This is a genomic window from Pseudomonas sp. HLT2-19-2 (assembly GCF_054898005.1).
This window is the reverse complement of the sequence record NZ_CM142712.1, coordinates 4,006,108-4,121,450: the sequence shown is the minus strand read 5'-3', so window position 1 is coordinate 4,121,450 and position 115,343 is coordinate 4,006,108. Positions and strand designations below refer to the sequence as shown.

Here is a 115,343-nt window from a genome sequence, read left to right as displayed (position 1 = left end):
TGAACAGATTGGAGGGGAAATAACTAATAACTTATTGCCGGGTTGCCATATAAATGGTTTGTTGTGAAAGTCGGCTTTTGAAGAGTCTGTTGGTGAAAAAAAATCATGGTTGATAGAATCAGTTTTATGCGTAAAGTGATCCGCGATATTTTTAACAAATTTAGATGAACACCCCATCTGTTTCGCCAGGTCGCTGTGGCTTATAATCGCGTTGACTGCCTCCGGGCGTACCATCGTAAATGTTGCTTCAGCAAGACGTATTGCGTCAGTTACGTCCCATCCTAACTTGGTTCGCATCTTGGGGCTGTCGACCCATGTGAACAACTCGCGCATCATCTTTACAACGTCTCGGGCAATTACCTGTCGAAAACTGAGGCAGAAGTCACCAAGTGTAAGTCGTTCAATATATTTAGGTAGTTGCTCATGGTCGGTGAATATGTTTGCGTACATTGAATAGTCTTCAACGTCAAAAATAGAAACAATGTCTCTAGCTAATTCGAATATCTGATTGATTTCTGGAGTGAAGGTTTTTTCGTGGCTTTTTTTTCTTAGGTGTCGGACTGACATGTTCAACAGGTATCCATGTGGATATGCTGGCATTCTCACTTCGCCATGAGGGCTATCGGCCTCGCGCCCGGCCAAATAACGCTCATTACTGAATTTTTTTCTATGATGAAACATCCAGAAAATCCAAAAAATTATCGCTGCACCTCCGACCGTGCTAATCGATTTATCTAGATTTGTATATGCTAGTTTAAGTTGCCCTTCCTCGAAGAAAAATTCTCCACCACGAATTCCAATTTCATAGCCTTGCGATCTTAGCCTAATGGCTGCTTGCGTAACTGCTATGTCACGATCGTTTCCTATACCACTTGGCGTATGGCCCGGAATTGCCATCAAGCAGTACACCGCACGAAGTGCAATTCGCCAGTGACTGACCTCGGACAACGAACGGAATTTCTTTTCGTTAACTCCGAATAATATCCAAACTACCAAAGTGTGATATACGAATGTCGACCCGAGATATAGGTGTTGTCTTAAAAGCGCTCGCTCGAGCTCGCGCAGATTTATTCCATCTTCGCCCGATGTTGCAACAATAGACTCTCTGATAAGTTGGAATAAGGCGTCGCAAACCTGATGCTCTAATAAATCGCTCTGATTTAGTAGTCTGCAGTGATAGTCATAGTCCGAAAAGTTTGATTTTTCGAGGTGCACTGAGTTTGCTAATTCTCTGAAAGCGTCCGTGTCTTCATTGCTAATCATAAACTCACCGAATTTCTGTTATGGGATTAATCTGCAGCGATTGTTCGGAAGTCGCTTTTCCGTGGAGGCATTCTGCCAGTTTCAACGAGAAAATCACCCACAAACAAAAAAATCTGAAAAAGAGCAGAAAGGGGGGGACGGTTTTATTTTTCGTAACCGGCATTCAAGCCTACGTTGTACTAGAAAGCTTGCCAGTGATCACAAACGTATCAAACAATTTCTGCCCATCACGTACTGCTTCTCGAATATCCAGGAACGTCAATTCTTTACGAATGACTTTTCTGTAACGTTGATCGGTTTTTTTGGTAGTGGTCATCGGAGATTCCGAAGGGTGCGCATTCATGCTGATTAGTTAATGTGATTGATAGTACTCGGGCAAACCGCAAGAGCGGTAAACAGGACGGCTTATGCTGCCGGTCCCCTGTGTGGGCTGAGAGGCGTCCGAGGAGGGCGCCCCTTTGTGACGTCAGGACGGTTCAGCATCCATGCGTCGAGCGATGACGTCCAATACATCGCAGCCATCGCGCAAGGGTATGCAGCAAAGCATTGCGAAGTCGCTGAGAATCACCGAGTCCGTGGTGATGTCGCCGCGCATCGCGAGGTTTTCTAGGATCTGCGTGACCGCACCAATTCGGTAGCGTGCGGTGCTAAGCAGGGAGTGCAGTGGCTGGGTGGTATTTACATACAGCGAGGGAAGGTCGTCTGCGTTGCTGGTTAAAGCCATATATTCTTTCATGAGTGATTGCCTTGAAGTGAAGTGAGATCACCTACCACTCGTTGTCGCCAAACAAAGGGTGGTAGCTGCACGCGGGTTGGCGAACCGGACAAGGCACAAACCGGCAGACCCGAAGATCTCCCACGCACAGCCACCAAAAAAAGGTAGCCAAGTGCGTTTAGAAACTCTCCGAGCTGGCTCGGAGGTTTCTGTGCCTTATCATCGAGTCGCCAAACCCGATACGTCATATGGACGCGGATCGGACTATAGGCCTCGTGACAAAGGCACAGCAATGCGCAAGTGTACGGACAATTCCCAGAGTCGTGTAGGACGTTGCTCTTTTTGACAGTTTGTCTGGGGAATGCCCTTTTTTGCCTCAAGCAATCAGTACCTGAACCAACGCTGTCGCCCAGCAAAGTTTCATAATTCCTGTTGCTCTTGCGGCATAGGATGACTCCCTAAGGTCACCGCGCTTCCAACCCACAGGGAACTGAAAAATGATCTCGAACCTCTTCAAAGTCGTGTTGATCGCCGGTGCATTGCTGTTGAGCGCCTGCTCGGGTGTCAGCACCAGCAGCTGTTTTTCAGAAGACTGCCAATCGTTTGATGGCCTTAGCCCCAACAACCCCAACAAGTTGAACTTCGGCGGGAGCGCAATCGGTAGCAGCTTCAGTGAGTACAGCGAGGGTTTGCTGCACGACTAAGGGCGGGCGCAACGGCTTAGGTGTTTCTGCCGTTGCGTTGCCCTTGAAAGGCGACTGCTGCGCAGCCGGACGCAGGCTGCGCCAGCTGCTACATGGATCGAGTAGGTGGCGGCTATTTGGGCTCGGGTGTCGCTATCCACTGGCCCAAAACTTTTTGGTAGTTGCCCGTGACTTTGGCCAGGTGTAGCCACTGATCGACATACAACTTCCAAGTGATGTCGTCGCGGGGCAGCAAGTAAGCCTTCTCGCCATACTGCATGAATTGCGTCGGGTTGACCGCGCACAGGCCGGGTTTGAGTTTCTGCTGGTACAGCGCTTCCGAGGCATCGGTAATCATCACGTCAGCCTTCTTGTCCAGCAGCTCCTGAAAGATGGTCACGTTGTCGTGTAGCCGCAACTGCGCCTTCGGTAGAAAGGCGTGAACAAAGGCCTCGTTGGTGCCGCCGGCCGGTTCGACCAAACGAACCGAAGGCTGGTTGATTTGTTCGACGGTCTGGTACAGCGCCTGTTCTTCGCAGCGCACCAGTGGGATTTTGCCGTCGACGTCCAGCGTGGTGCTGAAGAAGGCCTTTTTCTGGCGCTCCAGCGTGACTGAGATGCCGCCGACGCCGATGTCGCATTTACCCGCCAGTAGGTCGGGCATCAGGGTTTTCCAGGTGGTCTGCACCCACTCGACCTTGACGCCCAAACTGTCGGCCAGCGAGCGGGCCATGGCGATGTCGATGCCCGAGTATTCGCCGTCCTCGGCCTTGTAGGTATAGGGTTTGTAGTCGCCTGTTGTACACACGCGCAGTTGACCCTGTTGGATGACGCTGTCCAAATGCGATTGCTCTGCCTGAGCGGCAAACGATAGAGCGAGCAGGCCACCGAGCATCATCGTGCTTTTTATGTTTTTCATTGTTATCCGGCTTCCATGATGGAGTGGGGGCTGAGGGTACTTATTTTTTACTGCACCGCTCAACATCATCCTGAGTTTTTAAATCAGCCTCGATTCCCAGCCAGGGTGTTTCTTGATAGGGGGACGTAGCGTTAAGAAGAAGGGCGGCCGGATAGGCTGCCCTTTTTTATCAGATCTTATTCGGCCTGGACGCATCCGCAACAGTGCCGCTGCCGCAATTGATATACGAAGAAGACTTCAACCAACGCTGATCCGGGTAATACGAAAACAGCAATTGCCCATCCTTCATCGAATCAATCAGCCGATGAGCAATCGCCGGCCGCACGGCAGGGCAGCCCAAGCTTCTGCCAATCCGTCCATTCGCACGGGCGAGCACCGGGCTGACATAAGGTGCACCATGAATAACGATTGCCCGGTCAAACGCGTTGTCATTGAAACCCGGTTCCAGGCCTTCCATGCGCAACGAATAGCCGTTCTGTCCGACATAGCTCTGTTGAGTGCGGTACAAGCCGATACTGGTGGCAAAGCTTTCATTCTGGTTGGAGAAGTTGACCGCCATGTTCTCGCCACTGTTGCGTCCGTGGGCGACCAGTTCATGAAACAGCAACTTGCGCTTCTTTAAATCGAACACCCACAACCGTTGTTCGGTCGAAGGCAGGGAATAGTCGATGACGGCGAGTCTTTGGACAGGTGCTTTGCCTTGAGCAATGCTGCACTGGGATGCGCGTACGGCCAGTCCAATCACCTTGGCGTTAGCATTGGGGGCCGCTTTGATGAGGGCGGCCGCGAGCGAATCGGCGTAGGCTGACGGTACTGACGTTATCGTCAGTAGCAGTGCCGTGAGTAGGAGGCCGAAGCGTTCTGGCGCCATATAGATGTCTCATCATGATAGTTTCGAGTCTAGCAGTGTGTGGAAAGCTAGCCGTTGAATGCGGGAGATTAAGGATTATCCATGGGGCAGTTAACAAGGTTATTCGTCATAAGCCGCGTCTTTTTTATGGGCTTTCTGATCAGCGGCGCTGCGATCGCCGAAAATTCGCCGATTGAGTCGACAATTGCGCCGAACACCGTAATGGAAGCCGCAGCGGACGATAACGTCGCTCAGGCGATTCAGGCCACGCTTGCTCCACTGAAAACAGCGTTTCCACCGTTGCTCACTTCACCGCGCCATCGGCGGGTGGATGTCAGCCGCCTGGTCATGGATTTTTATACGCATCGCGCCTATCGCGCGGCCTGGTCGAATGACACCGACGTCGGCCAGTTAATTAAAAGCCTGAATGACACTCAGGCCGACGGTTTGAACCCGGCGGATTTCCATATTGATGAACTGGTCAGGTCTCAGTCATCGATGCAGACCTCGTCGGCCACGCCCGAGCAACGGGCAGCCTTTGATATGGCGATGACTCATACCTTCATCACTGCATTGATGCAATTGCGGCGGGGCAAGGTCGATCCTTCACGGCTCGACATCCACTGGAATTTCGACCCGTCCGGCGTCGATCCCCGCGACGACGTCAATAACTTCTTCGCCGCACTCGACAACCATGATGTCGCCCGTGCCTTTGCTCAAGCGCCGCCGCAGGAAGCGGTTTACGTCGGCTTGCGTCAAGCCTTGGCGCAACTGCGCAAGGTTCGGGACATGGGCGGCTGGCCGAAGGTTGCTGAAGGCCATTCCCTCAAGCCTGGCATGGACGAACCCGCTGTCGCGCAGTTGCGGGCGAGGTTGGCCGCAGGCGGTTTTCTGGACCCGCGAATTACGCGCGGGACGAACTACGACGCCGCCGTCACCGCCGCGGTTAAAAAGTATCAAATCGAGCAATATCTTGGGGCGGATGGTATGGCAGGCGCAGCGACGCTGGCGGCGCTGAATGTGTCCGTTGATGCGCGCATCGATCAGGTGCGGGTGAACATGGAGCGGGCGCGTTGGCTGCTTTACAAACTTCAGGGCACGTTCGTCATCGTGGATATCGCCGGGTACAAGGTTGCGATGTATCGCGACGGTCACCCGATCTGGCGTTCTCGGGTGCAGGTCGGTAAACCGGTGCGCAATACACCGGTATTTCAGGCCGAGATTTCTTACATCACGTTCAATCCGACCTGGACCGTGCCGCCGACGATCCTCAAGCAGGATGTGTTGCCAAAAATTCAGAACGATCCAGGTTACCTGGCCGCCAACCAGATTCGCGTGCTTGATAGAGAAGGCAATGTGCTCGATCCGTCGACTGTCGACTGGAGCAATCCGCGCGGCCTCACCCTGCGTCAGGACGCCGGACCTGACAGCTCGCTCGGTCAGGTGGTGATCCGGTTTCCCAACGACTATGCGATTTACCTCCACGACACACCGCATCGCGAGTTGTTTGCCAAAACTATCCGCGCCACTAGTTCGGGCTGCATTCGGGTAGAGAACCCGCTGCAACTCGTGGAGCTGTTGTTCAATGACCCGGTCCGCTGGAATAGCGAAGGCATTCAAAAGCAACTGGCTAACGGCAAGACCGAGAACATCCGGCTTCCGGTGAAAGTGCCGGTGTTGCTGGCGTACTGGACGGTGGATTTGGGCAGTGATGGTCGAGTGGCTTTCAAACCTGATGTGTATGGATACGATGCGCCGGTGTTGCGCGCATTGAATCGGCCTTCGCAAATGCCTGTGCTGGATTTACACACATCGGCGGGTTCGGTGGTGGCGGCGGGGCCGAGTCAGCAGTAGGGATCAGGCTTGATTAAGTAAGTCTGTCCCCTATACGGCATGGCCGGCGAAGGGCAGCCGGAAGCGACCGCGTTCTACATCCACGCGAGACTGCATCAACAACTGCCGAGGGTGAAAGTGGCGTTCCATATGCACATGCCGCACGCCACGGCTTTGTGCCTGCTGCAAGGCCCGCCGCTGTTGTGGCTGGGGCAGACGGCCTTGAAGTTCTGCGGCCGTACGGCGGTGGGCGAGGATTACAACGGTCTGGCGCTGGACGAGTCTGAAGGCGACCGGATTGCCCGCGTCATGGGCGATGCCGACATCCTGTTTTTGAAGAACCACGGGGTGATCGTCGCCGGGCCCACCATCGCCGAGGCGTGGGACGATCTGTATTACCTTGAACTTGCCGCCCAGCTGCAGTTGATGGCGATGGCGACCCAGCGCGAACTCAAGCCGGTGCCCCATGAGATTGCGTAGCGGGCGTACGAGCAAATGCGCCTGGGGGATGCAGAAAGTGCTCAGGCACATTTGCAGAGTGCGATGCGGCGGCTATCCAAAGGACATTTGCCCGTTACCCTCCCCGTAGACTAAGCTCACAAAAAATAAGGGTTTTGGGTCTTCTACCCATGCCTTACCCTTGCAGGATGAGCTTTTGCCAATCCCTCTTCACGAGCCGCACAACGCCACGGGTGTCACCCTGAAACGGTTACCGCTGCGCAAAGCAGCGGTGCTGTTTATTGCGGTCGTGTGCCTGAGCCTGTGCGGTTTGCTTTACCTGCAACTGGAGCAATCGCGGCGGCACGATCTGGCATTGGCGCAAGTGGCGTCTTCAAACCTGACGCGGGCCATGGCGCAGCAGGCCGAAGACACCTTCATGCAAGCCGATCTGGTGCTGACCAGCCTAGCGGACTGGATTCAGGCTGACGGTTTCGGCGCGCCCCAAAAGGCACGCTTGCAGAAAACGTTCGCCCTGCGGGTGCAGGCGCTGAATCAATTGCACGGGATATTTCTGTTCGACCAGAAGGGGCAGTGGGTCGTTACCTCTTTCGACGATCTGCCACGCGGCCCGGGTGTGGCGGATCGCGATTATTTCAAGTTCCACCAGCAGAACGTCTCCTCCCTGGCGCACATCGGGCCGGCAATTCGCAGTCGGAAAAATGGCGAGTGGATCATTCCGATATCCAAGCGTGTGAACGACAAGAATGGCAATTTCCAGGGCGTTTTGTTGGCCGGAATCAAGATGGCGTACTTCGATCAGTTTTTCAAAAGCTTCAGCATTGATGATAACGGTTCGATGTTTTTGGGGTTGACCGACGGAACGCTGCTGGCGCGACGGCCGTTTGTGGAATCGCTGATTGGCACATCACTGGCCAAAAGCGAGATCTTTGAGAAATTGCTGCCCAACGCGTCCTCCGGTAATGCGATGTTCAGCTCACTGGTCGATGGTGTTGTGCGGTTGTATGGCTACCGTCAGCTCGACACTTATCCGCTGGTAGTGTCCGCCGCCTCGTCCAGGGAATCGATTCTCAAGGACTGGTACGACACCGCGTTTCATTCCACGGTCATCGTTGCCCTGGTGGTGCTGGGCGTGGGGCTGTTCGGTTGGGTGTTCCTTCATCAGGTGCGCCTCGGCGAACGGGTTGAGGCGGATTTGCGCAAGGCGAAGGAAGCGCTGAAGCTGATCGCGACCCATGACAGCCTGACCGGCCTGGCCAATCGCCGGTTGTTCGAAGGGGCGCTGGACATCGAGTTCGGCCGTGGCGCCCGGCAGTCGAGTTCGCTGAGCCTGATCATGCTCGATATCGATTACTTCAAACCCTACAACGACGCTTACGGCCACGTGGCGGGGGACCATTGCCTGGCTGAGGTGGCGCGGGCGGTGAAGGGGTGCTGCCATCGAAAGGCCGATTTGGCCGTGCGTTACGGTGGTGAGGAGTTTGCGGTTTTGCTGCCCGACACCGACATTCACGGCGCGATGGTGATTGCCGAGCAGATTCGCCGTAGCGTCATGGACAAGAACATCATCCACAGCGGTTCACCCACGGGATTCGTGACGGTCAGTCTTGGCTGTTATTCGTTTGTGCCGACTGGGCGGGACAGCATGGAAGTGTTTATCGAACGAGCGGACGCGGCGCTGTATCAAGCCAAACATTCGGGGCGAAACCGTTCGGCGGTGCTGTCGATGGAAGGCGGTGTCGAGGCACTGCTGCGTTCGGATCGTTGAGGTGTAGGTTGTTTCACCCGTGCAACACTTCGGCCAGCCGGCTGTCCGCCTGTCAGATCCTCTTGAATTGATCGTCTAGAGTTGCGGTAGCCCTGCCGATTCCGGCAAGTCTCCCCACCGAACGGACGATCGCCACAATGTTGATAATTCAAGCATTGACAGCCGTTGCTCTAACCGTCGCAGTCACCGCTATTTTTCCGCTCGCGAGCCGCGCTCAATCGACAGTCACAGCCACGGAAGCTCACGCAATCGGCGTGGATGCCTACCTTTATTTTTACCCGCTGTTGACGATGGACATCACCCGCAAGCAATTCACCCCTATCGAACCGGGCAAGGAATTCGGTAAAGGTCCGACGAACAAGTTTGTCAACGTGCCGCAGTATCCACTTTCAGATATCAAAGGGGTGGTGCGCTCGAACGTCGACTCCGTGTATTCCATTGCCTGGCTGGATTTGACCAAAGAACCTCTGGTGATCGCGGCGCCCGATACGGCCGGGCGTTTTTACGTTCTGCCGATGCTCGACATGTGGACCGAGGTGTTCGCCTCACCGGGCTGGCGCACCACGGGTACACAAGCGGGGCAGTTTTTGGTGACACCGCCGGACTGGATCGGGACGGTGCCTGCCGGACTTAACCATCTGCCGGCGCCTACACCCTTTGTCTGGGTCATTGGCCGCACCGACACCGACGGTGCGGCGGACTACGCGGCCGTGCACAAAATTCAGGCTGGTTATACCGTGACCCCGTTGTCCCTGCTGGGTAAAAGCCCCGAGCTTGCCAGCGTGAAAGGCGACCCGACCGTGGACCTGAAGACGCCGCCAAAGATCCAGGTCGACACCATGTCGGTGGCCGACTACTTCGCCTACGCCGTCCAGTTGCTCAAAGTGCACCCTGCGCACATCTCCGATCAACCGATCCTGGCGCAGATGAAGCGTATCGGTCTCGAACCCGGAAAATCGTTCAACATGGATGCGCTGGAGCCTGAAATCAAAGCAGCGCTTCAGACCGTGCCCGAAGACGCGCAGACGCTGATGACGTGGAAGGTTCCAACACTCACGCGCGTGGTCAACGGCCGAAGGATAGGTTCAACCTGACCACGCGTTTGTATGGGCTCAAGACCGAGGTGTTGAACGGCAAGTGGAACCTGCCGGCGGTCACAAGCCGGGGTAAAAACCGGTTACATCCTTTACGTTTGAGACCGGGGACATGGTTTACAGGTATCAATCAGGGTCAGGAGGCTGACCATGCCCTGGAATCGAGAGTCCCCGATGGATCAGCGAGTGAAATAAATCAGTGACTGGCTTAGCGGCAGTTACAGCAAGAGCCAACTGAGTGGGCTCTATGGCGTTATCCGGGCGCCAGAGCCCAGCATGGCTGCTATGTTCAGTGAACGTTCGATGAGTGCTCTGGTAAAAAAGTATTGCGAGCGTCGCATCCCGATCAGGCAATCGATTGACAGGATCAAGTGCATGGATATGACTGCCGTTACCACTGTCGCCGCTCCCCGTCATACGCCGATAACCCGCAACCTGGTGATTGTCGTCGGCCTGCTGTTTGTTCTGGGTGTGTTGATCGCCCTGTTGGCCTTGTTCAACATTGCCGGGCGGCTGGACGCCCAGGACTTGGCCAAGACCACTTTCTACACCCAGCGTGCGCTGGAAAACCGCATCACCGCCTCGAAAAACTACGTCGTCAGTTATGCCAACTGGACGACCGCCTACGACCATTTGAACGGCAAGGTCGATGTGCAATGGGCCTATGCCGAGCAGAACCTGGGCAAAACCTTGTTCAGTATCGATCACTACGATGGCGTCTTCGTGGTCGATCATCAGCAAACCAAATACGCCGTGGTGCGTGGGCTTCAGGTGCAGGAGGCGGCGACCACCTATCTTTCGGCATCGATGGCGACGCTGATACAGGCAGTCCAGAGTCAGGAAAGCCTCATTGATCCCATCAGCCAGTTCACGCTGTTCGAGGGCAAACCGGCATTGCTGACGGCTGCCGCGATCGTCCCCAATGACGAAAGGCCGGCGGCCGATCCTCAAGGCACCTCGGTGCTGGTATTCGTCGACCCATTAAGCCCTGACAAGCTCAGCGCCCTGAGCACCGATTACGGTTTGCATGATTTAAACCTGGCGCCTGATGACGCCATCGCGCCCGGCAGGCCAGCCGTGGTACTGGCGGGCACCGGCTACAGCCTGGTTTCCCGACTTGAACAACCGGGTCATCAATTGCTCTGGTCGCTGCTGCCGCCATTGGGCGGCGCGCTGTTGGTGCTGGCGTTGTTAACGGCTTATTTCTTCCAACATGTCTTACGCGCGTCCGGGCACGTGGATGCCAGCTACACCAGCCTCGATTTATCGAACCAGGCGCTGGAGGCCAGTGAAGATCGTTTTCGTGCAGTGGCTGAGGCCGCTTCCGACTGGATCTGGGAAATCGACGACAAACATTGCATCTCCTATCTGTCAGGACGTTTCGCCACCGTCACCGGTTATTCCGATCAGCAATGGATAGGGCAGGACATCGGGCAACTGCTCAATTGCGATACGATTCCCTTGTCGCTGTGGCTGCATAAGCTCAATGAAGAACAGCCCGTCAGCCATTTGCGCTGCTCCTATCGCGACCCGTTGGGGCAACAGCGTATTTGCCGGATTTCGGCACGACTGATCCGTCGCAAGGGCGCGGTACTGGGCTTTCGCGGAACGGCCAGCGACATCACCGATGAAGTCGCCGCCCATGCCCAGATCCAGCACCTGTCGTTGCACGATGCCCTGACGGGGCTGCCGAATCGCAACAAGCTGGCGCGTTTCCTCGATGAGGCCCTGGCGCAGAAAGAGCATTCGGCGGCGCTGGCGCTGTTGATGATCGATCTGGACAACTTCAAGCCGATCAACGATTCCCTCGGCCACCCGGCCGGCGACGCAGTGCTGCTGGAAGTTGCCACCCGATTGCGCAAGTGCACGCGGGACATTGATCTGGTCGCTCGGCTCGGTGGTGATGAGTTTGTGCTGGTGCTCAACGGCATGGACAGCCACGCTGAAATCGACCGGTTCTGCGAGCGCTTGCTCGAGAGCCTGCACCAGCCGATTCATTACGAGCATCACACGCTGCACATCGGGGCGAGCATCGGTGTCGCCTTGAGTCGGCGTCAGGGTCACATCCCCAATGAGTTGATCCGGTGTGCTGACATTGCGCTGTATCAGGCTAAATCCGATGGCAAGAGAACCTGGAGCTACTTTGCGTCGCACATGAACCATCAGATCCAGCACCGCCGGCGCCTGGAAAACGACCTGCGCCGGGCAATCAAGAACAACGAGTTCGTGATGCATTACCAGCCGCGCTACAACATGGGCGGCAAGCAGGTCGTCTCGGTGGAAGCGTTGCTGCGCTGGCAGCATCCGGAACAGGGGCTGCTGAGCCCCGATGCGTTTATCCCATTGGCCGAGCAGACCGACCTGATCGTGCCTTTGGGGCGTTGGGTGCTGCGCGAAGCCTGTGAAACGGCCCTGACTTGGCCCGGTGCGTTGATGGTGTCGGTCAATTTGTCGCCTGTTCAATTTGCCCGCAGCGATGTGGTGGAGGACGTCAGGGAGGCGTTGATCCAGACCCGTTTACCGGCCAGTCGCCTGGAACTGGAGATCACTGAAAACGTGATGCTCATTGATGTGGAGGGCGCGTTGGCGACCATGAATGCGCTCAAGGAGCTGGGTGTGCGGTTGAACATGGACGACTTCGGCACCGGTTATTCGTCCTTGGGTTACCTGCGCACGTACCCGTTCGACGGGTTCAAGATCGACAAGCGTTTCATCTCGTCCATGAGCAGCGGCGGCAATGACCGCGCCGTGGTGCAGGCAATCATCAACCTGGGCAAGGCCATGGGCCTGACCGTGACGGCAGAGGGGGTCGAAACCCTGGAGCAAATGGACTTCCTGATCTCGGATCAGTGCCATGAGGTGCAGGGATTCTACTTGAGTCGACCCATGGAAAAGCAGGCGTTGCTGCCATTGCTCAAGGCGTCGCAGGACGAGTTTCCAGTGTAGGGGCGTGCCTTTAGTCGCCTGTCTCGCTCGCGGCGGCAACTGCCGGGGCGCACCCCGGTCACAACTGGATATCGATCCGCCATTGCGAGCGTTGGGACATGAAGAACCTGAGAATCGCGACGTTCAACGTCAACGGCATGCGCGCCCGACTGCCGAATTTGCTGGCCTGGCTTGAGCGAGAGCAACCCGACATTGCTTGTTTGCAGGAGCTCAAGTCGGTCGACAGTGCATTCCCCGCCGCCGAGCTTGAGGCCGCTGGCTACGGCGCGATCTGGCAAGGTCAGTCTTCATGGAACGGGGTGGCGATCCTGGCGCGGGATGCACAGCCGCTGGAGAGTCGTCGAGGTCTGCCGGGCGATGACAGCGACACCCATAGCCGGTATCTGGAGGCCGCCGTGCACGGGATTCTGGTGGGCTGCCTGTACTTGCCCAATGGCAACCCGCCGCCGGGGCCGAGGTTTGATTACAAGCTGGCGTGGTTCGAACGGCTGATCCACTACGCGCAGACGCTGCAGGCCAGTGAGCATCCCGTGGTGCTGGCCGGTGACTACAACGTGGTGCCCACCGACCTGGACATCTACAACCCGAGATCCTGGCTGAAGGATGCGTTACTGCAACCTGAAAGCCGCGAGTGTTATCAGCGCCTGTTGGCCCAGGGCTGGACCGATTCCTTGCGCCAACTGTATCCGGAGGATCGGCTCTATACGTTCTGGGATTATTTTCGCCAGCACTGGCAGAAAAACTCAGGCCTGCGCATCGATCATCTGCTGCTTAACCCGGCGCTGAGCCCTTATCTGCATGAGGCGGGAGTGGATGCCTGGGTTCGCAACGAGCCGCATGCCAGCGATCACGCGCCGACGTGGATTCGCTTGAGTTCGCGCAAGCGGCGTTGATCTTGACGTGTACGGCGATTGGCTAAATCAATTGTCAGTCGAACCGCTTTATCCCTTATACATGGCGCCCATCGGCCCAGAGATCCGCGGCCCCCTGCATAAGGACAGATCAATGAGCGAGCCACACCTGACGAACAGAGCGTTGTACTTGCAGCGTCTTGGCTTCGACGCGCCCCCGGCGCCGACCCTGGAAACCCTGCGCCAACTTCAACTGCGCCACACCGGCGCCTTCCCGTTCGAAAATCTCACCACGTTGTCGGGTCAGCCGGTGGTCATCGACCTGCCGTCCATCGAGCAAAAGGTCCTGCACGACGGTCGCGGCGGTTACTGCTACGAACTCAACAACCTGTTTCTGGTCTTGCTTCAGGAACTGGGCTTCGATGCTCGCGGCATCTCCGGCCGAGTGGTCATGGGCCAACCCGAAGACGCGTGGACCGCCCGAACGCACCGCTTGAGCCTGGTAACCCTGGACGGCGTGCGCTACATCACCGACGTCGGCTTCGGCGGCATGGTTCCCACCGCACCGCTGATGCTTGATAGTCCGACTGAACAGTTCACACCTCACGAACCCTATCGCATCGAACAGCATGAGGATGGCTACACCCTCCGTGCCAACGTCGCCGGCGAGTGGCGGGCGATGTACATTTTCGATTTGCAGCGCCAGGAAGACATCGATTACGCCGTCGGCAACTGGTATGTCTCGACCCATCCAGAATCGTCTTTTGCCAGACAGTTGATGGTGGCGCGCGCCGGGGAAGGGTGGCGCCGCACACTGAACAACGGCAGTTTTGCGATTCATCGTATCGGCAGTGAGACTGAACGGCGGCAAGTGGCGGATGTGGATGAGTTGATCGGGTTGCTGGAGCGTGAGTTCGGAATTCTGGTGCCGGTGCATGCAGGGTTAAAGCGGGTGTTTGAGGGGCTGATTGAATCAAGTGCAGCTTTAATACCAAACAGCGGCACTCGGGCGTGAATCGCTCGACAGTGCTCATGAGGCAGGATCAAGACTCCATCACTCGATGGATTTCGCTGAGTACCTCTGAGAGTTTTTTTTCCAGACTGCGCAGTTCGCAGGCCGTAATCCCTTCTTTGAAATGTCCTGCGTTCGCGACAGCGGTGCACTGATCCGGCTCCGCCGTTTTGCCTTTATCGGTGAGTAAGGCCTGGCGCAAGGTGTTGTTGATCACAGTCTGATAGCCAAATCCCTCGCTCTCGGCCATAGAGCGAGCAGCCTCTATGACGACATCATCCAGCATGATGGTAATTCGGGTTTTGCCTTTGCCAGAAGCAACTGCTCCGCGTTTGGCATTGCTGAAGTCGTACTCGTCTTTCATTGATCAAACCTCCGTATAGCGCCGGCGCTCGTTTTTGGTGGCGATGCGCGCAGAAATAATTCGAACGAAATTCGGATCGCGATAGGTGTACGCGACGACCAACAAACGACCTTTGGCATCCAGCCCCATGATGATCCACCGCTGCTCATCGTGATGGTTGTCTTGCAACGAGAGGGCTCTCTCGTCATAAAACACGGCCTCCGTTTCCGCGAGGCTGATCCCTTGATGCTTTAATTTGTTAGCTGCGTTCTTTGCCTTGTGATACTGAATTTCGAATGGCTTCATTATGCATACTTTATATGTATAAGCGAGAGGCGTCCGTGCCGGCGGTCGCTTGGAATTCCAAAGACTAGCGGGCGAGGGAGGAGGCAAAGAAAGGATGTATTTCAAAAGTTTTGGGGGGGGAGGCTGCGTAGGTAAAGGACCGCGTGGACAGGTGTCCGTAATCTGACTGGTTAGTTGTATACAACTCTATAGACATTTGTCCTGACTCTTGCATACAGTGTGCGCACAACAAAAACCAGGGAACCCTCCAAACCATGAAAACGCCCCCTGTTTCACACCAACGGCCTGAGGATGAAAATCTCGGTGTCGGCGCGAATATGGCTTACGGCCTGCAACACGTTCTGACCATGTACGGCGGCATTGTCGCGGTGCCTTTGATCATCGGCCAGGCGGCCGGGCTCTCGCCGGCGGACATTGGTTTGCTGATTGCTGCTTCATTGTTTGCGGGTGGCTTGGCGACATTACTGCAAACGCTGGGATTACCGTTTTTTGGCTGCCAATTGCCGCTGGTACAGGGCGTGTCGTTCTCTGGTGTCGCGACGATGGTGGCGATTGTCAGCAGTGGCGGGGAGGGCGGGTTTCAATCGATTCTCGGGGCGGTGATAGCCGCGTCATTGATCGGGCTGCTGATCACTCCGGTGTTCTCGCGAATCACCAAGTTTTTCCCACCGTTGGTGACGGGCATCGTGATCACCACCATCGGCCTGACGCTGATGCCGGTAGCCGCACGCTGGGCCATGGGCGGCAACAGCCACGCTCCGGACTTCGGCAGCATGGCGAACATCGGTCTGGCGGCCGTGACGCTGATGTTGGTGCTGCTGTTGAGCAAGATCGGCAGTGCGACCATCTCTCGATTGTCGATTCTGTTGGCCATGGTCATCGGTACGGTGATCGCAGTGTTCCTCGGCATGGCAGACTTCTCGTCCGTCACCCAGGGCCCGATGTTCGGCTTCCCGACACCCTTCCATTTCGGCATGCCGACTTTTCACTTCGCCGCGATCCTGTCGATGTGCATCGTCGTCATGGTGACCCTGGTGGAAACCTCGGCGGACATCCTCGCGGTGGGTGAAATCATCGACACCAAGGTCGACTCCAAACGCTTAGGCAACGGCCTGCGCGCCGACATGCTGTCGAGCATGATCGCGCCGATCTTCGGCTCCTTTACCCAAAGCGCCTTCGCCCAGAACGTCGGGCTAGTGGCGGTGACCGGCATCAAGAGCCGCTTCGTGGTGGCTACCGGTGGTGTGTTTTTGGTGATCCTCGGTTTACTGCCGTTTATGGGCCGGGTCATCGCCGCGGTACCGACTTCTGTTCTCGGCGGCGCCGGTATCGTGCTGTTCGGCACCGTGGCGGCCAGCGGTATTCGTACGCTGTCCAAGGTCGACTACCGCAACAACGTCAACCTGATCATCGTGGCCACCTCCATCGGTTTCGGCATGATCCCCATCGCAGCGCCGAATTTCTACGACCAATTCCCAAGCTGGTTCGCAACGATCTTCCATTCAGGCATCAGCTCCTCGGCAATCATGGCCATCGTGCTCAACCTGACCTTCAACCACCTCACCGCCGGTAATTCGGATCAGCAATCGGTGTTCGCGGCCGGTACTGAGCGTGTCCTGCGCTATCAGGATCTGGCGGCGCTGCGCGAAGGGGATTACTTCAGCGAAGGTATACTGCGTGACTGCGACGGGAATGAGATTCCGGTGGTGGAGGCGGACCATGGTTCGACGGAGCCGCGAGCGGTGCATTCCAAAAGCAGTGAACATGTCTGACGGCTGCACTCGCTAAAAGGGCTGTAGATCTGCCGCCCACAAAAAAGCCCTTGAACCTTTCGATTCAAGGGCTTTTCGATATTACTGTCTGGCACGGCCTGGACTCGAGGTCTGCCCTTTGCGCATCGGGCGCGATCGCCGGCCCATCGTGTGTGTCGTCATGAAAGCGCGGCAGGCGGTCTATCGCTGGTCAGATCAGCTCCTGGTGGTTTCTGGAAGCTTGGCGATCACCTTGATCTCGAACTGGAAGCCATAGAGCCACGTTACGCCGACGGCGGTTAACGTCGGGTGCGGCGAGTGACCCCAAAACTCCGGGACAACCTTCCAGATCGCTTCGAACTTCGATTCGGGATCGACGATGAAGATGGTTATGTCAATCACGTCGTTAAATGTGCAACCGGCAGCTACCAGGATCGCGTTCAGATTGTTGAACGCGAGCCGGACCTGCGCCTCCAGGTTGGGTTCGGCCGAGCCGTCTTCGTTGCTACCGACTTGCCCCGAAACGAACAAAAAGCCATTGGAGCGGATCGCCGGCGAATAGCGATTGCGCTCATAAAGCGCCTGGCGTCCGGGCGGAAAAACAACATCACGCTTTGTCATATCTTGCCTCCATCAACGGGTCAAACCGACCCTGAACTAACGATGAAAGGACTTTAAGGACTTGTGCTTGCCCGATAAACGAGCAACTGTAGCTATCACTGTTCGTAAAACCCAAACAATCCGATAACTATCCGGGGCAGTAATGGACCGTTTCGATGCGATGCAGGCATTTGCTCGGGTGGTGGAAGTTGGCAGCTTCACCAAGGCGGCCGAAACACTGCATATGAGCAAGACCAGCGTGACGCAACTGGTGCAGCAACTGGAGGCACGGTTGCGCGTCAAATTGCTCAACCGCACGACCCGCAAGGTCAACGTAACGGCCGACGGCGCCGTCTATTACGAACGCGTGGTGCGGCTGCTGGCCGACCTGGACGATGCCGAGACTAGCCTGTCCAGTGCCTCAGCGCTGCCCAGGGGCCGGTTGCGAGTGGATGTGCCCAGCCCGCTGGCTAGTATGATTCTAGTGTCGGCATTGCCTGCGTTTCATGCTCGATACCCCGATATCCAGATCGACATGGGCGTAAGCGATCGCATCGTGGATCTGATCGGTGAGAAGGTGGATTGTGTCGTGCGCGGCGGCGAGCTAACCGATCAGTCTCTAATGGCACGGCGGGTAGGCGACCTCCAACTTGGCGTTTATGCGGCGCCGAGCTACCTGGAGCGCCTCGGTACGCCCTTGCATCCGCGAGAACTGGAAGATTCGCATCATCGTATCGTCGGCTTCCTGTGGGCGCGCACCGGCAAGGCCCTGCCGTACGCCATGCGCCGCAACGGCGAGAGTGTCCAGATCCAGGGTCGCTACGTGTTATCGGTTGACGATGGCAATGCCTACATCGCGGCTGGCCTGGCCGGCCTGGGAGTTCTTTGGCTGCCAGACTACATGTCCAAGGCCCACCTGGCGCGCGGCGAGCTGGTGCCCTTGTTCGAGGACTGGCGTCTCGATCCGATGCCGATATACGTGGCATTTCCGCCGAACCGGCATATCAGCATCAAGGTGCGCGTGTTCATCGATTGGGTCGCTGACCTGATGGCACAACATGCGCCTATGACTGACCGACGTGATTCGTGACTACAGCGTTGGAAGTGGGGTGAGGTAATTCGATATCGGGGCCGCTTTGACCAATGATCGCTCCTGGCCGTTTGCTGTCTGTCGGGATCGGCTGCTTTGGGGCGATTACGGGACAAGAAAAAAGAGATCTGCATTCTCATACACGGGTAATGCTGAACAAACAGCTCTACATGCTCTTCCAGTGTTTGCGGCCACATCAGGTCCTGTTCAGAGCGAAGTACTTGAGTTGACCGGATGAGTTTGCGCGAGGCTTCGCGTTGCAAGCGTAGCGATTGCGTCGGTGTGGTCGCCTGATCGATAAGATCGGCTTGGCCGAGCGGCAAGCGGAATCGGAGAGTGGAGCGGTGGTGCAGTGGTGCGCGACATAAGGGGACTCCCTTTTATCGAACTGACCTATATCCCAAACTCTACCCTTAAACGGTTGGCACCCATCGGAATCCGAAGGAACGCCAAAACGAAAAAACCCGCCAGAAGGCGGGTTTTTCAGGGGTTTCAGAGATTTTGGAAGCCTTCTCTGGAACCTTGTATGGCTCCACGACCTGGACTCGAACCAGGGACCCAGTGATTAACAGTCACTTGCTCTACCAACTGAGCTATCGCGGAATGGCGTGTATGTTACTGATTCAAAAAGAGAAGTCAAGCACCTGTTAGCCACTTGACGGATTCATGGGGACGGACGGTGGTTTATCGACGGTGGGCGGTTACCAGAATTGCCTCAGAGGTCTACCATGGCCGCCCGGAAGTGGTTACACGCGCTGCCGGCCATTCGCCGAAAAGGTACGCGCCATGAATCAACTAACCACCACGCCTCGCCACAATGGGGTGTTCGCATGAGCATCGCTCAGATCAGCCTGCCCAAAGGCGTCGGTCCTCACGCCGAAAAACTGTTCGACGCAATCACTCAGGCCAGCACCGCTGACGAATTGAACCGTGCCGGTGGCAAGGCCGAAGGTTTCGTCCTGGGCCTGGAAAGTGCCAAGGCCATCAAAAGCCAGGTCGCCGAATCCCTCTACGTCGCCTATGACGACGCTGCCAGCCAACGCGCAACCGAACTGGCTTAACCGCCGAAGGTGACGGTGGCGAGCATCAATTTGGTATACAGCATCGTTGCGGCCAGTTGCACCAGCCACAAGGCCAGGCCGCCGAGAAACACGCCGGCAGCGACTTGCATCATTAGGTTATTACTACGTTTGGCCGGGGTGCGAGGCGCGAAGTGATTCAGCTCATCGCGGTCGGCGCGTAGGTCATCGTTTTTCATGTCGGCTCTCGTAAGAATTTCGGGGTATACATAAAACCTGTGGGTGCAGTCTAGAGCTCTCGGTCGATGCATTGAGAATTATCTGAGACAAATAAAAAACGGGAAGCCCAAGGGCTTCCCGTTTTTTTACCACTCAACGACTCAGATCACCTTAACGATGGCCTTGGTCACGACCTCGATGTTGCTCTGGTTCAGCGCGGCAACGCAGATGCGGCCGGTGTCCAAGGCGTAGATACCGAATTCGTTACGCAGGCGGGTCACTTGCTCAACCGTCAGGCCGGAGTAGGAGAACATGCCACGCTGGCGGCCGACGAAGCTGAAGTCACGCTGGGGCGCTTTCTGGGCAAGCAGGTCGACCATCTGCATGCGCATGCCGCGAATCCGCAGGCGCATTTCAGCCAGTTCTTCTTCCCATTGGGTGCGCAGTTCCGGGCTGTTCAGCACGGCGGCGACGATGCTTGCACCGTGGGTCGGCGGGTTGGAGTAGTTGGTGCGGATCACGCGTTTGACTTGCGACAGCACGCGCGCGCTTTCTTCTTTCGATTCACTGACGATCGACAGGGCGCCAACACGCTCGCCGTACAGCGAAAAGGATTTGGAGAACGAGCTGGAAACGAAGAACGTCAGGCCCGATTCAGCGAACAGACGCACGGCAGCGGCGTCTTCGTCGATGCCATCGCCAAAGCCCTGATAGGCCATGTCGAGGAACGGCACGTGACCTTTGGCTTTCACCACGTCCAGAACGTTTTTCCAGTCCGCCGGGCTCAGGTCCACGCCGGTCGGGTTGTGGCAGCACGCGTGCAGCACAACGATCGAACCGGACGGCAGAACATTCAGGTCTTCCAGCAGGCCGGTACGGTTAACGTCGTGGGTCGCAGCGTCGTAGTAGCGATAGTTCTGAACCGGGAAACCGGCCGTTTCGAACAGCGCGCGGTGGTTTTCCCAGCTCGGGTCGCTGATCGCCACGACAGCGTTCGGCAGCAGTTGCTTGAGGAAGTCGGCACCGATTTTCAGCGCGCCAGTACCGCCAACGGCTTGGGTGGTGATGACCCGGCCCGCGGCGATCAGCGGCGAGTCGTTGCCAAACAGCAATTTCTGCACGGCCTGGTCGTAGGCGGCGATGCCGTCGATTGGCAAGTAGCCACGGGAAACGTGTTGAGCGACGCGAATCGTCTCGGCTTCGACAACGGCGCGCAGGAGTGGAATTCGCCCCTCCTCGTTGCAGTAAACACCGACCCCCAGGTTGACCTTGTTGGTACGGGTATCGGCGTTGAATGCTTCGTTGAGGCCCAGGATTGGATCACGTGGTGCCATTTCGACAGCGGAGAACAGGCTCATTTTGCGGCGGCTCTGAATGGAGAGTGGAGGGACGTGTCGCGCTCCAGCCGAATGCACTAGAGCGGTGCACAAACGGGGAGCTAGTATAGAGGCCATCAGCGATTGATGGCGACAGACGATTCTGCTTTTACGTTAAGTTTTTCCGATTATTTTTCGACCGTTAGTCGATTGGCAACGTCAAACGTTTTACCCGATGTAGGACGTTTGCCTTGAAAGCGCGGGCAATCGGCTCCACATTGAGCGCAATCCAGTTTTTTCCTCGGGCGACATCGGTCGTTTGCGGTCTTTCTCGTTGCTGTCCGGTTTGACCGTACAAGGCGCGACTCCTGCTTCGAAACCGAGAGGTTATTTCATGTCTGAATTCCAGCTAGTCACCCGCTTCGAGCCCGCTGGCGATCAGCCGGAAGCCATCCGTCTGATGGTCGAGGGCATCGAAGCCGGGCTGGCACACCAGACGTTGCTTGGTGTAACCGGCTCGGGCAAGACCTTCAGCATTGCCAACGTGATCGCCCAGGTGCAGCGTCCAACCCTGGTGCTGGCGCCGAACAAAACGCTGGCTGCACAGTTATATGGCGAGTTCAAAGCGTTCTTCCCGAACAACGCCGTCGAGTACTTCGTTTCCTATTACGACTACTACCAGCCCGAAGCCTACGTGCCGTCGTCGGATACGTTCATCGAGAAAGACGCCTCGATCAACGATCACATCGAACAGATGCGACTGTCCGCGACCAAGGCGTTGCTGGAGCGCAAAGACGCGATCATCGTCACCACGGTGTCGTGCATTTACGGTCTGGGCAGCCCGGAAACCTATTTGAAGATGGTTCTGCACGTGGACCGCGGCGACAAGCTCGATCAGCGTGCATTGCTGCGCCGTCTGGCGGACCTGCAATACACCCGCAATGACATGGATTTCGCCCGTGCGACTTTCCGGGTCCGCGGCGATGTGATCGATATCCACCCGGCAGAATCCGATTTTGAAGCGATCCGCATCGAGCTGTTCGATGACGAAGTCGAGAAGATTTCCGCCTTCGATCCGTTGACCGGCGAAGTGATCCGCCAGTTGCCGCGCTTCACCTTCTATCCGAAAAGCCACTACGTGACGCCACGGGAAACCCTGCTCGGCGCCATCGAAGGCATCAAGGTCGAGCTTCAGGAGCGCCTGGACTACCTGCGTTCCAACAACAAACTGGTGGAAGCGCAGCGTCTGGAGCAACGCACCCGGTTTGACCTGGAGATGATCCTCGAGCTGGGTTACTGCAACGGCATTGAAAACTACTCGCGCTACCTGTCTGGCCGTGAATCTGGCCAGGCGCCACCGACCTTGTTTGACTACCTGCCGGCCGACGCCTTGCTGGTGATCGACGAATCCCACGTCAGCGTGCCGCAGGTCGGCGCCATGTATAAAGGCGACCGTTCCCGTAAGGAGACGCTGGTGGAATACGGTTTCCGTCTGCCGTCAGCGCTGGATAACCGGCCGATGCGTTTCGACGAGTTCGAAAACATCAGCCCGCAGACGATCTTTGTTTCGGCCACGCCGGGCAATTACGAGGCGGAACACGCCGGTCGCGTGGTCGAGCAACTGGTCCGTCCGACTGGCCTGGTGGACCCGCAAATCGAAATCCGCCCGGCGTTGACCCAGGTCGACGATCTGCTCTCGGAAATCGGCAAGCGCGTGGCGCTAGAAGAACGGGTGTTGGTCACGACGTTGACCAAGCGCATGTCCGAAGACTTGACCGATTACCTGGCTGACCACGGCGTACGGGTGCGTTATCTGCACTCGGACATCGACACGGTTGAACGGGTCGAAATCATCCGCGACCTGCGTCTGGGCACCTTCGATGTATTGGTGGGGATCAACCTGCTGCGTGAAGGCCTGGACATGCCGGAAGTGTCCCTGGTGGCGATTCTCGATGCGGACAAGGAAGGCTTCCTGCGTTCCGAGCGCTCGCTGATCCAGACTATCGGCCGGGCGGCGCGCAACCTCAATGGTCGGGCGATTCTCTACGCGGATCGCATTACCGGCTCGATGGAGCGGGCGATCGGCGAAACCGAGCGCCGTCGTGATAAGCAGATCGCCTTCAACCTGGCCAATGGCATCACGCCCAAGGGCGTGTTCAAGGACGTTGCCGACATCATGGAAGGCGCCACCGTGCCGGGCTCGCGCAGCAAGAAGCGCAAAGGCATGGCCAAGGCCGCCGAGGAAAACGCCAAGTACGAAGCAGAATTGCGTTCGCCGGGCGAAATCGCCAAGCGTATTAAGGCGCTGGAAGAGAAGATGTACCAGCTTGCGCGCGACCTGGAATTCGAAGCCGCGGCGCAAATGCGTGATGAGATTGGCAAGTTGCGGGAGCGGTTGATCACCGTTTGAGTTTTGCAGCACCCGAGCGGGCCTCTTCGCGGGCAAGTCGGATCGCCGCCCGCACGCTCCCACAGGTTTTGTGTCGTTTATCAATTATGCGAACGACACAAAACCTGTGGGAGATTCTATGTTGCAGGGGAACCCTGCGGTCTTAAATTCGGCTGGTATTCGCTCTGGTTTTTCATGAGAGCGAATGCCATCGGCTGATATTCGGCCATTCACCGCGGCATGCGTGCGTTGTAGGCGCTACCTTGGCTTAAATGCCCTGCTCACTGGAGCCGGGCGGGCAACGCCTGTTACCATTCGCCCTTTGTTTTATCTTCATTTCGAGACTTGCCATGACCACCGTCCGTACTCGCATCGCGCCATCGCCTACCGGGGATCCCCATGTAGGTACCGCTTACATCGCTTTGTTCAACTACTGCTTTGCCAAGCAGCATGGCGGTGAGTTCATCCTGCGCATTGAAGACACCGACCAATTGCGTTCGACCCGCGAGTCCGAACAACAGATTTTCGATGCCCTGCGCTGGTTGGGTATCGACTGGAGCGAAGGCCCGGACGTCGGCGGTCCGCACGGTCCTTACCGCCAGAGCGAGCGCGGCGAGATCTATCAGAAGTACTGCCAGCAGCTGGTTGAAATGGGCCATGCGTTCCCTTGCTTCTGTACGGCCGAAGAGCTGGACCAGATGCGCGCCGAGCAAATGGCTCGCGGCGAAACCCCGCGTTACGACGGCCGTGCGCTGTTGCTGTCCACGGAAGAAGTCGCTTCCCGATTGGCCGCCGGCGAACCGCACGTGATCCGCATGAAAGTGCCGAGCGAAGGCGTTTGCGTCGTTCCAGACATGCTACGGGGCGACGTCGAGATCCCGTGGGATCGTATGGACATGCAAGTGCTGATGAAGACCGACGGCCTGCCGACGTACTTCCTGGCCAACGTGGTCGATGATCACCTGATGGGCATCACCCACGTGTTGCGCGGCGAAGAGTGGCTGCCATCGGCGCCGAAACTGATTCTGCTTTACGAGTACTTCGGCTGGGAACAACCGGAGCTGTGCTACATGCCGCTGCTGCGTAACCCGGACAAGAGCAAGCTGTCCAAGCGCAAGAACCCGACCTCGGTGACGTTCTACGAGCGCATGGGCTTCATGCCGGAAGCGATGCTCAACTACCTGGGCCGCATGGGCTGGTCGATGCCGGATGAGCGCGAGAAGTTCTCGCTGCAGGAAATGGTCGACCACTTCGACCTGAGCCGCGTCTCCCTCGGAGGCCCGATTTTCGACATCGAGAAACTGTCGTGGCTCAACGGCCAGTGGCTGCGGGACCTGCCGGTGGAAGAGTTCGCCAGCCGCTTGCAGACTTGGGCGCTGAACCCGCAATACATGATGAAGATCGCGCCGCACGTGCAGGGTCGGGTTGAAACCTTCAGCCAAGTCGCACCGCTGGCCGGTTTCTTCTTCGCCGGTGGCGTGAACCCGGACGCCAAGTTGTTCGAATCCAAGAAGCTGTCGGGCGATCAGGTGCGTCAGTTGATGCAGTTGATTTTGTGGAAGCTGGAAAGCCTGCGTCAGTGGGAAAAGGACAGCATCACCGCAACGATTCAAGCAGTGGTCGAATCCCTGGAACTGAAGTTGCGTGACGCCATGCCGCTGATGTTTGCCGCGATCACTGGCCAGGCCAGTTCGGTGTCGGTGCTGGATGCGATGGAAATCCTCGGTCCGGACTTGACCCGTTTCCGTCTGCGCCAGGCGATCGACTTGCTCGGTGGCGTGTCGAAGAAGGAAAACAAGGAATGGGAAAAACTCTTGGGCAACATCGCCTAAGATCGTTTTACCCCCGTTTTTCGGGGGGAGGGCGGTAAGTGATTGTTATGGCGACAAAAAATTTTGGAAATTGTTGAAAATATGTTTGACAGCCTTCCGAAGCGCCATTAAGATTCGCCCCGTCCTCAGCGATGAGGGGCTATAGCTCAGCTGGGAGAGCGCTTGCATGGCATGCAAGAGGTCGACGGTTCGATCCCGTCTAGCTCCACCAATTTACACTTCAAGGTCTGGCCACACGGGTCTTGAAGCGATCAACTCTCAGGGTTGGTCAGTTGTATAGAAGGGTTTGCGTCCCCTTCGTCTAGTGGCCTAGGACACCGCCCTTTCACGGCGGTAACAGGGGTTCGAGTCCCCTAGGGGACGCCAGTTTTACAGAAGCGATGTTGCAAAATGTCGCTCCGCCGTGAGGCGAAAAATCCGGGGCTATAGCTCAGCTGGGAGAGCGCCTGCATGGCATGCAGGAGGTCAACGGTTCGATCCCGTTTAGCTCCACCAATTTTACAGTTCAAGGTCTGGCCACACCGGCCTTGAATCGATCAGCTCTCAGCACTGATCAGTTGTATAGAAGGTTTTGCGTCCCCTTCGTCTAGTGGCCTAGGACACCGCCCTTTCACGGCGGTAACAGGGGTTCGAGTCCCCTAGGGGACGCCACGATTACCCGCTCTGCGGGATTTTATAAGGGTCATTCAATTATTGAATGGCCCTTTTGTTTGTCTGGCGTTTGCCAAATCCCCTATTTCTTTCAAACTGTTCTTCAGACCAGCGGTCACATCCACGACTTGCGAAAAATTATTATGAGAATAATATTCTAGTCGTAATATTCGGAGGCAACGATGAACGATAAAAAAGCTCAAACCCGCGAACGCATCCTCAAGGCTGCCAGCGCAGCGCTGATTCAGCGTGGCCCGGCCGAACCGAGCGTGGGCGAAGTGATGGGTGCAGCGGGCCTTACCGTCGGCGGCTTCTATGCGCACTTCGAAAGCAAGGACGCGATGATGCTGGAAGCGTTCAAGCAGTTGCTCGGTCACCGCCGTGGCTTGATCGCCGACATGGACGCCGAGTTGACCGGCGAAGAGCGTCGCGCGTTGGTTGCTGCGTTTTATCTGTCACGCAAACACCGTGACTCCTCTGAGTCAGCGTGCCCGATTCCGGCTTCGGTCGGTGAACTGGGCCGGCTGCCGGACGAGTTTCGTGTTGCACTGAATGAGCATGTGGAGTTGATGGTCGCGCAGTTGGCGGCCAGCCCGGAAGACACCGACAAAGCCTTGGCCGACATGGCCTTGATGGTCGGTGGTTTGGCTCTGGCGCGCGCGCTGGGACCCGGAGAGTTGTCCGATCGATTGCTGCGCGCCGCCAAATCGGCGGTGCTATGACCTAAAGGCCTAGGCCTGAGGAGTGAGAGCGATGAGCACGTTGAAGTGGGTTCGTGGCGTTAATGGCACCTTGGGTTGGGTCGCACCAAAACTGGTTGCGAACATAATGCGACTGGCATTCATGACGCCGCGCGAGCTGCCGCCGCGTGATTGGGAATTGCCCCTACTGGCGAAATCCGAGCGGATCACCTTGCGCTTCGGCCTCTCGGCACTGCGTTGGGGGCAGGGTCCGGCCGTGTTGCTGATGCACGGTTGGGAGGGTCGGCCAACGCAGTTTGCCAGCCTCATCACCGCACTGGTTGATGCCGGTTACACCGTGGTTGCTTTGGACGGCCCGGCTCACGGTCGCTCGCCGGGCAGCGAAGCGAACGTCGTGCTGTTTGCTCGAGCCATGCTTGAAGCCGCTGCCGAGTTGCCGCCGCTGCAAGCGGTCATCGGTCACTCCATGGGGGGCGCCAGTGCCATGCTCGCCGTTCAACTGGGCTTGCGCACCGAAACTCTGGTCACTATCGCCGCCCCGGCTCGGATTCTCGGCATGTTGCGCGGTTTCGCCCGTTACGTGCGGCTGCCACCGAAAGCCCGTTCGGCGTTCATTCGCCAGGTCGAGAAAGACGTCGGGATGCGCGCTGCGGCGCTGGATGTCGCGCACTATCAACTCGATATGCCCGGCCTGATCGTCCATGCCGAAGACGACTGCTACGTTCCGGTCAAGGAATCGCAGCTGATCAACGAAGCCTGGTTTGACAGCCGTCTGTTGCGCCTGGAAGCGGGTGGTCATCAACGGGTGCTGGCTGACCCTCGGGTGATCGAAGGCGTTCTTTCGCTGCTGGCCGGTCGCAGTCTGCAATCGCGCCAATCGGCTTGAGCATCCGTTACACTGCCCCGGTCAAAATTTTCTGACCAGGAGTGGGGCATGGGCTGGGATCGGGCAACGCCATTTATCATTGATCTGGAAGTCGGCGCAGAGGACATCGATGGGCTGGGTCACGCGAACAACGCGGTGTACGTGACCTGGCTCGAACGCTGTGCCTGGCGCCACTCCCAGCGGCTGGGTCTGGACCTGGTCGAGTATCGTCGGCTGGACCGGGCGATGGCGGTGGTGCGGCACGAGATTGATTACCTGGCGGCCGCCTATGAAGGCGATGAATTGCAATTGGCGACCTGGATTGTCGATTGGGACCAGCGCCTGAAAATGACCCGGCACTTTCAGTTGAAGCGCCCCAGCGACAACACTACGTTGCTGCGGGCGCAAACCACCTTCGTCTGCATCGAACTGTCGACCGGCAAGCCCAAGCGTATGCCGACCGAATTCATCGAGGGCTACGGCCCCGCGTTGCAAGTCGCGATCTAATCGATGCTTTCGAGTAAACTGCCGCACGTTTTTCGTTGAGTGTGTTTTTCATGCAAATTGCTTTGGCGCCCATGGAGGGGTTGGTCGACAACATCCTGCGGGACGTGCTGACCCGTGTGGGCGGTATCGATTGGTGCGTGACCGAGTTCATTCGGATCAACGATCAACTGCTCACGCCTGCCTATTACCACAAGTTCGGCCCTGAACTGCTGACCGATGCCCGGACCGCGTCCGGCGTGCCGCTGCGGGTGCAACTGCTCGGTTCCGATCCGGTATGCCTGGCAGAAAACGCCGCGCTGGCCTGCGAGCTGGGGTCCGAGGTTATCGACCTGAACTTCGGCTGCCCGGCCAAGACCGTCAATAAGTCCCGTGGCGGCGCGGTGCTGCTCAAAGAGCCAGAACTGCTGAACCAGATCGTCGAGCATGTCCGTCGTGCCGTTCCGGCGCATATTCCAGTGACCGCAAAGATGCGCCTCGGTTTCGACAGTCCGGACGGTGCACTGGTTTGCGCCACGGCCCTGGCCGAAGGTGGCGCGGCGCATATCGTCGTTCACGCGCGGACCAAGACCGATGGCTACAAACCGCCGGCCCACTGGGAATGGATTCCTCGGGTGCAGGACGTGGTCAAGGTGCCGGTGTTCGCCAATGGTGATATCTGGAGCGTCGAAGACTGGCGTCGTTGCCGCGAAATCAGCGGTGTGGAAGACATCATGCTCGGTCGCGGTCTGGTCTCGCGTCCGGACCTGGCGCGGCAAATCGTGGCAGCGCGGGCCGGTGAGGACGTCGTCGAGATGACCTGGGCCGAGCTGCTGCCGCTGATTCAGGACTTCTGGCTGCAAGCCAAGGCGCAGATGACGCCACGCCAGTCGCCGGGTCGCTTGAAGCAGTGGCTGGCGATGCTGACTCGCAATTATCCCGAAGCGGTCGAGCTGTTCACCGTCCTGCGTCGCGAGACCGAACTGGATCAAGTCTCGCGTTTACTGGGCCTACAGGTGTCTGAAGCGGCCTGAATCCAATCCGGTCAACGGGACGCAAAACCCAGCGCTGCCGCACTAAGGCAGAGCAATAACAAGGTCTGCGTCATTTGAGCAGCTTTTGAAACTCCTCCACCGGCAGCGGCGGGCTGTGCAAATACCCCTGATACAAATGGCAGCCTAGCCCCTGCAAAAAATCCAGCTGCTCCGGTGTCTCCACCCCTTCGGCAATCACTTTCAATTCGAGGCTGCGGGCCATGGCGACGATGGCTCGGATAATCTCGGCGTCGTTGGGGTCGGTCGTCGCGTCGCGGATGAACGACTGGTCGATTTTCAGGGTGTCGACCGGCAGGCGCTTGAGGTAAGTCAGCGAGGAATAACCGGTGCCGAAATCGTCCATCGCAAAACTCACGCCGAGTTTTTTCAGGCGACGCATTTTGCTGATGGTGTCTTCCAGGTTTTGGATCACGATGCCTTCGGTGATTTCCAGTTTCAGCAGCGAGCAGGGCAGGCCATGACTGCTGAGGTTGTGTTCGATGCGTTCGACGAAGTCGTTCTGCCGAAATTGTCGCGGACTGATGTTCACGCACAGGCTGAAGTCGAGCGGGTCGATCAAGCGTTTGGCGATCAGCTGTTTGAAGGCACTGCAGGCTTCGTCGATGATCCAGGTGCCCACCTCCAGAATCAGCCCACTGTCCTCCAGCACCTTGATGAACTCGGTGGGCGATTGCGCGCCGAGTTCCGGATGGTTCCAGCGTACCAGCGCCTCGGCGCCGACGATGCGCTCGTTACGGGCGTCCACCTGAGGTTGGTAGTGCACGCAGAACTCACCCCGGGAAAGGGCCAGGCGCAGGTCGGTTTCCATGCGCAGGCGTTCGCTCGCAGCCTTCTGCATGGTGTTGTGGTACATCTGCGTCGTGTTGCGGCCTGAATCTTTGGCCCGGTAGAGGGCGATGTCGGCGCGTTTGAGCAGGTCGGTCGGGGTCGAACCATGATCGGGAATCAGCGCGATGCCGATGCTCGGGGTCACTTGCAGGCGTTGTCCGTCGAGGAACATCGGCTCCGACAGCAGTTCACGCAAGGTGTCAGCCAACTGTTGAACCTGCTCGCTGACCTCGTTGCGTGAGCCTTCGAGCCCGCTGAGCAGCACCACGAATTCGTCACCGCCCAAACGGGCGACGGTGTCCTCCATGCGCACGCTGGCTTCGAGGCGCGCGGTGATGATTTTCAGCACGGTATCGCCCACCGGATGACCGAGCGAATCATTGATGTGCTTGAAGTGATCAAGGTCGAGAAACATCAAGGCGCCGCGCAGGTTGTGGCGCTTGAGCAGGGCGATCTGCTGGCTCAAGCGATCCATCAGCAGCGCGCGGTTGGGCAGGTTGGTCAGCGGGTCGTGGTAGGCCAGGTGACGGATTTGCGCTTCAGCGTTTTTCAGCAGGCTGATGTCCCGCGCGGTCAGCAGCAGGCAAGCGGTTTCGTTGAGGGTGATCGGCTCCACTGAGACCTCGACAGTCAGCAGCTCGCCGCGTTTATTGCGCCCAAGCATTTCCTGATGATGCACCCGGCCCTTGATCTGCAGTTCGGCGAGCAGTGCCGAACGTTGTTTTTCCTCGGCCCAGATGCCGACCTGATACACCGTGCGGCCGACCACTTCATCGGCGCGGTAGCCGGTCAGGCGGCAAAAGCCATCGTTAACCTCTAAATAACGCCCGGTGTCGCGCTCGGTGATGGTGATGGCGTCGGGGCTTGAGTGGAACGCCTTGGCGAACTTCTCTTCGCTGGCCTTGAGCGCCGCTTCCGAGCGCTGTTGCTGGGTGATGTCGCGCAGGGTGGTGACGATGCACGGCTGGTCGCCAACGCTGATCTGGCGGCTGGAAATCACGCAGGTCAGGGCTTGCCCGTCTTTGTGCTGAACCAGGATCGCCACGTTGTTCAGGCCTTGCTCGCGGATGACCTGCTCGATCCGTCGCAGGCTTTTCGCCGACGCGTCCCATAAACCGATTTCGTCGGCGCCGCGGCCAATCACGTCGGCGGCGCTCCAGCCGAAGGTCTGGGTGAAGCTGGAGTTGATCTCGATGAATTGGCCGGTGTCCTGCCGGGTCACGCAAATCGGGTCCGGGCTGACCTGGAACAGGGTGGCGAACTTCTCTTCGGACGCCACCAGCAACTGCTCGCGCTCCACCTGATCGGTGATGTCAAGCAGCGTGCCGGCCATGCGCAACGGGGCGCCGTTGTCGTCGCGATAGAGTCGCGCGCGGCTTTCCAGGAAGCGCGAGCTCCCATCCGGCAATTGCACGCGGTAGGTCAGTTGATAATTGCCGGCAGGGCCTTCTCGCAGACTGCGATAGGCGTCGCGCATTGTGCCGCGCTCTTCGTCGGGCACGCCTTCGAAAAACTCGTCGAAGGATTCATGGAAAGGTTTGGCTTCCATCCCGTGTAACTGGGCGGCGCGTGCCGAGCCGTACAACATGCCGCTGGGGATATGCCAGTCCCAGGTACCCAGTTGCGCCGAATCCAGAGCAAGGTCGAGCCGCTCCTGGCTGTCTTTCAGGGCAAGCTCGGCGGCTTTGCGTTCGGTGGTGTCCAGAAACGTACTCAGCAGATAGGGCTGGCCTTCGAGCTCCACCTTTTGTGCGCTGAGAATGCCGTCATGGACTTGGCCATTGCTGGCGCGAAATTGCACCTCCATGCTGACCAGTTCGCCCTTGGCCTTGGTGGCCTTGACCAGTTGTGCCCGTTGCTCCGGGTGCACCCACAGGCCCAGTTCCACAGTGGTACGACCAATGGCGTTTTGCACGGGCCAGCCGAACAGGCTTTCAAAATACTGGTTGGCTTCGGTAATCAGGCCGTCTTCCTGGCGGGTCAGCAGGACCATGTTCGGGCACAGGTGGAACAGCGTGGCAAAACGCTTTTCCGAGCTGCTCAACGCCTGTTCGCGCTGGCGCTGGTGGGTGATTTCGCGGATCACGCCAATCATCCGTGGCCGGCCGTGTTTGTCCGGCAGCAGGCTGCCATTAATCTCCAGCCAGTGCAGGCTGCCGTCGGGCCAGCGAATGCGGTGGTGCATCGCCTGTTCCAGCGGAGCGCCGGCGATCACCGCGTCGAAGGCGCGAATGGTTTTCGCCCGATCTTCTGGCGGCAGCAAGTCGAGGTATTCCAGATCTGCCGGCAGCGGTTGCCGGGGATCGAAGCCGAACAGCGCCTGGGTACCGCGCGACCAACTGATCTGCCCGCGCTCGATGTCCCAATACCAGGCGCCCAGACGTGCACCGTTGAGGGCGGCCAGCAATTGTGGGGCGCTTTCCCAGCTCTGCTCGGACCTTTTTGGGTCAAGCGCCTGTATACGCGGCATCGGCGGAATACGGTCAACAGATTTCGGCATGGGCAAGCCTTAGCTGAGTGGGGTGTCAGGTTCAGTAACTCGAGGCCCTATAAGAAGTAGCACAGCTTAGCCGAGAGTCCCTGGCAGATCGATTTGTGCATCCAGCAAGGCCATGAAGGCTCGCGCCGCATTCGATAGCGTCCTTTCTGTGTGCAGGATATAGCCTAGCTGGCGAGTCAGTTGTATGCCCGGTAAAGGTATTCGCGCAACCTGATCATCAAGCATGGTGCGCGGCAACACGCTCCAGGCCAGGCCAATCGAGACCATCATCTTGATGGTTTCCAGATAATTCGTGCTCATGGCGATGTTCGGCGTCAGGCCTTGAGCTTCGAACAGGCGCCGGACGATGTGGTGGGTAAAGGTGTTGCCACCCGGAAATACCGCCGGGTGCAGGGCAATGTTCGCCAGGCTGACCGGGCCGTCGCTGATCAGCGAGTGCTCCGGGGCGACCACGAAGTCCAGCGGGTCGTCCCACACCGGGGTGGCCTTTACCAGTGCGTGGGGCTCCGGCGCCAGGGTGATGACCGCCAGTTCGGCGCGGCCATGGAGAATTTCTTCGTAGGCCACTTCCGAATCGAGGAACTGAATATCCAGCGCCACCTGCGGGTAACGTCGGGTGAATTCCCTTAATAAGGGGGGTAAGCGGTGCAGGCCGATGTGGTGGCTGGTGGCGAGGGTCAGGCGGCCGGACACTTCGCCGGTCAGGTTGGTCAGGGCGCGGCGGGTGTCGTCCAGCACATTCAAGATTTGATAGGCCCTCGGCAGCAAAGCGCGACCGGCCTCGGTCAGGCCAACTTCACGGCCCAGGCGATCGAACAGGCGCACCTTCAATTGCTGCTCCAGTCCGGCAATGCGTTTGCTGATGGCCGGTTGCGTCAGGTGCAGCCGTTCGCCAGCGCCGGAGAAACTCCCGGTCTCGGCAATCGCGATAAAAGCGTTGAGGTTGGCCAGATCCATTGTGGTATTCCAGTTGGTTATCCAAAGCATAAAAAATATGAATTTGAGTTATTTAATGTAACCCCCTAGGATCGACCTCACAAGCCAAGGGGTTATTGAACCGTGCATGACCCAAGGCATAGAAAATAGAAGCAAGCTGATGAGGACCGTCTGATGGCCGGCAAAACGCTTTACGACAAGCTCTGGGATTCCCATGAAGTGAAACGGCGCGACGATGGGTCGTCGCTGATCTATATCGACCGCCACATCATCCATGAAGTGACTTCGCCCCAAGCTTTCGAAGGCCTGCGTCTGGCCGGGCGCAAGCCTTGGCGCGTCGACTCGATCATCGCCACCCCGGACCACAACGTACCGACCACTCCGGATCGCAAGGGCGGCATCGAAGCGATTACCGACCAGGTCTCGCGTTTGCAGGTTCAGACCCTCGATGACTACTGCGATGAATACGGCATCACTGAATTCAAAATGAATGACGTGCGCCAAGGCATCGTTCACGTGATCGGTCCGGAGCAGGGTGCCACCTTGCCGGGCATGACCGTGGTCTGCGGCGATTCGCACACCTCGACTCACGGCGCGTTTGGCGCCTTGGCCCACGGCATCGGGACTTCCGAGGTCGAGCATGTGTTCGCCACGCAGTGCCTGGTCGCCAAGAAAATGAAAAACATGCGGGTGTCGGTCGAAGGCAAATTGCCGTTCGGCGTGACGGCCAAGGACATCGTGCTCGCGGTGATCGGCAAAATCGGCACCGCCGGCGGTAACGGCCACGCCATCGAGTTTGCCGGCAGCGCCATTCGCGATTTGTCCGTTGAAGGCCGCATGACCATCTGCAACATGTCCATCGAGGCCGGTGCTCGCGTAGGTCTGGTGGCTGCCGACGAAAAAACCGTGGCTTACGTCAAGGGTCGTCCATTCGCTCCGAAAGGCGCGGAATGGGATCTGGCGGTCGAAGCCTGGAAAGACCTGGTGTCCGACGCTGACGCCGTGTTCGACACCGTGGTCGAACTCGACGCCACTCAGATCAAGCCTCAAGTCAGCTGGGGTACGTCGCCCGAGATGGTCTTGGCGGTTGATCAGAACGTTCCCGATCCTGCGAAGGAAATGGACCTGGTCAAACGTGGCTCCATCGAGCGCGCCTTGAAATACATGGGTTTGAGCGCCAATCAGGCGATCACCGACATTCAGCTGGACCGGGTATTCATTGGTTCCTGCACCAACTCGCGGATCGAAGACTTGCGCGCTGCTGCGGTGATCGCCAAGGGCCGTAAAGTCGCTTCGACCATCAAGCAAGCCATCGTGGTGCCGGGCTCGGGCCTGGTGAAGGCACAAGCCGAGGCCGAAGGCCTGGACAAGATTTTCCTCGAGGCCGGTTTCGAGTGGCGTGAACCGGGTTGCTCGATGTGTCTGGCGATGAACCCGGACCGTTTGGAGTCGGGCGAGCATTGCGCCTCGACCTCCAACCGCAACTTCGAAGGGCGTCAGGGCGCCGGTGGTCGTACTCACCTGGTCAGCCCGGCCATGGCCGCGGCGGCTGCCGTCAACGGTCGTTTCATCGACGTTCGCGAACTGATCTGAGGAACCGCACATGAGAGCTTTTACCCAACACACCGGTTTGGTCGCACCCTTGGACCGTGCCAACGTCGATACCGACCAGATCATTCCGAAGCAGTTCTTGAAGTCGATAAAACGCACCGGTTTTGGTCCGAACCTGTTTGACGAATGGCGCTACCTGGACGTGGGCTATGCCTATCAGGACAACTCCAAGCGTCCGCTGAACAAGGACTTCGTCCTCAACGCCGAGCGGTATCAAGGCGCCAGCGTGCTGCTGGCTCGCGAGAACTTCGGTTGCGGCTCGAGCCGCGAGCACGCGCCGTGGGCGCTGGAAGAGTACGGTTTTCGCAGCATCATCGCGCCGAGCTACGCCGACATTTTCTACAACAACAGCTTCAAGAACGGCTTGCTGCCGATCATCTTGAGCGACGCTGAAGTCGATGAGCTGTTCCAGCAAGTCGAAGCGAATCCTGGCTACGAATTGACGGTCGACCTGCAAGCCCAGACCGTAACCCGGCCTGATGGCAAGGTTTACAGCTTCGAGCTTGACGAGTTCCGCAAGCATTGTCTGGTCAACGGCCTGGACGACATCGGCCTGACCTTGCAGGAAGGTGAGGCGATCGCGGCGTTTGAAGCCAAACACCGTGCGAGCCAGCCGTGGTTGTTTCGCGACGCATGATTGTTTGTAAAACGTGATGACGCCTTCGCGGGCAAGCCTAGCTCCTACGGTTGTAATGCATTCTCCTGTAGGAGCGAGGCTTGCCCGCGAAGAGGCCCGCCCAGACAACACAAATATCAGGACATTACGATGACCAGCACCGCCCACAGTCAGGTTGTACAGAAGCAATTCGGTGAACAGGCCTCGGCCTATCTGAGCAGCGCCGTTCACGCTCAAGGCACCGAATTCGCACTGCTACAGGCTGAACTGGCAGGGCAGGGAGATGCCCGTGTGCTGGACCTGGGCTGCGGCGCCGGTCACGTGAGCTTCCACGTGGCCTCGCTGGTGAAAGAAGTGGTGGCCTACGACCTGTCGCAGCAGATGCTCGACGTGGTGGCCGGTGCCGCCGTCGACCGCGGCCTGAGCAATGTGTCCACGGTGTTGGGCGCCGCTGAACGGTTGCCGTTCGCCAATGGTGAGTTCGATTTCGTCTTCAGCCGTTATTCGGCGCACCATTGGAGCGATCTCGGCCTGGCCCTGCGGGAAGTTCGCCGGGTGCTAAAACCGGGCGGGGTGGCGGCGTTCATCGATGTGTTGTCACCGGGCAGTCCGTTGTTCGACACTTACCTGCAAAGCGTCGAAGTGCTGCGCGACACCAGCCATGTGCGCGATTATTCCGCCGGCGAGTGGTTGCGTCAGGTCAGCGAAGCGGGGTTGCATACTCGCAGCACCACCCGTCAACGGCTGCGTCTGGAGTACACCTCCTGGGTTGAGCGCATGCGCACGCCAGAGGTGATGCGCGCGGCGATCCGCGAGTTGCAGCAGTCGATGGGCAACGAAGTGCGTGAATATTTTGAGATTGAAGCCGATGGTTCGTTCAGTACAGATGTGCTAGTGCTGATGGTTGAACGATAAGCGTCGAGCGATAGACTTTTTCCCGGCTAACCCGCGACCCCAGGGCACGCCGACTGATGACATGAGGAAAGCATGAGCAAGCAGATTCTGATTCTCCCAGGTGACGGTATTGGCCCGGAAATCATGGCCGAAGCGGTCAAGGTGCTGGAGCTGGCGAACGACAAGTACAGCCTGGATTTCGAGCTAAGCCACGACGTAATCGGCGGCGCCGCCATCGACAAGCATGGCGTGCCTTTGGCCGACGAAACCCTGGACCGTGCGCGCGCAGCCGATGCTGTACTGCTCGGCGCTGTGGGCGGCCCTAAATGGGACACCATCGAACGTGACATCCGCCCTGAGCGCGGCCTGCTGAAAATCCGCGCGCAACTGGGCCTGTTCGGCAACCTGCGTCCGGCGATCCTCTACCCGCAGCTGGCCGAGGCTTCGAGCCTGAAGCCCGAGATTGTTGCTGGCCTGGACATCCTGATCGTCCGTGAACTGACCGGCGGTATCTACTTTGGCGCGCCACGCGGTACCCGCACCCTGGAAAACGGCGAGCGTCAGGCTTACGACACCCTGCCGTACAGCGAAAGCGAAATCCGCCGTATCGCCCGTGTCGGTTTCGACATGGCCATGGTGCGCGGCAAGAAGCTGTGCTCGGTGGACAAGGCCAACGTACTGGCCTCCAGCCAACTGTGGCGTGAAATCGTCGAGCAAGTGGCCAAGGATTACCCTGAAGTCGAACTGAGCCACATGTACGTCGACAACGCCGCCATGCAACTGGTGCGTGCACCCAAGCAATTCGACGTGATCGTCACCGATAACCTGTTTGGTGACATTTTGTCCGACCAGGCATCGATGCTCACCGGTTCCATCGGCATGCTGCCGTCGGCGTCGCTGGATACCAACAACAAAGGCATGTACGAGCCGTGCCACGGTTCGGCGCCGGACATTGCCGGCAAAGGCATTGCCAACCCGTTGGCGACCATTCTGTCGGTGTCGATGATGCTGCGTTACAGCTTCAATCTGCAGGATGCGGCCGATGCGATCGAGAAGGCCGTCAGTCTGGTTTTGGACCAAGGCCTGCGCACTGGCGACATCTGGTCGGCGGGTTGCACTAAAGTCGGTACGCAGGAAATGGGCGACGCTGTAGTCGCCGCGCTGCGGAATCTGTAATCTCTTGGGCCCGCTGCAACTTTCACTCTTGAAAGCAGCGGCCCACTTTTTAAAGAAGGTGTAGTTGCGATGAAACGTGTAGGTCTGATCGGTTGGCGCGGTATGGTCGGTTCCGTGCTCATGCAGCGGATGCTGGAAGAGCAGGATTTCGATCTTATTGAGCCGGTGTTTTTCACCACTTCCAATGTCGGTGGCCAAGGCCCGTCCGTGGGCAAGGACATTGCTCCGCTCAAGGACGCTTACAGCATTGAAGAGCTGAAAACCCTCGACGTGATTCTGACCTGCCAGGGTGGCGACTACACCAGCGAAGTCTTCCCGAAACTGCGCGAAGCCGGCTGGCAGGGTTATTGGATCGACGCCGCTTCCAGCCTGCGCATGCAGGATGACGCGGTGATCGTGCTGGACCCGGTGAACCGCAAGGTCATCGACCAGCAGCTCGATGCGGGCACCAAGAACTACATCGGCGGCAACTGCACCGTCAGCCTGATGCTAATGGGCCTCGGCGGCTTGTTCGAAGCCGGTCTGGTCGAGTGGATGAGCGCCATGACCTATCAGGCGGCCTCCGGTGCCGGCGCGCAAAACATGCGTGAACTGATCAAGCAAATGGGCGCGACCCACGCCGCTGTCGTCGATCAACTGGCCGACCCGGCCAGCGCGATCCTTGACATCGACCGCCGTGTCGCCGAAGCCATGCGCAGCGACGCGTACCCGACCGAAAACTTCGGCGTTCCGCTGGCCGGCAGCCTGATCCCGTGGATCGACAAGGAACTGCCGAACGGTCAGAGCCGTGAAGAGTGGAAGGCCCAGGCCGAGACCAACAAGATCCTTGGTCGCTTCAAGAGCCCGATCCCGGTCGACGGCATCTGCGTGCGCATCGGCGCCATGCGCTGCCACAGCCAGGCGCTGACCATCAAACTGAACAAAGACGTGCCGATCGCCGACATCGAAGGGCTGATCAGCCAGCACAACCCTTGGGTCAAACTGGTGCCGAACCAGCGTGACGTCAGCATTCAGGAGCTGAGCCCGACGAAAGTCACCGGCACCCTGAACGTACCGGTTGGCCGTTTGCGAAAACTGAACATGGGCACGCAGTACCTCGGCGCGTTCACCGTCGGCGACCAGCTGCTGTGGGGCGCGGCCGAACCGCTGCGTCGCATGCTGCGGATCCTGCTTGAGCGTTGATCGATTGAAGTAAACAAAGAGCCCGTGCCTTGAAAGATGTGCGGGTTTTTTTATGGGAAATGTGTCGTCAAGACGGTCCCCTTCGCGGGCAAGCCTCGCTCCTACAAGTGCAGCGCGATCCCATGTAGGAGCGAGGCTTGCCCGCGAAGGGGGCGGCGCAGGCACCACAAATCCCCGGCAGAATTGCCTGCATGCCAACCACCCGGTAAAGTGCCGCTCCCCCCGTTTCGCCAGAGGTAGAACCATGAGCCAGTCCTTTGATATTGCCGTGATCGGCGCCACCGGTACTGTTGGCGAAACGCTCGTGCAGATTCTCGAAGAGCGCGACTTCCCGGTCGGCAATCTGCACCTGCTCGCCAGCAGCGAATCGGCGGGGCATTCGGTGCCGTTTCGCGGCAAGAACGTACGGGTGCGGGAAGTCGACGAATTCGATTTCAGCAAAGTCCAGCTGGTGTTCTTCGCTGCCGGCCCTGCGGTGACCCTGAGTTTCGCTTCGCGTGCCACGGCGGCCGGTTGCTCGCTGATCGACCTGTCCGGCGCCTTGCCGGCTGATCAGGCGCCGCAAGTTGTGCCTGAAGCCAACGCCGAAATCCTGGCCGGTTTGAAAAAGCCGTTCCAGGTCAGCAGTCCAAGCCCTTCGGCCACTACGCTGGCGGTAGTGCTCGCACCGTTGCTCGGTTTGCTCGACCTGCAACGCATCAACCTGACCGCCAGCCTGGCCGTGTCTGCCCAGGGGCGCGAAGCCGTCACCGAGCTGGCCCGGCAAACTGCCGAGCTGCTCAATGTGCGTCCGCTGGAGCCGACCTTCTTCGATCGGCAGATGGCCTTCAACCTGCTGGCGCAAGTTGGCAAGCCCGATGATCGGGGGCATACGCTGCTGGAAAAACGCCTGGTACGCGAGCTGCGTCAGGTCATGGCACTGCCTTTATTAAAGATTTCCGTCACTTGCATTCAAGCCCCGGTGTTTTTTGGCGATAGCTTTAACGTGACGTTGCAGTCAGCGAGCGACATCGACCTGACGAAAGTCAACGCCGCCCTGGAAGACGCGCCCGGTATCGAGCTGGTGGAAGCCGGTGATTACCCGACGCCGGTAGGCGATGCGGTAGGGCAGGATGTGGTCTACGTTGGTCGGGTTCGCGGCGGGATCGACGACCCGTCGGAACTTAATTTGTGGCTGACGTCAGATAACGTACGAAAAGGCGCCGCGCTCAATGCTGTGCAGGTGGCTGAATTGTTGATAAAAGACCTGCTGTAAAAGATACTTCGCAACAATTCACAGAATGATTCGGGCCGAGCGCTATGCTTGGCCAGATTGCCGAAGGCGGGCCACCCTCCGGGGCTTTGCGTGGCATGAATGAAACGATCGCGCGCGACGACTCTTCGCCGCCGCGCGCAATGCCTTACGGCAGCGGCTATTAACACCTTCTCGCTGGCCGAGGAATGTTCAGACAAAGGATTAGGCTATGGTTCAAGTTCGCAAACTGGTGTTAGCAATAGCGGCCGCCTCGGCGCTGTCCTCCGGTATGGCGCATGCCCTCGGGCTCGGGGAATTGACCCTGAAGTCGACGCTGAATCAGCCCCTGGTGGCGGAAATTGAGTTGCTCGACGTCAAGGACCTCACCGCTGCCGAAGTGGTGCCGAGCCTGGCTTCGCCCGAAGATTTCGCCAAGGCCGGTGTCGACCGCCAGGCGTTTCTCAATGACCTGACCTTTACCCCGGTGCTCAACGCCAGCGGAAAAAGCATCCTGCGTGTGACATCCAGCAAGCCACTCTCGGAACCCATGGTGAAATTCCTGGTTCAAGTGATGTGGCCCAACGGTCGTCTGCTGCGTGATTACAGCGTGCTGCTTGATCCGTCCAAATTCTCGCCGCAAACCGCTGATGCGGCTGCGCAACCGGCACCGACTCAAACCGTCACTGCGCCAGTAACCGCCGCGACCACGCCGACCCAATACACCACCACGCCGCGCGATACCCTGTGGGAAATCGCAGCGAAGGCGCGCAACGGCGGTTCGGTCCAACAAACCATGCTGGCCATCCAGGCGTTGAACCCGGATGCCTTTATCGACGGCAACATCAACCGGTTGAAAACCGGTCAGGTGCTGCGTTTGCCGGATCAGGCACAGAGCACCAGCCTGCCGCAACCGAAGGCCATTGCTGAAGTCTCCGCGCAGAACACCGCTTGGCGTCAGGGTCGTCGCTACGTGGCGAAGCCCGGGGCCGGACAGCAGCAGCTCGATGCCACCAAGCGCGCTCGCGGTGAAGGCACTTCGTCGCAAACGGCGAAAGACAGCCTGAGCCTGGTCTCTGCCGAGTCCGGCAAGGCCGGTGGCAAAGGCGCCGCAGGTGATGCGAAGAACCTGAGCAACAAGCTGGCCGTGACCCAGGAAAGCCTCGACACGACACGTCGTGACAACACCGAACTGAAAAGCCGAATGACCGATCTGCAAAGTCAGATGGACAAGCTGCAACGCCTTATCGAGTTGAAGAACAATCAACTGGCCAAGTTGCAGGCTGAAGGTGCCGCGGGCGCACCGGTTGCCGCGAACGCTCCGGCGATGTCAGCCGAATTGGCGGTCAACCCTGCGGACGCGGCTCCGGTGGCACCTGAAGCTGCTGCTGCGCCTGAGGCCACGCCGGCTCCGGTCGAGAAGCCAATCGAGCCGACGCCTGTAACGTCCGACGATCAAAAATTCAACGAGCTGCTGACCAATCCGGTGCTGCTCGGCCTGGTGGGCGGCGGTGCGGTGGTTCTGCTGCTGTTGCTGCTGTTGCTGGCGCGTCGCCGCAAAGCCCAGCAAGAAGCCGAGAAGCATTTGCGCATGGCCCGTGACTTGGCCGAGGAGCAGGAGTTCTCCGCTGACCTCGACCTGCCGAAAAGCATCTTCGAAGACCTGGAAGTGCCGCCGCCGAGCGTGAAGCTTGCTACCGTGCCAACGCCTGCACCAACCCCGGCACCCGCACCGGCGCCGGTGATTGCTCCGGTTGTGGTCACCCCGCCGATCGCCGCGCCACTGGTATCACCTGCTGCCGAGCACGATGACGACGTGCTGAGCAAGGCGCAGTCGCACATCACTGCCGGTCGTCTGAATCAGGCGGCTGCCTTGCTGGAAGACGGGATCAAGCAAGAGCCGCAACGCAGTGACCTGCGCCTCAAGCTGATGGAAGTCTACGGTCAGCAAGGCGACCGCGATGCATTCGTTGCCCAGGAACGCCAACTGGTGGCCAACGGTGACAACTTTGCTCAAGTCGAAAAACTCAAGAGCCGCTTCCCGGCCATGGTCATTGCGGCTGCCGGTGGCATCGCAGCAGCTGCGATCGCTGCCGAACTGGACGCGGAGTACGTCAAGGATCTGCTGCTGGACGAGCCTGAAGCGTCGGCGTCGCCAGTGCCCGATGACTTCGACAGTGCCTTCGATTTGAGCCTGGATGATCTGGAAACTGCCTCGCCGGCAGTGGTTGCACCAGAAGCAGAAGCAGAAGCTGAGCCAGAGTCTGCGGCGGAGCTGGACGAGTTCCCGTTGGATGACGACCTGAGCTTCGAGTCGGTGTTGCAGCAGCAGACCGACATCAAGGAAAACCTCGACGACCTGTCGGACTTTGACCTGGATATGGATCTCGGTGGCAATGCCTCGCCGGCGACCCTGGCCGAAGACGACTTCCTGCTGAGCCTGGATGACGGCGTCAAGGACTTGGATTTACCTGCCGCTGAAGCGCCGGCTGTTCCCGAGGTTGCGCTGGACGATCTGGAGCTTCCAGCCGATTTCGACCTGTCGCTGGCGGACGAAATGGACGCCCCTGACGCTCCGGATGCTTTCGCAGCCGAGCTGGATGACGTCAACGCCGAGCTGGATCGTCTGTCGCAGAGCATTGGCGAGCCGACTTTCACGGCGGAAGACGCTATGGCCTCCGCAGCTGACGAGCCGGAATTCGACTTCCTTTCCGGCACTGACGAAGTCGCTACCAAGCTCGATCTGGCCCAGGCCTACATCGACATGGGCGACGCCGATGGTGCCCGGGACATCCTCAATGAGGTGGTGACCGAAGGTGACGACGGCCAGAAGAGCGAAGCCAAGGAAATGCTTTCGCATCTGGCTTGATTGATTGGTAAGGCGTAAACAAAACGGCAGCCCATTGAGGCTGCCGTTTTTGTTTCTGTCCTGGGTGCCCGGCAGGCCACAAACAACACGCGCCTCTGGCGTCCTGGTCCGGCGGCCTTATAATGCCCGCCTTTGCGTACATCTGCAGGCTGTCACTCCTTGGCAAATATAGATAATCCGGCCGCCGAAATGGCGGCCGACGGCTTATTCCGGATCGCGTTGGGCGTTGAATACAAAGGTTCGCGCTATCGCGGCTGGCAACGCCAGGCCTGCGGCGTGCTCACCGTGCAGGAGACGCTCGAAAAGGCCTTGTCCAAAGTCGCCGATTCGCCCGTGTCGCTGCTCTGCGCCGGGCGTACGGATGCCGGCGTGCATGCGTGCGGCCAGGTCGTGCATTTCGATACTCAGGTCGAGCGTTCGATGAAAGCTTGGGTCATGGGCGCCAACATCAACTTGCCCCATGACGTCAGTGTCAGCTGGGCCAAAGTCATGCCAGCGCATTTTCATGCTCGGTTCAAGGCCATCGCCCGGCGCTATCGCTACGTGATCTACAACGATCAGATTCGTCCGGCGCACCTGAACGATGAAATCACCTGGAACCACCGCCCGCTGGACGTCGAACGCATGGCCGAAGCGGCCCAGTATCTGGTCGGTACCCACGACTTCAGCGCCTTCCGCGCTGGCCAGTGCCAGGCCAAGTCACCGATCAAGGAACTGCATCACCTGCGCGTCACACGCCACGGCAAGATGATCGTGCTGGATATCCGTGCCAGTGCCTTCCTGCACCACATGGTGCGCAACATTGCGGGCGTGCTGATGACCATCGGTGCTGGCGAGCGCCCGGTGGAGTGGATGAAAGAGGTGCTGGAGAGCCGTATTCGCCGTTCCGGTGGCGTGACGGCGCATCCATTCGGCCTGTACCTGGTGCAGGTCGAGTACCGCGACGAGTTCCAATTGCCCGAGCGTTACATCGGGCCGCACTTCCTCACCGGCTTCTCTGAACTTGACGGCTGACGCCCTCGAACGCTTTTGTTACCATCCGGGACTTTCACGGATTTGCCTTGGGGTTCTATCGACATGTCGTCCGTTCGCAGCAAGATTTGCGGGATTACCCGCATAGAAGATGCGTTGGCAGCGGTTGAGGCCGGGGCCGATGCCATCGGATTTGTGTTCTATGCCAAAAGCCCGCGGGCCGTGACGTTCCAGCAGGCGCGCTTGATCATCAAGGCGCTGCCGCCATTCGTGACCACCGTGGGGTTGTTCGTCAACGCCAGCCGCTGCGAGTTGGGCGAAATCCTCGACGCCGTGCCGCTGGATCTGTTGCAGTTCCATGGCGACGAAACCGCAGCCGACTGTGAAGGCTGGCACCGCCCGTACATCAAGGCACTGCGGGTCAAGGCCGGCGACGATATCGCGGCGGCATGCGATGCGTTTCCGAACGCCAGCGGTATCCTGCTCGACGCCTACGTTGAAGGCGTACCCGGCGGAACCGGCGAAGCGTTCGACTGGTCATTGATACCGCAAGGCTTGAGCAAACCGCTCATCCTCGCTGGCGGACTGACCGCGGATAACGTCGCCGAGGCGATTGCCCGGGTCCGGCCTTATGCCGTGGATGTCAGCGGTGGGGTAGAGGCGAGCAAGGGCATCAAGGATCACGCAAAGATTCAGGCATTCATCAAGGCTGTACGTAGTAGCACGTAGTTGATGTGACGGCTGGCAGACTGCCGCCGTCCCAAAATGCACTGCGCTGCACAAAGCAGGCATGGCTGAGGATTTATGCGTTGTACGCAGGTCACGTTTTTCGCTGACCGTGGCAACCCACCGATCATCGCCACACACATGAATTTAGCTCAAGGGCATACGCGGGGCTGCGAACCAAAGTGTTCGGGCCGCCGGTACTGGAGAAAGAAAGCATGAGCAACTGGTTAGTAGACAAACTGATCCCTTCGATCATGCGTTCCGAGGTCAAGAAGAGCTCGGTGCCTGAAGGTCTGTGGCACAAATGCCCGTCTTGCGAGGCTGTGCTGTATCGTCCGGAGTTGGAAAAGACCCTGGACGTTTGCCCTAAGTGCAATCACCACATGCGTATCGGCGCTCGCGCTCGTATTGATATCTTCCTCGACGCTGAAGGCCGTGCCGAACTGGGCGCGGACCTGGAGCCGGTTGACCGTCTGAAGTTCCGCGACGGCAAGAAGTACAAGGATCGCCTGACCGCTGCGCAAAAGGCGACCGGCGAAAAAGACGCACTGATCTCCATGAGCGGCACTCTGCTGGGCATGCCGGTGGTGGTTTCGGCGTTTGAATTCTCCTTCATGGGCGGTTCGATGGGCGCCATTGTGGGTGAGCGTTTTGTTCGCGCTGCCAACTACGCGCTGGAAAACAAATGCCCGATGATCTGCTTCGCCGCTTCCGGTGGTGCGCGGATGCAGGAAGCCCTGATCTCCCTGATGCAAATGGCCAAGACCTCTGCGGTGCTGGCCCGTCTGCGTGAAGAAGGCATTCCGTTCATCTCCGTGCTGACCGACCCGGTCTACGGTGGTGTTTCCGCCAGTCTGGCGATGCTCGGCGACGTGATTGTCGCTGAGCCAAAGGCCCTGATCGGCTTCGCCGGTCCGCGCGTGATCGAGCAAACCGTGCGTGAAAAACTGCCGGAAGGCTTCCAGCGCAGCGAGTTCCTGCTGGAACACGGTGCGATCGACATGATCATCCACCGTCAGGAACTGCGTCCGCGTCTGGGCAATCTGCTGGCACAAATGATGGGCCTGCCGACACCGAAATTCGTTGCCGCGCCAATCGAACCCATCGTTGTTCCACCGGTACCTGCCAACCTATGACCCAGCGTACCCTTGGCGAGTGGCTCGCCTACCTTGAGCAGTTGCACCCTTCGGCCATCGACATGGGCCTTGAGCGCTCGCAACAGGTAGCGTCCCGCATGGGGCTGGGCAAGCCGGCGCCTCGGGTGATTACGGTCACCGGCACCAACGGCAAAGGTTCCACCTGCGCATTCGTGGCTTCGTTGCTGCGGGCGCGGGGCCTGAAAGTGGGTGTCTACAATTCTCCGCACCTGCTGCGTTACAACGAGCGGGTGCAGGTCAATGGCGTCGAAGCCACCGACGCCGAGCTGTGCGAAGCTTTTGCTGCAGTCGAGGCGGGGCGTGGCGACACTTCCCTGACGTACTTCGAAATGGGCACCCTGGCGGCGTTCTGGCTGTTCCAACAGGCAGGGCTAGATGCCGTGGTGCTGGAAGTCGGGCTGGGCGGGCGTCTGGATACCGTCAACGTGGTGGATGCCGACATGGCGCTGGTCACCAGCATCGGCGTCGATCATGCGGACTATCTGGGCGATACCCGTGAGTCCGTGGCTTACGAAAAAGCCGGCATCTTCCGCCAGGGCGCGCCTGCGCTGTGTGGCGATCTGAATCCTCCACAACCTCTGCTGGATAAAGCGCGCGAGCTCAATTGCCCGTTTTTCCTGCGTGGACGCGATTTCGACCTCGGCATCACCGATCACAACTGGCAATGGCGCGGTCTTGACGCTCAAGGGCGAGTGGTCGAGCTGCATGATCTGCCGTTGCTCGATCTGCCGATGGAAAACGCCGCGCTGGCATTGCAGGCTTACCTGTTGCTCGGCTTGCCTTGGGTGGATGCACAGCTTATTGACGCCCTGAAAGCGACGCGCGTGGTCGGTCGCCTTGATCGCCGTCAGTTCGATTGGCAGGGCAAGCGCCTGAATCTGTTGCTGGACGTGGGGCATAACCCCCATGCGGCAGAGTATCTGGCTCGTCGCTTGGCCAGCCGACCACCGGTTGGCAAGCGTCTGGCGGTGTTCGGATTGCTGGTGGACAAGGATCTGGATGGTGTTGTCGGTGAATTGAATGCTAGTGTCCAGCATTGGGCCGTCGCGCCGCTGGATTCACCGCGAGCACGCCCGGTTGCCGATTTGCACGCGGCGTTGCAGAACCTTGGCGCCTCGGTAACGTCCTATGATAGCGTGGCCGCCGCCCTGGAAGGGCAGTGCGCGCTGGCGACGAGCGACGACGAGATTCTGTTGTTCGGATCATTTTATTGTGTTGCCGAGGCCCTCGAATGGCTGGCCCGGCGCTCCACGGAGGAAGCGGCAAATGGCATTGCTGGATAAGGCATACAAACAGCGCATGGTTGGCGCCCTGGTTCTGGTGGCGCTGGCGGTGATTTTCCTGCCGATGCTGTTTTCCCGTCAGGATGAACAGCGTCAAGTGACGGTTGAAGCCCCGGCTGCGCCGCAAGCGCCTTCGATGCCGCAAGTGCAGGTCGAGCCTGTGGTGGTGCCTGAGCCGCAAGCGCTGCCTCAGGAACCTGTGCCGAGTGATGATGAAATTGCTCAGCAAGAAGCGTCGTCGACACCAATTGCCCCAAGTGTCCCGGTTGCACCTGTGCCTGCCGCCAAACCGGTCGCTCCGGCTCCTGTGCCGGTCACCAAGCCTGCGACAGCGCCAAGCCAGCCGATCACGGCCGCACCGGGCAAGCCGGACACGACTCAAAGCCGGGTCGATGCCAATGGCCTGTCGGTCAGCTGGTCGGTGCAACTGGCCAGTCTGACTAGCCGCGCAAGTGCAGAAAATCTGCAGAAATCCCTGCGCAGCCAAGGCTACAACGCCTACATCCGCACTGCCGACGGCAAGAATCGAGTGTTTGTCGGACCGCTGATCGAGCGCGCAGAAGCCGATCGCTTGCGTGACTTGTTGAGCCGCCAGCAGAACCTCAAGGGTTTTGTGGTGCGTTTCCAGCCTGAGCGTGGTTAAAACTATCGCCCGATTTGAAGTGCACTGACAATCGCAGCTTACCGATAAGCATGGGCTCTGCTAAAATACGCCGCCTTATCCGTCTGTAGGCTGCACTGTGCCATTTACCTGGGTTGATTGGGCGATCGTTGCAATCGTCGCCATCTCCGCATTGATCAGTCTGAGCCGCGGCTTCGTCAAAGAAGCACTATCGCTGGTGACCTGGATCATCGCAGGAGTCGTCGCCTGGATGTTCGGTGGTTCATTGTCCGAGTACCTTGCCGGATACATCCAAACGCCGTCGGCTCGTGTGATCACGGGCTGTGCCATCATGTTTGTCGCCACGTTAATCGTAGGCGCAATGATCAATTATCTTATCGGCGAATTGGTTCGCGTCACCGGGCTGTCCGGGACCGATCGATTCCTCGGCATGGCCTTCGGCGCCGCGCGTGGCGTGTTGCTGGTGGTCGTGGCGGTCGGGCTGTTGAGCCTGGGGCCGGTACAGCAGGACGGGTGGTGGAAAGAGTCACAACTCGTGCCAAAATTTTTATTGGTCGCAGACTGGTCCAAAAACCTGATCCTCGGGTGGAGCAGTCAGTGGCTCGCCAGCGGAATCAGCGTGCCCGCTGAAATTCCGTTCAAGGAACACCTCTTGCCGACGGCCAAAACGCCTCAGTGAGTTGTGTTCAGTTCAGATCCATTAAGTAGGGGTTGCGTCGCATGTGTGGCATCGTCGGTATCGTCGGTAAGTCGAACGTCAATCAGGCGCTGTATGACGCGCTAACCGTCCTCCAGCACCGCGGCCAGGACGCTGCCGGTATCGTGACCAGCCATGATGGCCGGTTATTCCTGCGCAAGGACAATGGCCTGGTGCGTGACGTGTTCCATCAGCGTCACATGCAGCGCCTGGTCGGCCACATGGGGATTGGCCATGTGCGTTATCCGACCGCGGGCAGCTCGACTTCGGCCGAAGCCCAACCGTTTTACGTCAACTCGCCTTACGGCATCACCCTGGCGCACAATGGCAACCTGACCAACGTTGAACAGCTGGCGAAGGAGATTTACGAATCTGACCTGCGCCACGTCAACACCAACTCTGATTCGGAAGTGCTGCTCAACGTGTTCGCACACGAACTGGCCCAGCGCGGCAAGTTGCAGCCAACTGAAGAAGACGTGTTCGCAGCCGTCACTGACGTGCACAACCGTTGCGTCGGTGGTTACGCGGTCGTGGCGATGGTGACCGGTTACGGCATCGTCGGTTTCCGCGACCCGCACGGCATCCGCCCAATCGTCTTCGGCCAGCGTCACACCGACGAAGGCGTCGAGTACATGATCGCCTCCGAAAGCGTCTCCCTGGACGTGCTCGGTTTCACCCTGATTCGAGACATCGCGCCGGGCGAAGCGGTCTACATCACTGAAGACGGCAAGCTGCACACTCGTCAGTGCGCGACTAACCCGTCCCTGACCCCGTGCATCTTCGAACACGTCTACCTGGCGCGTCCGGACTCGATCATCGATGGCGTGTCGGTCTACAAGGCCCGCCTGCGCATGGGTGAGAAACTCGCCGAGAAGATCCTGCGCGAGCGTCCAGAACACGACATCGACGTGGTTATCCCGATTCCGGACACCAGCCGTACCGCGGCCCTGGAGCTGGCGAACCACCTGGGCGTCAAATTCCGCGAAGGCTTTGTGAAGAACCGCTACATCGGCCGGACCTTCATCATGCCGGGCCAGGCGGCACGGAAAAAATCCGTACGCCAAAAGCTCAACGCCATCGAGCTGGAATTCCGCGGCAAGAACGTAATGCTGGTGGACGACTCCATCGTTCGTGGCACTACCTGCAAGCAGATCATCCAGATGGCCCGCGAAGCCGGCGCCAAAAACGTCTACTTCTGCTCCGCGGCCCCGGCCGTTCGCTACCCGAACGTCTACGGCATCGACATGCCGAGCGCACACGAGCTGATCGCCCACAACCGTTCGACCCAGGACGTGGCCGACCTGATCGGCGCTGACTGGTTGATCTATCAGGACCTGCCTGACTTGATCGAAGCGGTCGGTGGCGGCAAGATCAAGATCGAGAAGTTTGATTGCGCAGTGTTCGACGGCCAGTACGTGACCGGCGACGTCGACGAGGCTTACCTGAACAAGATCGAGCAGGCACGTAACGATGCCTCCAAGGTCAAGACGCAGGCAGTCAGTGCGATCATCGATCTGTACAACAACTGAGTTTCTACCGGCCCTGAGGGGCCGGTTTTGTATCGACTAAAAACTCTCTAAATCAAGCGCAGGGCAAGGAGTGACAGCATGAGTCAGGATTGGGATGCCGGTCGGCTGGACAGCGACCTCGAAGGCGTAGCGTTCGATACCCTGGCCGTACGCGCCGGTCAGCACCGCACGCCAGAAGGCGAACACGGTGATCCGATGTTCTTCACTTCCAGCTACGTATTCCGTACCGCCGCGGACGCGGCGGCGCGCTTTGCCGGTGAAGTGCCGGGCAACGTTTACTCGCGCTACACCAACCCGACCGTGCGCGCGTTCGAAGAGCGCATTGCCGCGCTGGAAAGCGCCGAGCAAGCCGTGGCCACGGCGACTGGCATGGCCGCGATCATGGCGGTGGTGATGAGCCTCTGCAGCGCTGGTGATCACGTACTGGTGTCGCGCAGCGTGTTCGGTTCGACCATCAGCCTGTTCGAGAAGTACTTCAAGCGCTTTGGGATCGAAGTCGACTACGTGCCCCTGGCGGACTTGTCCGGCTGGGATGCGGCGATCAAGGCCAACACTAAATTGCTGTTCGTCGAATCGCCGTCCAATCCGCTGGCCGAGCTGGTGGACATCACCGCACTGTCGCAAATCGCTCACGCCAAGGGCACGATGCTGGTGGTCGACAACTGCTTCTGCACCCCTGCGTTGCAGCAGCCGCTCAAGATGGGCGCGGACATCGTCGTGCACTCGGCGACCAAATTTATCGACGGCCAGGGCCGTTGCATGGGCGGTGTTGTGGCCGGTCGCAGCGAGCAAATGAAAGAAGTCGTCGGTTTCCTGCGGACTGCCGGGCCGACTCTGAGCCCGTTCAATGCCTGGATCTTCCTCAAGGGCCTGGAAACCCTGAACCTGCGGATGAAGGCGCATTGCGCCAACGCTCAGCAACTGGCCGAGTGGCTGGAGCAGCAGGAGGGCATCGAAAAAGTCCATTACGCCGGCCTCAAAAGCCATCCGCAGCACGCGTTGGCCCTGCGTCAGCAGAAGGGCTTCGGTGCGGTCGTGAGTTTTGAAGTCAAGGGCGGCAAAGAGGGCGCCTGGCGCTTTATCGATGCGACTCGTCTGATTTCCATCACCGCCAACCTCGGTGACACCAAGACCACCATCACACACCCGAGCACTACCTCCCACGGCCGTCTGGCGCCGCAAGAGCGTGAAGCAGCGGGCATCCGTGACAGTCTGATCCGCATCGCGGTCGGTCTGGAAGACGTGGCAGACCTGCAAGCCGATCTGGCGCGCGGGTTGGCTGCCTTGTGATCGAGTTGCCCACACCGACTACCGGCACCAATGGCCGCGTTGCGCTGGTCACGGGGGCTGCCCGGGGCATTGGGCTGGGTATCGCGGCGTGGCTGATCAGCGAAGGCTGGCAGGTGGTGCTGACAGATCTTGATCGAGTGCGCGGTTCGAAAGTGGCGAAAGTGCTCGGCGACAACGCCTGGTTCATCGCCATGGACGTCGCGAACGAAGGGCAGGTGGCGTTGGGTGTCGCCGAGGTGCTGGGGCAATTCGGGCGCCTTGATGCGCTGGTGTGCAACGCGGCGGTTGCCGACCCACACAACATCACCCTTGAAAGTCTTGATCTGGCGTACTGGAATCGGGTGCTGGCAGTCAATCTCAGTGGGCCGATGCTCTTGGCCAAGCACTGTGCGCCGTACCTGCGCGCTCACAGCGGGGCAATCGTCAACCTGGCCTCGACCCGGGCCGGGCAATCGGAACCCGACACCGAAGCTTACGCAGCGAGCAAGGGCGGCCTGTTGGCCCTGACTCACGCTTTGGCCATCAGCCTCGGGCCGGAAATCCGCGTCAATGCGGTCAGCCCGGGCTGGATCGATGCGCGAGACCCGTCCGTGCGTCGAGCCGAACCACTGACTGATGCCGACCATGCCCAGCATCCGGCGGGCAGGGTAGGGACGGTCGAGGACGTGGCGGCGATGGTCGCTTGGCTATTGTCAAAGAACGCCGGTTTCGTCACAGGCCAGGAGTTCGTGGTCGATGGCGGCATGACCAAGAAGATGATTTACAGCGAGTAATGCGAACAGGGGCCGCGACAGCGGCGGCTTGAGGCTGCAGGTGGCCATTGGCAGCGTCGCGGGAAAAGACATGATTTTGTCTTTTTCAGAAAAACTTCAAGCGGGGTATTGACTTAGCTTCGGTACCTGCGTAAATTTCGCGGCCTCGGAGATGCAAACGGGTGATTAGCTCAGCTGGGAGAGCGTCTGCCTTACAAGCAGAATGTCGGCGGTTCGATCCCGTCATCACCCACCACTTCCGAGAGTCTTGCGCAAGCAAGATGGAAGCTTTAAAAGCCTCCACCGACGCGCAGCGGTAGTTCAGTCGGTTAGAATACCGGCCTGTCACGCCGGGGGTCGCGGGTTCGAGTCCCGTCCGCTGCGCCATATTTTCCGAGTCAGGTTAGCCTGGCTCGAGATTGAAAAGCCTCGAAGCTTTCCAGTCAGACGAGTTAATTGGACGTAAGTCCAAAGCGATACGCAGCGGTAGTTCAGTCGGTTAGAATACCGGCCTGTCACGCCGGGGGTCGCGGGTTCGAGTCCCGTCCGCTGCGCCATATCTGCCTCAAGGCCCACTGAACGCCTTGGAGCTACGAAGAAAGCTGCTGGTAAAGCCAGTATCTCCTTCGAGTCGATAGCAAAGACCCTGGTCGAAAGACCGGGGTTTTTTGTGTCTGCGATTTGGCTTTTGTCCTTTGATCCGCAACCACGGGTATTCGTGTCTGCCGACCAGTGTGGCCGTGCATCGAATTCTTACTCATCTCGACGATTTCCCTCAATAACGCTCAGCCCTGATTAACCGGTGGCTGCGTGGCAGAAACACCTGTCTCTCTTTCGCGTATTCAAATTTTCCTGGGGGCAAACCGCACAAAGGGCTTGGTTTGAAGTCTCAACACTAATTAGAATGAGTCGCATTTAAAATATTTCTTCGCGCAGGGTTCCTTTTAGATGAGTGATGCGTCGATGCCGGCGGGGCAAACCTTCCACGACCTGTACCGCGACCATCGTGGCTGGCTTGAAAGTTGGTTGAGGCGACGCATGAGCAATGGCCATGATGCGGCGGACTTAAGTCAGGATACGTTCGTGCGGGTACTCGCCAGCTCCCAGCGCATTGCCGACCTGCAAGAACCCCGCGCCTATCTGGCAACCGTGGGCAAACGGCTGCTGACCAACTTCTATAAGCGTCGCAGCCTGGAGCAGGCTTACCTCGATGCTCTGGCGCTGCTGCCGGAGGATTGTGTACCGTCTCCCGAGCAGCGATGGTTGCTTTTGGAAACCCTGCACGCCCTGGACGAACTGCTCGATGGATTGCCGATAGTGGTGCGACGGGCATTTCTCTGGAGCCAGTTGGAAGGCCTGGGTTATCACGAAATTGCCGAGCGCCTGCAAGTTTCGGAGCGCACGATCAAACGCTACATGGCACAAGCCTACGAACATTGCCTGCTGGTGGAATTGTGATCGGTTCGGCACCTTCGGCGCAAGCCCGACAAGTCGTGCGGGCTGCCGCTCAATGGCTGGCACTCATGGAGTCAGGCGCCGCCAATGAGCGTGATCGTGCCAATCTGCAGAGCTGGCGTGACAGCCATTCCAGTCACGAACAGGCCTGGCAGAAAGCTCAACTCTTGCGCCAACGATTTGCCGACCTGCCGTCGGCACTGGCCATGGCCAGTCTGGATCGTCCGCATGCGAGTCGGCGCACGGTGCTCAAGCGCGCCGTCGGGGCGGTGGCGTTGGTGCCGACCGCCTGGCTGGTCAGTCGGCAGTTACCTCTGGATGTCTGGAGCGCCGACCTGCGAACCGCGACCGGGGAGGGCAAAAAAGTCCAGTTGGGCGATGGCAACTCGCTGCAATTGAACACCGCGAGTGCCGTCGATATCGACCAGAAGAACCGGCGACTGAAACTCGTGGAAGGCGAAATAGCGCTGAATGTGCCCGGGACCTCGCCGCTGACGATCCAGACCCACTTCGGGCAAGTGGTCGTCAGTCAGAGCGAAGTGTGCGTTCGTCAGGGGCAGACGGGTTGCAAGGTGTCAGTGCTTGAGGGCACGGTGCAGTTGCAGCCCTTGCGCGGACCGGTCTTTTCATTGCGCGCCGGCCAGCAAGTCAGCCTTCAGGCAATGGGTGCTGGACGCGTCGAACCTTTCGATGTGTTTGCCCCAGGCTGGCGCGACGGCGTGTTGATGGCGCAGAACCAGCCCTTGGGCGATTTTCTGCGCGAACTCAGCACCTATCGTCCAGGCGTGCTGCGCTGGGAACCGGAACTCGAATCATTACGTGTCACCGGCAGTTTCCGCCTGGAAGACACCGATCGCATCCTGACGTTGCTGGCGGCAAGCTTGCCGCTGGAGGTGCATAGGCGAACCCGCTACTGGGTTACGTTGCTGCCGCGCAAAAATAGTGTTTGAGGCGTGTCCCCTTTTTTCGCGTCGCTTGTCATTAAAGGCAAGTGAACGAAATCAGAGAGATTCTCAATGCCCGTAGTGATGCCCTGCAGTATGCGTCTGGGTTCTTCCAGGCTGCGCCCGTTGTTGCACTTGAGCCTGTTGCTGAGTCTGAGTGCCTGTCCGTTGTTTATCACTGCCGGTTGGGCCGAAGATGCGCCACGACGCAGTTATCAGGTGCCGGCTGGAAGCCTCAGCGCCGCGCTGACGCGTTTTGCCGGACTGGCCGGGGTCAATCTGTCAGTGGACCCGGCTCTGGTGGGTGGACGCACCAGCCCTGGTCTTTCCGGCGAATTCGCGGTCGAGGAGGGCTTTTCCCGGCTGTTGCAGGGTTCCGGTCTGCAACTGCAGCCGGTGGGTGAGCAGGCGTACATCCTGACCCCTGCGCCAGAAGGCAGCAGCCTGCAACTGGCACCCACCTCGATTCTCGGTGCCACGGGCGGGGCGGATGGCGAGGTGTATGCCGGTGGCCAGGTCGCGCCGTGGTTCGCAAGGCTTGCTGGGCTCGCGAGACTTTATGGAAACGCCGTTCAGCATGACCACTTACACCAGCGAGGCGGTCAAAAACCAACAGGCTCGTACCCTGGGCGACCTGATCGCCAGCGATCCCTCGGTTCGCGCCACCAACCCGGCGGGTGGGCGCTATGAGCAGTTCACCATTCGCGGGTTGAGCCTGTTCAACAGTGATGTCGCCTACAACGGTCTCTACGGCGTCCTGCCGACCTATACGATCGACATGGAGATGGCCGACCGCGTCGACGTCATCAAAGGCCCGAGCCAGCTCATCAACGGCATCTCGCCGCGGGGCAGCGTGGGTGGCGGGATCAACGTGGTGCCCAAGCGCGCGACCGACAAGCCCATCACTTCGTTCACCGGCAGTTACGCTTCCGACAGCCAGGTCGGTGGGGCCGTGGATGTCGGCCGGCGCTTCGGTGAGGACAACAAGTTCGGTCTTCGTTTCAACGGCGTAAAGCAGTCCGGCGATACCGAATGGGATCACCAGAATGTCGACCGCGAGATGGCCGTGCTGGGCCTGGATTTTCGCGGTGAACGCCTGCGGCTCTCGACGGATATCGGGCGCACTGAGCGTGATACCGACGCCCCGCAGGAGCGCGTACAGGTTGCCGCCAACGCGCAGGTTCCGCATGCCAGCGATGTACGCCACAACTATGCGCAGCCCTGGAGCAAGGCGAGTACCAACGACACGTTCGGCATGGTGAGCGGCGAATTCGATGTCAGCGATTCCGTGATGCTGTACGGCGGCGTAGGGGCGCGCAAAAGTAACCATGATTTCCTCCGGCATGCCGTTGCGGTCACCAACGACGCTGGCAATTTCAGCGTTCAGCCGCGTGACTTCACTCGAGACGAAAATGTCCGGACGGCCACGGCAGGGGTGCGCAACTGGTTTCATACCGGCCCGGTGAGCCATGAAGTCAACCTGGCCGCCAGCTATTTCTACATGGACTTCGAGAATGGCGGGGCCCGTTATGCCGCAGCCCGCAGTAACCTCTACGACCCCGTGGAAACACCAGCGCCTGTCAGACCCACGCGACAGGATTCGCAGGTCTATACCGAGAACCGCTCCAGCGGCGTGGCGTTGTCCGACACCCTGGGTTTCTTCGATGACCGGCTGCTGTTGACCCTCGGCGCCCGCTGGCAGCGCGTGAAAGTTGACGACTGGACCGATAATGTCAGAGGCGACACGGCCTACGATGAGGAAAAGGTTTCGCCGTCGGGCGGCATCCTGTTTAAGGCCACCGACAAGCTGTCGCTGTATGCCAACTACATGGAAGGCCTGAGCCAGGGCAAGATCGCACCGTCGACCTCGGTCAACGAGGACGAAATCTTCCCGCCGTTCATCAGCCGGCAGGTCGAGGTCGGCGCGAAGTATGACGCCGGTGCGTTCGCCATCACCGCCGCCGTGTTCCGGATCAAGCAGCCGGCCTACGAGACCAACGCCACGACGCGCGTCTTTGGGCCGAACGGCAAGCGTGAGAACACGGGTGTGGAGCTGAGTGTGTTCGGTGAACCGCTCGATGGTTTCCGCCTGCTCGGCGGTGTCATGTACATCGACAGCGAGTTGACCAATACCACCAATGGCACCTTCGACGGCAACCGGGCGCCGGCCACGCCGAAGTACAACGTCAACCTGGGCGCCGAGTGGGACGTGCCGACCGTCCAGGGCCTGACTCTGACCAGCCGCGGCATTTATTCCAGCTCGCAGTATCTGGACCAGTCCAACAACAAGGAAATCGAGTCTTGGGAGCGTTTCGACGTGGGCGCACGCTATGCGTTCAAGGTCGAGGAAAAGAACATCACCCTGCGTGCCAATATCGAGAACGTAGCGGACAAGCGCTACTGGAGCTCGGCCGGGGCCTCGGATGACAGCGAACCTGGCTTGACGCTGTCGACGCCGCGCACCTACCTCCTTTCGGCGACCGTCGACTTCTGATTCACCCGTGTCATGCGCCCCAGGGACCGGGGCGCCATCGTTGGACCATGACCTGATTCGTATAGAGGAAGGACATATGCACACCCTCAGTTAATGAACGATCGAGACACTTGCGGTACTTTGGCCTTGGGGCACAATCATCCGGCCGTCATGGCCAGCCTCGACAGCTTCCTCGCCTCAGGCCTGCCGATGCACACCCTGGACCTGACCACCGTGGTCAAGGACGCCTTCAGCGAAACATTGCTCAGCCTGTTGCCGAAGTGCGCTGACGCAGACCAGTCTGCAGGCGCTGGCGGATCGGCCAGTGGATGCCTTGTCCGGTGGGCAGCGTCAACGTGCGTGGATCGCCATGACCCTGGCCCAGGACACCGGCATCGTGCTGCTGGATGAGCCGACGACCTTCCTCGACCTGGCTCACCAGATTGAAGTGCTGGACCTGCTGCGCGACCTCAACCGGCTCGAGAACAAAACCATCATCATGGTGCTTCACGATCTCAATCTGGCCTGTCGCTATGCGGATCATATGGTCGCGGTGCATGAGCGTACGGCTTTTGCCAAGGGCCGGCCTGAGGACGTCTTGACTCAGGCGCTGGTCAAAACCGTGTTCGATCTCAATTGTCGGATTATTCCTGACCCGTTTTTTGGCACGCCGATGTGCATCCCGTTTGGTCGGGAATTGCCGCAATGAGTCTGGCTCGCCACTTCCGCCGTCCACCGACACTGCTCGACGAGGGGCAGCGCAGTATTCGTTTTCGACGGGCGTCGTTCTGGTGATCGAATGTGTGGGCGACGAGGAGTGTGGTTGCTGGGGCGAACTGCGCACCCTAGCCGCGTTGATCTAAGAGTTGGCCGGGGTGGTGGTGTCGGGTGCGGTCACGGATGTCAGCGCATTGCGTCGCCATGGTTTGCCGATCTTTTGTCGGGACGTCAGTGCGTACACGACTCGCGGTATTGGCGCCCGTGGGGAGGTCAATCAGTCGATCGATGTGGGCGGGGTTCAGGTGCCGCCGGGGGATTTGGCCATTGGTGATGATGACGGTGTCTTTATCCTCGATGCTCAGCGTGCGGCCGAGCTGCTTCCCGAGCTCTTGGCCAAAGAGGAAATGGACCAGCAGCGCAGGGTCGAATTTTTGCAGAGGCTCAATCAGCGAAAGAGCTGACTTCCCGAGCTGAAATGAAAAGGGGCAACTGTGCAGTTGCCCCTTTTTTGCGTCTGTCGATCAGAAGCCGAATTTGTCTCGCAGTCCGTAATACCAGGCACCCAACGCAGCGAACGGTGTACGCAGCAGTTGTCCACCCGGGAACGGGTAGTGGGGCAGGTCGGCAAAGGCGTCGAAACGCTCGGCCTGGCCCCGCAATGCTTCGGCCAGCACCTTGCCCGCCAGGTGCGTATAGGTCACGCCATGGCCGCTGCAGCCCTGGGAATAGTAGATGTTATCGCCCAGGCGTCCGACTTGAGGAAGGCGCGACAAGGTCAGCAGGAAATTGCCGGTCCAGGCGTAATCGATCTTCACGTCCTTGAGCTGCGGGAAGGCTTTGAGCATCTTCGGCCGAATAATCGCCTCGATGTTCGCCGGATCCCGTGCGCCATATACCACGCCACCGCCGAAGACCAGGCGCTTGTCGCCGGTCAAACGGTAGTAGTCGAGCAGGTAGTTGCAGTCCTCGACGCAGTAATCCTGCGGCAACAGGCTCTTGGCCAATGCGTCGCTCAAGGGTTCAGTGGTAATCACCTGAGTTCCGCAGGGCATCGATTTGGCGGCCAGTTCCGGCACCAGATTACCAAGATACGCGTTACCCGCGACGATGATGAACTTGGCCCTGACCTTGCCCTGAGGCGTATGCACCACCGGATTCGCGCCGCGCTCGATGCGCACCGCCGGCGACTGCTCATATAGGGTGCCGCCCAACGACTCGACGGCCGCCGCTTCGCCCAGCGCCAGGTTCAATGGATGAATGTGCCCGCCGCTCATGTCGAGCATGCCGCCGATGTATTGATCGCACGCGACCACTTCACGGATGCGATGCTGATCCATCAGTTCAAGCTGCGTGTGACCGAAACGCTCCCATAGACGCTTCTGGGATTCCAGATGGCCCATTTGCTTGGCGGTAATGGCGGCGAATACACCACCGTCCTTCAGGTCGCACTGGATATTATATTTGGCGACCCGCTCACGAATGATCCGCCCGCCCTCGAACGCCATTTGACCCAGCAGCTGCGCTTGCTTGGGCCCGACGTTGCGCTCGATCACATCGATGTCACGGCTGTAACTGTTAACGATCTGGCCACCATTACGCCCCGATGCACCAAAACCTACCTTCGCGGCTTCAAGCACCGTTACCCGGAAACCGTTTTCCAGCAGAAACAGGGCAGAGGACAGGCCGGTGTAACCGGCGCCGATCACACAGACATCAGTCTCTACGTCATCCTGCAGGGCCGGGCGCGGCGGAACCGCATTGGCGGATGCGGCGTAATAGGATTCCGGGTAGGGTGTGTTCGCCATCCTGCAGCCTCTGTTTAATATATTTTACGAGTACATCGATCCTACCCGAGATAAAAATCGACCGCCAGCCACCGCAAAATCTTCTTTGCAGCGGCAAAATTAAAAATTTTGCATATTCATAGGGTTAGCTCGAAAAAAGGTGTTGACACCCCTCCGGAATTCCGTAGAATGCCGCCTCACAGCAGGCACGTAGCTCAGTTGGTTAGAGCACCACCTTGACATGGTGGGGGTCGTTGGTTCGAGTCCAATCGCGCCTACCAAACAAAATCCGCTCTGCTGGGCGGTCTAGAAGGGCTCACCGAAAGGTGGGCCATTTTTTGTTGTCTGCGATTCAGGCGTAAGATAGCGGTGCTACCTCATCAAAAGGAGCCGCATATGATCGCCGACCAAATGAACAAGCAGGTATCTGAGGACAGAACTGTTTGGGATCAATACTTCTGTGCTGCGTTGATTGCGGAAAGCAATCTGACGGCACCGGTTGTAGGAGGGGCTACTCATGAAGACAGGCAGAACCTGTTGATTGAAAGGGCCAAAGCTCTCGCCGACAAGATGATGGAAACCAGAAAATAACCAGAGCCTAGCCATCGCGCTGGGCGCATCGCATCTAGGTTTCGGCATCGGTGCAGCGCTTGCTGTCAGGCAGGGCAGAGGCATGGGTTTGGTCGCCTTTAACACCGAGTGCCTCAAATACCTTCCAGCGTTTTCAAAAACTCCGGGATGTGTCCGGCGGCCTCTTCAGGCGCAACCTGAAGCAGACAGTGCGGTGCTTCGATTTCAATGATTCGTGTATCTCGGTTCATTGAAGAGACAAGCGCGGACGCTGTCCCTGGAACCACTGAATCATGCGTAGCGCGAAGGTAAATAGTCGGTACGCTGACTTGGGCGAGCTTGGCGGATACGTCAACGGTAAGAACCGATCGTAGTCGTGAGCGCATAACCGAAGGGCTCACTTGAGTGATGGCCTGGCGTAGAGCTGCGCGCAAGGCACTCGTGGAAAACCGGCCGAGCAATACTTTGCTGATCCACCCGACTGGAAGGCCCGCAGCGCAAGACGATGCTGGTGCTGCAACAGGTGATCATGATGGGTGAGTTAGCGGTCAATCGCGTACTGGATAACCACAAGCCTGGGTAGTCGCCAGGCACTGTAACGAGGGGATTGCCCCCTCGTTACAAATGTTGCATGAAGAGCGTGAATCACTACTGGCGTGGTTCATCTCAACAACGTCGGACCTGCGTGGTAGGTCCAACCTGGATTTGCCCCTACAAAACCAATCTTACTTGGCGTTCAACTTCTTCAGTTCTTCATAAGTCGCCGACTGTACAAACCAGAAGCCGGAGATGATGCACCACGTCAGGGTGCCGGTAATGAAAACGCCTGCCCCGGACCAGAAGCCCTGAACGAAGATCATGACCACTGCGGCGATCCAGATAACGGCCAGTGCGACGTACAGAACTACGTTGTTTACACCAATTACGAACTCTTTCACGTCTATTCCCTTTTGAATGATTATCCTCTGGCTCCTTGCGCAAGGGCCAGTGGGCGGCATGATAGGGGGATAGCTGGCTGTTCGCCAGTCATGTCACGGCCTCGATAGGGATCCATCGGGGCATCAGGGCGTTTGCCGTGCTCGCCTAAACTCAATGACCAGGCGTGCGGCCTCATCGGTTGCCGCCTGAGCAGCCAGTCATGCTTCGAAAAAATCGCCCTCAGCCCGTGGGTGCCTGGTAGGCAGATTTCCAGTTTTTGGACTACTACTCACAGCCCATTTCCTTTTCCCTGTCAGGAGCATCCCTATGCTGTCTCACTGGTTTCTTGCGGCGATCCACCTCTTGGCTGTTGCCTTGGGCCTCTGGGCGGTGCTCACCCGAGGGGCGGCGTTAAGCCGCCTGGTCGTCGGTACGGCGCAGGTTCGCAGCGTGCTGGTTGCCGATAACGTATGGGGCATCTGTGCGGGTATTTTGCTGATCACAGGTTTGTTGCGGGCCTTCGGTGGGTACGAAAAAGGCACCGACTATTACCTTCATCAGCCGTTGTTCCATCTGAAGATGACGCTATTCGTGATCATTCTGCTGCTTGAAGTGGCACCAATGATCACCTTGATCAAGTGGCGGATCGCCTTGGGCAGGGGCGCTTCGATTGACCAGGGCCGAGCCAAGCTGTTTGCACGCATTAGCCATATCGAAGCGCTGTTGTTGATGTTGATGGTGGTTGTGGCCACCGGCATGGCGCGCGGTGTGACCTTCGGCTAATAACGGCGTGATTCGTCGGAGTTAAAGCGAATAATCTGACAGCCACGGCGTGGCCGAAGCCGGTAGCATCGGCTTCACGTAATGGGGGGAGGAGGCGAGGTGCTCAGCAAAATGCCGCGCATGAATCTTTAGCCAGCCATTGCGCTGTAACGAACGGGCTGGCTACTGACTGCAACAGGATTCAGGGGGTCTGTGGTTTGTCTGGAGCGGTGAGGCCAGCCTGAATGCGCTGATAAATTTCTTCGCGATGCACCGCAACGTCTTTCGGGGCGTTGATGCCAATCCTGACTTGCTGGCCGCTAACGCCAAGAATGGTGATCGTAATGTCATCACCAATGTTTATGCTTTCACCGACTTTGCGGGTGAGTATCAGCATGGTCTTCTCCTTGATTGCTTTGTAGGGCACCTGATTCGGACAGTGCAGGGGTCGGTGGTATGTATAGATTAGTGTGAAGTCTCACGGTTTGGGTGCCTCTTTCTGACGTGCAGATGCTGCATTAATTCCCAAGGTGTAACTATACAGAGGCCGCAACCATCATTCTCGTTGTTTTGAGCCCATTTTGTGGCACTCGGGAAGTATTCATGAATGGTAAAATCGCCGCTTTAAGCATTCTGAGGGAAACGTTGTGCGCAAAATGGTCTGGGTAATCGCGGTATTGGCACTGGCGGGATGCGGTGAGGGCAAGAGCGTTGACGCGCAAAAGCCGCAGCCGGCAGCTGCGGCTGCACCTTCGGTGGCATCCGCGCCACAATGGGATCTCGAAGTTCGAGGCGAAACTACTCAGGCGGTCAGCGACCTTAGCGGCTGGCTGATTGAGCACAGTTTCGTTTCTAATGTCGTCAGGGAAAATGGAAAAACCCGGATTCTGGTCGGGCCATTCAGTTCCAAAGCCGAGGCCGAGGCCAAACAGGCAGCAGTGCGCGCGGCGCTCGTCCGGGCGAAGAAACAAAACATCGAATTGCTGGTTGTCGAACGTCCAGTGGCCCAGTAACAGTCTTTTCCAGGGATCGCCAAGGCGTTACTGGCGCTGCAAAAAAGTGGGCGGTTAGAAACGAACAAAGGCCTCGGGCATTAAACCCGAGGCCTTTGTGTTTTCAGCGAACGCTTACCCGCAGGCTTTCATATCGACCGGGCCGACAAACTCGTTGCCACGTCCCATGACGCACGCCACGCTCTGGTTACGCTGACGTTCCCAAGCCTCTACCGGATAGGTTTTGTTCCAGGCTTCGTACAGTTGTCGATCCTGTTTCGACAGGCGCAAACCGTACTGCTTGCTCATATAGAAATACGTCCGGGCGATCATGCCGCGTATGGACGGGCGGGGCATGACCTTCTTCGCCTTGAAGTCGACCTGGGTCAGGCACGAACCGTATTGGCCCGACTGCACCGGCAACCAGCCGAAGCTGAAGTTGCTGCGATCACCATTCACCTCACCAATGCTCGGCACCAGGTTGTGCAGGTCAGCTTCGGCCTTCTGATAGGTCGGATCGTAACGCGTGCAGTTCTTGCGCCCACCTTCTTGCCAGCATTGACGCTGATGGCCGATCTGCCAGGCCGGAACAATGTGCTCCCACTCGATGCGGGAAGCGCGCTTGGCGTTTTTACGCGGTACATAACCGCAGGCTGCGAGGTTGACCTTGTTGCCGGTGTATTTGCACCCGCAATAGAACTCCGTGGATTGCGGTGCGTAGAGCTTCCAGGCAACTTTCTTGGCTTCGTTGAAGGTACGCGGCGCTCCAGCCTGGGCGCCGAGAGTGATAAAGAGAAATAGCAAAGCAAACCAGCGAACACTCATTGACTCAATCTTCCTTCGGCACAACCCAGAAAATCTGCACGCCGCCATCGTCGCGATAGGCGAGGGTGACGTTGTCGTTCTCGTCGATTTCTTCGAGCAATTGCTCCCACTCGTCCACGGGTTCGTCCGGTAGACGGAAGATCAATGCGGCTTTGGCTTTTTGTGCGGTGGGGGAATTGATGATTTTCTGAACGCGCATGCCCATGCGTTCATAGGAGTCAGGAGAGGCAGAGGTGTTGGCCACGGAATTATCCTTATTAAGCTGTACGTGCATACAGTATTTAACTGTAGGCATTTTCGCAACTGCTTAAAATTCAAGAAAATCCTCTGACAGCGGTTTTTTCCGTTTGGTGTAGGACGATGAGAAAATTTTTATCGGATTATCGGAAGGAGACGTGAGCCACTCGCCTGGGTTGGCGAGTGGTGAAAACGGTGCCCGACCGGAACCGGTCAGGCGAGGGAGAATCAGTATTCCCAGAACATCCGTTGCAGCTCTTTGCTGTCGTTGGTCTTGGTCAGTGCGACCATGGCCAGGATGCGGGCTTTTTGCGGGTTCAGGTCATGCGCCACAACCCAGTCGTACTTGTCGTCAGGCTGTTCGGCGTTACGCAGTACGAAACCGCCGGCGTTGACGTGGGACGAACGAATGATTTGCACGCCGTCCTTGCGCAGGGCTTGCAGCGCTGGGACTACACGGGACGAGACTGACCCATTGCCGGTACCGGCGTGAATGATGGCTTTGGCGCCGGATTGAGCCAGCGCTTTGTAGGCGGTGTCGCTGACATTGCCGTAGGAATAGGCGATTTCGACGTCAGGCAGGCTCTTGATGGTTTTGATGTCGAATTCCGAGTCCATGGTATGGCGCTTGGCAGGCAGACGGAACCAGTAGGATTTGCCCTCGACCACCATGCCGAGTGGGCCCCAGGCACTTTTGAACGCCTCGGTCTTGATGTTGATCATTTTGCTGACATCGCGACCCGACTGGATTTCATCGTTCATGGTCACCAGTACGCCTTTGCCGCGTGCATCTTTGCTGCTGGCCATGGCCACAGCGTTATACAGGTTCAGCATGCCGTCGGCCGACATCGCGGTGCCCGGGCGCATGGAGCCGACCACGATGATTGGCTTGTCAGTTTTTTCCACCAGGTTCAGGAAGTAGGCGGTTTCTTCCAGGGTGTCGGTGCCGTGGGTGATGACGATGCCGTCGACGTCGTTGCTGTCGGCCAGCTCAGCCACGCGACGACCCAGTTGCAGCAGGTTGTCGTTGGTGATGCTTTCGGACGCGATCTGCATGACCTGTTCGCCACGAACGTTAGCCAATTGGCTGAGTTCCGGGACCCCGGCAATCAATTGTTCGATGCCGACTTTTGCCGCTTGATAGGTAGCGCTGTTAGCCGCGCTGGCGCCCGCGCCGGCAATGGTGCCACCGGTGGCCAGGATCACCACGTTCGCCAGTTTCTGTTGGGTTTCGACTTCTTTTGCCTGAAGGGCGGTGGGCAGGAGCAGCAAGAGGGCCAAGGCGCCCGGAACGAAGGTCTTGAAAGCAGATGTCATTATTTTTCTCTCTAGTAGTGAGACGGTGCTGATGCAGGTTCATCTAGATACGCCCCAGGCTGATCTGAACGCTTGGGGTGCAGGAGAAGAGCAGGATCTGTACCAGTCGTACTTTGAATGAGAAGAATTTTTAACATGTTGATTTTTATAAGAATTTTTGTGAGGTGGTGAAGTGGTTACACAGTCGGATGTCCGGCTTTCCGAACGTGTTAAGCATTTGTGTTCGGCTCTCCGAAAAGGACTACGACCTCTGTAGAGCAAACCGCCTTGCCAGATTGTGAATTAGTGCTAAAGAAACCCGCGCGCAGGTCGATGCCCCTTTAAAGGACCTTTCTTTTTCAGGAGTTGACATGTCGTTATCTGTTGGTATCCCAAATGCCGTAGGCGTTACCATCGGCGGTAAGTCCGCCGCTACGATTCGAGCGTTAAGCGATGAGGCGGCCGATGCCGCGAATCAAGCGTTGGGTACGAAGGAAAGCGACAGCAAGCAAGTCAGAACCGGTGCTGTGGGCCTGGGCAAAAGTGCGGAATCGACTGAAACGAATGGCGCCGACAATGCCTCTGTCGCGGAAAAGGTTTTGCTGCAGCGTCTGAAAGAGCTGCAAGAGCAACTGCGTCAACAGCAGCAACAATTGGCAGCAGCCCAAGCAGCGTCTTACCCGACGCCTGAAGCCAAGACCACAGTCGTGATGGCGATTCAGGGACAAATGGCCGATACCACAGCTGCAATTCTGGAAACGGCCAACAGCCTGTACAAGGAAATCGCCAAGGGCTCCGGTGCTGGATCGGTGGTTAACACGACGGCATGACATGGATACCCTGCTTTTGCGGGTTGCCCCGGCAAAACGGCTTTTCTGGTCGTTGACAAATGTAGGCAGGGTTCGCATAGTTCGCTCTACGCAAACGTTTGCGCGGTGCTCTCGGTAGTTATTCATCGGGGAGTGCTTTGTAGCCTATGCCAGCGCAAGCGTTGCTCACAATAATCATAAGATCGGAGTGAACCCATGAAGCTGCCATTCGCTGGACGTCTTCTCGCTGTCGCTATGCTGGCTGCCGCATCCGCTGCGTTGCCTGTCTCTTCGGCCTTCGCCGAGACCCCTGAAAAACCAAAAGTCGCGCTGGTCATGAAATCCCTGGCCAACGAATTCTTCCTGACCATGGAAGACGGCGCCAAGGCCTATCAGAAAGACCACTCCGGCGATTTCGAGCTGATCTCCAACGGCATCAAAGACGAAACCGACACGGCTGGCCAGACGCGCATCGTCGAGCAAATGATTCTGGCCAAGGTCAATGCGCTGGTCATCGCACCGGCTGACTCCAAGGCCATGGTTCCAGTGATCAAGAAAGCCATCGATGCCGGTATCACCGTGATCAACATCGACAACCAGCTGGACCCGGCTGTGGTCAAAAGCAAGAACATCACCGTACCGTTCGTAGGCCCGGACAACCGCAAAGGCGCGCGTCTGGTGGGCGAGTACCTGGCCAAGCAACTGAAGGCCGGTGACGAAGTCGGCATCATCGAAGGCGTGTCCACCACCACCAACGCCCAGCAGCGCACCGCAGGTTTCAAGGATGCGATGGAAGCAGCCCAGATCAAGGTTGTGTCCTTACAGTCCGGCGATTGGGAAATCGACAAGGGCAACAAGGTTGCTGCCTCGATCCTCAGCGAGTACCCGCAAGTTAAAGCCCTGCTGGCCGGCAACGACAGCATGGCCGTCGGCGCTGTTTCCGCTGTTCGCGCCGCGGGCAAGGCTGGCAAGGTGCAAGTGGTCGGTTACGACAACATCAACGCCATCAAGCCGATGCTCAAGGATGGCCGTGTCCTGGCCACCGCTGACCAGTTTGCAGCCCGGCAAGCCGTGTTTGGCATCGAGACTGCGCTGAAGATCATCAAAGGTGAGAAAGTCGACAGCGGCGCCAATAGCGTCATCGAAACTCCGGTAGAGCTGGTCACCCAGTAGTCCTTCTGGTGACACAACGGTGCTCGCCCGTCCGGGCGAGCACATGGAGAGTTTTATGTCAGTTTCCGCCCCGAACGCTGTCCTCTCGGTCAGCGGTATCGGTAAGACCTACGCCCAACCCGTCCTGACCGGCATCGACCTGACGCTGATGCGCGGTGAAGTGCTGGCGCTGACCGGCGAAAACGGCGCTGGCAAAAGCACCTTGTCGAAAATCATCGGCGGGTTGGTCACACCGACCACCGGCCAGATGCAATTCCAGGGTCAGGAATACCGCCCCGGCAGCCGCACGCAGGCCGAAGACCTGGGCATCCGAATGGTGATGCAAGAACTCAATCTGTTGCCGACCCTGTCGGTGGCGGAAAACCTGTTTCTCGATAACCTGCCCAGCAACGGCGGCTGGATCAGTCGCAAGCAATTGCGCAAGGCTGCGATCGAAGCCATGGCCCAGGTCGGCCTCGACGCGATTGACCCGGACACGCTGGTGGGCGAATTGGGCATTGGTCACCAGCAAATGGTGGAGATCGCCCGCAACCTGATCGGCGATTGCCACGTGCTGATCCTCGACGAACCGACTGCGATGTTGACGAATCGTGAAGTCGAGATGTTGTTCGAGCAAATCACTCGTCTGCAAGCTCGCGGCGTGTCGATCATCTATATCTCGCACCGTCTCGAAGAACTGGCGCGGGTTGCCCAGCGTATTGCGGTCCTGCGCGATGGCAACCTGGTTTGCGTCGAGCCGATGGCCAATTACAACAGTGAGCAACTGGTTACGCTGATGGTCGGTCGTGAACTCGGCGAACACATCGACATGGGTCCGCGCAAGATTGGTGCTCCAGCCTTGACGGTCAAGGGGCTGACCCGTTCCGACAAGGTTCGCGACGTATCTTTCGAAGTACGCGTCGGCGAGATCTACGGGATCTCCGGTTTGATCGGGGCAGGGCGCACCGAGTTGCTGCGGCTGATTTTCGGTGCTGACATCGCAGACAGCGGCACCGTTTCGCTCGGTTCGCCAGCGCAGGTTGTCAGTATCCGGTCACCGGCTGACGCGGTCGGTCATGGCATCGCCCTGATCACCGAAGACCGCAAGGGCGAAGGCTTGCTGCTGACTCAATCGATCAGCGCCAATATTGCCTTGGGCAACATGCCGGTGATTTCCAGCGGTGGCTTCGTCAACAACGGTGACGAGATGGCCCTGGCCCAGCGTCAGATCGACGCCATGCGCATCCGCAGCTCTAGCCCGACACAACTGGTTTCGGAACTCTCCGGCGGCAACCAGCAGAAAGTCGTGATTGGCCGTTGGCTGGAGCGCGATTGTTCAGTGTTGTTGTTCGACGAGCCCACGCGTGGCATCGACGTCGGCGCCAAGTTTGACATCTATGCCTTGCTCGGCGAGTTGACCCGTCAAGGCAAAGCGCTGGTGGTGGTGTCCAGCGACCTGCGTGAACTGATGTTGATCTGCGACCGGATCGGCGTGCTCTCGGCGGGGCGTCTGATCGACACCTTTGAGCGCGATAGCTGGACCCAGGATGATTTGCTTGCCGCGGCGTTCGCCGGCTACCAAAAACGTGATGCGTTGCTCAATGAAGCAGCGCCTAGGGATCTCACATGAATACTGCAGTGTCTGCCGGCAAACGTAGTGGCAACTTTTACGGCTTCGGCACCTATCTGGGTCTGGCCGGTGCCTTGCTGGCAATGGTTGCGCTGTTCTCGGTTCTGAGCAGCCATTTCCTGTCATACGACACTTTCAGCACCCTGGCCAACCAGATTCCGGACTTGATGGTGCTGGCGGTCGGCATGACGTTCGTGTTGATCATTGGCGGCATCGACTTGTCGGTGGGTTCGGTGCTCGCGCTCGCGGCGTCAACGGTCAGCGTGGCCATTCTCGGTTGGGGCTGGAGTGTACTGCCTGCGGCGCTGCTCGGAATGGCGGCGGCGGCACTGGCCGGGACGATCACCGGGTCGATCACCGTGGCGTGGCGGATTCCGTCGTTCATCGTGTCCCTCGGCGTACTGGAAATGGCCCGGGGCGTGGCGTATCAGATGACCGGATCGCGCACGGCCTATATCGGCGACGCCTTTGCCTGGTTGTCCAACCCGATCGCCTTTGGCATCTCGCCGTCGTTCATCATTGCCTTGCTGATCATCTTCATTGCGCAGGCGGTGCTGACGCGTACCGTGTTCGGTCGTTACCTGATCGGCATTGGTACCAACGAAGAGGCGGTGCGTCTGGCAGGGATCAATCCAAAGCCCTACAAAATCCTGGTGTTCAGTCTGATGGGGCTGCTGGCGGGTGTTGCCGCGCTGTTCCAGATTTCCCGTCTGGAAGCGGCGGATCCGAATGCCGGCTCCGGGCTGGAACTGCAAGTGATCGCCGCGGTAGTGATCGGCGGTACCAGTTTGATGGGTGGTCGCGGTTCGGTCATCAGCACGTTCTTCGGGGTTCTGATCATTTCCGTGTTGGCGGCCGGTCTGGCGCAGATCGGCGCGACTGAACCCACCAAACGCATCATCACCGGCGCGGTGATCGTGGTGGCGGTGGTGCTTGATACTTATCGCAGTCAGCGCGCAAGCCGGCGGACCTGAGTCATGGCAACGATCAAGGATGTGGCAGCGCTCGCGGGAATTTCCTACACCACGGTTTCCCACGTGGTGAACAAAACCCGGCCGGTCAGTGAAGAGGTACGGGTCAAGGTCGAGGCCGCGATCAAAACCCTCGACTACGTGCCCAGTGCCGTGGCCCGGTCCCTCAAGGCCAAAACCACGGCGACCATCGGTCTGCTGGTGCCCAACAGCCTCAACCCGTACTTCGCCGAATTGGCGCGAGGCATTGAGGATTACTGCGAGCGTAACGGCTACTGCGTGATCCTCTGTAATTCTGACGACAACCCGGACAAGCAACGCAGCTACCTGCGCGTACTGCTGGAAAAACGCATCGACGGGCTGATCGTCGCTTCGGCCGGCGGTGATGCAGGGTTGGCAGAAGGCCTGGCAGGCGTGCGTACACCGATGGTGATCGTTGACCGTGGACTGGAAGGTGTAAATGCCGATCTGGTGCGCATCGATCACGAATACGGCGCGTATCTGGCGACCCGCCACCTTCTGGAGTTGGGGCATCGGGACATCGCCACCATTGGTGGGCCGGCAAGTACCAGTGTGGCGCAGATGCGACTGGCCGGTTATTGCCGTGCCCTGAAAGAGGCGGGTGTCGAAGTGCCCCGCGAGCGCATGCTTGAAAGCGACTTCACCAGCACCGGCGGTTACAACGCCGCCGCGATCCTGCTGGAAAAGAACCCGCCGAGCGCGATCTTCGCCGGTAACGACATGATTGGCATCGGTGTGCTGCGAGCGGCGGCCGAGCGCAATATTCGTGTGCCGACGGAGCTGTCGGTGATCGGCTTCGACGATATTCAGATGAGCCGCTATGTGTACCCGGCGCTGACCACCGTGGGGCAGTCGATTCTGCAACTCGGTGAGATGGCAGCCGAAGTGCTTTTAAGAAGAATCGCCACACCGGATATGGCCACCGATCAACGGATCGTGACGCCCAGTATTGTCCTGCGGGAGTCGACTGCGCCGCTGGCCGGCGTATTCGCCCAGTTCCGTTGAAATGGAAAGCCGCTAAATCAAAAGCACCGCCGAAACAGAATTGATGAGTAGTGATGTATGCCAGCAAAAGTAGTGGTTATAGGCAGCCTGAACATGGACCTGGTCACCCGGGCGCCACGGCTGCCCCGTGGCGGTGAGACGCTGATCGGCGAGTCGTTTACCACGGTTTCCGGTGGCAAGGGCGCGAATCAGGCGGTTGCCGCGGCGAGGCTGGGGGCACAGGTATCGATGGTCGGTTGCGTGGGCAGCGATGCCTACGGCGAAGAACTGCGCGGGGCGCTGTTGGTAGAACAGATTGATTGCCAGGCGGTCAGCACCGTCGACGATTCCAGCGGCGTAGCGTTGATCGTGGTCGATGACAACAGCCAGAACGCAATCGTGATCGTTGCCGGTGCCAATGGCGCGCTGACGCCTGCGGTGATCGACCGTTTCGATGCAGTATTGCAGGCGGCGGACGTGATCATCTGTCAGCTGGAAGTGCCGGATGCCACTGTCGGTCATGCGCTCAAGCGCGGCCGTGAATTGGGTAAGACCGTGATTCTCAATCCGGCACCGGCCAGCCGCCCGCTGCCGGCGGACTGGTACGCGTCCATCGATTACCTGATTCCCAACGAAAGCGAGGCCTCGGCCCTGAGCGGTTTGCCAGTGGATTCTCTGGCATCTGCCGAAACCGCTGCGAGCCGGTTGATCGCCATGGGCGCCGGCAAGGTCATCATCACCCTGGGGGCTCAGGGTTCGCTGTTTGCCGACGGCAAAAGCCTCGAGCATTTCCCTGCGCCGAAGGTGAAAGCTGTCGATACCACGGCGGCTGGTGACACTTTCGTCGGTGGTTTCGCCGCGGCACTGGCGGCCGGCAAAAGCGAAGCCCAAGCAATCCGTTTCGGCCAAGTCGCCGCAGCGTTGTCGGTGACCCGTGCTGGCGCGCAACCCTCGATCCCCACCTTGTCCGATGTACAGGCCTTTAAAGCACCATGAAAAAGACACCTTTGCTCAACGTCGCGCTGTCGCGGCTGATCGCATCCCTGGGCCATGGCGACATAGTGGTGATCGGCGACGCAGGTCTGCCGGTGCCACCAGGCGTTGAGCTGATCGACTTGGCCCTGACCCATGGCATCCCGGATTTCGTCAGCACGTTGAAGGTTGTGCTCAGCGAAATGCAGGTCGAGAGCCATGTGCTGGCCCAGGAGATCCTGGACAAGAAACCTTCGGCGTTGGCGACGCTCGATGAGCTGAATGCCGAAGGTGCACTAGGTCGGCGTGAGCTGCTCAGTCATGACCAATTCAAAGTCCTCAGCCGACAGGCACGGGCGATTGTTCGTACAGGCGAATGTCAGCCGTATTGCAACATCGTGCTGGTGGCGGGGGTAACGTTCTAACTCACTGTTGTCTTCTGCTGTCCCACGCACAAGGAGTGCGCTATGCACCGCTATGCTCAGAAACTGCACCACCTGCTCCGGAGTTTGCTGCTTTTGTCTCTGATTACCGCAACAAGCGCCCAGGCGGCGGAAAAAATCGACTTGATCATCGACACTGACCCGGGAGCCGACGATGTGGTCGCTTTGCTGTTTGCCCTGGCGTCGCCGGAAGAGCTGAACATTCGTGCGCTGACCACCGTCGCCGGCAATGTGCGTCTGGACAAGACTTCGCGTAACGCGCGGCTGGCCCGCGAATGGGCGGGGCGCGAGGAGGTGCCGGTCTACGCGGGCGCACCGAAGCCGCTGATGCGTACGCCGATTTATGCCGAGAACATCCACGGCAAGGAAGGCCTGTCGGGCGTCACCGTACATGAGCCAAAGAAAGGCCTGGCCGAAGGCAGTGCGGTCAATTACCTGATCGATACCTTGAAAGCCGCCAAGCCCCATAGCATCACCATTGCCATGCTGGGTCCGCAGACCAATCTGGCCCTGGCGCTGATCCAGGAGCCTGAAATTGTTAAGGGCATCAAGGAAGTGGTGATCATGGGCGGTGCGCACTTCAATGGTGGCAACATCACTCCGGTGGCCGAGTTCAACCTGTTCGCTGACCCGCAGGCTGCGGAAGTGGTTCTGAAAAGTGGCGTGAAGCTGACTTATCTGCCGCTGGACGTGACCCACAAGATCCTCACCAGCGAAGCGCGCCTGAAGCAGATCGCGGCAATCAACAACAATGCCAGCAAGTTGGTAGGCGATATTCTCAACGAATACGTCAAAGGCGACATGGAGCACTACGGTATTCCGGGTGGTCCGGTGCATGACGCAACCGTCGTCGCCTACCTGCTCAAGCCTGAGCTATTCACTGGTCGTTCGGTCAATGTGGTCGTTGATAGCCGCGAAGGCCCGACGTTCGGCCAAACCATCGTCGACTGGTATGACGGCCTTAAAGCGCCGAAGAATGCCTTCTGGGTTGAAAGTGGTGACGCCCAGGGCTTCTTTGACCTGCTGGCCGAGCGTCTGGCTCGTCTGAAGTAAGCCATACACCTGCAGGTGACAGACTGCGGGTTTTACTCTCTCTCATTATGTTCTGCGCCTTTGTAGTCGACCGGGTACTTCTCGAACACCTGCGCGATAAAGGATCGTGCAGCTTCAGTCCCCAACTCCTTGACCAATAGATCGATGCCAATGATTGCCAACTCTTCAGGGCTGCCCGGGCTGTAAGAGCTTTGGCCCTGAGGCCACTTGGCTTTTATGTCGGCGTCGATGCTTACGGTGGTCATGATGGCGCTCGTGAAGTCGGGAAAGTCTGAGTATCGAGTTAACCATTTTGCGCGGCTTTTGACACTCCGACTTAGGCATGAGGGGAGGGCTATGCGACACTTGGTCTTTGACGAATTTTCAAGGACTGTGCTGTGCAGATCGATTTGAACGCTCCCGACGGCTTGACCCTTGAGGCGGTGCGTCAGCTGCTGGCCTCCGCCAGCGACGATGAGCACACTCAATTGCGGGTGACCAAGGGTGGCATCGCCTACATTTCATCAGGTGTTGTGGGCGGCACTGATATCAGCGGGCTGCTGTTTCGTCTGGAGACGTGGGCCAAGGGTTCCGGTTATGTAGGATTGGTCGCGGCCAGTGACGAGGTCTGGGTCATGCAGATTTTCAATGCGCTCAAGGAAAATTGGCCGAATCCACCGTTCGACTACATTGATGTCTATTGAGCGCTGTTCATATTCAGTCACGATTACGAGATGAGCGGCAGGGAATACTCAGGCAAACTCCCCGCTTTTCCGGATCGAGGGCAGGGTGCTAGTACTCCATGTGAAACGAAACGCCAGATTGGCGGTCGCACGATCTCAGCTTAACTATTGAAAAAAGGAGGCTTCATGCCTTGGAAGCTCGCGTCATTGGGTACTTTGTTGGCCGTTGCCATGCTGGCCGGTTGTAGCACTACCTCCACCGAGTCGACAACAGACCCTGTCACGACGACTGATACGGGTCACAGCCGTTGTGAAGCCAAGGCTGCCGAATTCACCATTGGCAAAAAGGCTTCGCCTGAACTGCTGGAGCAGGCGCGTACTCGCGCAGGCGCACAAAATGCACGGTTCCTCTTGCCTTCCGACATGGTGACCCTGGAGTACCGCTCAGATCGCCTGAACCTGAACACCGATGCCAGTCGGGTCGTCACCCGCGTCAACTGCGGCTGATCACTCAGGCTTTTGTTTCGCCCATAAAAAACCCCGTCACATGGACGGGGTTTTTTTAGTGCGGCTGAAAATTACTCAGCGCGGACTTGTGCAGCTTGCATACCCTTTTGGCCTTTCTCAGCCACGAAGGAAACGGTTTGGCCTTCTTTCAGGCTTTTGAAACCATCGCTTTCGATAGCTTTGAAGTGTACGAACAGGTCGTCACCGCCACCTTGAGGAGTGATGAAGCCGAAGCCTTTTTCATCGTTGAACCATTTAACGGTGCCGGTTTGGCGATTAGACATGGTGTATCTCCAAGAAACATATATTTTCAGTAGTGCTGTGCTGCTCAGGCCAACTGGGCACACCGGGGTATCATAGTCGAAATGTTCGCTTTGGGAGCCCCCCGGACGTGCTGTTTGCCCTGCAGTCGCACTCTCTTTGCTGCTTTGTTTGGCTGCAAGCCCCGGTTTAAAAGGCTTTCAGCCAAAAGTAAAGACAATAAAAAAACCTGTAAAACCTGAATAAATTGTACAAAAAAGCAGTTTTCAGAGGCTTTTTGCTGTCGTTGCAGGCTCAAAAAGCGCTCGGTCGGGCTTATTTTTTCGCCTTGTTATCGGCTTTGCAGGCGCCAATTTGAGTCAGTGCTTTTTGTTTCAGGGCATCAGTGGCGGTGTTGTCCATCAGGGACTGGATGTCTTTGGCAGGGTACGATTTGATGGCATCGGCGCCGCAAGCGCAGTGAGCCTTCGCTGCTGCAGCACCGATCTGCGGAGTGGCCGCTTCTGTGCACTGAGCCATGTATTTCTCGCGCTCGCCTTTTGGCCAATCGGCATGGGCGGCCAGTGGCAGCAGCAGAACGATTGGGACGATTACTGCGAACAAACGATTCAGACGCATGCTGGGATGCTCCTTGAGGGTCAATGTCTTGTTATCTGAGCGGTAAAGCGGGGTTCAAGTTCAGCACTCTGGCATAAAATTGCCCGATTTGCCCCGGTACAAATCCTCGTTGCATCGACGACCGTTCATCTGTGCTAGCATGCCTCGCTCGGGCGTTTGCGGCCCCCGGATGACCTTCAGTCCCGGTAGCGGCAAATGTGCGAATAACCCTGATTTTGAATCCCAGTCACTCTGGTTCGGTTTTCCGGTTGGCCGCAAGGCTCCTGCCGCTGTAAGGCAGGCGTTCGTCATTGAATGGCCTGGATCGGATCTTGTACTGGCTCATCCCAACCCACGTGACCTTTGGTAGGGGTCACCACTAGGAGAGGAGGCGCCATGCCAACTATTACTCTTCCCGACGGCAGTCAACGTTCATTCGATCACCCGGTTTCCGTAGCCGAGGTCGCCGCATCCATTGGTGCAGGTCTGGCCAAAGCCACCGTGGCCGGCAAGGTCGATGGCAAGCTGGTTGACGCCAGCGACATCATCGACAGCGACGCTACGCTGCAAATCATTACGCCAAAGGATGAAGAGGGGCTGGAGATCATTCGCCACTCTTGCGCCCATTTGGTGGGTCACGCGGTCAAGCAACTGTACCCTACGGCGAAGATGGTCATCGGTCCGGTCATCGACGAAGGCTTCTATTACGACATCGCCTTCGAGCGTCCTTTCACTCCGGACGACCTGGCCGCCATCGAACAGCGTATGCAGCAGCTGATCGAAAAAGATTACGACGTGATCAAGAAAGTCACTCCGCGCGCCGAAGTGATCGAAGTGTTCAAGGCCCGTGGCGAAGACTACAAGCTGCGCCTGGTCGAGGACATGCCGAACGAACAGGCCATGGGTCTGTACTATCACGAAGAATACGTCGACATGTGCCGCGGTCCGCACGTGCCGAACACGCGCTTCCTGAAATCTTTCAAGCTGACCAAGTTGTCGGGCGCCTACTGGCGTGGCGATGCCAAGAACGAGCAATTGCAGCGCGTTTATGGCACTGCATGGGCCGACAAAAAGCAGTTGGCGGCATACATCCAGCGCATCGAAGAAGCTGAAAAACGCGATCACCGCAAGATCGGCAAGCGTCTGGGCCTGTTCCATACTCAGGAAGAGTCGCCTGGCATGGTGTTCTGGCACCCGAACGGCTGGACTCTGTATCAAGTGCTTGAGCAGTACATGCGCAAGGTTCAGCGCGACAACGGCTATCTGGAGATCAAGACTCCGCAGGTCGTTGACCGCAGTCTGTGGGAGAAGTCCGGGCACTGGGCCAACTACGCCGACAACATGTTCACCACTCAGTCGGAAAACCGCGACTATGCCATCAAGCCGATGAACTGCCCTTGCCACGTGCAAGTGTTCAATCAGGGCCTGAAAAGCTACCGTGAGTTGCCGATGCGTCTGGCCGAATTCGGTGCCTGCCACCGTAATGAGCCATCGGGTGCGCTGCACGGCATCATGCGTGTACGTGCGTTCACTCAGGACGACGCCCACATATTCTGCACCGAAGAGCAGATGCAGGCCGAATCCGCTGCATTCATCAAGCTGACCATGGACGTCTATGCCGACTTCGGCTTTAAAGACGTCGAGATGAAGTTGTCCACTCGTCCGGAAAAGCGTGTCGGTTCCGATGAGCTGTGGGATCGCGCCGAAGCTGCATTGGCTGCAGCCCTTGATAGCGCTGGCCTGCCGTACGATCTGCAGCCGGGCGAGGGTGCTTTCTACGGTCCGAAGATCGAGTTCTCGCTGAAAGATTGCCTTGGCCGCGTCTGGCAGTGTGGTACTCTGCAGCTCGATTTTAACCTGCCTGTCCGTCTGGGAGCCGAATACGTCTCCGAAGACAACAGTCGCAAGCACCCGGTGATGTTGCACCGGGCGATCCTCGGCTCCTTCGAACGTTTCGTCGGAATCCTGATCGAGCACTACGAGGGTGCATTCCCTGCGTGGCTGGCTCCGACCCAGGCAGTAATCATGAACATCACAGATAAACAGGCCGATTTTGCCGCTGAGGTTGAAAAAACTCTCAATGAAAGCGGATTTCGTGCCAAGTCTGACTTGAGAAATGAAAAGATCGGCTTTAAAATCCGCGAGCATACTTTGCTCAAGGTTCCTTATCTCTTGGTTATTGGAGATCGGGAAGTCGAGATGCAGACTGTCGCTGTGCGTACTCGTGAAGGTGCTGACCTGGGCTCGATGCCCGTCGCCCAGTTCGCTGAGTTTCTCGCGCAAGCGGTTTCCCGGCGTGGTCGCCCAGATTCGGAGTAATTACTATTAAGCGTGAAATGAGACAAGATAAACGAGCTGCACCGAAAGCCCCGATCAACGAGAATATCTCGGCACGCGAGGTTCGGTTAATTGGGGCTGAAGGTGAACAGCTTGGGATTGTGTCAATTGAAGACGCGCTTCTTAAGGCTGAAGAGGCCAAGCTGGATCTGGTGGAAATTTCCGCCGATGCAGTACCCCCTGTTTGCAAACTGATGGACTACGGCAAATCGATCTTCGAAAAGAAGAAGCAGGTTGCCGCGGCCAAGAAAAACCAGAAGCAGATTCAGGTTAAAGAAATCAAGTTTCGTCCAGGGACGGAGGAAGGGGATTACCAGGTAAAACTGCGCAACCTGGTACGTTTCCTGAGTGATGGGGACAGGGCCAAGGTATCCTTGCGATTCCGCGGCCGTGAGATGGCCCACCAGGAGCTGGGGATGGAACTCCTCAAGCGAGTTGAAGGTGACTTGCTCGAGTACGGTTCGGTCGAACAGCATCCTAAGATGGAAGGACGCCAGCTGATCATGGTCATCGCCCCGAAAAAGAAGAAATAATCAATAGGGCACGGCAGGCCTTCTGATTATGTTTATCAACTGAATGCGGAGTATCCGAACATGCCAAAAATGAAAACTAAAAGTGGTGCTGCTAAGCGGTTTCTGAAAACTGCTAACGGTATCAAGCACAAGCACGCTTTCAAGAGCCACATCCTGACTAAAATGTCGACCAAGCGTAAGCGTCAACTGCGCGGTAGCAGCTTGCTGGCACCGTGTGACGTGGCAAAAGTCGAGCGCATGCTGCGCCTTCGTTAATTTAGTCAAGAATAGAGGAAGTAACTCATGGCTCGTGTAAAGCGTGGCGTCATTGCCCGTAAACGTCACAAAAAAATTCTGAAACTTGCTAAAGGCTACTACGGCGCTCGCTCGCGCGTATTCCGTGTTGCCAAGCAAGCGGTAATCAAGGCAGGCCAATACGCCTACCGTGACCGTCGTCAGAAAAAACGTCAGTTCCGCGCTCTGTGGATCGCTCGTATCAACGCTGGTGCACGTATCAACGGTCTGTCCTACAGCCGTTTCATCGCCGGCCTGAAAAAAGCGTCCATCGAGATCGACCGTAAGGTTCTGGCTGATCTGGCAGTGAACGAAAAAGCGGCGTTTGCTGCGATTGTCGAGAAAGCTAAAGCCACCTTGGCTTAAGTACCCCCGACAGTCACCCAGCCTCACCTCTGTGGGGCCAGGTGTTAAACGTCATAAATAGGGGAAGAGCCTTCAAGCTCTTCCCCTATTTTGTATCTGGAGTCTGTACATGGAAAACCTGGATGCGCTCGTCTCTCAAGCACTAGAGGCTGTGCAAAGCGCTGAAGATATCAATGCCCTGGAGCAAATCCGGGTTCACTACCTTGGCAAAAAGGGCGAATTGACTCAGGTGATGAAGACCCTGGGGAATTTGCCGGCAGAAGAGCGTCCGCAAGTCGGTGCTTTGATCAACGTTGCCAAGGAGCGTGTCACAGAGGTTCTCAATGCGCGCAAGGCATTGTTTGAAGAGGCTGATCTAGCCGCCAAACTCTCCGCCGAGTCCATTGACGTGACCCTGCCTGGCCGTGGCCAGACCTCTGGTGGTCTGCATCCGGTTACCCGCACTCTGGAACGTATCGAACAGTTCTTCACCCACATCGGCTACGGCATCGCCGAAGGCCCTGAGGTCGAAGACGACTACCACAACTTCGAAGCGCTCAACATCCCAGGCCATCACCCGGCCCGGTCGATGCACGACACCTTCTATTTCAATGCCAACATGTTGTTGCGCACCCATACCTCGCCGGTACAGGTCCGCACCATGGAATCGAAACAGCCGCCGATCCGCATCGTCTGCCCGGGCCGTGTGTACCGTAGCGATTCCGATATCACCCACTCGCCGATGTTCCACCAGGTCGAAGGCCTGCTGGTCGATCGCGACATCAACTTCGCCGACCTGAAAGGCACCATCGAAGAGTTTCTGCGCGTGTTCTTCGAAAAAGAACTGGCCGTGCGATTCCGTCCTTCCTACTTCCCGTTCACCGAGCCATCCGCTGAAGTCGACATGGAATGCGTGATGTGCAGCGGTAAAGGCTGCCGTGTCTGCAAGCAGACGGGTTGGCTGGAAGTGATGGGCTGCGGCATGGTTCACCCGAACGTGCTGCGCATGTCCGGGATCGACCCGGAAGAGTTTTCGGGCTTTGCCTTCGGCATGGGCGTCGAGCGTCTGGCCATGCTGCGTTACGGCGTGAACGACTTGCGTCTGTTCTTCGACAACGACTTGCGGTTCCTCGCGCAATTTCGCTAGTCGTAACGAATTCTTAGGAGAGCAGGATGAAATTCAGTGAACAATGGCTGCGTGGCTGGGTAAGCCCGCAGGTAAGTCGCGACGAGCTGGTTGCTCGTCTGTCGATGGCCGGTCTTGAGGTCGATAGCGTTACGCTGGCCGCCGGTGAATTCAATGGCGTGGTTGTGGGCGAGGTGCTGAGCACCGAGCAGCACCCGGACGCCGACAAGCTGCGCGTTTGCCAGGTCAGCAATGGCTCGGAGACCTTCCAGGTAGTATGCGGTGCACCAAACGTGCGCCCGGGCCTGAAGATCCCGTTCGCCATGATCGGTGCCGAACTGCCGGGCGACTTCAAAATCAAGAAAGCCAAGCTGCGCGGCGTTGAGTCCAGCGGCATGCTTTGCTCTCAGGCCGAGCTGCAAGTGGGCGAAGGCAATGACGGCCTGATGGAATTGCCGGCCGACGCGCCGGTGGGTCAAGACATTCGTGAGTACCTGAGCCTGGACGACGCCAGCATCGAGGTCGACCTGACCCCGAACCGCGGCGACTGCCTGTCCCTCGCCGGTCTGGCTCGTGAAGTGGGCGCGCTGTATGCCGCCGAAGTCACCCGTCCGGTCGTTGCTACCGTTCCAGCCGTGCATGACGAAGTGCGCTCGGTTGAAGTGCTGGCGCCCGCCGCTTGCCCGCGTTACCTCGGTCGCGTGATCCGTAACGTCGACCTGTCCAAGCCGACACCGTTGTGGATGGTCGAGCGCTTGCGTCGTGGCGACGTGCGCAGCATCGACGCTGCCGTCGACATCACCAACTACGTGATGCTGGAACTGGGTCAACCGCTGCACGCGTTCGATCTCGCCGAAATTAATGGCGGCATTCGCGTGCGTATGGCCGAAGAGGGTGAGAAGCTGGTGCTGCTCGACGGTCAGGAAGTCAGTCTGCGTAGCGATACGCTGGTGATTGCCGACCACACCCGCGCCTTGGCTATCGCGGGCGTCATGGGCGGTGAGCACAGCGGTGTCAACACCACGACCACTCGCGACGTATTCCTGGAAAGTGCGTTCTTCGACCAGATTGCTGTTGCTGGCAAGGCTCGTTCCTACGGCCTGCACACCGACGCGTCGCACCGCTACGAGCGTGGCGTGGACTGGCAACTGGCCCGTGAAGCCATGGAGCGCGCCACTGGCCTGCTGCTGGAAATCACTGGCGGCGAAGCCGGCCCGATTATCGAAACCGTCAGCGAGCAGCATTTGCCGTCGATTGCGCCGGTTACTCTGCGTGCGCAACGCATCACTCAGATGTTGGGCATGGAAATGGATTCGGCCGAAGTTGAGCGACTGCTCAGCGGCTTGGGTCTGAAGATTTCTGCCGATGGGGCAGGGCAGTGGCGCGTTGAAGTGCCAAGCCATCGCTTCGATATCAGCCTGGAAGTTGATCTGATCGAAGAGCTGGCCCGTCTGTACGGTTACAACCGTCTACCGGTTCGCTACCCGCAAGCTCGTCTGGCGCCGCAAGCCAAAGCAGAAGCGCGTAGCGATCTGCCAGAGCTGCGCCGTCTGCTGGTAGCCCGTGGCTATCAGGAAGCGATCACCTACAGCTTCATCGATCCGAAACAGTTTGAGCTGTTTAATCCAGGTGTCGAACCGCTGTTGCTGGCCAACCCGATTTCGAACGACATGGCCGCCATGCGCTCGTCTTTGTGGCCAGGTCTGGTCAAGGCGCTTCAGCACAACCTGAACCGTCAGCAGGATCGTGTTCGTTTGTTCGAAAGCGGCCTGCGTTTCGTTGGTCAGCTGGAAGGCCTGAAGCAAGAGCCGATGCTGGCGGGTGTTGTTTGCGGTAGCCGCCTGCCGGAAGGCTGGGCACAAGGTCGCGATGTCGTGGACTTCTTCGACGTCAAGGCTGATGTGGAAGCGGTGTTGGGCTTTGCCGGTGCACTGGATTTGTTCACTTTTGTACCGGGCATACATCCTGCGCTGCACCCGGGTCAAACAGCACGCATCGAGCGCGAAGGTCGTCTGGTCGGTTACGTCGGTGCCATCCACCCTGAATTGTCGAAAACCCTCGGTCTCGACCGTCCGGTCTTCGTTTTCGAGCTGGTTTTGGCTGAAGTGGCATTGGGTAAAATGCCTAAATTCCAGGAGTTGTCGCGTTTTCCTGAAGTGCGTCGTGACTTGGCACTGATTGCGGCCAAGGAAGTTGCATCCAGTGCCGTACTGGACGTAATCCGTGAAAATGCAGGCGAATGGCTGACAGACCTCAGGCTATTTGACGTATATCAGGGTAAAGGCATTGATCCTGATAGAAAAAGCCTTGCAGTCGGCTTGACCTGGCAGCATCCATCGCGCACTCTTAATGACGATGAGGTGAATACCACGACGCAAAACATCCTCACCTCGCTCGAACAAAGGTTGAACGCCACGTTAAGGAAGTGACGTATGGGGGCTCTGACGAAAGCTGAGATGGCGGAACGTCTGTATGAAGAGCTGGGCCTGAATAAACGGGAAGCCAAGGAATTGGTCGAACTGTTTTTTGAAGAAATCAGGCACGCTCTTGAAGACAACGAACAAGTCAAATTGTCCGGTTTCGGCAATTTTGACCTTCGGGACAAACGCCAGCGGCCTGGCCGCAATCCGAAAACGGGTGAAGAAATCCCGATCACGGCTCGCCGTGTGGTCACCTTTCGTCCAGGGCAGAAGTTGAAGGCCCGAGTTGAGGCTTATGCTGGAACCAAGTCATAACGACGAGCTACCCGTCATCCCAGGCAAACGCTACTTCACCATTGGTGAAGTCAGCGAGCTGTGTGCGGTAAAACCGCACGTGCTGCGCTACTGGGAGCAGGAGTTTCCTCAACTCAACCCCGTCAAACGCCGCGGAAACCGCCGGTATTATCAGCGACAAGACGTGCTGATGATCCGGCAGATCCGCGCGCTTCTTTACGATCAAGGGTTCACCATCGGCGGCGCACGCTTGCGATTGTCCGGTGATGAGGCCAAAGACGACACCACTCAATACAAGCAAATGATTCGCCAGATGATCGCCGAACTGGAGGATGTTCTGGTGGTACTCAAGAAATAAATTCCTGCTTTTAAATACTTTCAGTTTTCAAAAGCTTGCGATATATTCTTGAGCTCTCTTCGAGAAGAGGGGCGAGTTTCACGCCTAGTCGGGGCGTAGCGCAGTCCGGTAGCGCACTAGCATGGGGTGCTAGGGGTCGAGTGTTCGAATCACTCCGTCCCGACCATAATTTACGGGGATCAAGTACTTAGCGGCTTGGTCCCCTTACTCGTTTCAGGGTTGCGCAAAACCCGCGCAAAACTACCTGGTGATTTCGCTGATATTCAGGTCCGGAATCGCCTCGGGTCGACGATTTTCTCGTGGTCCCGCTAGTAGTTTTTGGTCATGTCCTCACGCGCGTGCCTCGCAATTTTCTGCCCATCCTTCCGGCTTTCTTGTACAGGTGACAACGCACGGACTTCATGAAAGCCCGGCACCTCCTCTTCCTTCCATCCCGGCAGCCAGAAATTAGCTGGTACTTCTGCCCCGGACTGATATCGCCGCGACATTCATTGTATGCGTGCGCCTTGCGAGCGATGGGTGTGGATTCAATTTGAAAATCGGACCTAGGGATTCCTCGCCCGTCGTTCGCCGGCAGGCTGGTAGGATCAGGTGAATCGTTGCTGCTTCAGCTTTCCACACTGCTCGCATTGAGCGAGCCAGTACTCGCCGCGACATTTGCGATCGACAACGCTGAGTAATCCCTTCCGCCGCTTCCGCGGATTGCATCGAGCCCCGAGCGTAGCGGGGCGCACGCTGCAAAATACACCGAGCCGTTTCCGGCTGGCCCTGAAGCAGTGTCAAGCGAGCGATCTGAATGGAGCTTCTGCATTTACCCGGGGGCAATAATTGTCGGCGACTAGTCCGGTCGTTCGGCAAAAAAAAGCCGCGGTTGCGGCGATCAACACCGCTTCACAGCGCGCTTCATCATTCGCAGTTGCGTCCTGCTGAAAACAGTCTGTCTGTCCTTCTATATAGAAGGATTGGTTTAGCTCTTTCTATAGATGGGAGCGGGCGTTTCCAGCTTTCTGCAAGTGATTGATAGAAAAGCGCAATTAAGGGTTGACGGCAGATACTGGAAGTCTATAATTCGCCCCACTTCCGGCGCAGCCGAAACGGGAAACTCCTTGGTAAACAAAGAGTTACGCAGTTTTCGACAACGAGTTGCTTCAGGTCATCGAAGCCCAGAAGGAGTTGAAAGAGCGGGGTTGTTTGGCTCTTTTAACGGTTCGATCTTCTCGGTCGAAAGCGGTGTAAAAGAGGTGTTGACAGCAGCGAGTAACGCTGTAGAATTCGCCTCCCGCTGACGAGAGATCGAAAGCGCAAGTGGTTGAAGTTACAAAGGAAACTTTGAAAACTTCTGAAAATAACCGCTTGACAGCAACAGAGGCTGCTGTAGAATGCGCGCCTCGGTTGAGACGAAAGATCTTAACCAACCGCTCTTTAACAACTGAATCAAGCAATTCGTGTGGGTGCTTGTGGAGTCAGACTGATAGTCAACAAGATTATCAGCATCACAAGTTACTCCGCGAGAAATCAAAGATGTAACCAACGATTGCTGAGCCAAGTTTAGGGTTTCTTAAAAACCCAAAGATGTTTGAACTGAAGAGTTTGATCATGGCTCAGATTGAACGCTGGCGGCAGGCCTAACACATGCAAGTCGAGCGGCAGCACGGGTACTTGTACCTGGTGGCGAGCGGCGGACGGGTGAGTAATGCCTAGGAATCTGCCTGGTAGTGGGGGATAACGCTCGGAAACGGACGCTAATACCGCATACGTCCTACGGGAGAAAGCAGGGGACCTTCGGGCCTTGCGCTATCAGATGAGCCTAGGTCGGATTAGCTAGTTGGTGAGGTAATGGCTCACCAAGGCGACGATCCGTAACTGGTCTGAGAGGATGATCAGTCACACTGGAACTGAGACACGGTCCAGACTCCTACGGGAGGCAGCAGTGGGGAATATTGGACAATGGGCGAAAGCCTGATCCAGCCATGCCGCGTGTGTGAAGAAGGTCTTCGGATTGTAAAGCACTTTAAGTTGGGAGGAAGGGCATTTACCTAATACGTAAGTGTTTTGACGTTACCGACAGAATAAGCACCGGCTAACTCTGTGCCAGCAGCCGCGGTAATACAGAGGGTGCAAGCGTTAATCGGAATTACTGGGCGTAAAGCGCGCGTAGGTGGTTCGTTAAGTTGGATGTGAAATCCCCGGGCTCAACCTGGGAACTGCATTCAAAACTGTCGAGCTAGAGTATGGTAGAGGGTGGTGGAATTTCCTGTGTAGCGGTGAAATGCGTAGATATAGGAAGGAACACCAGTGGCGAAGGCGACCACCTGGACTGATACTGACACTGAGGTGCGAAAGCGTGGGGAGCAAACAGGATTAGATACCCTGGTAGTCCACGCCGTAAACGATGTCAACTAGCCGTTGGGAGCCTTGAGCTCTTAGTGGCGCAGCTAACGCATTAAGTTGACCGCCTGGGGAGTACGGCCGCAAGGTTAAAACTCAAATGAATTGACGGGGGCCCGCACAAGCGGTGGAGCATGTGGTTTAATTCGAAGCAACGCGAAGAACCTTACCAGGCCTTGACATCCAATGAATCTGCTAGAGATAGCGGAGTGCCTTCGGGAACATTGAGACAGGTGCTGCATGGCTGTCGTCAGCTCGTGTCGTGAGATGTTGGGTTAAGTCCCGTAACGAGCGCAACCCTTGTCCTTAGTTACCAGCACGTCATGGTGGGCACTCTAAGGAGACTGCCGGTGACAAACCGGAGGAAGGTGGGGATGACGTCAAGTCATCATGGCCCTTACGGCCTGGGCTACACACGTGCTACAATGGTCGGTACAGAGGGTTGCCAAGCCGCGAGGTGGAGCTAATCCCAGAAAACCGATCGTAGTCCGGATCGCAGTCTGCAACTCGACTGCGTGAAGTCGGAATCGCTAGTAATCGCGAATCAGAATGTCGCGGTGAATACGTTCCCGGGCCTTGTACACACCGCCCGTCACACCATGGGAGTGGGTTGCACCAGAAGTAGCTAGTCTAACCTTCGGGAGGACGGTTACCACGGTGTGATTCATGACTGGGGTGAAGTCGTAACAAGGTAGCCGTAGGGGAACCTGCGGCTGGATCACCTCCTTAATCGACGACATCAGCTGCTCCATAAGCTCCCACACGAATTGCTTGATTCATTGAAGAAGACGATAAGAAGCAGCCCTGAGGGGTTGTAGCTTGGTTGGTTAGAGCGCACCCCATGCTTTGTGGTAGAGAGCAGGGTGAGGTCGGCCTTATAGCTCGAAATTGGGTCTGTAGCTCAGTTGGTTAGAGCGCACCCCTGATAAGGGTGAGGTCGGCAGTTCGAATCTGCCCAGACCCACCAATTTTGTGTGGGAAACGCCTGTAGAAATACGGGGCCATAGCTCAGCTGGGAGAGCGCCTGCCTTGCACGCAGGAGGTCAACGGTTCGATCCCGTTTGGCTCCACCACTAACTGCTTCTGTTTGTTGAAAGCTTAGAAATGAGCATTCCACCAAGACGGTGATGAATGTTGATTTCTAGTCTTTGATTAGATCGTTCTTTAAAAATTTGGGTATGTGATAGAAAGATAGACTGGGCGTTACTTTCACTGGTAACGGATCAGGCTAAGGTAAAATTTGTGAGTTGCTCTTTATGAGCAAGAATCGAATTTTCGGCGAATGTCGTCTTCACAGTATAACCAGATTGCTTGGGGTTATATGGTCAAGTGAAGAAGCGCATACGGTGGATGCCTTGGCAGTCAGAGGCGATGAAAGACGTGGTAGCCTGCGAAAAGCTTCGGGGAGTCGGCAAACAGACTTTGATCCGGAGATGTCTGAATGGGGGAACCCAGCCATCATAAGATGGTTATCTTAAGCTGAATACATAGGCTTAAGAGGCGAACCAGGGGAACTGAAACATCTAAGTACCCTGAGGAAAAGAAATCAACCGAGATTCCCTTAGTAGTGGCGAGCGAACGGGGACTAGCCCTTAAGTGGCTTTGAGATTAGCGGAACGTTCTGGAAAGTACGGCCATAGTGGGTGATAGCCCTGTACGCGAAAATCTCTTAGTCATGAAATCGAGTAGGACGGAGCACGAGAAACTTTGTCTGAATATGGGGGGACCATCCTCCAAGGCTAAATACTACTGACTGACCGATAGTGAACTAGTACCGTGAGGGAAAGGCGAAAAGAACCCCGGAGAGGGGAGTGAAATAGATCCTGAAACCGTATGCGTACAAGCAGTGGGAGCCCACTTTGTTGGGTGACTGCGTACCTTTTGTATAATGGGTCAGCGACTTATTTTCAGTGGCGAGCTTAACCGAATAGGGGAGGCGTAGCGAAAGCGAGTCTTAATAGGGCGTCTAGTCGCTGGGAATAGACCCGAAACCGGGCGATCTATCCATGGGCAGGTTGAAGGTTGGGTAACACTAACTGGAGGACCGAACCGACTACCGTTGAAAAGTTAGCGGATGACCTGTGGATCGGAGTGAAAGGCTAATCAAGCTCGGAGATAGCTGGTTCTCCTCGAAAGCTATTTAGGTAGCGCCTCATGTATCACTGTAGGGGGTAGAGCACTGTTTCGGCTAGGGGGTCATCCCGACTTACCAAACCGATGCAAACTCCGAATACCTACAAGTGCCGAGCATGGGAGACACACGGCGGGTGCTAACGTCCGTCGTGAAAAGGGAAACAACCCAGACCGTCAGCTAAGGTCCCAAAGTTATGGTTAAGTGGGAAACGATGTGGGAAGGCTTAGACAGCTAGGAGGTTGGCTTAGAAGCAGCCACCCTTTAAAGAAAGCGTAATAGCTCACTAGTCGAGTCGGCCTGCGCGGAAGATGTAACGGGGCTCAAACCATACACCGAAGCTACGGGTATCACTTAGGTGATGCGGTAGAGGAGCGTTCTGTAAGCCTGTGAAGGTGAGTTGAGAAGCTTGCTGGAGGTATCAGAAGTGCGAATGCTGACATGAGTAACGACAATGGGTGTGAAAAACACCCACGCCGAAAGACCAAGGTTTCCTGCGCAACGTTAATCGACGCAGGGTTAGTCGGTCCCTAAGGCGAGGCTGAAAAGCGTAGTCGATGGAAAACAGGTTAATATTCCTGTACTTCTGGTTATTGCGATGGAGGGACGGAGAAGGCTAGGCCAGCTTGGCGTTGGTTGTCCAAGTTTAAGGTGGTAGGCTGGACTCTTAGGTAAATCCGGGAGTCTAAGGCCGAGAGCTGATGACGAGTTACCCTTTGGGTGACGAAGTGGTTGATGCCATGCTTCCAAGAAAAGCTTCTAAGCTTCAGGTAACCAGGAACCGTACCCCAAACCGACACAGGTGGTTGGGTAGAGAATACCAAGGCGCTTGAGAGAACTCGGGTGAAGGAACTAGGCAAAATGGCACCGTAACTTCGGGAGAAGGTGCGCCGGTGAGGGTGAAGCATTTACTGCGTAAGCCCATGCCGGTCGAAGATACCAGGCCGCTGCGACTGTTTATTAAAAACACAGCACTCTGCAAACACGAAAGTGGACGTATAGGGTGTGACGCCTGCCCGGTGCCGGAAGGTTAATTGATGGGGTTAGCTAACGCGAAGCTCTTGATCGAAGCCCCGGTAAACGGCGGCCGTAACTATAACGGTCCTAAGGTAGCGAAATTCCTTGTCGGGTAAGTTCCGACCTGCACGAATGGCGTAACGATGGCGGCGCTGTCTCCACCCGAGACTCAGTGAAATTGAAATCGCTGTGAAGATGCAGTGTATCCGCGGCTAGACGGAAAGACCCCGTGAACCTTTACTATAGCTTTGCACTGGACTTTGAATTTGCTTGTGTAGGATAGGTGGGAGGCTTTGAAGCGTGGACGCCAGTTCGCGTGGAGCCAACCTTGAAATACCACCCTGGCAACTTTGAGGTTCTAACTCAGGTCCGTTATCCGGATCGAGGACAGTGTATGGTGGGTAGTTTGACTGGGGCGGTCTCCTCCTAAAGAGTAACGGAGGAGTACGAAGGTGCGCTCAGACCGGTCGGAAATCGGTCGTAGAGTATAAAGGCAAAAGCGCGCTTGACTGCGAGACAGACACGTCGAGCAGGTACGAAAGTAGGTCTTAGTGATCCGGTGGTTCTGTATGGAAGGGCCATCGCTCAACGGATAAAAGGTACTCCGGGGATAACAGGCTGATACCGCCCAAGAGTTCATATCGACGGCGGTGTTTGGCACCTCGATGTCGGCTCATCACATCCTGGGGCTGAAGCCGGTCCCAAGGGTATGGCTGTTCGCCATTTAAAGTGGTACGCGAGCTGGGTTTAGAACGTCGTGAGACAGTTCGGTCCCTATCTGCCGTGGACGTTTGAGATTTGAGAGGGGCTGCTCCTAGTACGAGAGGACCGGAGTGGACGAACCTCTGGTGTTCCGGTTGTCACGCCAGTGGCATTGCCGGGTAGCTATGTTCGGAATAGATAACCGCTGAAAGCATCTAAGCGGGAAACTAGCCTCAAGATGAGATCTCACTGGGACCTTGAGTCCCCTGAAGGGCCGTCGAAGACTACGACGTTGATAGGTTGGGTGTGTAAGCGCTGTGAGGCGTTGAGCTAACCAATACTAATTGCCCGTGAGGCTTGACCATATAACACCCAAGCAATTTGCGTCGAAAGGCCAGATTGCGGTGTGTGAAGACGAAACGAACCGAAAGTTCGAGATACTCACAAAACACCAAACTATCGCATACCCATTCGCTGGAGCGTGAACCTGCAAAGGCCCACGACCTGGCTACCGAATTTCTTGACGACCATAGAGCATTGGAACCACCTGATCCCATCCCGAACTCAGCAGTGAAACGATGCATCGCCGATGGTAGTGTGGGGTTTCCCCATGTGAGAGTAGGTCATCGTCAAGATTAAATTCCGAAACCCCTATCTGCGTATGCAGGTAGGGGTTTTGTTTTGTCCGCAGGAAAGTGGCGCGACGAAAACGGGATAGTCGCTCGGCTATCCCTGGTTCCGGCAGCATCGTTAGTGAAACTTCGGCAGAACGCATTCAGCGATCTCTGCAATAACCTCGGCAACGTGGGAATCCTCCGAACAATCCGCTGCCTTACAAGGTAGCGTGTTGAGGCAGACGGACCGGCAGTTGCTAGAAGCCCAATCTTTTCAGGTTGGACTTTTTTCATGCCTTGAGAAAGTGAGTTTCACTGATCTTTTTCGCAATTCACCATCCACGACACACCAAACCGATCCACCAGCATGCCGAAGCGAGCCGCCCAGAACGTGGCTTCCAGTGGCATTTCAACTTTGCCGCCGTCCGACAACGCAGAAAACACCCGCTCTGCCTCAGCAATGCTGTCGACGTTCAACGAAACCGAACAACCGCTCATTTCGTCAGTGGGACGGTCAGGTGTTGTGTCAGAGCCCATGATCGCCTGATCGCCTACCAGCAGGCGGGTGTGGATGATCAGGTTGTGGTAGTCCGCCGGAAAGTGCTCGCGCGCGGGGCTTTCGCCGAAGGTCATCATGACTTCGATCTGGCCTGGCAGGCTTTGGGCATAGAAGGTGAATGCGGCTTTGCAGTCGCCGTTGAAGTTCAGGTAGGGATTGATTTTCATTTTTGGCTCCCGGTGGCGGAGGTGGCGGAGGGAGGCTGGATTCACCTCCGGCTCCGCAGTGATTGGGCCCCATTTAGCTAAGCGTTATATGGCGCGATTGGCAGGAATCGTTTAGACGTTTTCTCTATTGAAGTGGCGTGGCTTATAGCTTCCGGCACCCACGGGTCAATCCACGATCACGGGGATATCGTCCTGGGTTCCTCAGGCCACTGCGCGTGGCGCCGAGGGGCGCAGCAAACGTTCGATGGCTCCACTCACCAGACTATCCAACAGCTCGACGCGCTCTCGCTCATCCAACGAATGTTGCGCCAGCCAGCCCGGTGCGCTGTTGAGTAAGTTGGATATTGCATGTCCGGCGGCCAGCAGACCCTCTTTACTGAAGTGGGACCGGGCCCCGAGCATCAGCAACAGTTTGCGCTCATATTGCTCGCGCAATTGCCGAACCCGTTCCTGCTGCTCTTCATTGAGGCATCCGCTGTCACGCTCTGCCAGACGAAAATGCCAGGGCATCTCCTGATGCAGGTTCAAATGCGCTCGGATAAGGGCATGGAGTTTGTCACGTTTTGCCGGGGCCTTTTGCTCGATGCGCTCCAGGGTTGCCAGCAGTTCTTCGTAGAATTCCTCGATCAGGTCGAGCAGCAAGTGCTGTTTGCTGGGGTAATGGTGATACAACGAGCCGGGGGCGAGCCCCAGGCAGTTCGCGAGCTCACGCATGCCGACCTGGCCGAAACCCTTGCTGGCGAACAACTCCAGCACCTTGTCCCGGTACTCGGCAAAGCGCGAGCAACGCTCAGGCATAGGCATGGAAGCCACGCCCCGTTTTGCGCCCCAGGTAGCCGGCGGCGACCATTTCCTTGAGCAATGGAGCAGGGCGGTATTTGCTGTCGTTGAAGCCATCGTAGAAGGCTTCGAGGATCGCCAGCACGGTGTCCAGACCGATCAGGTCGGCCAACGCCAGCGGCCCGATCGGCTGATTGCAGCCCAGGCGCATGCCGGCATCGATGTCTTCGGCACTGGCCAGGCCTTCCTGAAACACCAGAATCGCTTCGTTGATCATCGGCACCAGAATCCGGTTGACCACGAAACCCGGACGGTTGCCGGCGGTGATCGCGGTTTTGCCGAGTGTTGTCGCCATGTCCAGCGCCAGTGCGTGGGTGGTGTCGCTGGTTTGCAAACCGCGAATCACCTCGATCAGGCCCATCACCGGCACCGGGTTGAAGAAGTGCAGGCCGATGAAGCGTTCAGGCTGGCTCACGCTGGCAGCGAGCTGGGTGATGGACAGCGACGAAGTGTTGGAGGCGATCACGCACTCGGTGCTGACCTGCGCAGCGATTTGCTGCAGCACGCGCAGTTTCAGGTCGAGGTTTTCGGTGGCGGCTTCGATCACCATTTGCACGTTCAGCAGATTGCTGTAGTCGGTGCTGGTGTGGATTTTGTCGAGGGCGGCGAGCTTTTGCTCTTGCGTCAGCGTGTCCTTGGCGATCTGCCGATCGAGGTTTTTGCCCACGGTCGCGATGGCTTTTTGCAGGGCGCTCTCGGAGATGTCGAGCAAGGTCACGTTGAAACCGGCCAAGGCGCAGACTTGCGCAATGCCATTGCCCATGGTGCCTGCGCCGATCACGCCAATGTTTTGCAGATTCATGTTCCGTCCTTCCGATCAAACCCCGCGATACCTTGGCCGCCGTAGTGGCCGAAGGCGTACTATTGGCCGCGAGTCTAGAGCCGGCAGGGCGGTTGTCCTATGCCGAAACTGTTCAACGGCACTGGTGTTTTTTGCCATTTCAGGTGATGGGGAGAGAAGCGTTCACATGCGGGAAAAGGACTCGGTTGCCGCCTACTTCGTGCAGGCAATGATCCATGGGCTGGGGGAAGATCCGCAGCGTCTGAGGGTTGCGCTTGAACAGGCGGGCATCGACCCGACGTTGATGGAGCAGCCCACTGCGCGTGTGCCGGCGAGCGCGTTCGCCGCGTTGTGGTTGATACAGATCCGCGAACTGAACGATGAATTCTTCGGGCTCGACTCCCATGGCATGCCACCGGGCAGTTTCGCCCTGATCTGCCGGGCATTGATTCAGGAACCTGACCTGCACAAAGCCATGCGCCAGTGCCTGGCCAATTTCGCGCTGTTCCTCCACGACTTTCGCGGCACGCTGACGGTGCGCGGCAAACGCGCGGTGATCAGCTTGCAGAACCACTCGCCAAACTGCGACGTCAGTCGCTTGGGCGAGGAAACGTTTCTGGTGTTGATGATCAGTCTGCTGTGCTGGCTGGGTGGGCGGCGCATCCCCATCGATCGCGCAGACTTTCGCCATGAGCGTGTGTCGCTCAGCGATGACCGTTTGCTCTGGGGACCGAACCTGACCTTTGGTGCAGAGCGCACTGAGATCGAATTCGCCAGCCACTACCTGCGTCTGCCTGTGGTCCAGGATCTGACGTCGCTGAAGGTATTTTTGCGCACCGCGCCGCAATGGCTGGTGATCCGTTTTCGTAATCAGCACGGCCTGGCGTCGCAGGTCCATCAGCGCCTGCGTAGCAGCCATTACAGCCAGTGGCCGACCTTGCAGGCCTTCGCCCTGGAACAGCACCTGAGCCCCAGCACCTTTCGCCGAAAACTGGAGCGTGAAGGGTGTTCGTATCAGGAGATCAAGGACGAGGTACGCCGCGGTGTTGCGTTCGAGCAACTGCGTCAGAGCAAGGCGAGTATCAGCGATATTGCCGAGCAGCTTGGCTTTCAGGAGCCGAGTGCGTTCCATCGGGCGTTCAAGAAGTGGACGGGGGAAAGTCCGGGACGGTATCGGGCCAGGCATCAGGGGGAACTCACGGAGTGAACCCTGTTCTTGATCGTTTCACCTCATTACTTGACCAGGCGAGGCGCGCCTTACTGCTGGTCTGGGCAACGTCTCGCGGACTGTTTCTGGGATTGGTGCTGGCGACGCTGATCGCCGGGGTGCTTCCGGCAATGGCGGCCTGGTTGGGGCAGCAGATTGTCGATGCAGTGGTCACCGCCATGCAGTTGCACGAGCAGCAGGGCAGTGCGCCGTTGTGGCCGGTCGTGCGTTACGTGTTATTCGAAGCGGGCGTGCTTGCGTTGCTGTCCGGGGTCCAACGTGCGCTGTCAGTCCAGCAATCGCTATTGCGGGTGCAGTTGGGGCAGAAGGTCAACACGATGATTCTGGAAAAGGCCCAGACGTTATCGCTGGTGCAGTTCGAGAATTCCGAGTTCTACGACAAGCTGGTTCGGGTGCGACGCGAAGCTTCGACCCGGCCGCTGGCGCTGGTGATGAAGTCATTAGGGCTGATCCAGAACCTGATCGTGTTGATCAGTTTCGGTGTGTTGCTGGTGCATTTTTCGCCGTGGGCGTTGGTGCTGCTGGTGGTCGGCGCGTTACCGGTTTTCTTCGCCGAAGCGCATTTTTCTGGTGATGCTTTCAGGCTTTTCACGCGTCGCGCGCCGGAGAGTCGACAACAGAATTACATCGAGACGCTGCTCTCCCACGAGGGCTACATCAAGGAAGTCAAACTGTTCGGCTTCGCGCCGTTGCTGTTGAAGCGTTACCGCGAGACGTTCGCACGCCTCTATGCCGAAGACCGGCGCCTGACGCTACGTCGAGATGGCTGGGGATTTGTCCTCGGTCTACTGGGCACCGGCGCGTTTTATCTGGCGTATGCCTGGGTTGTGGTCGATACCGTCCACGGCAACATCACCCTCGGGCAGATGACCATGTACCTGGTGTTGTTCAAGCAGGGGCAGACGGCGGTCAGCAGTAGTTTGAGTGCGATCAGCGGTCTCTACGAGGATGGCCTTTACCTCTCCAGCCTCTATGAATACCTGGCCGAGCCTATTGTGGCGGATACCGGGCATCTCACCGTGGGCGCGATACCCGGCGATGGCCTGCGTTTCGAAAACGTCGGTTTCCGTTATCCGGGCGCCAGTCGCGCTGCGCTGGAAGGCATCGATCTTCACCTAGTACCCGGGCACAGTCTGGCGCTGGTGGGGGAGAACGGTTCGGGCAAGACCACGCTGATCAAATTACTGACTCGGCTGTACCGCCCTGATCAGGGTCGCATCCTGCTGGACGGCAGCGATCTGCAGACGTGGGAAGAAGACGCGCTGCGTCGGCGCATCGGGGTGATTTTTCAGGACTATATCCGCTACCAATTCTCCGTCGGCGAGAACATTGGTGTGGGTGACACGCTGGCGTTCAACGATGAGCAGCGCTGGCAGGAAGCTGCCGCCGAGGGCATGGCCGCCCCCTTCATCGAGGGACTGGATCGAGGGTATGCCACGCAATTAGGGCGGTGGTTCGCCGGGGGGCAGGAGTTGTCCGGCGGGCAATGGCAGAAGATTGCGTTGTCGCGCGCCTACATGCGGCGCAACGCGGATATCCTGATTCTGGATGAGCCGACCTCGGCACTCGACCCGGCGGCGGAAGCGGCGGTGTTCGAGCATTTTAGTGTGCACACCGAAGGCCGCATGACGTTGCTGATTTCCCACCGGTTTTCCAGCGTGCGCAATGCGGATCACATCATCGTGCTAGATCAGGGCGCGATCCTTGAGCGGGGCGATCACGACAGTTTGGCGGCGGCGGGTGGGCGCTATGCACAGCTGTTTGATTTACAGGCCCGCGGTTACCGATAGATCTCAAGACTCCCGAGAAACCCGAGTCACCGCCGGGGTTGTCAGTTCCTTTTGTCATCGCCCGGTTCACCGCCGACATGCACGCCGTGGTCGTCACCGACTTCACCCGAGCGATGCACACCGTGGTCATCGCCCACTTCACCGGCACGATGAACGCCGTGATCATCCCCAGGTTCAGCGTGAGTGCCACTGCGCCCGGAGGAGGATGAGGCTGAGTTGCCGGAATGCCCCGAGCCATGGTCGCTGCCACTGTGGCCGCTGCTGCTATTGCCGCTATTGCCGCCACTGCCGCTTCCACCATGACCACCACCATTGCCGCCATTGCCGCCACTGCCGCTTCCACCGTGACCGCCGCCATTGCCGCCGCCACCGTTTCCACCGCCGCCTCCACTACCTCCGCCGCCACCGTGACCGCCTCCACCACCTCCACCACTGCCTCCGTCTTTGGCTTGAGCACTCGACATACCGGACAGGTTGTCCGGGATCAGAACGGTGGATGCCGACAGAACTGCACCAACAGCCAATGCCAGCAAAAGCTTTTTCATGTGCATATCGTTCTCCGTCTTCTTATTCAGATTGAAACGTTGATGAATGCAACTTGTTGCTTGATTCAGTCGGTAAACACCTCAACGTATGGATTTATTCAGTTGTATCGTCGATGAGCTCTAAAACGTCCATCTCGATCCCGTTCCAGGGGTCAGTGAATACTTGAGGCCAGCTCGAAAATCGGGATGTACATCAGGATCACGATCACCCCTATCAGCAGGCCGATGAAGGTCATGAGCAAGGGCTCGAACAACCGCACAAACCATTCGATCCAGCGGCTGATTTCTTCGTCGTAGAAGTCGGCGCTGCGCTCCATCATTTGCCCAAGGTTGCCGGACTGCTCGCCGGCGCGCAGCAAGCGCAGGGACACAGGGGTCACCAGATGATTGAGCTCCAGCGCGGCCGACAGCGACTGACCCTCGCGCACCCGTTCGCAGGCCTGGTCCAGGCGCACGCGGGAGGCGACGGTGAGCAGGCCGCGAACCATGCTCATGGCGGTGACGAGGGGAATACCGCCTTGCAGCAGAATCCCCAGCGAGCGATAGAACCGCGCCAGTTCGTACATGAAGATGCGTTGATGGACTGCCGGGAGTTTTTCAATCACGCGGTCGACGCCCCGACGAAAGGCTGGTTGGCGCTGGAGGAAGCCGAGGGCGACGATGATCGCCAGCAATGCGCCGAAGAATTCGCCCTGATGGGCGTGGAGGAACATCCCGCTGCTCATCAGGATCTGCGACAGCCACGGCAGGTTCGAGCCCAGCCCTTCGAACACCAGGCTGAAGCGCGGGACCACGTAGCCCATCAGAAACAACACCACGCCACTTCCCACCACCAGCAACAGCATGGGGTAGATCGAAGCGCTGACAATTTTTTGCCGGACTTCGTCCATGCGCTGGCGATAGCTGACATATCGGCCCAGGGCATCGCCCACGGCGCCGGTCTTCTCGCTGGACTGTACTAGCGCAACATAGAGAGGGGGGAAAACCGCCGACAACTGACCGAGCGCCTGGGAGAACGATTTGCCTTCGTAAAGCAGGCGCACCAGTTCGCTCAAGGTTTTGCGGGCCTGAGGCGCGTTCTCTTTTTCCGCCAGGCTTTCCAGCGCATCGATCAGCGGCAGGCCGGCATTGAGCAGCGTGGTCAGTTCCTGGCTGAACAGAACCAGGTTGAAAGTCTCGCGCTGTCGTAAGCGCAACGCACGCCAGTGCCGCTCGGCGTACAGGCTCACCACCCGATAGCCCTGGTCTTCGACGATGCGCCGGGCTTCGCTGTGGCCGAGCGCCTCGACGGTCATCGAGACTACGCCGGCCTTGCCAACGGCTTTGAGATGAAATCGCATGGTTGCCACTCCCGTCATTGCCAGCTGGTGACTTCTGCGTTTTCGCCTTCGCCGCCGGGTTGGCCGTCCTTGCCCATGGACAGCAAGTCGTATTCGCCGTTTTCACCGGGGTAGCGATAGGCGTAGTTACGGCCCCACGGATCCTGCGGCAGTTTTTTCTGAAGGTAAGGGCCGGTCCAGCGGGTTTCATCGCTGGGCGCGGTGACCAGCGCCTGCAAACCCTGTTCGGTCGACGGGTAGTGACCGACCTCCAGACGGTACAGATCCAACGCTTTGCCCAGGCCTTCTATTTGCGCCTTGGCCACCTTCACTTCGGAGCGGCCCAGTTGGGCGAAATACTTCGGCGCAACGATGCCGGCCAACAGCCCCAGCACCACTAACACCACCAACAGTTCGAGCAGGGTGAACCCGCTTTGAGTACGCGGGGTGGAACGCAAACGCTGATTCATGATGACCTCACACAGTTGGCAGATGGGTCGCCGTGAAGGGTTATGCAATTGCCATGCACATGCTCGGACATTCTTCTGCACCCCCTGAATTACGGGCCTTCGCGCATCCGGCACAGTGCTTGCGTATGGCTGCTTTACTACCGGCCATTGGGGCATTAGCCCCATTTTTCGGGGCCGGCAGGGGAGGCAAAATTATGAAAACACTCACCACAGGACTGCTCGGTCTGCTGATGCTGACCGGCGTCGTACAGGCCGATGTGTTCGTTTCCGTGGACACCAAGGGCAGCTACGTTCTGTCCAATGTCCACCGTCCCGGCCGCACCTATGAACGGGTGATTCACGAGCCCGAACCCGCCAGGGTCAGCGTGGATCAACAACCACAGATGATTGCCCGACAACCCTATGCCGAACTGGTCTCGGCCGCTGCTACGGCCAATCAGTTACCGGCGGCGCTGTTGCATGCAGTGATTCAGGCCGAGTCCGCCTACGACTCCGGCGCGCGGTCACCCAAGGGGGCGGGAGGGTTGATGCAGTTGATGCCCGACACCGCTCGGGAACTGGGGGTGAAAGACGTCTATGACCCCAAGGCCAACATCCAGGGCGGCGCCCGTTATCTGAAGCACCTGATGACCCTGTTTGACAACGACATCAGCCTCGCCGTGGCGGCTTACAACGCCGGGCCGCAAGCGGTGCTCAGCCGTGGCGGGGTGATCCCGCCGTTCGCCGAAACCCAGCGATACGTGCCCAGTGTCTTGCGCCAATACCGGCGCTTGCAGGGCCTGTCCGCGGATGCGCCGCTGTAACGGCGAGCGTGGGGGCGCGTTCCCCCAATAGTGGGGCATGGGGGCCCCGGCGGAAAAGTGGGGAATAAGTGGGGAATATCCCCCGAGTTATTAAGTCGTTTACGTAAGTGACTGAAAAACATCTAAATTATTTATGGCATGCGGATTGCTCAAGGGATTTGTCAAGAACTATTCCCTGTGAGCACCCACAGCGAGGCCCGTGATCATGACCGGCATACCCAACGCCCCGTCCGTTTTTAGATTGCTGCTGTTGGTGGTGTCGATGCTTGGTATCGAGCTGGCCGAGGCGGCCGTGCGCTGCGAGCGCAATCTGGTGGCCAATGTCGTGGCGTTGGATCAGCCGCTGATGTTCAACCGCCTCGGCGCGCAGAACGTCAACGGCATGATGTTCGCCCTGCGCCGCGATGTGGTCGATGACCACGAGATGTCTCTGGCTCAAGGCGGAGCGGCGGTGCCGGGCAACGTGTCGCTGCGGCCCGACAAACGTCCGCGTCCATTGGTGCTGCGCGTCGCCGCCGGTGACTGCCTGACCATCAACCTGCAGAACTTGCTCGCCTACCAGGCCAACCCCGGCAGCCACGAAGATGGGGGGGAGGAAGAGGGTGAGATTGGGGGTGAGGTCGAAATCGGCAACGAAGACGAATTCAAGGTCGATGAGCAGGTCGCCGACCGCCACGTCGGCTTCCAGGTCAATGGCCTGCAAGCGGTCAACAGCATCGACGACATTGCGTCCTATACCGGTCGCAACGCCAATACCTTGATTCCCCCCGGCGCCACCCGTTCCTACACCTTGTACGCCGAGCGCGAAGGGGCGTTTGCCGCCAGCAGCCGCGGTGCGACTTTTGGTGGGGAAGGGGATGCGGGCAACGTGGCCAACGGGCTGTTCGGCCAGGTGGTGGTGGTGCCCAAGGGCGGCCGCACCTATCGCAACACCGTGACCGAAGAGGAAATGCGCCTGGCCAGCGTCGGTCGGACCCCGGTCGGTCAGCCGATCGTCGATTACCAGGCGCGCTACCCACAGCGCGAGCCGTGGATCCGTGAAGGCAAGGCTGGCACGCCGATCATCAACATGGTCGACGGTAATGAAATCATTTCCAGCGAGAGTGACGCGGTCGTGATGGGCAGCAACGCCGATGGCAGCTTCCCGCCGTCGACCTATCCGCTGGAAGCCATCGGCAAACGCAACCCGGCGATCCCGAATCGTCTGGAACCGTTCCGCGATTTCGCCTCGCAGTTCCAGGATGAAACCGCCGCGACTCAAGCGTTCCCCGCTTACTGGGCAGACCCGGTGATGGCTCACGTGCTGGAGCCGACCCGCGACTCGTTCATGATCAACTATGGCTCCGGCGGCATGGGCGCCGAAGTGGTTGCCAACCGTTTGGGCGTCGGGCCGATGCACGATTGCCTGTCCTGCGCCTATGAAGAATTCTTCCTCAGTTCCCACACCGTCGGCGATGTGGCGATGCTGGTGGACGTGCCGGCCAACGCCGGCCTGGAAGGCATTCTGCCCGGTCAAGTGCCGAGCGCCGATCAGGTCGGGGTCAAGGCGACCATGGCGCTGTATCCGTCCGAGCCGTCCAACGTCAACCACAGCTACATCGGTGACTTCATCAAATTCCGCAACACCCACAACGGCCACGAACAGCACATCTTCCACCTGCACGGGCATCAGTGGTTGTTCAACCCCAACGACGACAACTCCGACTATGTGGACGCCCAAGGCATTGGTCCGGGCGCCGGCTACACCTACGAAATCGCCAACGGTGGTTCGGGCAACCGCAACCGGGTTGCGGGCGATGCGATCTATCACTGCCACTTCTATCCGCACTTTGCCCAAGGCATGTGGAGCATGTGGCGGGTGCATGACGTCTTTGAAGAAGGCACCAAACTCGAGGTTTCCCAGCAGGGCACAGACGGATATCACAGCGAACCTTATGCGCTGCGCAGCGGTAAACCGGCTGCAGGCGCCCGGGCCTTGCCCGATGGCGAGATCGTTGCCGGTACACCGATTCCAGCCGTAGTGCCGCTGCCCGGCAAAGCCATGGCACCGATGCCGGGCAAAGTCGCGGTCGTGCCGAAAATCGGCGAAACCCTGCTGGCTGGTGGCGATGACGGCGCTCGAACCATCGGCTCCCTCGCCCTGGTGGATCGCAGCGAAGCCAACCGCACTGCCGACGGCAGCCTGAAAAACCCTGGCTATCCGTTCTGGATTGGCGGTATGGAAAGCTCGGTCGGCCAGCGTCCACCGACCCCACCGCTGGACATGCTCGACGCTGCCAAGGCGCAGTCCCTGAAAACCAGCGGCAACGCCTTGTGGGCCAACCTCGACCCGGCTCAGTCCGGTGGCTGGGACGGCGGTCTGGGGCGCCATACGCTGGACGGCTTCTCCTCCGGTGGCCAGGCGCAAACCATTACCACGTCCCTGGATTTCTCCAAGAAAGTGACCCGGGCCAAGCCGATTTACATGCCGGAAGAGGGCACCGAAGTCGAACAGGCGGCCATGGCGTTCCATGCCAAAAAAGACCATCCGAGTTTCGCCGTGCTACCCGGCAATCAAGTCGTGGCGCGCAACTTCCGCACCAACGGTGCCTTGCCGATAGCGGGCGCACCGTATTACGAACCGTGCATGGATGATCGGCAAAAACGCCTGACCAGCAGCGCCGGCACCGGCGAGTTCGCCAGTGGCGAACGGATCGACGGCATGTCCTTCACCGGTACGTCGTCGTTCACTGCCGACCGTCCACGCGTCTACAAAGCCGCAAACATCCAGTTCGACGCGGTCTACAACAAGGTCGGTTACCACTTCCCGCAAGCACGCATTCTCGCGCTGTGGGAAGACGCCTGGCCGGTGATTACCAAGCAGCGTCCGCCAGAGCCTTTGGTGATGCGCATGAACACCTTCGACTGCGTGCAATACCAGCAAACCAACCTGGTGCCGTCCACCTATGAAATGGACGACTATCAGGTGCGCACGCCAACCGACGTGATCGGTCAGCACATTCACCTGCCGAAATGGGACCTGACGGCCGCCGATGGTTCGGCCAACGGCTGGAACTACGAAGACGGCGTCCTTTCCCCGGGGGCAGTGCAAGAACGCATCCGCGCGATTCGCGAGTTCAACCAATGCGAAGGCACCGACCCGCGTGACGGCACGCCGGCCTGTCCGAAAGCTAAAAATCACCCGTACTTCGGTCAATTTGGCCGTGCTGACTGGGTCGGCGCGCGCACAGCGATGCAGCGCTGGTTTGTCGATCCGGTGGTGAACACCAAAGGTGTCGATCGTGGCCTGGGGACCATTTTTACCCACGACCACTTAGGCCCATCGACTCACCAACAGGTCGGTCTGTACGCCACTGTGCTGGCCGAGCCGGCCGGTTCCACCTGGTTCCACGCTGAAACCGGCGAGCCGTTGTACAGCGGCGCGCGGCAGGATGGCGGGCCGACTTCATGGCAAGCGGTGATTTCCACTGGTGACATCGATGGTGACGGCAAGAACGATAGCTTCCGTGAGTTCTTCCTTGAGTACAGCGACTTCCAGCACGCCTATGAAGCGGGTGTGTATGTTGGCGCCGGCCCCAATGGTGTGCCCGATCCGCAAGCCTTCCCGGCCACCGCCAACAGCTTCCGCTACGCGATCAACCCGCCGGTGCGCAATAACGCCAGCAACCTGCTGGAAGGGATCGTCGAAGTGCAAGGCGGGCAAGTGCCCGGTTGCCCAAGCCGGCCATGCCCACAAGCCATATCGGTGGATGACCCTGGCATGTTCGTGGTCAATTACCGCAACGAACCGCTGGCCCTGCGGGTGTACGACCCGAACAAGGTCGGCCCGGACGGCAAGCGCGGCATGCAGGCCGACGGCCTCGGCGGCGACCTGGCGTACGCCATGCAAAGCCGCACCGACCGCGCCATCCCGGCGATGAACCTGGCGCCGAACCTGGTGACCGCGGCCACCGGTCCCACTGGCGGCACTACGCTGTTCCCGCCGCACATCAACCGTGGCGGCGCAGAACCGGGTGACCCGTTCACCCCGATGCTGCGTACCTATACCGGTGACAACGTGCGGCTGCGGGTGCATGCCGGCGGTCACGAAGAAGAGCACAACGTGACCCTGCATGGCGTGAAATGGCTGCAAAGCGGTTCCGGGTTCGGCAACAGCTCCAACTCGGGCTGGCGTTCGTCGCAGATGGTCGGGATCTCCGAGCAATTGGGCTTCAATGCACCGGTGTCGATGGTCTCCAGCTCGGCCGCGACCACGGGTGACTACCTGTACTCGATGGACGCCTCCCTGGAAGGATACTGGAGCGGGATCTGGGGCGTGATGCGCAACTACACGGCCCAGCGCAGCGATCTGTTCGCGCTGCCGAACAACGCGAAGCCGATGGGTATGCGCAACACTGTGGCGTTCGATGGTATCTGCCCACGGTACGGCGCCAACCCGAATGGCATCGGTACCCGGCCGACCGTGCAACGCAACTATGAAGTGGTCGCGGCGCTGGCCAACGACATCCTTGGCAACCCGCTGAACCTGTCCATCGGCGATCCGGCGGGGATGGGTCAGCATGTCGGTGGGCCGTTGAATCCGGCGGGCGGCACCCTGGTGTTCAACTCGCGTCCCGTGAGCATTGCGCAGGTCACCGTGACCGATCCCGAAGACGGTGAGACCTTCACCATCGGCGGGCAAAGCGGGCCGCTGCATGACCCGACGGCGATCCTTTATGTGCGCAAGGGCGATCTCGACCCGATCACCGGCAAGCTCAAACCCGGTGTGCCTGTCGAACCGCTGGTGCTGCGCGCAGCGGCCGGTGATTGCATCAAAATCACCCTGGAAAACCGTCTGCCCATGATCATGCCGGACCTGACCCAGACAGCGGTGATGCAAGGCATGGTCAAACGTGATCGCAACAGCGGCCTGGGGGCGACCACCTTCAGCAATAACCTGATGCGGCCGTCCAGCCACGTTGGCCTGCACGCGCAACTGCTGGCGTACGACATCACCAAATCCGACGGCACCAACGTCGGCACCAACTCGATCCAGACCGTGCCGCCGCGTGTTGGCAGTGTCGGCGCGTACCCGACGCGTACCTATCAGTACTACGCCGGGCACCTGGAGCGTGAAGGCAAGCCGATCACGCAACTGGGCCGCAGTGTCGACAACATCAACGCCACGGCGGTGGAGTTCGGCGGGTTGAATTTCACCCCGGCGGACGTCATCAAACAGCCGCAGAAAGGCCTGGGCGGGGCGATGAGCATCCTGCCGATCGGGGCGACCTGGGTTGACGATGCGCGCAAAGTGACGGCGACTGTCACCGCTGCGGGGCAAACCACCTACCGCGACTTTGCGATGGTCTGGCAAAAAGCCCTGAACATCCGCTGGGCCAACGGCCGACCGGTCGAAGGCATTGCCGCCGAAGGCTTGGGTGTGCCGACCGATCCGCAGGACAACTCGAGCATGGCCATCAACTACAAGGCCGAGCCACTGTGGTTCCGCTTCGGGCTGGCACCGGATGCGCCGTTCGGCCGTGCCGACGGCCATGGTTATGGTGACGTGCCCAATGCGCACATGGCTTACAGCAACGCGCTGGTGGGAGGCGATCCGCAAACGCCGGTGCTGTATGTGAAGCCGGGGCAACCGTTCCGCACCCACATCATGATGCCCACCGGTGGCAGCCGCGGTACGACCTTCCAGCTTGACGGTCACGTCTGGTCGGTCAACCCGTTCCAGTCGGAGAAGAGCGATACCGGCGGTTATCCGACGAATACACCAGGGGTGGGTTCGGTGCGGTTCGGCTACAACCCGATGTCGATGTACATCGGCGCCCGCGAAAGCATCCTGCCGGCGGCGCACTTCAGCTTCATGCACCCGAGCGCCGGGGGCAGCAACGCGATACCGGGCGACTACCTGTTCCGTGATTACGGCGCTTATGGCAACACCGCCGGGCTTTGGGGATTGCTGCGGGTGACCAACGAACCTGAACCGGCTCCGGCACCGTAGGTGTAGGAGCGAAGGGGTCACTTCGGTTTTGGCGGAGTAGCGGATGACGCCTTCGCGGGCAAGCCTCGCTCCTACAGGGGGCGGTGCGGCAGCATGGATCTGTAAGGGGAGAAACGATATGAACAGGACCATCATAGTGGCCGTTTGGGCGCTGGTTGTAGGATTGGCGCTGATCTGGCTGGGGGTATGGCGCGCGTCGCAGCCGCTTATGCTCAACGACGTGGCACTGCCGAAGACCTGGAGCAAAAACACGCTGGTGCGCGACGGGTTGTCGGTGGCGCTCGAGGTGCGGCCGCTGGCGGAGGACGGCGTGCTGCGCGAGGGTGGATTCGCCGATGTGCGCTTCCGGGTCACTGACAGCGCTTCGGGCCAACCCTTGTCGGGTGTGAACCCAGGGGCCTGGCTCGATCCGGAAACCGTCGCCGCCGACAAGGCTCAAGGCCGGGAGCACAGCTGCAAATCCCGGGTCGGGGTGTTTCTGAAATCGAGCATCGGCGCGCGGCCGTTGCTCGACCTGAACAGCTACTTCCTGCTGGTGATGAACCGCGATGCCAGCGTCTCGGTGGTCGACCCGTCGGTGTCGGTGGGCGGGATCACCAGCACGATGGCGCGGATTGATATCAAGCAGCCGCCAATGGACTGGGTGACGCCCCGTGACAACAAGCGGGTGTTCGTTTCGATGCCAACGGCCGCTGAGATTGCGGTGATCGACAGCGAGCAATTCAAGTTGATCGACTCGGTTGCCGCTGGCAGCAACCCGGTGCGGCTGGCATTGCAACCGGATGAGCGTCTGCTGTGGGTCGGCAACAACGCGAAGTCGGCCGAGGAGTCCGGGGTGACGGTGATCGACACGCGCAGCCTCAAGACCCTCAAGCACCTGGCCACCGGTGCCGGGCATCACGAAATCGCCTTCAGCAAGGACAGCCGTTTTGCCTTCGTCACCAACCGCGATGACGGGACGCTGAGCATTATCGACATCGCCAGCCTGACCATCAGCAAGCAACTCAAAACCGGCTCGCACCCGTTGTCAGTGGCGTACTCGCCGCTGTCCCAGGCGGTGTATGTCGCCGACGGCAAGGACGGCACGGTGACCGTGGTCGACACCGCCAGCCTCGCGGTTCGGCGGGTGATCAAAATGAAACAGGGCCTGGGCCCGATGGGCTTCAGTGCTGACGGTCGTTTCGGCATCGTGCTCAACACCCTGGAGAACCAGGCCTCGGTGATCGACGCGGCCACCGATTCGTTGATCCATGAACTGAACGTGTCCACCGAACCCTATCAAGTGGTGTTCACCAAGGCCTATGCCTACATTCGCGGACTGGCCTCGGCCAAGGTCACGATGATCAACCTGTCATCCCTCGGCGAGGGCCGCACGCCCATCAGCCAGGGTTTTGAAGCCGGGCCTCAGGCGCCACGGTTGGCGGGTGATTTGCCGTTGGCATCGAGCCTGGCCGTGTCGCGGGACGACAACGCGGTGTTTGTGGTCAACCCGGTGGACAACACCACCTACTTCTACGCCGAAGGCATGAACGCACCGATGTCCGGCTACCCCAATCGCGGGCAAGTGGCGCGGGCGGCGATGGTCATCGACCGCAGCCTGCGCGAAGTCGAGCCGGGGCTGTACAGCGCCCGGATCAAACTGCCCGCCGCCGGGCGTTTCGACGTGGCCTTCCTGCTGAACCAGCCGAACATCATCCATTGCTTCACGGCATTGGTTGAGCCGGATAAAAACCTCAACCCGCACGCGGGTGTGCCGAAGGTGGAATTCATGCTCGACAAATCCACGGCAGCGCTCGGCAGTCCTTACGTGGTGCGCTTTCGCATCGTTCAGGGCAAACAGAAGGTCCAGCGCAGCGGGGTCAAGGACGTTCAGGTGCGCTACTTCCGGGCCCCGACATCCCGGGCCCAGGAAGTCGCCGCGCAAGAAGTGGGCGATGGGGTGTATGAAGCCCCGGTGACCCTCGACCAGAACGGCGCCTGGTACCTGCACGTGCGGGCGGCGTCGCTGGGCGCGAGTTTCGACGACAAGACTTTTGCCAGCGTTCGGGTCCTGCCCGGCGATGCCCACTAAAAGGAGTTCGACATGAACCGATTCGCACACCGTGGACTGCTGACGTTCTGCCTGTTGGCCGCCGGTATCGGTCAGGCCCTGGCCCACTCGGCGGATGAGCACGCCGGTCACGAAATGCCGGCCAAAAGCGCCCGTTCGGAGAGCGCCCAGGTCAAGTTCGCCAACGTGGCGCTGGTGGACCAGAACGGCAAACCGGTGCGCCTGGAACAAGACCTGGTCACCAACAAGATTGTGGTCATGAGCTTCATCTACACCCGTTGCACCACGGTCTGTCCAGTGGTGTCGTCGATCATGGGCAAGGTGCAAAAGCAGCTGGGTGCGCGGGTCGGCGGCGAGGTGCAGCTGGTGTCGATCAGCATCGACCCGCAGCGCGACGACGCCAAACGCCTGAACGACTACGCCCGCAACTTCCAGAACGGTCCGGGCTGGAGCTGGCTGACCGGCAGCTTGCAGTCGATCAACGAAACGCTCAAGGGCCTGGGCACCTTCAGCGGGGACTTCAAAAGCCATCAGCCATTGATTCTGGTGGGGGACGGCAACAGCCGCCACTGGACCCGCTACTACGGCTTCACCGACTCGACGGTGCTAACCCGTGAAGTGGAGAGACTCAGCGGCCAGCGCAACGTCCACGCCAAGCACACCGCTATCGCTATGGAGCAGCAGCCATGAGAGCCCTCGACTGGATCACCCTGACGGTTTGCTTTTACCTGTTCAGTTCGCTGACGTTCGCCCACGAAGGGCACGAAGAGCCGGCACCCGCGGTGGCCGCCGTTGCCGCACCGCCAGCCAGCGGTACCCGCGATGCGAGAACCTGGTTTACCGACACGCCGTTGCAGGACCAGAACGGCGAGACCCTGCGTTTCTACAGCGACGCGCTGCAGAACCGCGTGGTGCTGCTCAATGTGATTTTTACGAGTTGCAACGATGCCTGCCCGCTGATCACCCGCAAGCTCAAGGAGGTGCGTGAGTTACTGGGCGACAAGGCTGACGGCATCACTTTTATCTCCCTTACCAGTGATCCGCTGCGGGACACCCCGGCGGTACTCAAGGCTTACACCTTGAAGCAGGGCGTCGATGGTCCCCACTGGCTTTTTCTTACTGGCGACAAGGCGCAGATGGACCTGGTACTGGGGCGCATCGGCCAGATCGTGCCAACTCCCGAGCAGCATTCAACACAACTGATCGTGGGTGACGTGGCCAACAAACGCTGGAGCAAAATCCGTCCCGATGCCCCGGCCGCCGCCATTGCCCAGCGCTTGCAATTGCTGACAATGCCCGTGGCCGGCCGTTGAGCCTGCGCCATGAAAACCTCACTCATCCTCGGTCTGTTACTGCTCGGCGGCCTCCATTTCGCCGCCGAAGCGTTGCCGCTGAGCCCCGATGAAAGCGCCGGTAAACGGCTGTATCGAGAGGGTCTGTCCGGGAGTGGCGAGCCGATCATGGCGCGGGTCGGGGCGGCGGGTATGCTGTTGCCGGCCACCAGCCTGCCGTGCGCCAACTGCCACGGCGCCGATGGCCTGGGGCGGCCCGAAGGCGGGGTGCGACCGCCGGATCTCAGCTGGTCGCGGCTCACCAGTACCTACGGCCAGCAGCAAATCAATGGCCGTCATTACCCTGCGTATACCGAAGGCACGTTGGCGCGTGCCATTCAGGAAGGGCGTGATCCGGGCAACAATCGGCTCGATCCGGCGATGCCGCGATTTGTCCTGTCGACGAATGATCAGCGCAACCTCACGGCCTACCTCAAACGCGTGGCCGATGACCGCGACCCCGGCCTGGCCTCCGACAGTCTGCACCTGGGCACGTTGTTGCCACGCCAGGGATCGTTGAGCGAGGAGGGTGCCACGGTGGCGGCGGTGCTCAAGGGCAGCGTCGCGCGAATCAACGAAGCGGGCGGGGTTCATGGCCGGCAGTTGCGCCTGACCATCGTCGATCCGGGCCCGGACCGCGCCAGTGCCGAGCAGGCGCTGGATCGATTGATCGAGCAAGAACAGGTGTTCGCCCTGATCGCGCCGCTGGCACCGGCACTGGACCTGGACCTGGCCGCGCGCCTGGAGCGGGCCGGCATTCCGCTGATCGGACCGCTGTCGTTGCTGGGCACGGCGCAATCCAGTCGGCAGATTTTCGAACCGCTGCCGGGTTTGCGCGAGCAACTGATCGCCCTGGCCGATTACGCCACCGACCGTTTGCGGGTGCTCCAGGGGCCGACGCTGATCACCTACCCGGACGAGCCCAGTCAACGGTTGGCGGCGCAGAACCTCGGCCAGTACCTGCAAGATCACGCCTGGCAAAAGGTCAGTCTGAAAGCCTACGACTCGGCGCAGGACGAACTGCCACTGGGCTCGCGTTCGGTGTTTTACCTGGGCAGCGGCGGCGGTTTCAGTCGCCTCGCCGAGCGCTTGCAGGCGGCGGGGCAGGTGCCTTACCTGTTCGCCGCGTCGAACCAAGTGGCGGGTGATCTGTTGCAGGTGCCCAGTGCTTTTTCCCGGCGGGTGTTTCTGGCTTATCCGTTCGTACCCAGTGACTGGACGCTGGCTGGACGCCTGGCCCTGACCCAATTGCGCAAGCATCAGGGGCTCGGCGGTCAGCATGCAGTGCTGCAAGTCGGCGCGTTCAGTTCGATGTTGCTGCTCAGCGAAGGCATGAAACAGGCCGGGCGCGATGCCAGCCGCGAGAAACTCATCAGTGCGCTGGAAGGCCTGCACGACTTCGATACCGGGCTGACCCCGCTGATCAGCTTCGGCCCGGGCCGCCGCCTGGGCTTGAGCGGCGCGCATATCGTCACCGTGGACTTGCCCGGCCAGCGCTTTTATCTGGTCGCTCCCTACAAACCTATTGCCGCTACACCCTGACCGGAGGTCTCGATCATGATGCTCAAGACGCTGCTGCTCCTGTTCACGATGTGGGTGCCCTTGGCGTTCTGCAGCGATGGCCCGGCCGCCGCGCGGGTCAATGACGAGGAAATTTCCGAGTTTCGCCTGGAGCGCTATTTCGCCGAGTATCTGGAGGACCAGGGGCGGGCGCTGGGCAGCATCCGCAATCCCAAGGCCTACAAGCAGTTGCGTCAGTCGGCACTGACGGCCTTGATTGACAAAGAATTGCTGTGGCAGGAAGCCGTCAAACGCGGGGTGGTGATCAGTGACGAGGTGGTGCAAAGCCAGGTCGATCAGACCCGGCAAGCCATGGGCGGTGCCGACGTATTCGCCCGGCGCCTCGAAGACGCCGGTTTTGACGAGGCCGCGTATACCGAGTACACCCGCCGTGAGCTCGCGGCCCAGCGGGTGTTTGCTGACCTCGCCAAGGTCGCCGGGCCAGACGAAAAAAAGGTCCATGCGTTCTATGAGGAGCATCGCGCCGAGATGAGCCGGCCGGAAGAAATCCAGGCACGGCACATTCTGATCAAAGTGCCTCAAGGTGCTGATTCCGCCACAGTTGAAGCAGCCCGGCTACGCTTAGAGGAGATGCGTGTGAAAATCAGTCAGGGTGAGGACTTTGCCAGCGTGGCCCGGGCCGGTTCCGAAGACGCTTCTGCGAGCGAGGGCGGTGATCTGGGCTATTTTCCGCGTGGGCGGATGACGCCGGAATTCGAAGCAGTGGCCTTTGCCCTGGCACCGGGGGCTGTCAGTACACCGGTGCGTACACCGTTGGGCTGGCATTTAATCTACCTGCAGAACCGCCTGGAGGCGACCGATGTCTCAGAGGTGCAAGGGCTTGAAATGGTCAGGGCTTACCTAGCCCGACAGCAACAGGCTCAGGCTCGTCTACAGGTTCTCGCACAGCTGCGATCAAGCAATCGAATCGAACGGATTGACGATGATTGAAGGTTCCCCCCCCAATAGTGGGGAATAGCTTCAAGGCACATCCGAGCGCTTCCCCGCCTTTGGGGGGTGGAGTTTCTGGATGAAATGGTTTTTTCATGAAAATCAAAGACCTGCAACGGTAAAAGAACCGGCGCTCAGCCTGGCATGAAGTGTGCGTTAGCCTCAGTGAAGGCGCGTACTCCCAGGGCTGGAACATCGGACCTGCGGTTTCAAGGAGTCGACCTTGTTAAACAAAGTACTGGTTGTCGAAGACGAACAGCTCCTTGCCGAAAACCTCAAGGATTACCTTCAGGCGCAAGAGCTCGACGTCCGGATCGCACATGACGGTGTGACGGGTATCGGTGAAGCCGAACAGTTTGCACCTGATGTGATGGTGTTCGATTACCGCTTGCCCGACATGGAAGGCTTTGAGGTGCTCGATGCTGTCCGCCAGAACAGGAAGTGTCATTTTGTGCTGATTACCGGGCACCCAACCGCTGAAGTCTGTGAGCGGGCCCGGCAACTGGGAGTCAGCCATATCCTGTTCAAACCGTTTCCAATGGCGGAATTGGCCCGAGCAGTCTGCGACCTTCTGGGGATGAAGCGCGAACTCAAAGCAGGCATGAGCACATCCGAAGGTTTTGTCGAACGACGCCAGAGCAGGACCGAGAGTTTCCCGCTGCAGTTGTACGACGGCAGTTGGGTGCTGGCAGATCGTCGACGAAGTCCATCGACCTCCAAGGCACCAGACGACGAACAATTGCTCACCGGGAAGTAGTGGCGCGACAAGACGTTCCGGCATCCGCCGCAATGGCCTGCCGCGTCGACAGGGCTCAAAGCCCCCGGCGTTGGAGAGCATGCCATGGACCGTCTATCCCTTGCCGTCGAACCGGCGCTGTTGGACTGTGTATCGTCTCGATTTTCCAGTGAGCAACTGGCTCAGGCCCGGGCCAGGGCCACCCGTTCCGGCGAACGTATCCTGGAAGCCCTTGGGGTGTTGTGCGAACTGGCCCCCATGCCCTTCATCCACTGCCTCGGCGCTACCCTGCATTATCCGGTGCTCGACACCGACGCCCTGTTTCAAGCCACCCCGGTGTTCGACCGGGTCACCCTGGCCCAATGCCTCAAACGCGAATTCATCCTGCTGCGTCACGACGATGCGGTCATTGGTGTGTTTGCCGACCCCTTCGACACGACTCGCCTGGCCTGGATCGACGACTGCCTGCACGGCGCGCCGCTGTACCTGGTGCATGCCGACGACCTGAAAGCCTACCTGGCACGCCACGAAGAGAGCTTCCACGCCGTGGAATCGCTCAACGCCCAAGCCGACGCCAATATCGAAATTGATACCCTGCAAAGCCTGTCCCTGACCAGCATCAGCGAAGACGCCAGCGTGGTGGTCAAACTGGTCAACTCGACCCTCTACGACGCGCTGAAAATGCACGCCAGCGATATCCATCTGGGCACCACCGGCAGCGGCCTGGTGATCAAGTACCGGATCGATGGCGTGCTGAACAACATCAGCAAAATCCAGGGCAGCGAATTCGCCGAGCAAGTGATTTCCCGGGTCAAGGTCATGGCCGAACTGGATATCGGCGAAAAACGCGTGCCCCAGGACGGTCGCTTCAAGATCGGCATCAGCGGCCGGCAGATCGACTTTCGGGTCTCGATCATGCCGAGCATTTTCGGCGAAGACGCGGTACTGCGGGTCCTAGACAAACAGGACCTGGCCGACAAGGTCTGCGGCGTGCAGTTGCAAGCCCTGGGCTTCGAAGACGAAACCCTGCGCCATCTGCGTCGGCTGGCGGCCGAGCCTTACGGCATGGTGCTGGTGACCGGCCCGACCGGTAGCGGCAAAACCACCACGTTGTACGCGATGATCACCGAGATCAACCACGGCGTTGAAAAGATCATCACCATTGAAGATCCGGTGGAGTACCAACTGCCGGGTGTGCTGCAAATCCCGGTCAACGAAAAAAAAGGCCTGACCTTCGCTCGTGGTTTGCGCTCGATTCTGCGCCATGACCCGGACAAGATCATGGTCGGTGAAATCCGCGACCCCGACACCGCACAGATCGCCGTGCAATCGGCGCTCACCGGGCACCTGGTGTTTACCACCATTCACGCCAACAACGTGTTCGACGTGATCGGCCGCTTCACCCAGATGGAAATCGACCCTTACAGCCTCGTTTCGGCACTCAATGCCGTGCTGGCCCAGCGCTTGATTCGACTGGTCTGCGCCAGTTGCAGTGCGCCGGCCAATCCGACCGAAGAAGAGTTGCGCCTCTCCGGCCTCGATCCGCAAAAGGTCGATCACTACCACTTCGTCCACGGCAAGGGCTGCGGCCATTGCCGGGGCACCGGTTACCGCGGGCGTACAGCGATTGCCGAACTGCTGCACCTCGACGACGAGCTGCGGCAAATGATCGTCGAGCGTCAACCCATTTCGAAAATCAAGGCCCTGGCGTGCAGCCGTGGCTTGCGCCTGTTGCGCGAGTCGGCACTGGAGCTGGTTGCAGAGGGGCGGACCACGCTCGAGGAGATCAATCGTGTCACTTTTATCTCGTGATCGTTTTGTCGCCGTGCTCGGCGCCAGTGGTGTCGGTCTGGGCCAGCGCCGTGGCAGTGAAACCCTGTGGCTGGGCAGCGTCGGTTTTATCGACGAAGGCTTCCATGCCTGGGCCGTGGCGCTGGAAACGCTCGACCGTCTGCTGGCCGAACACACCCATCCCGGTGCCGAATTGAGTGTGGTGATCTCCGGGCACTTCAGCCGCTTCTGTCTGGTGCCCTGGAGCGAACAGATCAGCAGCTCTGCCGAATTGCTTGGGTTTGCCCAACTGTGTTTCGAAGACCTTTATGGTGTGCCGACTCAACCCTGGAGCATGGTGCTGTCGGCTGAACCGGCGGGCTACGACCGGGTCGCCACCGCGCTGCCGCAAGACTTGCTGACGCAGTTGCGCACGCAGGTCGCTGCTGGTGGCCTGCGCCTGCGTTCGGTGCAGCCGTACCTGATGGCGGCGTTCAATCATTTCGATAAAAGCTTCGACGCCGAAGACTTCCTGTTCGTGGTCGCCGAGCCGGTGCGCAGCGTGTTGCTGCTGGCCCGGGAAGGGCGCTGGACATCGGTGCGTTCGGTGGGCAGCAGCGACAGCGACGCCGCACTGACGGCATTGATCGGTCGTGAAAACCAATTACAGGCGTCCATCAGCGACCGGCCGCTGAGCGTTTATCTGCATGCGCCGGCGCGCATTGACTCGCACCCTGACGTACCCGGTGCGCACCTGCGCACCCTCGAAGAAGACCGGACATCCGTACGCGATGGCTTGTACGTCATGTCCCGGGCGGTGGCCTGATATGCGCGCCCTGATGCTCGATTTCCAGCCGCCTCGCCGCTCGGGCCCTTTGGGCTGGAGCCTGCTGGCCGGTGGCGTGGTGCTGACGCTGACCTGCTTGCTGGTTCAGCAACACCTCAGTGAACAGGCCGCGCAACAACAAGGTCATTTGCAAACCGCCCAGCGCGGACTCACCGGCGACACCGGCGGCAAAGTCGGCCTGACCCCGGCCGAAACCCGCGAACAGGCACACAACCTGGCCGAGATGCGCAAGGTATCCCAGCAATTGCGCCGGCCTTGGGAGCGTCTGTTCGCCATGCTCGAAGCCATGCCCCGGGACGACATTGCTTTATTGACCCTGACCCCGGATGCCCGCAAAGGCCAAGTGCGAATCAGCGCCGAAGCGCGGGATCTGGAAGCCATGCTCGACTTCCACCGCAGCCTCGAAGCCAGCGACGAGCTGTCCGATGTGTCGCTGCTCAGCCACGAAATCGTTGCGAACGTGCCGGAACACCCGGTGCAATTCAACCTGTCGGCTACCTGGGAGATTGGCGATGCAAATCCCTAGATTGATCGTCCACGAACACTTGCAAGGCTTGGGCACTCCCGGCCTGGCAGGGCTGGCGATGTTGCTGCTGGCGCTGGCGTATGGCCTGGTGGGCCTGATGCCTGACTGGCAGTCGCTGCAAACCCTCAGCCAACAGACTCGGGAAGCCGGCGAATACCTGGCCAACGTCGAAGACGGCACGGTTGCCGCTCCGGTGGTGCCGCAACGTCAGCTCGACGATTTCCGCAGCAAGTTGCCGTCCCAGCCTCAGGCCACCGTGGCCATCGACAAGATCTACGCGCTGGCGGCCCAGGAACACATCACCCTGGCGCGCGGTGAATATTCCCTGGGCATCGACCCCAAAACGCACCTGGCCCGGTATCAGATTCTGCTGCCGGTGCGCGGCAGCTACCCGCAACTGCGGCGCTTCCTGCATGCCTTGCTCGGCCAGTTGCCGGCGGTGGTGGTGGAAGACGTGGAGTTCCAGCGTAAAAAAATCGCCGACACCGACCTCACCGGGCGGATCCGCATGACCCTTTACCTGTCGAGGTCATGATGAATACCAAACGCGTAGTGGGCTGGGTGGCGTTCTTCGGCATGGCGGCGGCGCTGTCCTGGCTGCCTGAATATTTCACGTCGTCGCAGCAGGGCGATGCTTCGGTTGCCGCCCTGGCTACCCCGGCTAAAAGCAAAATCCGCGGTGCGCTGCCCGCCACGTCCGCCGGTAAAACTGCGGCGGCAGTCAAGGACCTGGGCCCGGCTGGCGACCTGTTCGCCGCCCGTAGCTGGAAGGCTGCGCAGCAGCTCGCCACCGTCACTGAACAACCCGTCAACCTGACCCCGGTCGTGCAAGCCCCCAGCGCACCACCGATGCCTTTCCAGTTCATTGGCAAGCTGAGTGACCGTTCGGACCTGCAAGTGTTTTTGCAGAACGGCGAAAAAATATACGTCGTACGCAAGGGGGATGTGATCGACGAAACCTGGCGGATAGAAGGGATTTCCGATGTGGAACTCAGCTTTGTCTACCTGCCTCTGCATTTGTCTCAGACTTTGTCTGTGGGGAGCACGCAATGAACAGATCCCGTTTGCTGATGAGCCTTTGCCTTTGTGCAGGGTTGGCCGCGTGCAGTTCCGCGCAGGTCGCCAAGCAAGAGGCGACCGACCTGATGGAGTCGGGACAGTACGAAGCCGGCCTGGCCCGCATCCAGGAAGGGCTGAAGGAAAACCCTCGCAACACCGAGCTGCACCTGGCCCTGAACAGCGGCCGTGCCCGTGCGGTGACGGCGCTGTTGACCCAGGGCGACATGGATCGCGCCCAGCGTGATTTCGCTTCTGCCCGCCAAGCTTACAGCCGGGTGTTGACCATCGAACCGAACAACCGCCGAGCCCAAGACTCGCTGCGCCAGCTTGATCACATGCGCAGCCTGGATGAGAAACTCGAATTGGCCCGTGGCGACCTGCGTCGCGGCGACATCTACGGTGCCGACCGTCAGGTGAAACAGATCCTCGATCTGGACCCGAAAAATGAAGGGGCGCTGGAGCTGCAAAGCAACGTCCGCCTGGTGCAAAGCCGCAACGTGATTGCGTATCCACAACTGCGGACCCGTCTCGACCGTCCGGTGACCCTGGAATTTCGCGA

96 protein-coding genes, 12 tRNA genes, 3 rRNA genes and 8 pseudogenes (2 of these 119 only partly in view) are annotated in these 115,343 nt (G+C 58.6%); 91 read left to right on the top strand and 28 right to left on the bottom strand.

The features are described 5' to 3' along the window. Both ACYZTU_RS19205 and ACYZTU_RS19200 read right to left on the bottom strand, forming a co-directional pair. A protein-coding gene (locus tag ACYZTU_RS19205; RefSeq protein WP_461964736.1) for a hypothetical protein crosses the window boundary here: on the bottom strand, window positions 1-1,263 show its 5' portion. Its footprint begins 765 nt before the window's first position; only the first 1,263 of its 2,028 coding nucleotides appear in the window; it begins with the start codon at window positions 1,261-1,263; the stop codon falls past the left edge of the window. A gap of 466 nt (window positions 1,264-1,729) precedes the next feature. After that, a complete protein-coding gene (locus ACYZTU_RS19200) occupies window positions 1,730-1,999 on the bottom strand; it encodes a hypothetical protein (RefSeq protein ID WP_046047769.1) in 270 nt (89 codons plus the stop codon). Window positions 2,000-2,475: 476 nt separating this feature from the next. Between ACYZTU_RS19200 and ACYZTU_RS19195 the strand changes: the two genes are divergently transcribed. Then, window positions 2,476-2,682: a hypothetical protein gene (locus tag ACYZTU_RS19195; RefSeq protein WP_461964735.1), complete on the top strand. Its 207-nt coding sequence runs from the start codon at window positions 2,476-2,478 to the stop codon at window positions 2,680-2,682. A 112-nt stretch (window positions 2,683-2,794) separates the two neighbouring features. On the opposite strand, the gene ACYZTU_RS19190 is transcribed toward ACYZTU_RS19195, so the two are convergent. Together ACYZTU_RS19190 and ACYZTU_RS19185 are read right to left on the bottom strand one after the other, a co-directional pair. Then, on the bottom strand, window positions 2,795-3,580 hold the full coding sequence (locus ACYZTU_RS19190) for a transporter substrate-binding domain-containing protein (protein ID WP_461964734.1): 786 nt from the start codon (window positions 3,578-3,580) through the stop codon (window positions 2,795-2,797). A gap of 169 nt (window positions 3,581-3,749) precedes the next feature. After that, window positions 3,750-4,451, bottom strand: coding sequence for a murein L,D-transpeptidase catalytic domain family protein (locus ACYZTU_RS19185; RefSeq protein WP_461964733.1), 702 nt, complete (start codon window positions 4,449-4,451; stop codon window positions 3,750-3,752). An 81-nt stretch (window positions 4,452-4,532) separates the two neighbouring features. Between ACYZTU_RS19185 and ACYZTU_RS19180 the strand changes: the two genes are divergently transcribed. The 7 genes and pseudogenes from ACYZTU_RS19180 to ACYZTU_RS19150 all read left to right on the top strand — a co-directional run bounded on the left by ACYZTU_RS19180 (window position 4,533) and on the right by ACYZTU_RS19150 (window position 14,396). Further along, window positions 4,533-6,284, top strand: a complete 1,752-nt coding sequence (locus ACYZTU_RS19180; RefSeq protein ID WP_461964732.1) for a L,D-transpeptidase family protein — start codon at window positions 4,533-4,535, stop codon at window positions 6,282-6,284. Window positions 6,285-6,323: 39 nt separating this feature from the next. Then, window positions 6,324-6,857 (top strand): annotated as a pseudogene (locus ACYZTU_RS19175) (aldolase); the annotation flags it as partial. A gap of 61 nt (window positions 6,858-6,918) precedes the next feature. Further along, window positions 6,919-8,490: a sensor domain-containing diguanylate cyclase gene (locus tag ACYZTU_RS19170; protein ID WP_461964731.1), complete on the top strand. Its 1,572-nt coding sequence runs from the start codon at window positions 6,919-6,921 to the stop codon at window positions 8,488-8,490. 137 nt (window positions 8,491-8,627) lie between these two features. Next, a pseudogene (locus ACYZTU_RS19165) lies at window positions 8,628-9,563 on the top strand (DUF1254 domain-containing protein); the annotation flags it as partial. A gap of 396 nt (window positions 9,564-9,959) precedes the next feature. Next, window positions 9,960-12,530: a bifunctional diguanylate cyclase/phosphodiesterase gene (locus ACYZTU_RS19160; protein WP_461964730.1), complete on the top strand. Its 2,571-nt coding sequence runs from the start codon at window positions 9,960-9,962 to the stop codon at window positions 12,528-12,530. Window positions 12,531-12,628: 98 nt separating this feature from the next. Continuing rightward, window positions 12,629-13,423, top strand: a complete 795-nt coding sequence (locus tag ACYZTU_RS19155) for an exodeoxyribonuclease III (protein WP_461964729.1) — start codon at window positions 12,629-12,631, stop codon at window positions 13,421-13,423. A gap of 112 nt (window positions 13,424-13,535) precedes the next feature. Beyond that, window positions 13,536-14,396 carry an arylamine N-acetyltransferase family protein gene (locus ACYZTU_RS19150; protein WP_461964728.1) on the top strand — a complete coding sequence of 287 codons (861 nt, stop codon included), beginning with the start codon at window positions 13,536-13,538 and terminating at the stop codon, window positions 14,394-14,396. Between the two features lie 28 nt (window positions 14,397-14,424). Here the strand turns inward: ACYZTU_RS19150 and ACYZTU_RS19145 are convergent, their stop codons facing one another. Then, entirely contained in the window at window positions 14,425-14,757 is a 333-nt protein-coding gene (locus ACYZTU_RS19145) for a BrnA antitoxin family protein (RefSeq protein WP_461964727.1), read from the bottom strand. A gap of 3 nt (window positions 14,758-14,760) precedes the next feature. Then, the gene (locus tag ACYZTU_RS19140) at window positions 14,761-15,042 is read right to left on the bottom strand and encodes a BrnT family toxin (protein ID WP_461964726.1); all 282 of its coding nucleotides are present in this window, start codon (window positions 15,040-15,042) and stop codon (window positions 14,761-14,763) included. 254 nt (window positions 15,043-15,296) lie between these two features. On the opposite strand from ACYZTU_RS19140, the gene ACYZTU_RS19135 reads away from it, so the two are divergent. Then, the gene (locus ACYZTU_RS19135) at window positions 15,297-16,814 is read left to right on the top strand and encodes a nucleobase:cation symporter-2 family protein (RefSeq protein WP_461964725.1); all 1,518 of its coding nucleotides are present in this window, start codon (window positions 15,297-15,299) and stop codon (window positions 16,812-16,814) included. A gap of 195 nt (window positions 16,815-17,009) precedes the next feature. Here the strand turns inward: ACYZTU_RS19135 and ACYZTU_RS19130 are convergent, their stop codons facing one another. Continuing rightward, complete coding sequence (locus ACYZTU_RS19130; RefSeq protein ID WP_461964724.1) at window positions 17,010-17,414, bottom strand: RidA family protein; 405 nt, start codon at window positions 17,412-17,414, stop codon at window positions 17,010-17,012. Window positions 17,415-17,556: 142 nt separating this feature from the next. Here ACYZTU_RS19130 and ACYZTU_RS19125 point away from each other — a divergent pair, with 142 nt between their 5' ends. Continuing rightward, on the top strand, window positions 17,557-18,483 hold the full coding sequence (locus ACYZTU_RS19125) for a LysR family transcriptional regulator (protein ID WP_461964723.1): 927 nt from the start codon (window positions 17,557-17,559) through the stop codon (window positions 18,481-18,483). An 83-nt stretch (window positions 18,484-18,566) separates the two neighbouring features. Here the strand turns inward: ACYZTU_RS19125 and ACYZTU_RS19120 are convergent. Continuing rightward, window positions 18,567-18,791: pseudogene (locus tag ACYZTU_RS19120) on the bottom strand (nucleotidyltransferase domain-containing protein); the annotation flags it as partial. 219 nt (window positions 18,792-19,010) lie between these two features. Next, a tRNA-Asn gene (locus ACYZTU_RS19115) sits at window positions 19,011-19,086 on the bottom strand. 227 nt (window positions 19,087-19,313) lie between these two features. On the opposite strand from ACYZTU_RS19115, the gene ACYZTU_RS19110 reads away from it, so the two are divergent. After that, window positions 19,314-19,544 carry a hypothetical protein gene (locus tag ACYZTU_RS19110; RefSeq protein WP_033061947.1) on the top strand — a complete coding sequence of 77 codons (231 nt, stop codon included), beginning with the start codon at window positions 19,314-19,316 and terminating at the stop codon, window positions 19,542-19,544. On the opposite strand, the gene ACYZTU_RS19105 is transcribed toward ACYZTU_RS19110, so the two are convergent. Both ACYZTU_RS19105 and ACYZTU_RS19100 read right to left on the bottom strand, forming a co-directional pair. After that, complete coding sequence (locus ACYZTU_RS19105; RefSeq protein ID WP_461964722.1) at window positions 19,541-19,741, bottom strand: hypothetical protein; 201 nt, start codon at window positions 19,739-19,741, stop codon at window positions 19,541-19,543. The two genes, ACYZTU_RS19110 and ACYZTU_RS19105, sit on opposite strands and share 4 nt — an antisense overlap. Window positions 19,742-19,882: 141 nt before the next feature. Beyond that, complete coding sequence (locus tag ACYZTU_RS19100) at window positions 19,883-21,079, bottom strand: amino acid aminotransferase (protein WP_461964721.1); 1,197 nt, start codon at window positions 21,077-21,079, stop codon at window positions 19,883-19,885. Between the two features lie 352 nt (window positions 21,080-21,431). On the opposite strand from ACYZTU_RS19100, the gene uvrB reads away from it, so the two are divergent. The 10 genes from uvrB (at window position 21,432) to ACYZTU_RS19050 (ending at window position 28,992) form a co-directional block, all read left to right on the top strand. Next, a complete protein-coding gene (gene uvrB / locus ACYZTU_RS19095) occupies window positions 21,432-23,447 on the top strand; it encodes an excinuclease ABC subunit UvrB (RefSeq protein WP_461964720.1) in 2,016 nt (671 codons plus the stop codon). A gap of 329 nt (window positions 23,448-23,776) precedes the next feature. Next, complete coding sequence (gene gltX, locus ACYZTU_RS19090) at window positions 23,777-25,258, top strand: glutamate--tRNA ligase (protein ID WP_461964719.1); 1,482 nt, start codon at window positions 23,777-23,779, stop codon at window positions 25,256-25,258. A 135-nt stretch (window positions 25,259-25,393) separates the two neighbouring features. After that, window positions 25,394-25,469 (top strand) — tRNA-Ala (locus ACYZTU_RS19085). Between the two features lie 79 nt (window positions 25,470-25,548). Further along, a tRNA-Glu gene (locus ACYZTU_RS19080) sits at window positions 25,549-25,624 on the top strand. Window positions 25,625-25,677: 53 nt separating this feature from the next. Further along, window positions 25,678-25,753, top strand: a tRNA-Ala gene (locus ACYZTU_RS19075). A gap of 80 nt (window positions 25,754-25,833) precedes the next feature. Continuing rightward, window positions 25,834-25,909 (top strand) — tRNA-Glu (locus tag ACYZTU_RS19070). 182 nt (window positions 25,910-26,091) lie between these two features. Continuing rightward, window positions 26,092-26,631 (top strand): TetR/AcrR family transcriptional regulator, encoded by a 540-nt coding sequence (locus ACYZTU_RS19065; protein ID WP_461964718.1) that lies wholly within the window; start codon window positions 26,092-26,094, stop codon window positions 26,629-26,631. Window positions 26,632-26,662: 31 nt separating this feature from the next. Continuing rightward, entirely contained in the window at window positions 26,663-27,496 is an 834-nt protein-coding gene (locus ACYZTU_RS19060; protein WP_461964717.1) for an alpha/beta fold hydrolase, read from the top strand. A gap of 48 nt (window positions 27,497-27,544) precedes the next feature. Then, complete coding sequence (locus tag ACYZTU_RS19055; protein WP_282377652.1) at window positions 27,545-27,982, top strand: acyl-CoA thioesterase; 438 nt, start codon at window positions 27,545-27,547, stop codon at window positions 27,980-27,982. Between the two features lie 50 nt (window positions 27,983-28,032). Further along, complete coding sequence (locus ACYZTU_RS19050; protein ID WP_461964716.1) at window positions 28,033-28,992, top strand: tRNA dihydrouridine synthase; 960 nt, start codon at window positions 28,033-28,035, stop codon at window positions 28,990-28,992. 70 nt (window positions 28,993-29,062) lie between these two features. Here the strand turns inward: ACYZTU_RS19050 and ACYZTU_RS19045 are convergent, their stop codons facing one another. Continuing rightward, a complete protein-coding gene (locus ACYZTU_RS19045) occupies window positions 29,063-32,341 on the bottom strand; it encodes an EAL domain-containing protein (protein ID WP_461964715.1) in 3,279 nt (1,092 codons plus the stop codon). Window positions 32,342-32,407: 66 nt separating this feature from the next. Continuing rightward, the gene (locus ACYZTU_RS19040; RefSeq protein WP_461964714.1) at window positions 32,408-33,298 is read right to left on the bottom strand and encodes a LysR family transcriptional regulator; all 891 of its coding nucleotides are present in this window, start codon (window positions 33,296-33,298) and stop codon (window positions 32,408-32,410) included. A 153-nt stretch (window positions 33,299-33,451) separates the two neighbouring features. Here ACYZTU_RS19040 and leuC point away from each other — a divergent pair, with 153 nt between their 5' ends. From leuC to ACYZTU_RS18915, 25 genes and pseudogenes are all read left to right on the top strand, one after another. Then, a complete protein-coding gene (leuC, locus tag ACYZTU_RS19035; RefSeq protein ID WP_461964713.1) occupies window positions 33,452-34,870 on the top strand; it encodes a 3-isopropylmalate dehydratase large subunit in 1,419 nt (472 codons plus the stop codon). Between the two features lie 10 nt (window positions 34,871-34,880). Then, window positions 34,881-35,525 carry a 3-isopropylmalate dehydratase small subunit gene (leuD, locus tag ACYZTU_RS19030; protein WP_461964712.1) on the top strand — a complete coding sequence of 215 codons (645 nt, stop codon included), beginning with the start codon at window positions 34,881-34,883 and terminating at the stop codon, window positions 35,523-35,525. Between the two features lie 129 nt (window positions 35,526-35,654). Continuing rightward, window positions 35,655-36,419 (top strand): class I SAM-dependent methyltransferase, encoded by a 765-nt coding sequence (locus ACYZTU_RS19025; protein WP_461964711.1) that lies wholly within the window; start codon window positions 35,655-35,657, stop codon window positions 36,417-36,419. Window positions 36,420-36,491: 72 nt separating this feature from the next. Then, window positions 36,492-37,574: a 3-isopropylmalate dehydrogenase gene (gene leuB / locus ACYZTU_RS19020; RefSeq protein WP_461964710.1), complete on the top strand. Its 1,083-nt coding sequence runs from the start codon at window positions 36,492-36,494 to the stop codon at window positions 37,572-37,574. 69 nt (window positions 37,575-37,643) lie between these two features. Next, window positions 37,644-38,756 carry an aspartate-semialdehyde dehydrogenase gene (gene asd, locus ACYZTU_RS19015; RefSeq protein ID WP_461964709.1) on the top strand — a complete coding sequence of 371 codons (1,113 nt, stop codon included), beginning with the start codon at window positions 37,644-37,646 and terminating at the stop codon, window positions 38,754-38,756. Window positions 38,757-39,000: 244 nt separating this feature from the next. Further along, window positions 39,001-40,011, top strand: coding sequence for an aspartate-semialdehyde dehydrogenase (locus tag ACYZTU_RS19010; RefSeq protein ID WP_461964708.1), 1,011 nt, complete (start codon window positions 39,001-39,003; stop codon window positions 40,009-40,011). Window positions 40,012-40,219: 208 nt separating this feature from the next. Further along, window positions 40,220-42,856 carry a FimV/HubP family polar landmark protein gene (locus ACYZTU_RS19005; protein ID WP_461964707.1) on the top strand — a complete coding sequence of 879 codons (2,637 nt, stop codon included), beginning with the start codon at window positions 40,220-40,222 and terminating at the stop codon, window positions 42,854-42,856. 189 nt (window positions 42,857-43,045) lie between these two features. After that, window positions 43,046-43,870, top strand: a complete 825-nt coding sequence (gene truA, locus ACYZTU_RS19000; protein WP_461971102.1) for a tRNA pseudouridine(38-40) synthase TruA — start codon at window positions 43,046-43,048, stop codon at window positions 43,868-43,870. A 63-nt stretch (window positions 43,871-43,933) separates the two neighbouring features. Beyond that, window positions 43,934-44,557, top strand: coding sequence for a phosphoribosylanthranilate isomerase (locus ACYZTU_RS18995; protein WP_461964706.1), 624 nt, complete (start codon window positions 43,934-43,936; stop codon window positions 44,555-44,557). A gap of 212 nt (window positions 44,558-44,769) precedes the next feature. Continuing rightward, a complete protein-coding gene (accD, locus tag ACYZTU_RS18990; protein WP_461964705.1) occupies window positions 44,770-45,690 on the top strand; it encodes an acetyl-CoA carboxylase, carboxyltransferase subunit beta in 921 nt (306 codons plus the stop codon). Beyond that, entirely contained in the window at window positions 45,687-46,994 is a 1,308-nt protein-coding gene (folC, locus tag ACYZTU_RS18985) for a bifunctional tetrahydrofolate synthase/dihydrofolate synthase (protein WP_461964704.1), read from the top strand. Before accD ends, folC begins: the two co-directional genes overlap by 4 nt. Continuing rightward, complete coding sequence (locus ACYZTU_RS18980) at window positions 46,978-47,637, top strand: SPOR domain-containing protein (protein ID WP_461964703.1); 660 nt, start codon at window positions 46,978-46,980, stop codon at window positions 47,635-47,637. The genes folC and ACYZTU_RS18980 overlap by 17 nt, the downstream gene beginning before the upstream one ends. 97 nt (window positions 47,638-47,734) lie before the next feature. Next, window positions 47,735-48,295: a CvpA family protein gene (locus tag ACYZTU_RS18975; RefSeq protein WP_461964702.1), complete on the top strand. Its 561-nt coding sequence runs from the start codon at window positions 47,735-47,737 to the stop codon at window positions 48,293-48,295. Between the two features lie 41 nt (window positions 48,296-48,336). Continuing rightward, the gene (gene purF, locus ACYZTU_RS18970) at window positions 48,337-49,842 is read left to right on the top strand and encodes an amidophosphoribosyltransferase (protein ID WP_461964701.1); all 1,506 of its coding nucleotides are present in this window, start codon (window positions 48,337-48,339) and stop codon (window positions 49,840-49,842) included. 78 nt (window positions 49,843-49,920) lie between these two features. Further along, complete coding sequence (locus tag ACYZTU_RS18965) at window positions 49,921-51,132, top strand: O-succinylhomoserine sulfhydrylase (RefSeq protein WP_461964700.1); 1,212 nt, start codon at window positions 49,921-49,923, stop codon at window positions 51,130-51,132. Then, window positions 51,129-51,905 (top strand): SDR family oxidoreductase, encoded by a 777-nt coding sequence (locus tag ACYZTU_RS18960; protein WP_461964699.1) that lies wholly within the window; start codon window positions 51,129-51,131, stop codon window positions 51,903-51,905. The genes ACYZTU_RS18965 and ACYZTU_RS18960 overlap by 4 nt, the downstream gene beginning before the upstream one ends. A 159-nt stretch (window positions 51,906-52,064) precedes the next feature. Continuing rightward, a tRNA-Val gene (locus ACYZTU_RS18955) sits at window positions 52,065-52,140 on the top strand. A 54-nt stretch (window positions 52,141-52,194) separates the two neighbouring features. After that, window positions 52,195-52,271: transfer RNA gene (locus ACYZTU_RS18950), tRNA-Asp, on the top strand. Between the two features lie 93 nt (window positions 52,272-52,364). Continuing rightward, window positions 52,365-52,441, top strand: a tRNA-Asp gene (locus ACYZTU_RS18945). A gap of 391 nt (window positions 52,442-52,832) precedes the next feature. Then, on the top strand, window positions 52,833-53,342 hold the full coding sequence (locus ACYZTU_RS18940) for a sigma-70 family RNA polymerase sigma factor (RefSeq protein WP_461964698.1): 510 nt from the start codon (window positions 52,833-52,835) through the stop codon (window positions 53,340-53,342). Then, window positions 53,339-54,289, top strand: a complete 951-nt coding sequence (locus ACYZTU_RS18935; protein WP_461964697.1) for a FecR domain-containing protein — start codon at window positions 53,339-53,341, stop codon at window positions 54,287-54,289. Before ACYZTU_RS18940 ends, ACYZTU_RS18935 begins: the two co-directional genes overlap by 4 nt. Window positions 54,290-54,355: 66 nt before the next feature. Further along, window positions 54,356-56,777, top strand: a pseudogene (locus tag ACYZTU_RS18930) (TonB-dependent siderophore receptor). A gap of 114 nt (window positions 56,778-56,891) precedes the next feature. Next, window positions 56,892-57,035: pseudogene (locus tag ACYZTU_RS18925) on the top strand (diaminobutyrate--2-oxoglutarate transaminase); the annotation flags it as partial. A gap of 4 nt (window positions 57,036-57,039) precedes the next feature. Beyond that, window positions 57,040-57,465 (top strand): annotated as a pseudogene (locus ACYZTU_RS18920) (ABC transporter ATP-binding protein); the annotation flags it as partial. A 70-nt stretch (window positions 57,466-57,535) separates the two neighbouring features. Then, window positions 57,536-57,937: pseudogene (locus tag ACYZTU_RS18915) on the top strand (RraA family protein); the annotation flags it as partial. Between the two features lie 60 nt (window positions 57,938-57,997). Here the strand turns inward: ACYZTU_RS18915 and ACYZTU_RS18910 are convergent. Then, window positions 57,998-59,281: an NAD(P)/FAD-dependent oxidoreductase gene (locus ACYZTU_RS18910; protein WP_461964696.1), complete on the bottom strand. Its 1,284-nt coding sequence runs from the start codon at window positions 59,279-59,281 to the stop codon at window positions 57,998-58,000. A 183-nt stretch (window positions 59,282-59,464) separates the two neighbouring features. Here ACYZTU_RS18910 and ACYZTU_RS18905 point away from each other — a divergent pair. The 3 genes and pseudogenes from ACYZTU_RS18905 to ACYZTU_RS18895 form a co-directional block, all read left to right on the top strand. Beyond that, a tRNA-Val gene (locus ACYZTU_RS18905) sits at window positions 59,465-59,541 on the top strand. 115 nt (window positions 59,542-59,656) lie between these two features. Next, window positions 59,657-59,851: a hypothetical protein gene (locus ACYZTU_RS18900; RefSeq protein WP_461964695.1), complete on the top strand. Its 195-nt coding sequence runs from the start codon at window positions 59,657-59,659 to the stop codon at window positions 59,849-59,851. A gap of 463 nt (window positions 59,852-60,314) precedes the next feature. Further along, window positions 60,315-60,413 (top strand): annotated as a pseudogene (locus tag ACYZTU_RS18895) (DUF6124 family protein); the annotation flags it as partial. 142 nt (window positions 60,414-60,555) lie between these two features. On the opposite strand, the gene ACYZTU_RS18890 reads toward ACYZTU_RS18895, so the two are convergent. Continuing rightward, entirely contained in the window at window positions 60,556-60,768 is a 213-nt protein-coding gene (locus tag ACYZTU_RS18890; protein ID WP_111452633.1) for a hypothetical protein, read from the bottom strand. A gap of 307 nt (window positions 60,769-61,075) precedes the next feature. Between ACYZTU_RS18890 and ACYZTU_RS18885 the strand changes: the two genes are divergently transcribed. Next, window positions 61,076-61,531: a DUF2214 family protein gene (locus ACYZTU_RS18885; RefSeq protein WP_461964694.1), complete on the top strand. Its 456-nt coding sequence runs from the start codon at window positions 61,076-61,078 to the stop codon at window positions 61,529-61,531. Window positions 61,532-61,712: 181 nt separating this feature from the next. Here the strand turns inward: ACYZTU_RS18885 and csrA are convergent, their stop codons facing one another. Further along, window positions 61,713-61,907, bottom strand: coding sequence for a carbon storage regulator CsrA (gene csrA, locus ACYZTU_RS18880; protein WP_007938114.1), 195 nt, complete (start codon window positions 61,905-61,907; stop codon window positions 61,713-61,715). Between the two features lie 250 nt (window positions 61,908-62,157). Here csrA and ACYZTU_RS18875 point away from each other — a divergent pair, with 250 nt between their 5' ends. Continuing rightward, window positions 62,158-62,523: an SPOR domain-containing protein gene (locus ACYZTU_RS18875; RefSeq protein WP_461964693.1), complete on the top strand. Its 366-nt coding sequence runs from the start codon at window positions 62,158-62,160 to the stop codon at window positions 62,521-62,523. A 114-nt stretch (window positions 62,524-62,637) separates the two neighbouring features. On the opposite strand, the gene ACYZTU_RS18870 is transcribed toward ACYZTU_RS18875, so the two are convergent. The 3 genes from ACYZTU_RS18870 to ACYZTU_RS18860 form a co-directional block, all read right to left on the bottom strand. Beyond that, entirely contained in the window at window positions 62,638-63,327 is a 690-nt protein-coding gene (locus tag ACYZTU_RS18870; RefSeq protein WP_150658867.1) for an endonuclease, read from the bottom strand. A 4-nt stretch (window positions 63,328-63,331) separates the two neighbouring features. Then, window positions 63,332-63,622 (bottom strand): DUF1654 domain-containing protein, encoded by a 291-nt coding sequence (locus ACYZTU_RS18865; RefSeq protein WP_123365550.1) that lies wholly within the window; start codon window positions 63,620-63,622, stop codon window positions 63,332-63,334. 170 nt (window positions 63,623-63,792) lie between these two features. After that, complete coding sequence (locus ACYZTU_RS18860) at window positions 63,793-64,881, bottom strand: asparaginase (RefSeq protein WP_461964692.1); 1,089 nt, start codon at window positions 64,879-64,881, stop codon at window positions 63,793-63,795. Window positions 64,882-65,231: 350 nt separating this feature from the next. On the opposite strand from ACYZTU_RS18860, the gene ACYZTU_RS18855 reads away from it, so the two are divergent. The 8 genes from ACYZTU_RS18855 to ACYZTU_RS18820 all read left to right on the top strand — a co-directional run bounded on the left by ACYZTU_RS18855 (window position 65,232) and on the right by ACYZTU_RS18820 (window position 72,895). Next, window positions 65,232-65,690, top strand: a complete 459-nt coding sequence (locus tag ACYZTU_RS18855; RefSeq protein ID WP_461964691.1) for a hypothetical protein — start codon at window positions 65,232-65,234, stop codon at window positions 65,688-65,690. 195 nt (window positions 65,691-65,885) lie between these two features. Then, window positions 65,886-66,842, top strand: a complete 957-nt coding sequence (locus tag ACYZTU_RS18850; RefSeq protein ID WP_461964690.1) for a substrate-binding domain-containing protein — start codon at window positions 65,886-65,888, stop codon at window positions 66,840-66,842. A 55-nt stretch (window positions 66,843-66,897) separates the two neighbouring features. Next, the gene (locus ACYZTU_RS18845; RefSeq protein WP_461964689.1) at window positions 66,898-68,451 is read left to right on the top strand and encodes a sugar ABC transporter ATP-binding protein; all 1,554 of its coding nucleotides are present in this window, start codon (window positions 66,898-66,900) and stop codon (window positions 68,449-68,451) included. Next, window positions 68,448-69,425, top strand: coding sequence for an ABC transporter permease (locus ACYZTU_RS18840; RefSeq protein WP_461964688.1), 978 nt, complete (start codon window positions 68,448-68,450; stop codon window positions 69,423-69,425). The genes ACYZTU_RS18845 and ACYZTU_RS18840 overlap by 4 nt, the downstream gene beginning before the upstream one ends. Before the next feature lie 3 nt (window positions 69,426-69,428). After that, entirely contained in the window at window positions 69,429-70,448 is a 1,020-nt protein-coding gene (locus ACYZTU_RS18835) for a LacI family DNA-binding transcriptional regulator (RefSeq protein WP_461964687.1), read from the top strand. 57 nt (window positions 70,449-70,505) lie between these two features. Continuing rightward, the gene (rbsK, locus tag ACYZTU_RS18830; RefSeq protein WP_461964686.1) at window positions 70,506-71,423 is read left to right on the top strand and encodes a ribokinase; all 918 of its coding nucleotides are present in this window, start codon (window positions 70,506-70,508) and stop codon (window positions 71,421-71,423) included. Then, window positions 71,420-71,824 (top strand): D-ribose pyranase, encoded by a 405-nt coding sequence (rbsD, locus tag ACYZTU_RS18825; RefSeq protein WP_076030448.1) that lies wholly within the window; start codon window positions 71,420-71,422, stop codon window positions 71,822-71,824. Before rbsK ends, rbsD begins: the two co-directional genes overlap by 4 nt. Before the next feature lie 42 nt (window positions 71,825-71,866). Beyond that, window positions 71,867-72,895 (top strand): nucleoside hydrolase, encoded by a 1,029-nt coding sequence (locus ACYZTU_RS18820; RefSeq protein WP_461964685.1) that lies wholly within the window; start codon window positions 71,867-71,869, stop codon window positions 72,893-72,895. A gap of 32 nt (window positions 72,896-72,927) precedes the next feature. Here ACYZTU_RS18820 and ACYZTU_RS18815 read toward each other — a convergent pair whose 3' ends face one another. After that, entirely contained in the window at window positions 72,928-73,140 is a 213-nt protein-coding gene (locus ACYZTU_RS18815; protein WP_461964684.1) for a hypothetical protein, read from the bottom strand. Between the two features lie 132 nt (window positions 73,141-73,272). On the opposite strand from ACYZTU_RS18815, the gene ACYZTU_RS18810 reads away from it, so the two are divergent. Next, the gene (locus tag ACYZTU_RS18810; RefSeq protein ID WP_461964683.1) at window positions 73,273-73,578 is read left to right on the top strand and encodes a hypothetical protein; all 306 of its coding nucleotides are present in this window, start codon (window positions 73,273-73,275) and stop codon (window positions 73,576-73,578) included. Window positions 73,579-73,743: 165 nt separating this feature from the next. After that, entirely contained in the window at window positions 73,744-74,064 is a 321-nt protein-coding gene (locus ACYZTU_RS18805; protein ID WP_461964682.1) for an I78 family peptidase inhibitor, read from the top strand. Window positions 74,065-74,135: 71 nt separating this feature from the next. On the opposite strand, the gene ACYZTU_RS18800 is transcribed toward ACYZTU_RS18805, so the two are convergent. Together ACYZTU_RS18800 and ACYZTU_RS18795 are read right to left on the bottom strand one after the other, a co-directional pair. Next, complete coding sequence (locus tag ACYZTU_RS18800) at window positions 74,136-74,348, bottom strand: cold-shock protein (protein ID WP_007905882.1); 213 nt, start codon at window positions 74,346-74,348, stop codon at window positions 74,136-74,138. A gap of 292 nt (window positions 74,349-74,640) precedes the next feature. After that, window positions 74,641-74,943: a hypothetical protein gene (locus tag ACYZTU_RS18795; protein WP_461964681.1), complete on the bottom strand. Its 303-nt coding sequence runs from the start codon at window positions 74,941-74,943 to the stop codon at window positions 74,641-74,643. A 375-nt stretch (window positions 74,944-75,318) separates the two neighbouring features. Here ACYZTU_RS18795 and thrS point away from each other — a divergent pair, with 375 nt between their 5' ends. From thrS to rrf, 14 genes are all read left to right on the top strand, one after another. Continuing rightward, entirely contained in the window at window positions 75,319-77,241 is a 1,923-nt protein-coding gene (thrS, locus tag ACYZTU_RS18790) for a threonine--tRNA ligase (protein WP_461964680.1), read from the top strand. Beyond that, window positions 77,241-77,792, top strand: coding sequence for a translation initiation factor IF-3 (infC, locus tag ACYZTU_RS18785; RefSeq protein WP_176469887.1), 552 nt, complete (start codon window positions 77,241-77,243; stop codon window positions 77,790-77,792). The genes thrS and infC overlap by 1 nt, the downstream gene beginning before the upstream one ends. A 60-nt stretch (window positions 77,793-77,852) precedes the next feature. Next, complete coding sequence (gene rpmI, locus ACYZTU_RS18780; protein ID WP_008145659.1) at window positions 77,853-78,047, top strand: 50S ribosomal protein L35; 195 nt, start codon at window positions 77,853-77,855, stop codon at window positions 78,045-78,047. A gap of 27 nt (window positions 78,048-78,074) precedes the next feature. Continuing rightward, a complete protein-coding gene (gene rplT / locus ACYZTU_RS18775; RefSeq protein ID WP_007905879.1) occupies window positions 78,075-78,431 on the top strand; it encodes a 50S ribosomal protein L20 in 357 nt (118 codons plus the stop codon). Window positions 78,432-78,540: 109 nt separating this feature from the next. Continuing rightward, entirely contained in the window at window positions 78,541-79,557 is a 1,017-nt protein-coding gene (gene pheS / locus ACYZTU_RS18770; protein ID WP_007905876.1) for a phenylalanine--tRNA ligase subunit alpha, read from the top strand. A 26-nt stretch (window positions 79,558-79,583) separates the two neighbouring features. Beyond that, window positions 79,584-81,965, top strand: a complete 2,382-nt coding sequence (gene pheT, locus ACYZTU_RS18765) for a phenylalanine--tRNA ligase subunit beta (protein WP_461964679.1) — start codon at window positions 79,584-79,586, stop codon at window positions 81,963-81,965. Window positions 81,966-81,968: 3 nt separating this feature from the next. Next, entirely contained in the window at window positions 81,969-82,271 is a 303-nt protein-coding gene (gene ihfA, locus ACYZTU_RS18760) for an integration host factor subunit alpha (protein WP_002553164.1), read from the top strand. Then, window positions 82,252-82,608: a MerR family transcriptional regulator gene (locus ACYZTU_RS18755; protein WP_003179985.1), complete on the top strand. Its 357-nt coding sequence runs from the start codon at window positions 82,252-82,254 to the stop codon at window positions 82,606-82,608. The genes ihfA and ACYZTU_RS18755 overlap by 20 nt, the downstream gene beginning before the upstream one ends. Before the next feature lie 89 nt (window positions 82,609-82,697). Further along, window positions 82,698-82,774, top strand: a tRNA-Pro gene (locus tag ACYZTU_RS18750). A gap of 1,412 nt (window positions 82,775-84,186) precedes the next feature. Beyond that, window positions 84,187-85,725: ribosomal RNA gene (locus tag ACYZTU_RS18745) — 16S ribosomal RNA — on the top strand. Window positions 85,726-85,886: 161 nt separating this feature from the next. Continuing rightward, window positions 85,887-85,963 (top strand) — tRNA-Ile (locus ACYZTU_RS18740). 30 nt (window positions 85,964-85,993) lie between these two features. Further along, window positions 85,994-86,069: transfer RNA gene (locus ACYZTU_RS18735), tRNA-Ala, on the top strand. A 250-nt stretch (window positions 86,070-86,319) separates the two neighbouring features. Then, window positions 86,320-89,211, top strand: a 23S ribosomal RNA gene (locus ACYZTU_RS18730). A gap of 154 nt (window positions 89,212-89,365) precedes the next feature. Further along, window positions 89,366-89,481 (top strand): 5S ribosomal RNA (rrf, locus tag ACYZTU_RS18725). The 16S, 23S and 5S rRNA genes sit together here with 2 tRNA genes alongside, the layout of an rRNA operon. Before the next feature lie 291 nt (window positions 89,482-89,772). Here rrf and ACYZTU_RS18720 read toward each other — a convergent pair. From ACYZTU_RS18720 to ACYZTU_RS18710, 3 genes are all read right to left on the bottom strand, one after another. Then, window positions 89,773-90,186, bottom strand: coding sequence for a VOC family protein (locus ACYZTU_RS18720; protein WP_461964678.1), 414 nt, complete (start codon window positions 90,184-90,186; stop codon window positions 89,773-89,775). Between the two features lie 201 nt (window positions 90,187-90,387). Then, on the bottom strand, window positions 90,388-90,990 hold the full coding sequence (locus tag ACYZTU_RS18715) for a TetR/AcrR family transcriptional regulator (protein WP_461964677.1): 603 nt from the start codon (window positions 90,988-90,990) through the stop codon (window positions 90,388-90,390). Next, a complete protein-coding gene (locus ACYZTU_RS18710; protein WP_461964676.1) occupies window positions 90,977-91,828 on the bottom strand; it encodes a 3-hydroxybutyryl-CoA dehydrogenase in 852 nt (283 codons plus the stop codon). The genes ACYZTU_RS18715 and ACYZTU_RS18710 overlap by 14 nt, the downstream gene beginning before the upstream one ends. A gap of 166 nt (window positions 91,829-91,994) precedes the next feature. Between ACYZTU_RS18710 and ACYZTU_RS18705 the strand changes: the two genes are divergently transcribed. Both ACYZTU_RS18705 and ACYZTU_RS18700 read left to right on the top strand, forming a co-directional pair. Continuing rightward, a complete protein-coding gene (locus ACYZTU_RS18705) occupies window positions 91,995-93,014 on the top strand; it encodes an AraC family transcriptional regulator (RefSeq protein WP_461964675.1) in 1,020 nt (339 codons plus the stop codon). Beyond that, window positions 93,011-94,825: an ABC transporter ATP-binding protein gene (locus ACYZTU_RS18700; protein WP_461964674.1), complete on the top strand. Its 1,815-nt coding sequence runs from the start codon at window positions 93,011-93,013 to the stop codon at window positions 94,823-94,825. Before ACYZTU_RS18705 ends, ACYZTU_RS18700 begins: the two co-directional genes overlap by 4 nt. A gap of 41 nt (window positions 94,826-94,866) precedes the next feature. Here ACYZTU_RS18700 and ACYZTU_RS18695 read toward each other — a convergent pair whose 3' ends face one another. The 3 genes from ACYZTU_RS18695 to gspG form a co-directional block, all read right to left on the bottom strand. Further along, window positions 94,867-95,376 carry a hypothetical protein gene (locus ACYZTU_RS18695; RefSeq protein ID WP_461964673.1) on the bottom strand — a complete coding sequence of 170 codons (510 nt, stop codon included), beginning with the start codon at window positions 95,374-95,376 and terminating at the stop codon, window positions 94,867-94,869. 146 nt (window positions 95,377-95,522) lie between these two features. After that, window positions 95,523-96,710 (bottom strand): type II secretion system F family protein, encoded by a 1,188-nt coding sequence (locus tag ACYZTU_RS18690; protein ID WP_461964672.1) that lies wholly within the window; start codon window positions 96,708-96,710, stop codon window positions 95,523-95,525. 14 nt (window positions 96,711-96,724) lie between these two features. Next, window positions 96,725-97,159, bottom strand: coding sequence for a type II secretion system major pseudopilin GspG (gene gspG / locus ACYZTU_RS18685; RefSeq protein ID WP_461964671.1), 435 nt, complete (start codon window positions 97,157-97,159; stop codon window positions 96,725-96,727). A 194-nt stretch (window positions 97,160-97,353) separates the two neighbouring features. Here gspG and ACYZTU_RS18680 point away from each other — a divergent pair, with 194 nt between their 5' ends. The 14 genes from ACYZTU_RS18680 to ACYZTU_RS18615 form a co-directional block, all read left to right on the top strand. Further along, window positions 97,354-97,962 (top strand): lytic transglycosylase domain-containing protein, encoded by a 609-nt coding sequence (locus ACYZTU_RS18680; RefSeq protein WP_461964670.1) that lies wholly within the window; start codon window positions 97,354-97,356, stop codon window positions 97,960-97,962. Between the two features lie 205 nt (window positions 97,963-98,167). Next, window positions 98,168-103,954 (top strand): manganese-oxidizing multicopper oxidase MnxG, encoded by a 5,787-nt coding sequence (mnxG, locus tag ACYZTU_RS18675; RefSeq protein ID WP_461964669.1) that lies wholly within the window; start codon window positions 98,168-98,170, stop codon window positions 103,952-103,954. A 118-nt stretch (window positions 103,955-104,072) separates the two neighbouring features. Further along, window positions 104,073-106,025: a YncE family protein gene (locus tag ACYZTU_RS18670; RefSeq protein ID WP_461964668.1), complete on the top strand. Its 1,953-nt coding sequence runs from the start codon at window positions 104,073-104,075 to the stop codon at window positions 106,023-106,025. Between the two features lie 12 nt (window positions 106,026-106,037). Next, window positions 106,038-106,694, top strand: a complete 657-nt coding sequence (locus ACYZTU_RS18665; protein WP_449645945.1) for an SCO family protein — start codon at window positions 106,038-106,040, stop codon at window positions 106,692-106,694. Beyond that, window positions 106,691-107,317: an SCO family protein gene (locus tag ACYZTU_RS18660; protein ID WP_461964667.1), complete on the top strand. Its 627-nt coding sequence runs from the start codon at window positions 106,691-106,693 to the stop codon at window positions 107,315-107,317. Before ACYZTU_RS18665 ends, ACYZTU_RS18660 begins: the two co-directional genes overlap by 4 nt. Window positions 107,318-107,326: 9 nt before the next feature. Continuing rightward, window positions 107,327-108,877: a cytochrome c/ABC transporter substrate-binding protein gene (locus tag ACYZTU_RS18655; protein ID WP_461964666.1), complete on the top strand. Its 1,551-nt coding sequence runs from the start codon at window positions 107,327-107,329 to the stop codon at window positions 108,875-108,877. A 15-nt stretch (window positions 108,878-108,892) separates the two neighbouring features. Beyond that, window positions 108,893-109,846 (top strand): peptidylprolyl isomerase, encoded by a 954-nt coding sequence (locus ACYZTU_RS18650; protein ID WP_461964665.1) that lies wholly within the window; start codon window positions 108,893-108,895, stop codon window positions 109,844-109,846. 223 nt (window positions 109,847-110,069) lie between these two features. Further along, entirely contained in the window at window positions 110,070-110,603 is a 534-nt protein-coding gene (locus tag ACYZTU_RS18645; RefSeq protein WP_461964664.1) for a response regulator, read from the top strand. An 84-nt stretch (window positions 110,604-110,687) separates the two neighbouring features. Further along, the gene (locus tag ACYZTU_RS18640) at window positions 110,688-112,394 is read left to right on the top strand and encodes a GspE/PulE family protein (protein ID WP_461964663.1); all 1,707 of its coding nucleotides are present in this window, start codon (window positions 110,688-110,690) and stop codon (window positions 112,392-112,394) included. Then, window positions 112,375-113,178 carry a hypothetical protein gene (locus ACYZTU_RS18635; RefSeq protein ID WP_461964662.1) on the top strand — a complete coding sequence of 268 codons (804 nt, stop codon included), beginning with the start codon at window positions 112,375-112,377 and terminating at the stop codon, window positions 113,176-113,178. The genes ACYZTU_RS18640 and ACYZTU_RS18635 overlap by 20 nt, the downstream gene beginning before the upstream one ends. Before the next feature lies 1 nt (window position 113,179). Continuing rightward, window positions 113,180-113,725 (top strand): PilN domain-containing protein, encoded by a 546-nt coding sequence (locus ACYZTU_RS18630; RefSeq protein WP_461964661.1) that lies wholly within the window; start codon window positions 113,180-113,182, stop codon window positions 113,723-113,725. Next, window positions 113,712-114,260, top strand: coding sequence for a GspMb/PilO family protein (locus ACYZTU_RS18625; protein ID WP_461964660.1), 549 nt, complete (start codon window positions 113,712-113,714; stop codon window positions 114,258-114,260). The genes ACYZTU_RS18630 and ACYZTU_RS18625 overlap by 14 nt, the downstream gene beginning before the upstream one ends. Continuing rightward, window positions 114,260-114,778, top strand: a complete 519-nt coding sequence (locus ACYZTU_RS18620; RefSeq protein ID WP_461964659.1) for a hypothetical protein — start codon at window positions 114,260-114,262, stop codon at window positions 114,776-114,778. Before ACYZTU_RS18625 ends, ACYZTU_RS18620 begins: the two co-directional genes overlap by 1 nt. Then, window positions 114,775-115,343, top strand: the beginning of a protein-coding gene (locus ACYZTU_RS18615; RefSeq protein ID WP_461964658.1) for a secretin N-terminal domain-containing protein. The gene runs 1,261 nt beyond the window's last position; the window shows 569 of its 1,830 coding nt (coding positions 1-569); the start codon lies at window positions 114,775-114,777; its stop codon lies off the right edge, out of view. Before ACYZTU_RS18620 ends, ACYZTU_RS18615 begins: the two co-directional genes overlap by 4 nt.

Coding starts and splice junctions, on each gene's coding strand:
- ACYZTU_RS19200 (WP_046047769.1), bottom strand. CDS start 1,999: ATGAAAGAATATATGGCTTTAACCAGCAACGCAGACGACCTTCCCTCG.
- ACYZTU_RS19195 (WP_461964735.1), top strand. CDS start 2,476: ATGATCTCGAACCTCTTCAAAGTCGTGTTGATCGCCGGTGCATTGCTG.
- ACYZTU_RS19190 (WP_461964734.1), bottom strand. CDS start 3,580: ATGAAAAACATAAAAAGCACGATGATGCTCGGTGGCCTGCTCGCTCTA.
- ACYZTU_RS19185 (WP_461964733.1), bottom strand. CDS start 4,451: ATGGCGCCAGAACGCTTCGGCCTCCTACTCACGGCACTGCTACTGACG.
- ACYZTU_RS19180 (WP_461964732.1), top strand. CDS start 4,533: ATGGGGCAGTTAACAAGGTTATTCGTCATAAGCCGCGTCTTTTTTATG.
- ACYZTU_RS19160 (WP_461964730.1), top strand. CDS start 9,960: ATGGATATGACTGCCGTTACCACTGTCGCCGCTCCCCGTCATACGCCG.
- ACYZTU_RS19155 (WP_461964729.1), top strand. CDS start 12,629: ATGAAGAACCTGAGAATCGCGACGTTCAACGTCAACGGCATGCGCGCC.
- ACYZTU_RS19150 (WP_461964728.1), top strand. CDS start 13,536: ATGAGCGAGCCACACCTGACGAACAGAGCGTTGTACTTGCAGCGTCTT.
- ACYZTU_RS19145 (WP_461964727.1), bottom strand. CDS start 14,757: ATGAAAGACGAGTACGACTTCAGCAATGCCAAACGCGGAGCAGTTGCT.
- ACYZTU_RS19140 (WP_461964726.1), bottom strand. CDS start 15,042: ATGAAGCCATTCGAAATTCAGTATCACAAGGCAAAGAACGCAGCTAAC.
- ACYZTU_RS19135 (WP_461964725.1), top strand. CDS start 15,297: ATGAAAACGCCCCCTGTTTCACACCAACGGCCTGAGGATGAAAATCTC.
- ACYZTU_RS19130 (WP_461964724.1), bottom strand. CDS start 17,414: ATGACAAAGCGTGATGTTGTTTTTCCGCCCGGACGCCAGGCGCTTTAT.
- ACYZTU_RS19125 (WP_461964723.1), top strand. CDS start 17,557: ATGGACCGTTTCGATGCGATGCAGGCATTTGCTCGGGTGGTGGAAGTT.
- ACYZTU_RS19110 (WP_033061947.1), top strand. CDS start 19,314: ATGAGCATCGCTCAGATCAGCCTGCCCAAAGGCGTCGGTCCTCACGCC.
- ACYZTU_RS19105 (WP_461964722.1), bottom strand. CDS start 19,741: ATGAAAAACGATGACCTACGCGCCGACCGCGATGAGCTGAATCACTTC.
- ACYZTU_RS19100 (WP_461964721.1), bottom strand. CDS start 21,079: ATGAGCCTGTTCTCCGCTGTCGAAATGGCACCACGTGATCCAATCCTG.
- uvrB (WP_461964720.1), top strand. CDS start 21,432: ATGTCTGAATTCCAGCTAGTCACCCGCTTCGAGCCCGCTGGCGATCAG.
- gltX (WP_461964719.1), top strand. CDS start 23,777: ATGACCACCGTCCGTACTCGCATCGCGCCATCGCCTACCGGGGATCCC.
- ACYZTU_RS19065 (WP_461964718.1), top strand. CDS start 26,092: ATGAACGATAAAAAAGCTCAAACCCGCGAACGCATCCTCAAGGCTGCC.
- ACYZTU_RS19060 (WP_461964717.1), top strand. CDS start 26,663: ATGAGCACGTTGAAGTGGGTTCGTGGCGTTAATGGCACCTTGGGTTGG.
- ACYZTU_RS19055 (WP_282377652.1), top strand. CDS start 27,545: ATGGGCTGGGATCGGGCAACGCCATTTATCATTGATCTGGAAGTCGGC.
- ACYZTU_RS19050 (WP_461964716.1), top strand. CDS start 28,033: ATGCAAATTGCTTTGGCGCCCATGGAGGGGTTGGTCGACAACATCCTG.
- ACYZTU_RS19045 (WP_461964715.1), bottom strand. CDS start 32,341: ATGCCGAAATCTGTTGACCGTATTCCGCCGATGCCGCGTATACAGGCG.
- ACYZTU_RS19040 (WP_461964714.1), bottom strand. CDS start 33,298: ATGGATCTGGCCAACCTCAACGCTTTTATCGCGATTGCCGAGACCGGG.
- leuC (WP_461964713.1), top strand. CDS start 33,452: ATGGCCGGCAAAACGCTTTACGACAAGCTCTGGGATTCCCATGAAGTG.
- leuD (WP_461964712.1), top strand. CDS start 34,881: ATGAGAGCTTTTACCCAACACACCGGTTTGGTCGCACCCTTGGACCGT.
- ACYZTU_RS19025 (WP_461964711.1), top strand. CDS start 35,655: ATGACCAGCACCGCCCACAGTCAGGTTGTACAGAAGCAATTCGGTGAA.
- leuB (WP_461964710.1), top strand. CDS start 36,492: ATGAGCAAGCAGATTCTGATTCTCCCAGGTGACGGTATTGGCCCGGAA.
- asd (WP_461964709.1), top strand. CDS start 37,644: ATGAAACGTGTAGGTCTGATCGGTTGGCGCGGTATGGTCGGTTCCGTG.
- ACYZTU_RS19010 (WP_461964708.1), top strand. CDS start 39,001: ATGAGCCAGTCCTTTGATATTGCCGTGATCGGCGCCACCGGTACTGTT.
- ACYZTU_RS19005 (WP_461964707.1), top strand. CDS start 40,220: ATGGTTCAAGTTCGCAAACTGGTGTTAGCAATAGCGGCCGCCTCGGCG.
- truA (WP_461971102.1), top strand. CDS start 43,046: ATGGCGGCCGACGGCTTATTCCGGATCGCGTTGGGCGTTGAATACAAA.
- ACYZTU_RS18995 (WP_461964706.1), top strand. CDS start 43,934: ATGTCGTCCGTTCGCAGCAAGATTTGCGGGATTACCCGCATAGAAGAT.
- accD (WP_461964705.1), top strand. CDS start 44,770: ATGAGCAACTGGTTAGTAGACAAACTGATCCCTTCGATCATGCGTTCC.
- folC (WP_461964704.1), top strand. CDS start 45,687: ATGACCCAGCGTACCCTTGGCGAGTGGCTCGCCTACCTTGAGCAGTTG.
- ACYZTU_RS18980 (WP_461964703.1), top strand. CDS start 46,978: ATGGCATTGCTGGATAAGGCATACAAACAGCGCATGGTTGGCGCCCTG.
- purF (WP_461964701.1), top strand. CDS start 48,337: ATGTGTGGCATCGTCGGTATCGTCGGTAAGTCGAACGTCAATCAGGCG.
- ACYZTU_RS18965 (WP_461964700.1), top strand. CDS start 49,921: ATGAGTCAGGATTGGGATGCCGGTCGGCTGGACAGCGACCTCGAAGGC.
- ACYZTU_RS18940 (WP_461964698.1), top strand. CDS start 52,833: ATGAGTGATGCGTCGATGCCGGCGGGGCAAACCTTCCACGACCTGTAC.
- ACYZTU_RS18910 (WP_461964696.1), bottom strand. CDS start 59,281: ATGGCGAACACACCCTACCCGGAATCCTATTACGCCGCATCCGCCAAT.
- ACYZTU_RS18900 (WP_461964695.1), top strand. CDS start 59,657: ATGATCGCCGACCAAATGAACAAGCAGGTATCTGAGGACAGAACTGTT.
- ACYZTU_RS18885 (WP_461964694.1), top strand. CDS start 61,076: ATGCTGTCTCACTGGTTTCTTGCGGCGATCCACCTCTTGGCTGTTGCC.
- csrA (WP_007938114.1), bottom strand. CDS start 61,907: ATGCTGATACTCACCCGCAAAGTCGGTGAAAGCATAAACATTGGTGAT.
- ACYZTU_RS18870 (WP_150658867.1), bottom strand. CDS start 63,327: ATGAGTGTTCGCTGGTTTGCTTTGCTATTTCTCTTTATCACTCTCGGC.
- ACYZTU_RS18865 (WP_123365550.1), bottom strand. CDS start 63,622: ATGCCTACAGTTAAATACTGTATGCACGTACAGCTTAATAAGGATAAT.
- ACYZTU_RS18860 (WP_461964692.1), bottom strand. CDS start 64,881: ATGACATCTGCTTTCAAGACCTTCGTTCCGGGCGCCTTGGCCCTCTTG.
- ACYZTU_RS18855 (WP_461964691.1), top strand. CDS start 65,232: ATGTCGTTATCTGTTGGTATCCCAAATGCCGTAGGCGTTACCATCGGC.
- ACYZTU_RS18850 (WP_461964690.1), top strand. CDS start 65,886: ATGAAGCTGCCATTCGCTGGACGTCTTCTCGCTGTCGCTATGCTGGCT.
- ACYZTU_RS18845 (WP_461964689.1), top strand. CDS start 66,898: ATGTCAGTTTCCGCCCCGAACGCTGTCCTCTCGGTCAGCGGTATCGGT.
- ACYZTU_RS18840 (WP_461964688.1), top strand. CDS start 68,448: ATGAATACTGCAGTGTCTGCCGGCAAACGTAGTGGCAACTTTTACGGC.
- ACYZTU_RS18835 (WP_461964687.1), top strand. CDS start 69,429: ATGGCAACGATCAAGGATGTGGCAGCGCTCGCGGGAATTTCCTACACC.
- rbsK (WP_461964686.1), top strand. CDS start 70,506: ATGCCAGCAAAAGTAGTGGTTATAGGCAGCCTGAACATGGACCTGGTC.
- rbsD (WP_076030448.1), top strand. CDS start 71,420: ATGAAAAAGACACCTTTGCTCAACGTCGCGCTGTCGCGGCTGATCGCA.
- ACYZTU_RS18820 (WP_461964685.1), top strand. CDS start 71,867: ATGCACCGCTATGCTCAGAAACTGCACCACCTGCTCCGGAGTTTGCTG.
- ACYZTU_RS18815 (WP_461964684.1), bottom strand. CDS start 73,140: ATGACCACCGTAAGCATCGACGCCGACATAAAAGCCAAGTGGCCTCAG.
- ACYZTU_RS18805 (WP_461964682.1), top strand. CDS start 73,744: ATGCCTTGGAAGCTCGCGTCATTGGGTACTTTGTTGGCCGTTGCCATG.
- ACYZTU_RS18800 (WP_007905882.1), bottom strand. CDS start 74,348: ATGTCTAATCGCCAAACCGGCACCGTTAAATGGTTCAACGATGAAAAA.
- ACYZTU_RS18795 (WP_461964681.1), bottom strand. CDS start 74,943: ATGCGTCTGAATCGTTTGTTCGCAGTAATCGTCCCAATCGTTCTGCTG.
- thrS (WP_461964680.1), top strand. CDS start 75,319: ATGCCAACTATTACTCTTCCCGACGGCAGTCAACGTTCATTCGATCAC.
- rpmI (WP_008145659.1), top strand. CDS start 77,853: ATGCCAAAAATGAAAACTAAAAGTGGTGCTGCTAAGCGGTTTCTGAAA.
- rplT (WP_007905879.1), top strand. CDS start 78,075: ATGGCTCGTGTAAAGCGTGGCGTCATTGCCCGTAAACGTCACAAAAAA.
- pheS (WP_007905876.1), top strand. CDS start 78,541: ATGGAAAACCTGGATGCGCTCGTCTCTCAAGCACTAGAGGCTGTGCAA.
- pheT (WP_461964679.1), top strand. CDS start 79,584: ATGAAATTCAGTGAACAATGGCTGCGTGGCTGGGTAAGCCCGCAGGTA.
- ihfA (WP_002553164.1), top strand. CDS start 81,969: ATGGGGGCTCTGACGAAAGCTGAGATGGCGGAACGTCTGTATGAAGAG.
- ACYZTU_RS18755 (WP_003179985.1), top strand. CDS start 82,252: ATGCTGGAACCAAGTCATAACGACGAGCTACCCGTCATCCCAGGCAAA.
- ACYZTU_RS18720 (WP_461964678.1), bottom strand. CDS start 90,186: ATGAAAATCAATCCCTACCTGAACTTCAACGGCGACTGCAAAGCCGCA.
- ACYZTU_RS18715 (WP_461964677.1), bottom strand. CDS start 90,990: ATGCCTATGCCTGAGCGTTGCTCGCGCTTTGCCGAGTACCGGGACAAG.
- ACYZTU_RS18710 (WP_461964676.1), bottom strand. CDS start 91,828: ATGAATCTGCAAAACATTGGCGTGATCGGCGCAGGCACCATGGGCAAT.
- ACYZTU_RS18705 (WP_461964675.1), top strand. CDS start 91,995: ATGCGGGAAAAGGACTCGGTTGCCGCCTACTTCGTGCAGGCAATGATC.
- ACYZTU_RS18695 (WP_461964673.1), bottom strand. CDS start 95,376: ATGCACATGAAAAAGCTTTTGCTGGCATTGGCTGTTGGTGCAGTTCTG.
- ACYZTU_RS18690 (WP_461964672.1), bottom strand. CDS start 96,710: ATGCGATTTCATCTCAAAGCCGTTGGCAAGGCCGGCGTAGTCTCGATG.
- gspG (WP_461964671.1), bottom strand. CDS start 97,159: ATGAATCAGCGTTTGCGTTCCACCCCGCGTACTCAAAGCGGGTTCACC.
- ACYZTU_RS18680 (WP_461964670.1), top strand. CDS start 97,354: ATGAAAACACTCACCACAGGACTGCTCGGTCTGCTGATGCTGACCGGC.
- mnxG (WP_461964669.1), top strand. CDS start 98,168: ATGACCGGCATACCCAACGCCCCGTCCGTTTTTAGATTGCTGCTGTTG.
- ACYZTU_RS18670 (WP_461964668.1), top strand. CDS start 104,073: ATGAACAGGACCATCATAGTGGCCGTTTGGGCGCTGGTTGTAGGATTG.
- ACYZTU_RS18665 (WP_449645945.1), top strand. CDS start 106,038: ATGAACCGATTCGCACACCGTGGACTGCTGACGTTCTGCCTGTTGGCC.
- ACYZTU_RS18660 (WP_461964667.1), top strand. CDS start 106,691: ATGAGAGCCCTCGACTGGATCACCCTGACGGTTTGCTTTTACCTGTTC.
- ACYZTU_RS18655 (WP_461964666.1), top strand. CDS start 107,327: ATGAAAACCTCACTCATCCTCGGTCTGTTACTGCTCGGCGGCCTCCAT.
- ACYZTU_RS18650 (WP_461964665.1), top strand. CDS start 108,893: ATGATGCTCAAGACGCTGCTGCTCCTGTTCACGATGTGGGTGCCCTTG.
- ACYZTU_RS18640 (WP_461964663.1), top strand. CDS start 110,688: ATGGACCGTCTATCCCTTGCCGTCGAACCGGCGCTGTTGGACTGTGTA.
- ACYZTU_RS18630 (WP_461964661.1), top strand. CDS start 113,180: ATGCGCGCCCTGATGCTCGATTTCCAGCCGCCTCGCCGCTCGGGCCCT.
- ACYZTU_RS18625 (WP_461964660.1), top strand. CDS start 113,712: ATGCAAATCCCTAGATTGATCGTCCACGAACACTTGCAAGGCTTGGGC.
- ACYZTU_RS18620 (WP_461964659.1), top strand. CDS start 114,260: ATGAATACCAAACGCGTAGTGGGCTGGGTGGCGTTCTTCGGCATGGCG.